The sequence below is a fragment of the Bradyrhizobium sp. URHA0013 genome (assembly GCF_000518345.1).
Lineage (GTDB): Bacteria > Pseudomonadota > Alphaproteobacteria > Rhizobiales > Xanthobacteraceae > Bradyrhizobium.
On sequence record NZ_KI912426.1, the window covers coordinates 428,164 to 543,506 of the forward strand.

The window sequence follows — 115,343 nt, forward strand, 5'->3', positions numbered from 1 at the left end:
CGATCCCAAGGCGCCCGACGCGCTGGAGCAGCTTGCCAAGAAAGCCGGTGGCCCCATCCGCGCGGTGCTCGATCTGGTCGGCAACGCCGCCACCACGCAACTCGGCTTCGACTGCCTGACCAAGGGCGGCAAGCTCGTCATCGTCGGCCTATTCGGCGGCGGGGCGACCTGGGCGCTGCCGCTGATTCCGATCAAGGCGGTGACGATCCAGGGCAGCTATGTCGGCAATTTGCGCGAGACGCAGGAGCTGCTCGATCTCGTGCGAGCGAAGAACATAGCGCCGATCCCGGTGACGCGGCAGCCGCTCGCCAAGGCCAACGACGCGCTGGTGCAGTTGCAGCAGGGCGCGGTGGTCGGCCGCACGGTGCTGACGCCGTAACGAACGCTCTATCCTCCGTCATTGCGAGGAGCGAAGCGACGAAGCAATCCAGAGTGTCTCCGCAGATGCAGTTCTGGATTGCTTCGCTTCGCTCGCAATGACGACTTGGCTCGCTCTTTCCCGAGGCTTCCCCATGTCCGCAAATAACGCCTTCCACATTGCCGTGCTCGCCGGTGACGGCATCGGTCCCGAAGTCATGGCGCCGGCCATCGAAGTCCTGCGCAAGATCGAGACGAAATCCGGCCTGAGCTTCCGCTTCACCGAGGGGCCGGCGGGCGCCAATCATTATCTCGCCACCGGCAAATCGATGCCCGATACCACGATCAAGCTGTGCGAGGAGGCGGACGCGATCCTGCTCGGCGCCTGCGGCCTGCCGTCGGTGCGCTACCCTGACAACACCGAGATCGCGCCGCAGATCGAGCTGCGCTTCATCTTCGATCTCTATGCCGGTGTGCGCCCGGCGCGGCTCATTCCGGGCGTGCCGAGCCCGATCGTCGGCGCCGACCAGCGCGGCATCGATCTCGTCGTGATCAGGGAGTCCACCGAAGGCCTGTTCGCCTCGATGGGCAAGGGCGTCGTCACCCATGAGGAGGCGCGCGAGACCATGGTGATCACGCGCAAGACGTCCGAACGCCTGTTCGAGTTCTCGTTTCGCCTCGCCGAGCGGCGCAAGGCGCGCGGCAAGCCCGGCGCGCTGGCCTGCGTCGACAAGGCGAACGTGTTCAAGGCCTTTGCGTTCTTCCGCGGCATCTTCGACGAGATCGCCAAGCGTCATCCGGAGGTGAAGACCGACAGGCTCTATGTCGATGCCTGCTCGGCGATGCTGGTGAAGCGTCCTTGGGATTTCGACGTGATGGTGATGGAGAACATGTTCGGAGACATCGTCTCCGACATCACCGCGAGCCTGATCGGCGGTCTCGGCATGGCGCCGTCGGCCGACATCGGCGACAAATATGCCGTATTCCAGCCGTGCCACGGCACCGCGCCCGACATCATGGGGCAGGGCAAGGCCAATCCCACCGGGATGATCTTGTCGGCTGCAATGATGCTGGACTGGCTCGCCGACAAGCACGGTGTCGAGGGCGCGGCCGAGGCCGGCGAGCAGATCGAGCGCGCTGTGGACAAGGTCTACGCCGCCGGCCTCAAGCCGATGGAGTTCGGCGGCAGCAACGGCACCGCCGACATTACGAAGGCGGTGCTCGCGGCGCTGTAGTCAAGGAAGAGGGGCCTCGCGGCCCCTCGCAGTTCACCAGCGACGCCAGTGGCGGTGGCCGCCCCAGCCCCACGGACGCGGACCGTAGAAGCGTCGCGGACCGCCGTAAAAGCCGTAGGCCCCATAATAGTTCGGACGCCAGAAGCAGCGACCCCACGGGTTACACACCCAGCGCACCCGATCGACGTTGGCTGCCGGGCCGCTCGCGATACGGTCGGCCTGCGGAATGCCGTTCGGCATCGCTGCGAGCGCCTGTCCCGATATGAGCGCTGCGCCGCCCAGGGCAGCCAGACCGACAACAGCTAATTTGAGTTTCATCGCAATCTCCCTCGTTTGATGGCGAGAGAACTTCCAGCAAATCAGCTGGTTGCTATGGTGTTGCAGGGGCGTCGGAATTTAATCTTCCTGAATGCATGTTCACGTTACCTGCTGTCGTTGCTGCGCTTCGTGGCAATAACGGAATCACCGTCCTTGGAACTGCGGCTTGCGCTTCTCCATGAAGGCCTGACGGCCCTCGCGAAAATCCGCGCTGTCCATGCAGGCCGTGCCGGCCGCCCTGATCGCGTCCATGTCGCGCCCGCTTTCGTCCTTCAGCACCTGAGCAATGGTGAGCTTGGCGGCCTTGATCGCGAGCGGCGCATTTTGCGAGATCGTCTCGGCGATGCCCATGGTCTCGCCCCAGAGCTGATCCTCCGGAACCACGCGCTCGACCAACCCGATGCGCAGTGCTTCCGACGCATCGATGCGCATGCCCGTATACATCAGGAGTCGGGCCCAGGACGGTCCGACCAGCGACACCAGGTGCTTCAGGCCGTCGTAGCCATAGGCAATGCCGAGCTTCGCCGCGGGAATGCCGAACTGGCTGTCATGGGAGGCGATGCGGATGTCGGCAAGCATCGCCACCTGCATGCCGCCGCCAAGACAAAAGCCCTGGATGCAGGCAATGGTCGGCTTGGGATAATCGGCAAGCAGCGCGCGCTGGGCGGCGCTGCGCTTGCCATATTCCTCGGAAGCGGCGGCGTTATGGCGCTTCTTCTCGAACTGGCTGATGTCGGCGCCCGATACGAAGGCCTTGCCGCCGCCGCCGCGCAGGATCACGACGCGCACGACAGCGTCGTCGCGCAAGGCTGTCAGTGCCTCGCCAAATCCCTCCCACATCTCCAGCGACATCGCGTTGCGCTTGTCGGGATTGTTGAAGGTGATCACGCCGACGCCACCGGCTGTGTGCTTGAGGATCTTGCCATCGGCGTAGGGAATTTCGGTCGTGCTGGACATGTCGGACATCGCGCTCATTTTCGTTGGCGAGGCGCAATGTTCGTCCGGGGCGAGGCCAGGGTCAACCGCGGCAACGGACGTGGCTTTGCAGCCGCCTGTGCCGCGATTGCATGGCGCGATCTATCTCGTCATGTGCGCGGTCAGCGGGTGGCTGCCGGCGTTGCTGAAGAAGGCCGCCTCTTCGGCGGTCGCCTCCAGCAGCTGCTCGTCCTGGTGATAGACGTCGTTGCGGAACTGGACGGTCTGGTCCTTGGTCATCCACGCCGTGAGATAGATCCAGGCCACCGGTACCTTCTTCACCATGGCGACGTCGAGATGCTGGCCGCTGGCGATTTCCGCGTCGATCGCGGCGCGGCTCCATTTCGGCTGGTCCTTCAAGAGCCAGGCGGCGAGATCGCGCACATTGTCGACGCGCGAGCAGCCATGGGAATCGAAGCGGTAATCATCGCTGAACAGATTGCGCTGGTTGGTGTCGTGCATGTAGACCGAATAGGAATTCGGCATGTCGATCTTGACCGCGCCGAGCGCGTTGAACGTGCCGTTGTGCTGGCGCACGGTGAAGTTCGGCGTATGCGTGCCCGACCAGTCGACCGAATTCGGGTCGATCGGATTGTCGTGCGCGTCGAGCACTTCCATGTGCATGCGCGACAGATAGGTGGGATCCTTGCGCATATGCGCGGAGATCTCGGTCTTGGCGATCGAGGAGGGCACCGTCCAGGTCGGATTGAGGACGACGCTGCTGATCTGGGCCGTCAGCGTCGGCGAGGGCTTTTCGGTCTTGCCGACGATCACGCGATAACGCCTTACCACGACGTCGTTCTCGACCGCTTCGGCGAAGGCGGCGGGGATGTTGACGACGACATAGCGCTGGCCGAAGCCGAAATTCATGTTCTCGAGCCGCTGCAGCGAAGCCTCCAGCTGCCGGATGCGATTCTGCACCGGCACGTTCATCGCCGCAATCGTGCGCGGCGTCATCGTTCCGGTCGGCGCGAGGCCGTGGCGGGCCTGGAAGCGTTTCACGGCGTCGGCGAGATCCTGGTCGAAGGCGCCGCTCGCCTTGTCGGCGGCAAGATCGCCGGAGACGATCAGCCGCTTCCGCAGGATATCGTCGTTGGCGCCTTGGGCGCCGGGCGCGAATTTGGCGTCTGCCGGGATCGCCGGCCAGCCGCCGCGCACGGCAAGATCGGAATAGCTCAGCGCCGCATCCTTGATGCGCTGGGCGGAGCCCTCGTCATAGGTCGGCTCGTGCGTCAGCGCGAGCGCCGCGGCCGAGCGGCTCTCTGCCGTCGAAGCGGACGCTGGCGCGGCAGTTTTCGGTGCGGCTGCGTGGGCCGGATTGGCGGTGGCCGGCACCGTGCCAGCCGCAGTCGCAGGCTTGGGCCCGGCCTGTCCAATCGTCTCGGTCTGAGCAAGCGCAGAGGCGCTCGCAAGCATGCCGACGGCAATGATCATCGCATGGCGTTTCGACATGTGTCCCATCTTCCCATGAGAGCGAGGCCCGGGCGGGCGCTCGCATCGGCAATTCCCCGGTTCGTCGTGCTGATTCGAGAAATCGGCGGGAGGCTAGCGCCTCCCGGTTGCGGCTCCCTTAAGCACGGCGCATCACGAGCCCGGCACGTCGGACGGCGGTCTCTGGATTGGGTCGCGACAGGGCAGGAATGGGTTCGCGAAAACCGCGGGCGACGGCGGGAAAAAATGGTCAACAAAAAGGGGCGGTCATGCCGCCCCGAGAAGTCCGCGCAAGCGCGGGCCGGATATATCTCGTCCGGGTCTCGTTCAATCCAGCCGCGCCCCGTGACGCGGCGGATTGAACATCGGGCGGAAGGCGCGAACGCCGATCGGCTCAGGCTTCGTTCGCTGCGATCGATTCCATCAGCGAGACGAGCTGACGCTGCACCGTCTGGTCCTTGATCTTGCTGTAGGCGCGCAGCAGGCGGAGGCTGAAGGCCGAGTCCAGGAAGAGCAGGCTCTCGACTTCGCGCGCCTTGTTGTCGCCGTCATAGAAGAAGGTCACGGGCACATCGAGGGCGGTGGCGATCTGCTGAAGCCGGGCCGCGCCGACGCGATTGACGCCCTTCTCGTACTTCTGGACCTGCTGGAAACTGACGCCGAGCTTCTCGCCGAGCTCGGCCTGCGAGACCTTCATCTCGACGCGTCGCAGACGGATTCGCTTGCCCAGCTCAATGTCCGGCTTGCCGGCACTGCGCTGCTTCATTCTCTTCGCCGCTGTCTTCATCTTTTTTCTCATCGGTCTTCGGTTGAAAACCCCCCGAAGAGCTGGGTCAGGGGTTCGCCCATATACTCGTCCTTGAATTCATGCGGGTGCACGAACTCTTCCTTAAACCACGGGAAACGCGCCGGATTGAAGGCTTCGATCAGCCAGTCAATCATGTGCCGCACGCGCGGAATCCGGCCGCTACCAGGATGGTAGGACAACCAGATATCCAGCGATCTGTTCAGCTCGACTTCCAGTGGAATCAACTTCCCGCCAAGCGCCACGGCGTAGCTCGGGAATACGCCGATTCCGGCGCCATTCGCGACCGCCCAGTAATTGGCGCTCGAGACGTTGGTCTTCATGACCAGAAGGTCACGCTCCGGAACGCCGGGGAAGAAGCTCTCGAAAGTTTGCTTGGCATCGAGCTGGTCGGCGAACTGCAGCACCAGGCGGTGCTTGATCAACTCCATCGCCGAACGCGGCGCGCCATGTTTCGAAATGTATTTCTCGGAGGCCCAGAACATCAGATGCATGCGGCCGAGCCGCACCAGCTTGACGTCGAGCGCCGCAGGCCGCGACAAGTGAATGGCGACGTCGGCCTCGTGGCGAGAGACGTCGGCCGAACGCATCGCGCAATGCAGGTCGACCAGGATCTTCGGATACGCCTGCTGGAATTCGACCAGTCGCGGGGCGAGCCAGAATGTGCCAAGTCCCTCGGTAATGGCGACGCGGACCTCGCCGGCCAGGGCGTTCGTCGTCGAATCGCTGGTGCGCAGCACGTCGAACGCGGCCGCCTCCATTTGCTCGACGGCGGAGACCACCAGCGCGCCTTCGTCGGTCAGGCGGGTGCCGTGGACGTCGCGGGTGAACAGGGTGGTGCCGGTCTGGCGTTCGAAATCATCGATCCGACGGCGGACGGCGTTGATCGACAGTGACAGGCGCTCAGCCGCCGAGCGGAAACTTCCGCATCGGACGACTTCCAGGAAAATGCGCGCCGCATCCCAGTCCGACAGGCCGCTGATGTTTGTCTTTGGGCGTTCCTCCAGAGGAACGCCCCTTTCCGCCAAGGAGTGCATACAAGTCCCTTCGGGTCGCTAAACTGGCAGAATCTGGCGCAAACCACAACCACGGCGGGTTGGGGAACGACGAGTTTTGAACGTCATCCTTACTACGCCGCAGGTGGTATTCAGGTGCTGCCAGGGCGGGAACAAGGGCTGGGAATCGGGCAAACCATTCGCCCGTATGAGGGGTGTGGCGTGAGTTCCGTTGTGGGCCGTGACATGGCTGCGGGATCGTCGGCGCTGTCCGCAATGAATGTCCTTGCGCAAGAGCCGGTGCCGCCTTCCGCGATGGATCAATTGCAGCACGCCAGGCGTTTTAAGATCGAGCGTTTTGCGACTGAGCGAGTCGACGCTGGCCGGCGCGAAGCAGTACTCGCCGGAACCGCGGTTTCATGGCAGCAACACACTGAAATCATATTCGGGGGCGCAGCGGCCTCGTGTTATCCTCGACGCTCCATGGGGGCCAAAGAGGTCGTCACAACCACTCACAGGCCGAATTAGCGGGAAGAACGCCGGTGTCGCATTCACACGAACAGTTGCAGTCGGTGCTGGAAACGCTCGAAGAGTGCCGCAGGGTGCTCAACGAGAGCAACAGCCGCGAGTCGGCCGAGCTGCTGTCCATTGTCATCCTGGACGTGCGGATGAAACTCAAAGGAATTGACAGTGCCGACCTCAAGGCACTGTGCGACGAAATGCTGCGGACCGCGACCAACGAACCGCAGCCCCCCTCCAAGCAGACGCAGGACCAGCCCCGGCGTCCGCTGCTCCGCGTGGTGAAGTAGCCGCGCCGCCAAGTCTCGCTTTTTGGCGAGATTTGTGCGTGTCCCGATGCCGCATCTGTGATCACAGACGGCATCGGGAGGAGCCCTGGTTTTGTGCGCCTCTGTTGCGCATTCGCTGGCATCGGCTACACCAGAGCCGGTTCGGCTCCGGGCCGCGCGCACTCCCCGCGCGCCGCGCCGGCGCCTGAGATGGCTTCGACTGCATCATGCAAAATGTTTCGATCCCGGCGGCGCTGATTGCCGGCCTCGTCAGCTTCCTCTCCCCTTGCGTCCTGCCGCTGGTCCCGCCCTACCTGATCTATCTGACGGGCGCGACGATCGAGCATGTCGAAAGCAACGAGCCCGCATCAGTCTCCAAACGCGCGATCATGATGTCGGCGCTCCTGTTCGTGCTCGGCTTCTCCACCGTGTTCGTGGCGCTCGGCGCCAGTGCCTCGCTGATCGGCGGGCTGATCCGCGCCTGGTCGGCCGAACTCTCGATCCTCGCCGGCATCGTCATCATCGTCATGGGCCTGCATTTCCTCGGCCTGACGCGCATCGGCCTGTTGATGCGCGAGGGACGCTTGACCGCGCCCAAGCCCGTCGGCCTCTGGGGTGCTTATGTGATGGGGCTCGCCTTTGCCTTTGGCTGGACGCCCTGCATCGGCCCGATCCTTGCCGCGATCCTCTCGGTCGCCGCGGCCGAGGCGACGGTCACGAAGGGCGCCGGCCTGCTCGCGGTCTATTCGGCCGGTCTCGGCATTCCCTTCCTGATCGCCGCCCTGATGATCGAGCAGTTTTCCACCCTGTTCGCGCGCATGAAGGGCCATCTCGTCAATGTCGAGCGCGCCATGGGCGTCCTGATGGTGATCACCGGCGTCGGCTTCCTCACCGGCGCGGTGTCGAATGTGAGCATCTGGCTGCTTGAGACGTTCCCGGCGTTGCAGACGATCGGTTAGGCCTCCGCCGCAAAGCGCGCCAGCGCCTCGCGGTCGATGTCGATACCGAGGCCTGGACCATCTGGCACCTGCACGATGCCGTTCTTGTGCTCGATCGGTTGTTTGAGGACCGCCTGCCGGATCGGATGCTCGGTGCGGTCGAACTCAAGCATCGGTTCGAGCGGAGCCAGCGAGGTCGGCGTGTGCGACGGCAGCACGGCGAGGAGCTGAAGCGAGGCGGCGATCGCTATCCCGGTGCCCCAGACGTGCGGATTGTAGCGGATGCCGAACGCCTCGCTCATGTCGGCGATCTTCTTGCATTCGGAAAGACCACCTGCCGCGCAGGTGTCGGGCTGGGCGATGTCGAGCGCATGCGAGACGAACAGCTCACGGAAGCCGAAGCGCGTGAATTCGCACTCGCCGCCGGCGACCGGAATTGTGAGCGCGGATTTCACCGCGCGATAGCCCGCGATGTCCTCCGGCGGCACCGGCTCCTCGAACCATCCGATGTCATGGCGCTCGATCAGGCGGCCGAGCCGGATCGCCGCGACCGCGTCATAGGCGTGGTTCGCATCGATCATCAGCGCGACATCGGGGCCGATCGCCTCGCGCACCGCGCGGGTGACTGCGGCATCCTCCGCGATGCCGAAACCGACCTTCAGCTTCACGGCGCGGAATCCTTCGGCGGCATAACCCGCCGCTTCCTCCGCCAGATAGGTCAGCGGATCGCCTGACTTGCGCCGGTAAAGACCGGTCGCATAGGCTGGAAGCTGCTTGCGCGCGGCGCCGCCGAGAAGCTGATGCACGGGTACGCCAAAATGCTTGCCCTTGATGTCCCATAGCGCGATGTCGATGCCGCTCATCCCCTGGATCACGACGCCCTTCTGGCCGTGATCGCGCAAGCGCGCGTAGACCATCTGCCACAGCACGTCGGTACCCAACGGATCCTCGCCGATCAGCCACGGAGCGATACTCTGCACCACCGCCGCCGTGATGCGCGCCGGGCCGTAGCATTCACCCCATCCGACAAGACCATTGTCGGTCTCGATCTCGACCAGCATTGCGGTGCGCGTGTCGTACCAGGCGCGCGAATAGGCAAAGGGCTGCGACAGCTTTGCTTCGAGAATGTGCGTGCGAACCCTAGTGATCTTCATTGCCGGCCTCCGTTCATCGCGCCTCGTCCAGCGCGCAAATCACCGTGCAGATCACGCCCCGGGGCAGGAAGTCGACGGTGGCCTCGCCGCCGAGCTGGTCGCGCGCACTGCGCTCGATCAGGCGCGAGCCGAAGCCGCGCTGCACCGGCGCCGTCACCGGCGGTCCGCCGCTCTCGGTCCAGATCAGGCGCAGCCGCGGCTTCGGCGCCTCGGCAAGGACCTCCCACTCCAGCGCCACCCGTCCGGTCTCGTTGGACAGCGCGCCGTACTTTGCGGCGTTGGTGGCGATCTCGTGCACGATCATCGACAGCACCACGGCGAGCCGCGGCGACAGCGGCACCGCGGGTCCGGCCATGCGGATGCGCTCCGGATTATTCAGCAGGAACGGCTGGAGCGCGCGGGTGATCACGTCCCGCAGCTCGGAGCCCGCCCATTTCTCCTGGCTCAGCAAATTATGCGCCTCGGCCAGCGCGCCGAGCCGGCCCTCGAATTTTGCCCGCTCGTCCCGGCTGGCGCTGCGGAAGGTCTGCACCGCGATCGCCTGCATCAACGCGAGCGTGTTCTTGACGCGATGGTTGAGCTCGTCGATCAGGAGATCGTGCAGCATCTCGCCGCGCGCGATCGTGGTTGCCATCCTGACCGCGAAGGTCAGGCCGGTCAGCAGCAGGATGCCGCCGATAAAACTGGTGATCGCGATGTTGCGCCAGAGCGGAGCGATCAGCGAGCTCTCGGCGACGCCGGCCACGATGGTCCAGCCGGTCAGCCGTGACCTCGTATAGACGGTGGACAACGCAACACCGTCGAGCGAAACCGTCGAGAGTGCGGCTTCCGGCGTGCGCAACATACTTTCGTACAGCGTGCCGGTAGCCCGCTTGCCGAAGATCTCCGTAGGGTTCGGCGTGCGCGCGAACACGATGGCCTTGGTGTCGAGCAGGGAGACCGTCCAATCCCGGTCGGGCCGTTGCTTTTCGACCAGGTCCTGAAAGATGCTGACCGGCGGGCTGAAGCAGAGGTCGTAGATCACTTCGCCGTCGCGGAGCACCGGAACCTCGACCGTAAGCACCTGCCGGCCGTTGATCGCGCCGGTGAACAGGTCGGAATATTGCGGCGATCTGGTCGCAAACACCTTTTCGATGATCTCCAGGTGGCCGCGTGACAGCAGGCTTGCGGTGTCCTCCGTCGCCGAGGAGAACAGCAGTCGGCCCTTGCGATCAGAGATCAGCACCAGACCGCCCTTGCCATACTGATCGACGAAGCCGAGGGCGATGCGGCGAAAATTCTGGAAGTCGTCGTCGCGCAGCGAATTCGTCAGCGCAAGCACTTGCAGGCCGCCGGTCATCCGCTGCACCTCGGAGTCCAGCACGAGGCGCATGCTGCGCACGTTCTCCAGCACGCGGCGGGTCGCGTCGTTGCGGTCCTGCTTGTAATTGTAGACGGCAATACCGACCGCGAAGACGATCAGCGGCAACATCGTTCCCGTGACCAGAAGAGCGAGCCGGACCGGCAAAGTGAGCTTTGACAAACGCAGGCGTCCCGGTTCCAGCGCAAGGGAGCGCCGGATTTATGATTTTGGGAGACCATAGGGGCGGGCTTTGCGGCGCGCCATAATTTTCCCGTCCGGACGAGCCGCCCAGGGACAAGATTTTTGCAGCGCAGTCCGCGGCAGCGCCTCAGCTCATGCTGATTGCGGTCAGCAGTAGGCACATGGCGTAGACGGCAGCCAGGCTGAGCCCGGCGATCCGGGCCTCTCGATACGATTTCATAACGTCAACTCCCAGAGAGGGAGGCCGCCTTCGAGGCGGCCCCCCTTACACCTGGATCAATCAATTTCCTGAACAACCGTGCGCGAGCCGGGATCGACGAGCATCACGCGATCGCCGGAGTAGACGTAGCGATACTTGGTCAGCGACGGACCCCAGTCTGCGGGAACGGCCTCGAGCTCGACATCGCTCGGCACGGCCGCGCCGACAACGATCTTTTCCTTCGTCGTCACCGGGCGAATGCGATGCTCGGTGACGTAGGATTTGATCTTGGTTCGGTATTGCGGCTCGATCTGAACCGCCGCCGCGTGGCCGGTCCCGGTCGTCGTCACGACGGTCGATTGCGCGAAAGCGCCGGTCGACATGAGGACCGCCGCGGCGGAAAGCAGGAACAACTTCTTCATCTCGTTCTCCTCGTTTGAATATGCGCCGCAACAACCCCTCATCGCCGACAGCGTTCCCGGCTCAGGGAACTAATTGCCGCTTTTTCCCGTTTGTAGATGACCGGGCTGACCGGCTCGGGCTCTGGAGGAGGACGACAAATGAAGTTGAAGATCGTAACTGCAACACTGATGCTTGCCGCAATATCCCTGCCGGCGTTCGCGGCCGACGAGTTCTACGTCGTGCAGGACGTCAAGACCAAGAAGTGCACGATCGTCGACAAGAAGCCGACCGACACGTCCATGACAGTCGTCAGCCCGTCAGGCACGATCTACAAGTCGCGCACCGAGGCTGAAACCGGCATGAAGACCGTCAAGGTCTGCACGTCGAACTGAGGAGGGATGACAAATGCCAGTTCTGATTCTCTGGGCCGTGCCGGCCGTGCTGGTAATCGGCGGCGGCATCTATCTGATTGGCCATTTGCATTAAAGCACCGTGGAGGCGAGCGGATCTGTGCGTGCAGCGCACAGGTCCGCAAGCCGTCTGCGACGAGAGGAAGAGGCCGTCCCCTCGGCCTGCCACGTATCGGCAGGAGTGCAAGTTGCAGTGCAGCAGTTCACGAAAGGGGTGGCCCTGCGACGAAGAGGACCTCCCGCGCACGCGAAATGACTTTCGTCCCGCCGACGTTTTCCATACGCTTCCCTCTCGCAAGCCGCATACCGGCTGCGCTCACGGCCCGGCGACAGGGCCGGAGCATCAAAAGGGAGGGGAGACGATGAAGCGAAGGTCATTTCTCGCGGGGCTCGGCGCGACCACTGCGGCGGCTGCGATTGGCATGCCGTCGATCATCCGGGCGCAGTCGCCGATCACGCTGAACGGCGCGGTCCAGTTCAACGACGACCACGCCTTCAACCGGGCCCTGCTCCGGTTCGAAGAGCTGGTGAAGAAGTACTACGGCAAGCCCGTCAACTTCACGCTGCACAGGAATTCCTCGCTCGGCCTCGAAAAGCAGTATTTCGAGTACATGTCGCAGGGCAAAGCCGTCGATTACGGCATCGTCTCGCCGGCTCACATGTCGACCTTCGCCAAGGCGGCCCCGTTCATCGACGCGCCCTTCGTGTTCAAGGGCATCGAGCACATGAACAAGGTCGTCGAAGCCAACATCCTGGCGCCGATCGCCGACGAAGTCGCGGCCAAGGCCGAGGTCGTTCTGATCGGCTATTCCGGCGGTGGCATCCGCAACATTTTCGCCAACAAGCCGCTCAGGACTCTCGCCGACCTCAAGAGCCTCAAGGTGCGCGTACAGGGCGCGCCGATCTGGTCGAAGACCTTTGCGGCCGTGGGCATGAGCCCGACGGTGATCGCCTATAACGAAATCTACAACGCGATCCAGAACGGCGTGATATCGGCCGGCGAGAACGAGGCGGCCGGCGTCGAGGCGATGAAGTTCTACGAAGTGGCCCCGCATCTCAACCTGACCCAGCACGCCGTGTCGATCCGGCCGATCTGCTTCTCCGTGAAGACGTTGAAGACCCTGCCGAAGGAGTTGCAGGACGCGATCATGAAGGCGGGCAAGGAGGCCGGCGACTATGGCCGACAACTGGAGTCGAGCGAGGAGGTCGTCAAGCTCGACACGCTGGAAAAGGCCGGCAAGCTCAAGCGCGTTCCCTTCGAGGAGCGGGACGCCATGAAGAAGCTCGCCGACCCCGTGATGGCCACCTACGCCAAGGAAATCGGCGCGGAAGGCATTTTCGAGAAGATCAACGTCGTCTGAGAACTGTCGCCGCCCACGCGACAGGACGTCGGGGCAAGCCGGACGGCTTGCCCCATTGCGTGATTGTGATCCCCCGGAGTCGTAATGACCGAAATATCGATGCCACCGAACCCGTCGCTATGGCGCCGAGCAACGGCGGCCTATGCAAAACTGCTGGAAATCCTGCTCGCCGCCTCTGTCGGCCTTCTGGTCATTCCCGTCACGTTGCAGATCATCTCGCGCTACACGCCCTTGATTCCGTCCTACATCTGGACCGAGGAAATGGCACGGTTCATGTTCATCTGGACGATCATGATCGGCGCCATGGTCGGCATCAGAGAGTCGCAGCATTTTGAAGTCGACGTCTGGCCTGACCTGTCACGCCGAAGCGAAGCCCTGGTGCGGATTCTCGCGCGGCTCGGCGTGCTGGCGTTGGCGGTGGTGTTCGTATCCGCCGGCATCGAGTTCACCCGCTTTGCCTGGAACAGGACGTCGGAGTTGGCCGATCTGCCGCTTTGGCTGATCCACGTCGCCTGGCCGGTTGCCGGCGTGACCTGGATCGTGTTCGCCGGTGAACAGATTGTCGACGAGATGCGGATTCTGGTTGGGGCAAATCAATGAGCGGCAATGTTCTTTCTGCCGGACAGGCCGCGATGGTCCTGTTCGGGACTTTCGTTGGCCTGCTCATCATACGCGTGCCGGTCGCCTTCGCGCTTGGCCTTGCCTGCGTGCCGATCCTGCTGATCGAGCCGCATCTGTCGCTGATGACGCTCGCGCAGGAAACCTTCAACGCCTACAATTCTTTCATCCTGCTGGCGGTGCCGTTCTTCCTGCTCACCGCCAATTTGATGAGCATCGGCGGCATCACCGACCGGCTGGTGGCGCTGTCGCGCTCGATGGTCGGGCACTGGCCAGGGTCGCTGGCGCAGATCAACGTCGTGCTGTCGGTGTTCTTTGCCGGCATCTCCGGCTCCTCCACCGCGGACGCGGCGAGCCAGTCCAAGATCTTCATCGATGCCCAGACCAAGGAGGGCTACGACCTCTCGTTCTCCATCGCGATCACCGCGGTCTCGGCCGTGCTCGCGGTCATCATCCCGCCCTCGATCCTGATGATCGTGTGGGGTGGACTGATCTCGACCTCGATCGCCGCGATGTATCTCGCGGGCATCGTGCCGGGATTGCTGATCGCCGGAGCGCAGATGGCGACAGTGCATATCTATGCCGTGCGACGAGGTTACCCGACCTATCCGAAGGACACCTGGAGGGAGATGTGCTGCGCCATCTGGCGCTCGATACCGGCGCTGCTGACGCCGTTCATCATCGTCGGCGGCATCCTGCTGGGGTGGTTCACCGCAACCGAGTCCGCCTGCGTCGCGGTGCTTTATTCCGTGGCGCTATCGACATTCTTTTACCGTGAAACCGGCGCGCGCGAACTTTACAAGGCTTTGCTCGACACCGGCCGTCTCGCGGGCGTCGCGCTGTTCTGCGTGGGCACCGCCAGCGCGTTCGGCTGGCTGCTGGCTTATTACAGGATCCCGCAGGAGCTGCTGGCCAACGTCTCGACCTGGGGCATGGGCGCGATCGGGGCCGGCTTCTTCATCGCGTTCTGCTTTCTGGTGGTGGGCTGCTTCCTCGACGCCATTCCGGCGATCATCATCGTCGGCACCGTTCTCGAACCGCTGGCGAAATCGGTGGATCTTCATCCGGTGCAGTTTGCGATCATCTCGATCGTCTCGCTCGCCTTCGGATTGGTGACGCCGCCTTATGGCTTGTGCTTGATGATCGCCTGTTCGATCGCAGGGGTGCGGCTGCGCTATGCGCTGAAGGACACGGTGATCATGCTGATCCCCATGCTGCTCGTGCTGGCGGCGCTCATCATTTGGCCCAGCGTTTCCTTGTTCCTGCCGCGCTTGATCGTGCCGGAGATGTTGAAATGAGCAAAGCTTGATCCCGCGGCTCTGATGCCGCGGGATCGGTGCATTTTTCTCAGAGATTGCTCTCGGTGATCGCAGCGTAGACCATGCTGCGCAGCTCGCGCCGGAGCGGGTAGGCGCTGGATGGCAGCACCTGCGTCATGAAGATGGTGATCAGCTCTTCGGCCGGGTCGATCCAGAACGACGTCGTGGCCGCGCCGCCCCAATTGTATTCACCGGGGCTGCCGGCGACCAGCGTCTCGGCCGGGCGCATGGTCACGGCGAAGCCGAGGCCGAAGCCGATGCCGTTGTAGGCGGCTTCCGCAAACAGCGAGCGCGACACTTCCGGCAGCGTGCGTCCACCCGGAATGTGGTTGGTCGTCATCAGCGCCAGCGTCTTCGGCCCGATCAACCTGACGCCGCCGAGTTCGCCGCCATTGAGCAGCGCACGGCAGAAGGTGAGATAGTCGGCCGTCGTCGAGCACAGCCCGCCGCCACCCGAGATCAAGGACGGCGGCGACAGGAACGAGCTCTTGGTTGGATCATCCTGCAGGGTCAGGCCCTCGCGGCGCTGGCCGGCATGGAAGGTCATGCCGCCACCCGGGTCGGCCGAGTAACAGGCAGCGAACCGGTGGGCCTTGGAAGCCGGCACGTGGAAATCAGTGTCGGTCATGCCGAGTGGATCGAGAATGCGTTGTTTCAGGAACTGCTCGAAGGGAATCCCGGAGATCTTGCCGACGAGGTAGCCGAGCACGTCGGTCGAGACCGAGTAATTCCAGGCCTCGCCCGGTGAGAACTCCAGCGGGATTTTTGCAAGGCTCTCGATCATGGTCTGGAGCGTGCCGGACTTCTCGACCTCGCCGATCTTTTCAGCGCGGTAGGCGGCATCGACGTTCGAGCGCTGCTGGAAGCCGTAGGTGAGGCCGGAGGTGTGGCGCAGGAGGTCGACGATCAGCATCGGCCGCGACGGCGGACGGGTCAGGAAGGAAGGCGCGGTGCCGGCGACGAACACGCCGAGATCCTTCCATTCCGGAATGTACTTGGCGACCGGCTCATCGATCGCGACGAGGCCTTGCTCTACCAGCATCATGAAGGCGACGCTGGTGAGCGGCTTGGTCATGGAATAGATGCGGTAGATGGTGTCGTCCTTGACGGGCAGCTTGCGTTCGACGTCGGCAAAACCCTGCACCGAGCTGTGGGCGATCTTGCCACGGCGATAGACCAGGAGATGCGTGCCCGGGAAGCGGCTGGCATCGATGTACCGGCTCTTCAGATGCGCATCGACACGGTCGAGCGCGGCCTTGGACATGCCCACGGATTCGGGCGAGGCGGGGGTGGGGGCGAGCATCAGTTCCTCCGAGCAGTTTTGTCCGGCGTTGATAGCCGAAAAGGCGGTCTCATTCCAAGCCGGTCGCGCTTAACGCCGGCCGGCTGTTTGGTGTAGGCTTCACTTTGGAACGCCTCCAAGCAGCCCAAAAGATCCCCAACGGGCCAATGAGAAAACGCAGGCAAACGCACCATGACCCAGTTCAACGAAACCGAACTCACCGAAGCCGTCGTCCGGAGCTTTGACCAGACACCTGACCCGCGCGCGAAATTCCTGCTCCAGGAATTGGTGAAGTCGCTGCACGATTACGTGAGCAAGACCGGCCTCACCTTCGCGGAATGGGAATACGCCATCGATTTCCTGACCCGCACCGGCCAGAAGTGCACGGACACCCGGCAGGAATTCATTCTCCTGTCCGACGTGCTCGGCGTCTCCATGCTGGTCGACGCGGTCAACCATCGCGAGCGCGAGGGCGCCACCCAGACCACCGTGCTCGGGCCGTTCTATGTCGGCGAGCACAAGGTGACGGTGCACGGCACCGACATCTCTCCGAACAATCAAACCGGCGAACGGATGTTCGTGCAGAGCCGTGTCACCGATCTCAAGGGCAAGCCGCTCGCGAATGTCCCCGTCGACGTCTGGCACGCTGACGATGACGGCTTCTACGACTCGCAGAAGCCAAACTATGACGAGGTCGGCGCCTCGGCGCGGGCGCGCTTCATCACCGATAGCGATGGCCGCTTCTCCTTCCGCACCATCCTGCCGTGCAGCTATCCGATTCCGACCGACGGCCCGGTCGGCGAGATGATCGTGCAGACCAACCGCCACCCGATGCGCCCGGCGCATGTGCACTTCTTGGTCAATGCCAAGGGCTACGAGCCGCTGATCACCCACGTCTTCATGGACGGCGACAAATATCTGGATTCCGACGTGGTGTTCGGCGTGAAGGACGACCTCGTCGCCAAGGTCGAGCCGCGCAACGATGCGGCGATGCCCGACGGTACTAAGGCGAACGGGCAGTGGCACCTGATGAGCTACGAATTCCACCTCAAGCCGGGCGGCGGCATGGCGCCGAAACCGCTGGGGACGAAGGCGGAGGAGCACGCCTGACCGTCAGGCGCGAGCAGCGCGCGCCGCCCTCTCATCTCCCGATAAAGGCCGCCAGCTCGTCAGGCGTCCCCATCGGAAAGGCTTCTTTCATGAAGTCGAGGAAGGCGGAGACGCGCGCGCTCAACAGCCGGCGCGATGGATAGAGCGTCCACAACGCGATCTCTGGTCCGTCGATGTCGCCCCAATGCACCAGCGTGCCGGCAGCCAGGTCGTGACTGACCAGTGATACTGGAAGGCGTGCGGCGCCGACGCCCGCCCGGACCGCATCGCGGACCATGACGAGCGATGACAGGCGAAGGACCGGATCAGTCGCGATGCGCGATTGTCCACTTGGCACCGTGACTTCCCAGCTGGTCAGCTGGTCGCCCGGTCCGCGCATGACTGCCGGCGCAGCGATACCGTCCCGCGGTCGTTTCAGGTTCGGGCTCGCCACCACCACCAGCCGATCGCGCAGAAAGATGCGTCCGACAAGGCTGTCATCCGGATCGGGATTGACCCGAATGACGAGGTCATACCCTTCCTCCACCATGTCGACGGAGCGATCTTCCGTCGTGACCTCGAGACGGACCTCCGGGTATCTGAGCGCGAACCCGGCCGCGAGATTTCCCATCGCAGTCTGCGAGAACAGCATAGGCGCGCTGATCCGCAAGCGCCCCCGCGGCCTGTCCCCACCCGACGCGATCGCTGTCGCCGTCTCGTCGAGCTCGGTGAGCAAGGCTCCCGTCCGCTCGTAAAGGGCGCGTCCTTCCTGCGTGAGTTTCAGGGTGCGCGCTCCCCGTTCGAACAGGCGCAGGTCGAGCGCGGCTTCCAGCTCCGCGACCCGCCGGGACAGGGTGGCTTTCGGGCGGCCGGCGGCCCGTGCGGCCCGTCCGAACCCGCCGTGTCGGGCAACGAGATTGAAATCGGCGAGTGCGAGCAGGTCCATTGTTCCACCAGTGAGACAGTCTGTCCAGATATAGCGGCTATCTGTTCTTTTGTGGATCACTAATTTCCCGAGTGTCTTCTGACCCAACCCGGAGTGATCCCCATGACCATCCTCGTTACCGGTGCAACCGGCACCATCGGCCGCCATGTAGTCGAACAGCTCGTCAAGCGCGGTGCCGATGTCCGTGCTCTCGCCCGCGAACCTGCCAAGGCAAACCTCCCGGCAGGCGTCACAGTCGTGCAGGGCGACCTGCTCGACGTCGACTCGATCCGTAGCGCATTCAAGGGCGTCTCGACCCTGTTCCTGCTCAACGCAGTGGTGCCGGATGAATTCACGCAGGCACTGATCGCGCTCAACGTGGCCCGCGAGGCGGGCGTCGAGCGGGTCGTCTACCTCTCGGTGATCCACAGCGATCGCTACGTGAACGTCCCCCACTTTGCCGGCAAGTTCGGCGTCGAGCGGATGATCGAGCAGATGGGCTTCAACGCCACCATCCTGCGCCCGGCGTACTTCATGAACAACGACGTCACGATCAAGGACGTGGTGACCGGATACGGCATCTACCCGATGCCGATCGGGAGCAAGGGGCTCGCCATGATCGATGCACGCGACATCGGCGAGATCGCGGCCATCGAGCTGATCCGTCGTGAGCGCGCCGCAACCCCGCTTCCGCTCACGCGCATCAATCTCGTCGGTCCAGATGCGCTGACCGGCGCGAAAGCTGCCGCCGTCTGGTCGGAGGTGCTGGGCCGCACGATCGCCTATCCCGGTGACGATACCGCCGGCTTCGAGAAGAACCTCAGGCAGTTCATGCCGAGCTGGATGGCTTTCGACATGCGGTTGATGAGCGAGCGTTTCCTCACCGAGGGAATGGTCCCCGAGTCCGGCGACGTCGAGCGGTTGACCGCGCTGTTGGGCCGTCCGCTGCGCTCCTATCGCGACTTCGTCTCCGAGATCACGGCCACTGCCTGACGGCATGGGCACGTCCCCATCACGACAACAAGGACTCCTATCATGACCTCTTCAATCGCCACTGTTCCGGTGAATCCGGAAGGCGCAACGAAGATATTGGTGCTTGGAGCGACCGGTGCCACCGGTCGCCTGATCGTCAACCAGGCGGTGGCGCGGGGCTACGACGTCACCGTGCTGGTGCGGTCCGCCGACAAGGCAAGTGACATCAGAGGGGCGAAGCTCATCGTCGGAGATGCCCGCGATGAAGCAGCCCTGCGCGAAGCCCTCAAAGGCCGTGACGCCGTGGTCAGCGCGCTGGGTACACCGGTAAGCCCGTTCCGCGAAGTGACGCTTCTCTCGACCGCGACGCGCGCGCTCGTGAGCGCGATGAAGGCCGAGCAGGTCTCTCGGCTGGTTTGCATCACGGGGATGGGCGCCGGCGACAGTGCCGGGCACGGCGGCCTTATCGCCGACAATGTGATCTTTCCGCTTCTGCTGAAGAAGGTGTACGCCGACAAGGACCGGCAGGAAGCGATCGTCAGCGATAGCGGGCTGGACTGGGTCCTGGTTCGCCCCTCGATCCTGAACAACAAGCCCGGCCGCGGCTCGGTCCGGGCGCTGACGGATCTTTCGGGCTTCCATGGCGGTAGCATCGCGCGCGAAGACGTTGCGACATTCGTGCTCGATCAGGTGCGCGCCGATACCTGGCTGCATCGGTCTCCGCTGATCACGTGGTGATACTTTGCTGGCGACACCCCTGATCAGCGCGCGTGCAGCATCGCAAGCAGGACCACGACGACGCAGGCGAGCGCCGCCGTGGTCAATTTCCAGAACATCAGCGGGTTGCGCTCCAAGAGCGGCGTGATCCGCGTGTCGAGATAGGCCGGATTGGGCGTGCGAAGCTCGAACACGAATTCGGACAGATCCTCGTGCCGCTTGTAGGGATCCGGATGGAGCGCACGTCTGAGCGCTCCGTCGACCCAGGCGGGCACGTTGCTGTCGTCGTCGGCCGGGCGATATTTGAGCCTCCGCACGTCCGCCTTGCGTCGGATCCTGGCGATTTGGGTGCCGTAGGGAAGCGTTCCCGTCAGCATCTGGTAACAGATCACGGCGAGTGAAAACATGTCGGAGCGCGGCGAGCCGCCATGCCCAAGAAAATATTCCGGCGCCGTGTACTGGACCGTTCCCAGAATTTCGTCGGTCTCGTCCTGCGGGGCCGCCTCCGCGACGCCTGCCACCTTGACCGATCCGAAGTCGATGATCTTCGCGGTGCCGGTCTTGTCGATCAGGATGTTGTCGGGCCTGAGGTCCTGATGCAGCATTTCCATGCGGTGGAAGGCGCGCAAGCCCGCGGCGATCTGCTCGACCAGTCCGCGGACGGTTTCGAGATCGGGGCGCGGATTGTCCGTCATCCATTGCCGCAAGGTCTGACCTTCGACGAATTCGGTCGCGACATAGAGATAGCCACGCCGTTTCGACTGCGACAACGGCTTCAGCACGTGCGGGCTGTCGATCCGGCGCGCGATCCACTCTTCCATCAGGAAGCGCTTCAGGTATGCGGCATTGTCGCGCAGATCGATCGAGGGAAGCTTCAGCGCGACCGGCTCCTCGGTCACCGCGTCGACGGCAAGGTAAATATGGCTGCGGCTGCTGGCGTGGATTTCGCGGACGATCCTGTAGCCGTCGAAGATGGCCCGCGGCTCCGGCAGCGGGGGAAGCGGCAGCTGGGAGGTCTGGTTGAATATTCCAGCCGGCTCACGCTGCGGCACCGCATCGACGCGGAGGATCTGGACCGTGATGTTGTCGTCACTGCCGCGCCGATAGGCTTCCTCGACGATCGCCTTCGCCGCCCCGTCGAGCTCGGCTGCATGCTCGCTGAGCGCACTGGTGATGAAACGCGCGTCGACGAATTCATAGGCGCCGTCGGTCGCCAGCAGGAAAGTGTCTCCAGTCTCGATCTCGAAACTCTGATAGTCGATCTCGAGCTGCGGATTGATGCCGAGCGCACGGCCGAGATAGGTCTGTTCCGAGGACACGATGATCCGGTGATCGTCGGTCAGCTGCTCGAGCGCCTTGCCCGCTACGCGGTAGACGCGACAGTCGCCGACGTGGAAGATGTGCGCGGTGGTCGCCTTGATGACCATGGCGCTCAGCGTGCAGACATAACCCTTGTCGCGGTCATAGGCATATTGGCTCTTGCGCGTCTGCGCGTGGAGCCAGGAATTGGTCGCGTCCAGCACGCGGCGGGCGGAGGTCTTCACCGTCCAGGATTCCGACGTGCAGTAATAGTCCATCAGGAAGCTCTTGACCGCCGACTCGCTGGCGATCTGGCTCACCGTGCTGCTGGAGATGCCGTCGGCGAGGACGGCCGCAATACCCTTCAGGCTGAGCATCGGCTCGTCCGGAACGAGGACGCCGTGAAAATCCTGATTGATGGGCTTGCGACCCTTGTCGGAATGCTGGCCGACCGAGATCTGAAGTCCGCGGGTCATCGTCATCACCGGCAAAGGGGAGCCTCACCCTGATCGGGCGAGGCTCTCCTGTCGAGACGTATCAGGCCGCGATGCGGGGCGAGGTGGCCTTGCCGGCCTGGCGCTTCGGCTTGGTCATGATGTGCGTGGTGTAGAGGGTCATGCCGGTGAAGGCGAGGCCACCGACGAGGTTGCCGAGCACGGTCGGGATCTCGTTCCAGATCAGATAGTCCATGATCGAGAACTTCGCGTGCAGCATCAGGCCGGAGGGGAACAGGAACATGTTCACGACGGAATGCTCGAATACCATGTAGAAGAACACCAGGATCGGCATCCACATCGCGATGACCTTGCCGGGGACCGATGTCGAGATCATGGCGCCGACCACGCCGGTCGAGACCATCCAGTTGCAGAGCATCCCGCGCAGGAACAGCGTCGCCATGCCGGCCGCGCCATGCGCGGCGTAGCCCAGCGTTCGGCCTTCGCCGATGTTACCGATGGCGGCGCCGACCTTGTCGGGATCCTGCGTGAAGCCGAAGGTCGTGACGAAGGCCATCATGAAGGCCACGGTGAAGGCGCCAGCGAAATTGCCGACGAAGACGAGGCCCCAGTTACGCAGCACGCCGCCGAAAGTGACGCCAGGGCGCTTGTCGATCAGGGCGAGCGGGGAGAGCACGAACACGCCGGTCAGGAGGTCGAAGCCCAGCAGATACAGCATGACGAAGCCGACCGGGAACAGCAGCGCGCCGACCAGCGGCTGCCCCGTGTTCACGTTGATCGTGACGGCGAACCATGCCGCGAGCGCCAGGATGGCGCCGGCCATGTAGGCCCGGATGATGGTATCCCGGGTGGACATGAAGACTTTGGACTCGCCCGCATCCACCATCTTGGTGACGAATTCCGAAGGCGCGAGATACGACATCGATGGTTCCTTTTGCTTCGTAAGAGAGATCGAGACGCCCTGAGTGCGCCGCTGAAGTTATTGGCCGTGCGGGGTGTCTGCCGCGCGTGGGCCGGGGAGGTTTGGAAGCCTTGGGATTGCGTCACGACGACCGAGTCGAGGAGGGCCGCGAAGCAGTTGAGCTTCCGGGATGCAGCCGCCAGCGCCTGCATCAATGCGGCAAAGCCGCAGTCTTCGTTGACGTAAATGGAGAAGCAAGTTGCGTGCCGTGTGCAAGGCTCATAAAAATCAAGTAATATCAATCAGATAGATCTTGGACTGCATCGGCTTTTGCGCTTGATGCGGCCTTTTGCTTGAGCTGTTGCACAACTGTTGTGCGCCGCACAATTATTGGGCAAGCCGCAAATTTCGCGAGCGGAACGGGCCTGCGACAGACTGGCACGCTGCCTGTAGCATATTGATCTTTCGAGATTTTCCGCGTTGTGACGCTTGGCACGAAGCTTGAATAGTTCCAGGCCGACGCCATTGAAGCCGTCCCGCGAGACTTCTCATCCGAATTGCCGACGCCACCAGACGGGGGTCTCCCCGTCGCGCGTTCGCATGCGCTGCTTCAGGCGTCGCCGGACGGACGGGCTGCTCGTGTGCACTGACGCAATCATTCTGCAACGACGCAAAGGACGATACCGCCTATGACCAAGCGCACCCGCCGGCCGTCGGACACTGGCCTCAGCCGCCGTCAATTGTTGAAGGCCGCCGGCTCGACCGCCGCACTCCTGGCCGCTGTAAAACTGAATTTCCCCGCCGGCGCCTTCGCGCAGGACGCAGGCCCCGAGGTCAAGGGCGCCAAGCTCGGCTTCATCGCGCTGAGCGATGCCGGCCCCCTGTTCGTCGCCAAGGACAAGGGCCTGTTCGCCAAATACGGCATGCCGGACACCGACGTGCAGAAGCAGGCCTCTTGGGGCACCACGCGGGACAATCTCGTGCTCGGCTCAGAAGGCAACGGCATCGACGGTGCGCACATCCTGACCCCGATGCCGTACCTGATCTCGGCGGGCAAGGTGACGCAGAACAACCAGCCGACGCCGATGTACATCCTGGCGCGGCTCAATCTCGATAGCCAGTGCATCTCCGTCGCCAACGAATATGCCGACCTGAAGCTCGGCGTCGACGCCACGCCCTTCAAGGCGGCGCTCGAGAAGAAGAAGGCCTCGGGCAAGGCCGTGAAGGCCGCGATGACCTTCCCCGGCGGCACCCATGACCTCTGGATCCGCTACTGGCTTGCCGCCGGCGGCATCGATCCGGACAAGGACATCGAGACCATCGTGGTGCCGCCGGCGCAGATGGTGGCCAACATGAAGGTCGGCACGATGGACTGCTTCTGCGTCGGCGAGCCCTGGAACCTGCAGCTGATCCACCAGAACATCGGCTACACCGCGATCACGACCGGCGAGCTCTGGAACAAGCACCCGGAAAAATCCTTCGGCATGCGCGCCGCCTTCGTCGACAAATATCCGAAGGCCGCGAAGGCGCTGCTGATGGCGGTGATGGAAGCGCAGCAGTGGTCGGACAAGGCCGAGAACAAGGCCGAGCTCGCCGCCATCATGGGCAAGCGGCAGTGGATGAACTGCCCGGTCGAAGACGTGCTCGACCGCACCGCCGGCAAGTTCGACTACGGCCTTCCCGGCAAGGTGGTCGAGAATTCGCCGCACATCATGAAGTACTGGCGCGACTTCGCCTCTTATCCCTTCCAGAGCCACGACCTCTGGTTCCTCACCGAGGACATTCGCTGGGGCAAGTACGAGGCGAATTTCGACACCAAGGCGCTGATTGCCAAGGTCAACCGCGAAGATATGTGGCGCGACGCGGCCAAGGCGCTCGGCATCGCAAGCGCGGAGATCCCGACCTCCACCTCGCGCGGCAAGGAGACCTTCTTCGACGGCAAGGTGTTCGATCCGGAAAATCCGGCTGCCTATCTGAAGTCGCTCGCGATCAAGCGCGTCGAAGTCTGATGGAGCCAGCGGCCGCCTCCGGGCGGCCGCATCGCCTTTTGCAGCCGGAGAGATATTGCGATGAACATGCCCGCCACGAAGATCGAGGTTGAGACCGCGAAGCCCGCGAGCGCTGCCGCGCCGGTCGTCGCGATGACACCGAAGCGGCCACCGCGTTCGGAGACTTACGCGCGGATGGCGCGGGAGACCGCCGTGCGCGTGATCCCGCCGCTGGTCGTGATCGCGCTCTTGCTTCTGGTGTGGGAGTTGGTCTGCCGCCGTGCCGGCTCGGCACTGCCGCCGCCGTCGAAGGTGTTCAAGGACACGAAGGAGCTGATCCTCGATCCGTTCTTCGATCATGGCGGCATCGACAAGGGGCTGTTCTGGCACCTGTCCGCCAGCCTCCAGCGCGTTGCCTTCGGCTATTCGCTCTCGGCGATTGCCGGCATCGCGCTCGGCGTGCTGGTCGGGCAGTCGGTCTGGGCGATGCGTGGGCTCGATCCGCTGTTCCAGGTCTTGCGCACGATTCCGCCGCTCGCCTGGCTGCCGCTGTCGCTCGCCGCGTTCCGCGACGGCCAGCCCTCGGCGATCTTCGTCATCTTCATCACCTCGATCTGGCCGATCATCATCAACACCGCGGTCGGCATCCGCAACATCCCGCAGGATTATCGCAACGTCGCCGCAGTGGTGCAGCTCAACCCGCTCGAATTCTTCGCCAAGATCATGATTCCGGCCGCCGCGCCCTACATCTTCACGGGGCTTCGCATCGGCATCGGTCTGTCCTGGCTCGCCATCGTAGCGGCCGAGATGCTGATCGGCGGCGTCGGCATCGGCTTCTTCATCTGGGACGCCTGGAATTCCTCGCATATCAGCGAGATCATCCTGGCACTGTTCTATGTCGGCATCATCGGCTTCGTGCTCGACCGCCTGATCGCGGGCGCCGGCAAGATCGTCACCCGCGGCACCGCGCTGAACTAAGGACAAGCACATGACCGCTTATTTGAAGCTCGATCACATCGACAAGATTTTTACCCGCGGCGCAGCCTCCACGGAGGTGCTGAAGGATATCAATCTCACTATCGAGAAGGGCGAATACGTCTCGATCATCGGCCATTCCGGTTGCGGCAAGTCGACCCTGCTCAACATCATCGCAGGCCTGACCAACGCCACCACCGGCGGCGTGCTGCTCGAGAACCGCGAGGTGAACTCGCCGGGACCCGACCGTGCAGTGGTGTTCCAGAACCACAGCCTGTTGCCGTGGCTGACCGTGTACGAGAACGTCAGGCTCGGCGTCGACAAGGTCTTCGCCAAGACCAAGAAGCGCGCCGAACGCGACGCCTGGGTCATGCACAATCTCAACCTCGTGCAGATGGCTCATGCCAAGGACAAGCGTCCCTCGGAGATCTCCGGCGGCATGAAGCAGCGCGTCGGCATTGCCCGCGCGCTTGCCATGGAGCCGAAAGTGTTGCTGCTCGACGAGCCTTTCGGCGCGCTCGACGCACTGACCCGCGCGCATTTGCAGGATTCGGTGATGGCGCTGCATCAGAAGCTCGGCAACACCATTTTGATGATCACCCACGACGTCGACGAGGCGGTGCTGCTGTCCGATCGCATCGTCATGATGACGAACGGGCCGAGCGCGCGCATCGGTGAGGTGCTGGAGGTGCCGCTGGCGCGCCCGCGCAAGCGGCTCGAGCTCGCGACCAACGCCACTTACCTGAAGTGCCGGCAGCGCGTGCTCGAATTCCTCTATGAGCGTCATCGTTTCGTCGAAGCCGCGTAAACGCGTCACCAACAGGTGCTCACGCAACGCCTATTTTTGAATCATCAAGCTCAATCCTTGTGCGCCGCACAGGGATTGAGCGAATCGCAAAATTTGCGTGCGAAATAGTCTTGCAAAAATTCGGAGCACTTCGAACAAGCTTCTGAATTTCCTGCGTTTCCGGAATGCGCGCAGTTGGCACGGAAATTGAAACACCAACTGCGACGCCAACGACGACGTCCCTCAACATCATCAATCAGCATCGTAACTCGCCACCGGGGTGAAGCCTCGGAGCGCGCCTCCGTGGTCGGAGGCAGAGCCTGCAACGACGCAGCGGTGAGCCTGGAAGGGATTTTGCAATGACCAACAGTCCGACTGGTAATCAGACTTGGATCTCAGACTGGCGCCCCGAAGATGAGGCGTTCTGGAATGCGACTGGCAAGACTATCGCGCGCCGCAACCTGATCTGGTCGATCGTGGCCGAACATATCGGCTTCTCGGTCTGGCTGATCTGGAGCATCGTCACCACCAAGCTGCCGCAGGCGGGCTTCCACTACACCACCGACCAGCTGTTCCAGCTCGTCGCGGTGCCCGGGCTGATCGGCGCGTTGATGCGCTTTCCCTACACCTTCGCGGTGACGACCTTCGGCGGTCGCAACTGGACCATCTTCAGTGCGGCGATCCTGTTCATTCCGACGCTCTCGCTCGCCTATTTCGTCGGCCAGCCCGACACGCCATTCTGGCTGATGCTGCTGATTGCCTCGACCGCCGGTCTCGGCGGCGGCAATTTTGCCTCCAGCATGACCAACATCTCGTTCTTCTTCCCCGACCGGATGAAGGGGTGGGCGCTCGGACTGAATGCGGCCGGTGGCAATATCGGCGTCTCGAGCGTGCAGCTGTTGACCCCGATCCTGATGACGCTCGCCGTCATCAACCTGTTCCAGGCAACGCCCGTCGACGGCGTCTTCCTTCAAAACGCCGGCCTGATGTGGGTGCTGCCGATCGCGATCGCGGTGTTCGGCGCAGTGTTCTTCATGAACAACCTGATCACAGCCAAGTCGTCGATCAAGAACCAGCTCGCCGTGGTCAAGCGCAAGCACACCTGGATCATGGCGTATCTCTATATCGGCACGTTCGGCTCCTTCATCGGCTACTCGGCGGCATTTCCGCTGCTGATCAAGACCCAGTTCCCGCAAGTGACGATTGCGATCGCCTTCCTGGGACCGCTGGTCGGCTCGCTGTCGCGGCCGCTCGGCGGCTGGCTTGCCGACAGGATCGGCGGCTCGGTCATCACGTTCTGGAATTTCATCGTGATGGCAGGCGCGACGATCGGCGTGCTCTACTTCGTCGGGCACAAGGATTTCATCGGCTTCTTGTCGATGTTCCTGGTCCTGTTCGTGACGACGGGCATCGGCAACGGTTCGACCTACCGCATGATCCCCTCGATCTTCCGCGAGCAGAATCTGTTCAGGGTGCGCGGCAAGGGCGATGCGGAGCGCGCGCTCGCCTTGAAGACGGCGAGCATCGAGAGCGGTGCTGCGGTTGGCTTCATCGGCGCGGTCGGTGCCGTCGGGGGCTATCTGATCCCGACCGGCTTCGGCAAGTCGATCGCGCTGACCGGCGGGCCGCAGCTCGCGCTCGCGATCTATCTCGGCTTCTACGCCTCCTGCCTCGCGCTGACCTGGTGGTTCTATCTGCGTCGCAGCCCGCAGGGCGAAGGCGCGTCAAGCCTCGCCGGAGCACGTGTCTAATACTTGGTACGAATCTCGCTTCTCCCCGTACGCGGGGAGAAGCATTGCCCGACAGTTTGACAATGAACCTGGTTCGCAATGGCGCGCACCAAGGCAAACCCAACAGGCAGGAGAACATCATGACGCCAGAACAGATCACCCTCGTGCAACAGAGCTTTGCCAAGGTCGCGCCGATTTCCGCGCAAGCCGCGGTGCTGTTCTACGATCGCCTGTTCGAGGTCGCGCCGTCCGTGCGCGCGATGTTTCCGGAGGACATGACCGAGCAGCGCAAGAAGCTGATGGGCATGCTCGCTGCCGTCGTCGGCGGCCTGTCGAACCTGGACTCGATTCTTCCCGCGGCCTCGGCGCTTGCGAAGCGTCACGTCGGCTATGGCGCCAAGGCCGAGCACTACCCCGTGGTCGGCGCGACCTTGCTGTGGACCTTGGAGAAGGGCCTCGGCGAGGCCTGGACGCCCGAACTCGCTGCCGCCTGGACCGACGCCTACGGCGTGTTGTCCGGCTACATGATGTCCGAGGCCTACGGCGCACAGTCGCAGGCCGCTGAATAGGAGATGCGTTGTGAGTGAACCGCTGGTCATCGTCGGTAACGGTATGGCGGCCGCGCGTCTGGTCGACGAGCTCGCCAAGACTTCGCTCGGCCGCTACGCGGTCGCCGTGATCGGCGAGGAGCCGCGGCTCGCTTACAACCGCGTTCTGCTCTCCTCCGTGCTGGCCGGCGAGACCGGCTCGCACGAGATCGAGCTTCGTCCCGCCGACTGGTGGCGCCATCGCGGCGTCACGGTGCGCTACGGCTATCGCGTCAGCGAGATCGACACCGGCCGACGCGAGCTCAAGATCGAAGGCGAAGAGAGCATGGAATATTCCAAGCTCGTGCTCGCCGTCGGCTCGACGCCGCTGCGGCTCAACGTGCCGGGCGCCGACCTTTCCGGCGTGCACACCTTCCGCGACACCCGCGACGTCGATCTGCTGCTGACGCTCGCTGCCGCAAGGAAGCGCGTCGTCGTGGTCGGCGGCGGTCTGCTCGGACTCGAAGCGGCCTACGGCCTCGCCAAGGCCGGTGCGCCCGTGACGCTGCTGCATCTGATGGACCGGCTGATGGAGCGCCAGCTCGATGCGCCCGCTGCCGACCTGCTCAAGACGCTGGTCGAGCGCAAGGGCATTCGCATCCTGCTCAATGCATCCACAGCGCGCATCCACGGCGAGGGCCGTGTCGAAGCGGTCGAGCTTGCCGACGGCACCCGCATCGAGGCCGATGCGGTGATCTTCGCCGCCGGCATCAGGCCCAACATTGCGCTGGCGAAGGACGCCGGCATCGCAGTCAACCGCGGCATCGTCGTCAACGACGAGATGCAGACGGCGTCACCCGATATCTACGCGCTCGGCGAGTGCGCCGAGCATCGCGGCACCTGCTACGGCCTCGTCGAGCCTGCTTACGAGCAGGCGCGGGTTCTGGCGCGGCATCTCTCTGGTCGTCCTGCGGCCTATCAGGGCAGCGTGGTCTCGACCAATCTGAAGGTGTCGGGCGTCAGCGTGTTCTCCGCCGGCGACTTCATGGGCGGGGAGGGTAGCGAGAGCCTCGTGCTGTCAGACCGCAGGCGCGGCACTTACAAGAAGCTCGTCATCGCCGAGGGCCGGCTCACCGGCGCCCTGCTGATCGGCGATACCGTCGATGCGCTCTGGTATCTCGAACTGATCCGCAACCGCGAAAAGGTGGCGGCGATCCGCGCCGACATGATGTTCGGCCGCGTGCTCGCGCGTCCCTCCAAAGCGGCTTGATAGAGGCGGCTTGAAATGACGGCGATCGATCCCACGCTCCGTGCCACCAAGACGACCTGTCCGTATTGCGGCGTCGGCTGCGGCGTGCTGGCGACGCCGGACGGCAAGGGCGGCGCGGCGATCGCGGGCGATCCCGATCATCCTGCCAATTTCGGCCGGCTGTGCTCCAAGGGCTCGGCGCTCGGCGAGACGGTCGGGCTGGAAAGCCGGCTGCTCTATCCGATGATCCGCTGCAAGGGCGTGCTCGAACGCGTCGCCTGGAGCGATGCGCTCGATCACGTCGCCCACCGCATGCAGCACATCGTCGCGCGCGATGGCGCCGACGCGGTCGCATTCTATCTCTCTGGCCAACTGCTGACCGAGGACTATTACGTCGCCAACAAGCTGATGAAGGGTTTTGTCGGCACGGCCAACGTCGACACCAATTCGCGGCTGTGCATGTCGTCCTCGGTCGCCGGTCACCGCCGCGCCTTCGGCGCCGACACCGTGCCCGGCTGCTACGAGGATCTCGACCAGGCCGATCTGCTGGTGTTCGTCGGCTCGAATGCCGCCTGGTGCCACCCGGTCCTGTTCCAGCGCATGTTGAAGAACCGTGGGGAGCGCGGCGCCCGCATGATCGTGATCGATCCGCGCCGCACCGACACCGCGACCGATGTCGATCTGTTCCTGGGCCTCAAGCCCGGCACCGACACGGCGCTGTTCTGCGGCCTGTTCGTTCACCTCGCCGACAATGGTGCACTGGATCAGGATTACATCGCGCAAAACACGTCGGGCTTTGACGACGCGCTGGCGCGCGCACGCAGCATTGCCGGCAGCGTCACCGCGACCGCAGTGGCCACCGGCCTTTCCGAGCAGGACGTTGCCACCTTTTTCAAGATGTTCCGTGACACGCCCCGCGTCGTCACGCTGTACTCGCAAGGCGTCAATCAGTCGGCGCAGGGCACCGACAAGGTCAACGCGATCCTGAACTGCCATCTTGCGACGGGGCGCATCGGCAAGCCGGGTGCCTCGCCGTTCTCGCTCACCGGCCAGCCCAACGCGATGGGCGGCCGCGAGGTCGGCGGCCTCGCCAACCAGCTCGCCGCACACATGAACTTCACGCCGCCGGACATCGACCGTGTCAGGCGGTTCTGGAAGGCGCCGCGCATCGCCACCCATGAAGGGTTGAAGGCGGTGCAGCTGTTCGAAGCCATCAACCGCGGCGAGGTCAAGGCCCTGTGGGTGATGGGCACCAACCCCGCAGTGTCGCTGCCCGACGCGGACTTCGTGCGCGAGGCGCTGAAGAAGCTCGAGCTGTTCGTGGTCTCCGAGAACGTGCTCTCCAACGACACGATCGATGCCGGCCCGCACGTGCTGCTGCCCGCGCTCGCCTGGGGCGAGAAGTCGGGCACCGTGACCAATTCCGAGCGCCGCATCTCGCGCCAGCGTTCGTTCCTGCCGGCGCCCGGCGAGGCGCGGCCGGACTGGTGGATCCTGAGCGAAACCGCAAAACGCCTCGGCTTCGGCGACAGTTTCAGTTACAAATCCGCAGCCGACATCTTTCGCGAGCACGCCGCGCTCTCGGCGTTCGAGAACGATGGCAGCCGCGACTTCGATATCGGCGCGCTGACCTCGCTGTCCGACGAGGGCTTCGACGCCTTGAAGGCCGTGCAGTGGCCCACACGTGAAGGTGGGGCGCCCGGCGAGCGCTTCTTCGCGGCCGGCGGGTTCTTCACCAATGACGGCAAGGGCCGCTTCGTCGCGCCGGAGGTGCCGGCGCTGCGTGGCGAGACCGGGCCGTCGCGGCCGCTGCGGCTCAACACCGGACGCATCCGCGACCAGTGGCACACCATGACGCGCACGGGCCTCAGCCAGCGGCTCGGCGCGCATCTGCCAGAGCCGTTCGTCGAGATTCATCCCGATGACGCCAACAAATACAACGTCGTCCATGACGGCTACGCCCGCATCACCACCGACTACGGTCAGTGCACCCTCAAGGTCGTCGTCAGCGACCGCCAGCAGCGCGGCACGCTGTTCGCGCCGATCCACTGGAGTGCGATGAACGCCTCGCACGGTCGCGTCGGGGCGTTGGTCGCACCGTTCACCGATCCGTTCTCGGGGCAGCCGGAGTCCAAGGCGACACCAGCCGCGATCGGGCCTTATGAATACGTCTTCCGGGGCTTTGCGTTGTCGCGCAAGCAGCTGGACCTGCCGCCAAACCTGATGTGGACGCGCGTCACTGTTGCCGGCGGCTTCGGCTATCTCTTCGCCGACAATGCGGACCTGTCGCGCTGGCCGGCCTGGCTCGGTGGCGTTGCCGGCGAGGACGTCGCCGACTATCGCGACTTCGGCGGCGGCGTTTATCGCGCGGCGTCGTTTGCCGGCGACCGCATCGAAACCTGCCTGTTCGTCGGCCCCGCGCATGATGCCGGCGATTGGGAGGTGGTGAAGAGCCTGTTCGTCGCCGACCATGTCACCGACGAGCAGCGGCGCATGCTGTTGTCCGGTAAGTCGAGCGAGGGCGCGGCGTCGACCGGTCCGGTCGTCTGCGCCTGCTTCGGTGTCGGCCGCGGCACCATCTGCGACACCATCGTCGCAGGCGCGCGCACGGCCGCCGAGATCGGCGCAAAGCTCAAGGCCGGCACCAATTGCGGCTCCTGCATTCCCGAGCTGAAGCGCCTGATCGCGACGACGGAGCTGGCACCAGTGAAGCAGGCGAAGGTCGCGGGCGCTGCGGGGTAGAAGCGACTTTCTCGGTCGTCGCCGCATACTCCGCCGTCATCGCCCGGCTTGACCGGGCGATCCAGTACGCCGAGACGCCTGTGATCAAGCGGTAAGGCGACGGCGTACTGGATTCCCCGCTTTCGCGGGGAATGACAGCGGGGCGGGGCGCTACGCCTCAGCCCAATCGACGCACGACCCATTGTGCCCTATGGTGCCGCGCTCTCGCCCTCAACGCGCAAAACAACAATGATGTACCTGGAAACGCCGCCACGCCTGATCGAGACCAGGCTCTTCTCCGCCATGCCCGACAAATTCCGCCGCAAGGGCGAGCAGACGGATTGGGCCGATGCCAATCGGTCGGGCGTGCCGACAGACTCCTTCATCGAGGGCCCGTCGTTCGACAAAGATGGCAATCTCTACATCGTCGACATTCCCTTCGGCCGCATCTTCCGCATTGCGCCTGACGGCGAATGGTCGCTGGCGATTGAATATGAGGGCTGGCCGAACGGGCTGAAGATCGCGGCGGACGGTCGCATCCTGGTTGCCGATTACAGGCACGGCATCATGGCGTTTGACGCCGAGGCAGGCCGCATTGCGCCGGTGCTGACCTCGCGCAACTCGGAGTCCTTCCGCGGCTGCAACGACCTGCATCTCGCTTCCAACGGCGACATCTATTTTACCGACCAGGGTCAGACCGGCCTGCATGACCCCAGCGGCCGTGTCTATCGCCTGACGCCAGGCGGCCGGCTGGATTGCCTTGTTAACACCGGTATCAGCCCAAATGGTCTGGTGCTCGATCCAACGGAGACCGTGCTGTTCGTCGCGATGACGCGCGACAACGCGGTGTGGCGGCTGCCGTTCATGAAGGACGGCAGCGTCTCGAAGGTCGGCCGCTTCTGCTCGCTGTTCGGTACCAGTGGCCCCGATGGCTTGACCATGGATGCCAAGGGCCGCCTGTTCGTCGGTCACGCCTCGCTCGGCCATGTCTTCGTGTTCGCGCCCAACGGCGAATTGATTGCGCGGGTCAAGTCGTGCGCGGGGCCGAATTGCACCAATGTCGCGATCGGTGGCGCGAACAAAGATCGGCTCTATATCACGGAGTCTGCCACCGGTAGCGTATTGGTCGCCGACATCGGCGTATTGAACTCTTGAGCTTGATGGCGGTTGGCTGAACGAACGAGTGGTATCGGAGCAATTATGAACACGAAACCCTTCGGCAAAACCGGTGCCAGCGTCTCTGTCATCGGGCAGGGCACCTGGTATCTCGACCATGGCGATCGTAAGCGCGCGATCGCGGCGCTACAGCGCGGGCTCGATCTCGGCATGACCCACATCGACACCGCCGAGATGTATGGCGATGCCGAGCTCGTCATTGCGGACGCGATCGCGGGCCGCCGCGACGAGGTGTTCCTGGTGTCAAAGGTGCTGCCGAGCAACGCCTCCCGCCGCGGAACCATCACCGCCTGTGAGCGCTCGCTGAAGCGGCTGAAGACCGATCGGCTCGATTGCTATCTGCTGCATTGGCGCGGTTCGTATCCGCTAGAGGACACCGTGGCCGCATTCGAGGAACTGGTGGGGGCCGGCAAGATCAAATCCTGGGGCGTTTCCAATTTCGATGCCGATGATCTCGACGAGATGCTCGGCGCCGCCGGCGAAGACCGCATCGCCTGCAATCAGGTGCTCTATCATCTGAAGGAACGCGCGATCGAGCATGCCGTGATCCCGTGGTGCGAACAGCATGGTGTCGCCGTGGTCGCCTATTCGCCATTCGGCCACGACGATTTCCCTGCAAGCAGCAGCAAGGGCGGCGCGGTGCTGGCGCGCATCGCGGAGGCGCGTCGCGCGACGCCGCGCCAGGTCGCGCTGAGCTTCCTCACCCGTGCGACTACGGTGTTCGCGATTCCGAAGGCGTCGTCCGCGGAACATGCCGGCGAAAATGCCGCGGCTGGCGATCTCGTGCTGACGAAAGAGGAGATTGCGGCGCTCGATGCGGCGTTTCCGCGCGGTCCGAAGCCGCGCGGACTGCCTATGCTGTAGTGCACAAACGCCTATTCTTAATGGAGTCTTGACGCGCGCGGACGTGAGCGCATATCGGCATCCTGTTTTCGGAAGTTGTGAAAGCGGCGCAATTATCGTTTTTTACGATCATTCCCGATTCGCATTTTCTAGGTTCCAGCCGTGACCCCGCCGCCCGCCGCAGCCGCAAGGCTCGACAGTATTCCCATGCCTATGCCGGAAAAGAAGCCGCAGACGCGCCGCGCGCCCGCGCGCGTCGATCATCCCTTTAAGGGCATCGCGCTGGTGCTGCTGTCGACGATCTTTCTCGGTTGCTCCGATGTCACCGCGAAATATTTGTCGTCGAGCCTGCCGTCGATCGAGATCACCTGGATCCGCTTCGTGACGTTCGCGCTGATGTTCACGCCGGTGATGCTGCCGGGCTCGCCGCTGCATGCCATGCGCACCGAGCGCCTCGGCCTGCAGCTGATGCGCGGCGCGGCATTGCTCGGCTCTTCGCTGTTCTTCATCACCGGCCTGAGCTTCCTGCCGATCGCGGAAGCGTCCGCGACCGGCTTCGTCTCGCCGCTGTTCGTCACCGCGCTCTCGATCGTCTTCCTGAGCGAGAAGGTGGGCATGCGCCGCTGGATCGCCACCGCGATCGGCCTGACCGGCGTGCTGATCATCCTGCGCCCGGGCTCCAGCGCGTTTCACGCCGCCGCGTTCTTCCCGATCGTCTCGGCGTTCTGCTGGGCTGCGGCGCTGATCCTGACGCGCATGATGAGCGGGCGCGAAGCTGTCCTTACCACGATGGCCTATTCGGCGCTGACGGGCGTTGCGATCCTCTCTCTGATGGTCCCGTTCGTCTGGGTCACGCCGACCTGGACCGCGATCGGGCTCGGCATCGTGATCGGCGTCGCCTCCACCGTTGGCCAGTGGATCATCGTGCTGGCCTATCGCTACGGCGATGCCTCGGTGCTGGCGCCGTTCTCGTACACGCAGTTGCTGTGGGTGAGCATTCTGGGCTTCTTCCTGTTCGGCGAAGTGCCTGATGTCTGGACCGTCACCGGTGCAGCCTTCATCGTCGCCAGCGGGCTCTACATCGCCCATCGCGAGCGCATCCGTCGCGCCCAGCTCCTGATCATGGAAGAGCGTTCCCCGAACCCCTGACGCAAGTTCACGCGTCCGCTTCGTGCTATCAACGGCTCCAACAAGACGGGAGGAGCCGAATGCGCGCTGCGATTTTCAGGAACGGTGAGATTGTCGTGGACCGGATGGCCGAGCCAAAGCCGGGCCCCGGCCAGGTCCTGGTCAAGACGCTCGCCTGCGGCATCTGTGGCTCCGATCTGCACGCACGCCAGCACGCCCACCGCATGGTGGAGATGGCGCGAAAGACCGGGCGCAAGCCGATGGACCTCGCCCACGACGTCGTGTTCGGCCATGAGTTCTGCTGCGAGATCGTCGACTTCGGCCCGGGGACTGTGCGCAAGCTCAAGCCGGGCACGCGCGTCTGCTCGCTGCCGGCCCTGGTGACGCCGCAGGGCATTGAAGGCATCGGCTATTCCAACGACAATATTGGCGGCTACGCCGAGGCGATGCTGCTGAGCGAAGCGCTGCTGCTCGAGGTGCCCAACGGTCTCGCGCCGGAGCATGCCGCGCTCACCGAGCCGCTCGCGGTCGGCGTTCACGCCGTCGCCAAGGCCAACATCCGTGGCGGCGAGGTCCCGCTCGTGATCGGCTGCGGACCGGTCGGGCTCGCGGTGATTGCGGCGCTGAAGCTCAAGGGCCTGCATCCGATCGTCGCCGCTGACTATTCGCCGGCGCGGCGCGCGCTTGCGGCAAAACTCGGCGCCGATATCGTCGTGGATCCAAGGGTGTCGCAGCCCTATGCGACCTGGGCCGAGCATGCGCAAATGTCCGACGCGGAAAAGGCGGCGCGCCCACCGTTCCTGGCGATGCTGCCCGCGCTGAAGCCCGCGATCATCTTCGAATGCGTCGGCGTGCCGGGTCTGTTGCAGCAGGTGTTCGAAGGCGCGCCGCGCGATGCCAGGATCGTCGTGGTCGGTGTGTGCATGGAGACCGACAGGAGCGAGCCCATGCTCGGCATCATGAAGGAACTCAACGTTCAGTATGTGCTCGGCTACACGCCCGACGAATTCGCAGCCTCACTGCGCCTGATCGCCGAAGGGCAGGTGGATGCGGCGGCGATGGTGACGGCGGAAGTCGGCATCGACGGCGTCGCGAAGGCGTTTGCCGATCTCGCCAATCCTGAAGTCCACACCAAGATCATCGTGCAGCCTTGGCGGTGATTGCCCATCGCGGCGCGCGACCGCTAACCTGTTGCGGCGATCGGCCGCGTGCGGCCTAGCCGGGAGAGGAGTTCCCGGGCGCGCGCACACGTAAGGGTAGACGGGGCTGGGTTCTTGTGACAATCTTAGGCGTTATTTTTTAGTAATTCATTTTTTGCGGGTTCGCCGTGGCAGACATTCAGGCCGCAGAAGCGCGCACGCTGATGTCCCCTGTCAGGACAGTGTTTCTGGGGGCGGTCGGCACTCTCGTTTGCGTTTTGCTTGCGTGGTTTGAAGTCTACGGGCTGGCTGCTGTTGGCGTCGATGTGCCGCCGCTCTGGTTCGTGACACTGATCGCAGCCAATCTCGGTCTCATGGCGTTCGTCGCGTTCCGCTCCCGTCGGTTCGCACGGCGATGGCTCGTTGCGGGTGGCATGGCGAGTTTCACTGTCGTCGCGGGCGTGTTCCTGTTGCTGCAATCGGCAGCTCTGAACCTGATGCGGGAGGCGAACATTTCGCTCCCGTCTCCACCCAGCATCGCTGCCGGAGGCCACGATCCGCCGGCGGCGCCGCATTTGCCGTCCGACCTGCCGAGAGTTCCAACTGCGACCGCGCCGCCGTCGGTCGATACAGCGCCGATCGTCAAGCAGGCTCCCGCTCGCATCGATACCAAGGTCGCCAGAGTAGATGATAGGGCGCAGTCGCTGCCTGAGGCGACGCCGCAGATCGCGCCCGAACCTCAACAGGCTCCGCCGATGCCGCGCCCGGGCGCCGACGTGCAGGCGTCGGCTCAAGAGGGGATGCCGGCTCCCAAAAATGGTCGAGTCGCCACGATCGATGGGACGGCCGAACCGCCGCCGCGATTGGGGCCGCGGGCCGCGCCCATCCGCGAGCGACCACCTTCGATGTCGCCATCCATGGCCCCCGCGCCGCCGATAGCCTCTGCGACGCCGGGTTCCGCATTCCCGCCTGTTGCCTCCGCACCACCACCGGCCGGGTCCCCGGCACCACCTGCGCCCAGGCCTGTCCCGCCCGGCACGCGGCTTTCTCGGATGGACGGCAACTTTGGTAACTTCGTGGGCCGGGCAGCGCCGCCACTCGATATCGACGGCAATATGAGGGCTGACGTGCGTCCCTCGGGACGAATGGCGCCGATGGGATCGAGACCCGCTGGTGAAGTTGCGGTCGACGGGCAGGTCACGCCCTCGCCAACGCCAAGCCCGACGCCAGTCCCCAATGCGGGTTCGCCAACACCCGAACCTGTCAATACCTCTGCCTATTGGAATAGCTGGTTCGTCGATGGCGCCGGACCGGCGGGAAATATCCTCATCGCCAACAACACCTACACCTACACTCTCGATGTTGCTGCCTTCAATTACACCTTGCTGCGCCGGATCACGCAGTCTGCGGGCGCGAAAGTGGATCCAGCGTTCGAGGAGATGATCGCCGATCCCAGAAATCGCGAGATCGTCCTGACCATCAAACCACTCGTTCCCGAGGGCTCGAGCCTGCGGCTGGGAGACGATCGTCATTCCTACACTTTGAAGATCGATCTCGAGAAGATCCGGCATCCTGATGCAGATGCCGCAAGGAAATTTGCCGACGGGTCGATGTCGATCACCGAGTTTTCGGCGAAGGCTAGCGCCGGCAGCATTCAGATCGCGCTGACGGCGGAATCGCAGGGCTGTGCGACGGTTGCGTTCGCCATCTTCAGAGGGCTCCAACCACTCGATCATCTCGTGCAGCGTGTGTCGATCGGCGAGACCAGCACGTCCGCGCCCGTCTGCGACAGTGCAGATCCGGCACAGGCCGACGCGCTTTCCAGCGGCCTTAATCCGCTGCGCAAAGTTTCGCTCGGAATGGAGGGCTCAGGTGCCGATGCGACGGCGGCGGCCGCGCTTCACATCTTCGATTTCGAAGCCTACAGCATGGCGGTGTTCGTCGATGGTCGGCCGGGCAAGACCCCGGTCTATGGTTGGCAGACCGCTTCGAGCGTCGTCGACTTTCTCAGAACCGATCGCTTCCAGAACATGATTCTGAAGGCGCGCCGGGATTCCGCAGACAAGAAGCCGGGCAGCTACCTCCCCGCTGCCAAGGAGCTTGCAAAGATCCTGTTCTCCACGAAATCCGGAAATTCGACGGAGGACGACGCCAAGAACGCCTGGGCAGCTTTCCGGGCCATCGTCCGCGAAAGTACCAGGTCTCCCGTGGTGGTGGTGCGCGTCGCCTCGGACGTGATCAGCGGCCAGAATCGCAGCATCTACGTTCCGCTCGGAATTCTCGGCGCCAAGGGACCGGATCCAGTACTGGACAAGCCGATCATCGTGGTGCAGCCGATGGCGATCGAGCGATATCCGTCTCGCGACAAGTGCATCGGCGACTGGATGTTTGCAGTTCCTGACGGCTTGGAGAACGTTCCTGGCGCCGTGATGCCCCCAGGCTTCTTCCCCGCCAAGGTCCCGGGAACGCGAATTTCCGAGATGGACAAGCTCAGGCAATATCTCGCCGCGACGACGGGCTCGGTGCCGTTGCTGACGTTGGCGTCTGCTTCCGCGGTCGGATTCGTCGTTCTCGCTCACCAGGATGAGGGAGCGATGTGGTTCGCGGAATCGACGGATCACATCATTTCGCAAGATATCGAGAAGAAATTTCCGTCCGGGAGCGTCGGCATTTTCGCCGCCTGTTCAGCCGCGTCCGCCAAGGGCCGGAACATTGAGCTGCTGCAGCGGCTGAACGAGCAGGGATTCGACACTTTGATCGCCTCGCCATTCACGATTGACGCTGGCTACGGTGTCGTCTTCGCCAGCACGTTTGCGGAGATCATGGCCGAGGTCGCCTCGGAGAAGCCGCCCCCCACCATTCTCGATCTCTTCGACAAGACGATCGCGCGGACGGCGCAAAAATTCAAAGACAGGACCGACGCCGACTACAGCGAGCTGGGCCTTGAATATGTCCTGCTCGGCAACCCCGCGATCAAGCTCTGCGTCCAGCCCTAACCAGCAAGGTGCGGCATGAAATTTCGTCAGACGGCAGCGGTCATCTTCGCATTCATCCTGGCTTCGCCGGTTGCTCTGGCGCGGGCCGACGATGCGAACGCGCCTGCCGTCGCAAGGGTGCTCTATCAGGCGCCAGCCGCCTCGCCCCGGCACAGCGTGTTCATCAGCGATCTGCATTTCGGCGTCGGCAAGCAGGCCGGCGGTGCATGGGACCCGACGGAAGACTTCCGCTGGCCGACAGCGCTGGAGGGCTTCCTGAACAAGATCACGGAGGATGGCCAGCAACGCGTCGATCTCGTCATCGTCGGCGACTTTCTCGAACTCTGGCAGCCGCCGGCCGGGATCAAATGCGACGGTGCGGGGGCCGACCTCGGCTGCACGATCGACGAGATGGCCGCTTTGGTCGAGAAAGTGGCCGCCGAACATGCAGCCGATCTTGCCATCTTGCGCGCGTTTGCCGAGCGCGGCGAAAACCGGTTGCACATCATCGTCGGCAATCACGACTCGACATTGCGCTATGCCGCGATCTGGAATGCGCTCGGAGCCGCGTTGAATGCCGGCAGTGGCCGCATCAACCTCGTGACCGAAGGCGCGTGGATTTCTGCTGACGGCCGAATTCTGGCGGAGCACGGCAACCAGATCGGTCAGGACGTCAACAAATACGCAACATGGCCCACGATATCGCGTCACGTCGGCGGCAAGGACTACATCGTTCGGCCATGGGGCGAGCTGTTCGTTCAGCGCCTGTTCAACGACCAGGAAAAGACCTATTCGATAATCGACAATCTCAGCCCGGAGACCGCGGGGGCCCGGTATCGCGCCGCGGATCGAGGGCTTTGGGGCTCAGCTTCCGACGTCGCCAGATTGTTAAGCTTCAACCTGCTGGAAACGTCGCTGAGACAGAAATCCGTCATGCTCGGGAAGCCTCCTGCCGGCAAGGTCAACTGGGATATCGGGATCGCGCGCGCGAAGGGCGCGATGCTTTTCCTCTATGCGTTGCCGAAGGAGGATCCGCTCAGGCAGCAATTGTCGAGTAACGACGACGACGCGAAGGCGATCAAGGCGGAGTTGGCTAAACTGGCGAATGACAAGGAGCGCTTACCCGACGCGGAAGTTCAACAGCTCTGCGATATGATCGCCGTGAATGAAAAGGATCAAATCTGCTGGGACATGCAGCTTGGAAGTCTTGCCGAACATTTCCTCTCGTCCAAGAGCAAGGTGATGGCGAAACATCTCGCCGCTCGTCAAGCCGACTACAAGTCGATGCGCGTCTTCATTTATGGTCACACGCACCAGTTCGAGGAGCCCTGGCGTGTCGAGGTCGAAGGCTCGCCGGTGACGATTACGATCGCGAACACCGGCGCATTCCAGCGATTGATCGATGACGCAGGGTTCCTCAGGCGGCTTGGCGGCCGCCCGCCGGAAGAAGCGTTGCGCTCGATGAGCCTTGAAGAATTGCCGCCCTGCTACACGGCCGTTGTCGTGTCGGCTCCCGCGTCAGGACAGCTTCCCGTTCCCAAGACTGTGGCGTGGCACATGCCGGAAGACGGTGCCGGCAGCTTCACAACGCCTGACGACCCGAAGTGTCGTTGAGCGGGGGCTGCGGCACGGCTCTATTGCCGCCGCACTGCCCGTCTCGAAGGATTTCTCCGCATTTGAGTTCCAATTGCCGTCACACCGGCAGCGCGATCGAATACTTCACTTGGCTGAGCGCAAAGCTGGACTCGATCGAGGCGATGCCGTCGAGCCGGGTCAGCTTGGTCTTGAGGAAGGTCTCGTAGGAGGCGAGGTCGGCTGCGACGACGCGCAAGAGATAGTCGCGGTTGCCGGTCATCAGATAGCATTCCAGCACCTCGTCCCATTTCGAGATCGCGCGCGCGAAGCGGTTGAGGTCCTCCTCCTTCTGCCGCGCCAGCTTGATCGAGATGAAGACGCTGACATGCAGCCCCAGCGCCTTCTGGTCCACGGTCGCGATGTAGCGCGAGATGACGCCGCGCTCCTCGAGCAGCTTGACCCGGCGGTGGCAGGGCGACACCGACAGCCCGACCTTGTCGGCCAGTTCCTGCATGGTCAGCCGGCTGTCGTTCTGGAGGTAGCTGAGGATTTTTCGGTCGATGGCGTCGAGGGCGGGCATTGGGATGAACCTGTCGTTTTTATCGATCGATTGGTAATCTATTCCGATATTGGCCGGTATTGCGCGAAAAATTGAGAAGTTTGGCGCGTCCCGCAGGGGTATCATCGGACACCTGTTTTCCGGGAGCATTGCCATGCCCGTTGATACCGCCCGCCTCGACACGTTGACCGCGCTCGCCCGCAAGGCGCTGTGGCTGTCGTCATGGACCATCCATCACGCCAACCACATCCGCCCGAATGCGGACGGCCTGAAGGTCGGGGGACATCAGGCCTCGTCGGCCTCGCTCGCCACCATCATGTCGGCGCTGTATTTCCACGTGCTGAAACCCGAGGATCGCGTCGCGGTGAAGCCGCATGCGAGCCCGGTGTTCCACGCCATCCAGTATCTGTTCGGCCGGCAGAGCCGCGAGAAGCTGGAGAATTTCCGCGGCTTCAGGGGCGCGCAGTCCTATCCCTCGCGCACCAAGGACGTCGACGACGTCGATTTCTCCACCGGCTCGGTCGGCCTCGGCGTTGCGCAGACGCTGTTCGCCTCGCTGGTGCAGGACTACGTCAAGGCGCATGGCTGGATGAAGGATCGCCGCGAAGGGCGGATGATTGCGCTCGTCGGCGACGCCGAGATGGACGAGGGCAACATTTTCGAGGCGCTCGCGGAGGGCTGGAAGCACGGGCTGCGCAACACATGGTGGGTGGTCGACTATAACAGGCAGTCGCTCGATGCCGTCGTCCGCGAAGGTCTCTGGGAAAAGTTCGAGACCGTATTCCGCAACTTCGGCTGGGACGTGGTGATAGTGAAATACGGCCGGCTGATGCGCGAGGCCTTTGCGGAAGCTGGCGGCGAGGCGTTGAAGCGCTGGATCGACAACTGTCCGAACGCACTCTACGCCGCATTGTGTTTCCAAGGCGGCGCCGCGTTCCGCAAACATCTTCACGACGAGATCGGCGATCAGGGCCCCATCACCAAACTGATCGACAAGCGCAGCGACGACGAATTGCTGGCGCTGATGTCGAACCTCGGCGGCCATGACATGGCGAGCATGCTGGATGCCTTCGAATCCATCGATCACGATCGCCCGGTCTGCTTCATCGCCTACACCATCAAGGGCGTTGGCCTACCGTTCCAGGGCCACAAGGACAATCACGCCGGCCTGATGACGGTCGCGCAGATGGAGAAATATCGCGACAGCCAGAACATCCGGCCCGGACACGAATGGGACAAATACGAGGGTCTCGCGCAAAGTGCCGCCGAGCTCGACGCCTTCCTCGCGCGCGTGCCGTTCAACCAGGACGGCCGCCGGCTCACCGCGCCTGTGATCGAGGTGCCGTCGCAGCTCGCCTTCAAGCCGGCGCCGCAGATGTCGACCCAGCAGGGGTTTGGGCTGGTGTTGAACGAGATCGCGCGCGGCGACAGCGAGCTTGCCAGGCGCATCGTCACGACGTCCCCTGACGTCACCGTCTCGACCAATCTCGGTCCATGGGTGAACCGGCGCGGCCTGTTTGCGCGCGGCGAGAAGGCGGACTTATTCCGTAGCGAGAAAATTCCATCCACCTTCAACTGGGATTTCTCGCCCAAGGGCCAGCATCTCGAGCTCGGCATCGCCGAGATGAACCTGTTCATCATGCTCTCGGCGCTCGGCCTGTCGCACCAGATCAACGGCGAGCGGCTGCTGCCGGTCGGCACGCTCTATGATCCCTTCATCGAGCGCGGTCTCGATGCGCTGAACTATGCCTGCTACCAGGATGCCCGCTTCATGGTGGCGGCGACGCCGTCGGGCATCACGCTGGCACCTGAAGGCGGCGCGCATCAGTCGATCGCAACGCCTTTGATCGGCATGGCGCAGGATGGGCTCGCCTCGTTCGAGCCGACCTTCGTCGACGAGCTCGCCGTGATCATGGCCTTCGGCTTCAACCACATGCAGCGCGATCCGGGCGAGGGCGGCTCGGTCTATTTGCGGCTGTCGACGCGCAGCATCGAGCAGGCGCAGCGGATCATGACACCCGAGCTTGCGCAGGGCATCACCGACGGCGCCTATTGGCTGCGCAAGCCGGGCCCCAATGCCGAAGCCGTCATCGCCTATACCGGCGCCGTTGCGCCGGAAGCGATCGAGGCGACCGGCTTCATCGGCGAGAGCCGGCGCGACATCGGCCTGCTCGCGATCACGTCCGCGGATCGTCTGCATGCGGGGTGGACCGCCGCACGGAAATTGCGCCGTGATCGGCGCGGCGTTCAGCATCTCAGCCACATCGAAAAGCTGCTCGCGCCGCTGCCGCGCGAGTGCGGCATCGTGACCGTGATCGATGGCCATCCGGCGGCGCTGGGCTGGCTCGGCAGCGTCCGCGGCCATCGCGTCGAGGCGCTCGGCGTCGAGCAGTTCGGCCAGACCGGCACCATCGCCGACCTCTACCGCCACCACGGCATCGACGCCAACGCCATCATCGATGCGGCCGAGAGCCTCACCACCGGCGCGCCGGTGCTGCATCGGAAGATGGCGGTTTAATTCGTCGCCCCGGCCTAGTGCGCAATTGTGCACTAGGCCGGGGCGACATCGTGAGTGAGGCGAGACCTTGCCACCCTTCCGCCATCGGCTCATATAACCTCCGTCCGCCGCAATGCTGGCCCCGCATATGGCGGGTTCAATTGCCGGCGCTTTCGTGCAAGGATGCCTGCCGAAACGCCCCCTCCAAGCCCCAAGAAGAGGTTCACTATGGTCAATCGCATGCAGTTCTACATCGACGGCGCCTGGGTCGATCCCGCTGTCAAGAAGTCCACCGCCGTGGTCAATCCGGCGACGGAAGAGGCGATGTACGAGGTTGCGCTGGGCTCCAAGGCCGACGTTGACAAAGCCGTCGCCGCCGCCAAGCGCGCGTTCGTGACGTTCTCCCAGACCAGCCGTGACGAGCGCGTCGCGCTGCTGACGAAAGTCATCGAGATTTATAAGGGCCGGCTCAAGGAGATCGGCGCCGCCGTCTCCGACGAGATGGGCGCGCCGCTGCCGATGGCCGAAAAGCTGCAGGCCGGCGCCGGTCTTGGCCACCTCATGACCACGCTCGACGTGCTCAAGAACTATCATTTCGAGGAACCGGTCGGCACCGCCATGGTGCTGCGCGAGCCGGTCGGCGTGGTCGGCATGATCACGCCCTGGAACTGGCCGCTCAACCAGATCGCCTGCAAGGTCGCGCCCGCGCTCGCCGCCGGCTGCACCATGATCCTGAAGCCATCGGAGTTCACCCCGACCTCGGCCTTGATCTTTGCGGAAATCCTCCATGAAGCCGGCGTGCCGAAGGGCGTGTTCAACCTCGTCAACGGTCTCGGCCCCGAGGTCGGCGCCGCCATGAGCGAGCACCCCGATATCGACATGATCTCGTTCACCGGCTCGACCCGCGCCGGTATCGACGTGGCCAAGCGTGCGGCACCGACCGTGAAGCGCGTCAGCCAGGAGCTCGGCGGCAAGTCGCCGAACGTCATCCTCGAAGGCGCCGACCTCACCAAGGCGGTGACCGGCGGCGTGATGCACATGTTCAACAACTCCGGCCAGTCCTGTAACGCGCCCTCGCGCATGATCGTGCCGGCCTCGAAGATGAAGGAAGTCGCCGCGATCGCGAAGGCCGTCGCCGACAAGACCAAGGCGGGCGACCCGCGCGCCGAAGGCACCACCATCGGCCCGGTCGTCAACCGCGGCCAGTGGGACAAGATCCAGGGGCTGATCAAGAAGGGCATCGACGAGGGCGCAACGCTCGTGTCGGGCGGCCCGGGCCTGCCCGAGGGCGTCAACAAGGGCTTCTATGTCCGTCCGACCATCTTCGCCGACGTCACCCCCGACATGACGATCGCCCGCGAAGAGATCTTCGGACCGGTGCTGACCATCATCGGCGCCAAGGACGAAGCCGAGGCGGTGCACATCGCCAACGACACGCCCTATGGGCTTGCCGGCTACGTCACGGGTGCGTCCGTCGAGGATGCCAAGCGCGTCGGCCGCCAGATCCGCGCCGGCAACGTCAATCTGCAGGGCGTGCCCAACGATCGCACCGCGCCGTTCGGCGGCTACAAGCAGTCCGGCAACGGCCGCGAATGGGGCAAATACGGCCTCGAGGACTTCCTCGAAGTGAAGGCCGTTGCGGGCTTCAACGCGGCGTAATCTCTAGCGCCTGGGTGAACAAAACGCCGGAGCGGGCAACCGCTCCGGCGTTTTTCGTTCCGTCATTGCGAGCGAAGCGAAGCAATCCAGAATCTTTCCGCGGGTGCAGTCTGGATTGCTTCGTCGCAAGAGCTCCTCGCAATGACGAAGAGAGAGTTGGGAAGCCTATCCCCCCACCGCGCCCTGCGTGTTCACATACAACGCGTAGATCGACTGGCTCGCGGCCATGAACAGGCGATTGCGCTTGACGCCACCGAAGCAGAGATTGGCGCAGCGCTCGGGCAGGGCGATGCGGCCGATCATGACGCCGTCGGGCGCGAACACCACGACGCCGTCGAGTTCGGGATCGCCCATGCCCCAGCCGCACCAGAGATTACCGTCGATGTCGCAGCGCATGCCGTCCGGCGTGCCCGGGCCTGCGTCGATGAAGACGCGCTTGTTCGAGATCGTGGTGCCATCCGCCGAGACGTCATAGGCGACGATCTTGCGGTTCGGCACGCCGCGTGATTCCACGACGTAGAGGATTTTCTCGTCCGGCGAGAAGCACAGCCCGTTCGGCCCGAGCACGCCTTCGGCAACGATGGTCGCCTTGCCGGTCGCGGGATCGAGCCGATAGACGTTCGGATCAATTTCCGGCTCGGCCTTGTAGCCCTCGTAATTGCCTAGCAGACCGAAGGTCGGATCGGTGAACCAGATCGAGCCGTCCGATTTAACAATGACATCGTTCGGTGAGTTTAACCGCTTGCCGTTGAATTGATCCATCAACACGGTGATATCGCCGTCATATTCGGTGCGGGTGACGCGTCTGCCGCCATGCTCGCAGGTGACGAGCCGGCCCTGGCGATCCCTGGTGTTGCCGTTCGCGAAATTGGAGGGCTTGCGGAACACTGAGACCGCACCGGTCTCCTCCTCCCATTTGATAATGCGCTGGTTCGGGATATCGCTGCACAGGAGATAGCGCCCGTCGCCGAACCACACCGGACCCTCGGCCCAGCGCAGGCCGGTCGTCAGCCGCTCTACCGCCGAGAGCTTCAGCCAGTATTTTTCGAAGCGCGGATCGAGTGCACGGATCGCCGGATCGGGGTAATAGGTCGCCGGCCGCCAGCCTTGCTGCGATCCTTGGTTCTGGGACGATGCATCGTTCATGTGCAATTCTCGTTGTTGCGTTCCCTCTGTCCAAGTCTGCTAGCATCAGTTATCTACGGCCGCAAATCGGTCGCTACATACGAGGACAGACATGGCGCGCATCTTGATGACGGGAGCTTCGGGCGGGATTGGGACGCGTCTGCGACAACTGTTGCCGCCGATCTATCCGGACCTGCTGCTCAGCGACATCCGCCCGCCGGCCGACCTCGGCCCCAACGAGCAATTCAAGGCGGCGGATCTCTCCGACCTTGCCCAGTGCGAGGCGATCTGCGAGGGCGTCGACGGCATCATCCATTTCGGCGGCTATTCGGTCGAAGGTCCCTGGAACGACATCCTCCAGGCCAACATCATCGGCGGCTACAATCTGTTCGAGGCGGCGTATCGCAAGGGCGTCAAGCGCGTGGTGTTCGCCTCCTCGAACCATGCCGTCGGATTCTATCCGCGCCACCACAAGATCGGCACCGACGTGACCCCGCGCCCCGACGGCCGCTATGGCGTCAGCAAGGTGTTCGGCGAAGCGGTCGGCGCGCTCTATGCCGACAAGCATGGCCTGAAGGTGACTTGCCTTCGCATTGGCAATTTCGGCGACGTACCGCTGGACCTCCGCCGGATCTCGATCTGGCTGAAGCCGGAAGATCTGGTGCAGCTCTGCCGGATCGGGCTCGAGCATCCCGACATTCATTTCGAGATCTTCTACGGCGTGTCCCTGAACGAGCGTGCCTGGTGGGACAACCACCGCGCCTACGAGTTCGGCTACCGTCCCACGGGACGCTCCGAGGATCATGTGGCGCATGCGATGGCCGAGCAGGCCAAGCTGAAGCCCGATCCGGTCGGCGATCACTATCAGGGCGGCGCGTTCTGCAGCAACGAGTTCGACGGCGACACAAGTCGGATCATTGATTGGACCAAGCGGTAGGAGCGCATTCGCAAATCCAGGGTGTCGGAATCGATGCCCTAGACCACGCGCTTGCCGGCCTGGGCTGCGATGGGCCGCTGCACAAAGTACATCAGGATCAGGGAGATCACCGCCGTCGTCACGACGACGTATCCCAGCCGGTCGAAATGCCGCAGCGTACCGTCGGCGTCCTGCGCGATGAGTGCGGCGGCGAGCACGGAGCCGAGCCCGCCGGAGAGCTGCTGCAGCGACGCGCCGACCGCGCTGAAGGAGCCGCGTTGCGCCGGCTCGGGGATCGCGGAAATCAGCGCCTGCGACGGGATCATGCGGGAGAAGATGCCGACGAACATCAGGACGTTGACCAGGATCGCGACCGTCAGGCTCACCTCGCCGAGATGGGTGTAGATCAGCACCATGACGATGGACATGGCGCTGCCGAAGACGAAGGTCGGGTATTTGCCGAAGGCATCGCTCGCGCGTCCCACCAAGGGGCCGATGACAATGCTGAACAGGCCGGAGACGAGATAGATCGTCGGCAGATGCACGATGTCGATGCCCAGATTGTGCACGGTGTAGGCGCTGCCGAACGGCATCAGCATGTAGCCGCCGGTCGCCAGCAGGGTCGTCACCGAGAACGCCATCCAATAACGCGGCTGCGAGACCGTTGCGATCAGATGCCGGAACGGGTTTCGATCCTGCTTCAGCGCGAGATGGCCGTTCACCGGCTTCATCAGGAACATCACGGCGGCCATGCCGATCACCGACAGGCCGACCAGTGCGCCGAACGCGACATGCCAGTTCCACTGGTTGGCGAGGAAAAGACCGGCCGGGATGCCCAGCACCTGGCTTGCAGCGAAGGCGGTTTGCACGAAACCCATGACGCGGCCGCGCAATTGCAGCGTAAACAGATCGGTGACGATGGCGAGCACGACCGAGCCGATCACGCCGCCGAACAGGCCGGTCACGATCCGCCCCAGCAGCAACAGGTGATAGTTGGGCGCGATCGCGCACAGCGCCGTGCCAAGCGTGAAGCCGGCGTAGAAGAACAACAGCAGCCGCTTGCGGTCGAACCGGTCGGCAAAGCCGGCCGCCAGGATGCCGGAAATCCCCGCGCTGAACGCATAGGCCGAGACCGCCACGCCGAACTGGGCGGCGGAAATATCGAGCGCCGGCATCATGATGGCGCCGAGCGGCGACATGATCATGAAATCGATGATGATCGTGAACTGGACCAGCGCCAGCAGCGCGACCAGGACCGCCTGGTAGCGCGAGAAGCCGCGAGGTGGCGCTTGCCGCTCGGCGATCGGCTCCGTCAGAGTTTGTTCCGTCATGGCATTTCGTTCGGGAGGGAGATGGATGGGGACGCGGGACGTGGCGCCGGAGCCCGGCCCCTATCTATTTCCGGCTTTGCGAAATTTCGATGGCTTGACAAACAGTTTTAATGCCTGTCCCGGCACTCGGGCCGGCATGGGCCTAGTCCGCGCCTTCATCGGGAATGTTCAACACGGTCCCGCAGGCCTTGCAATGCACCGCGTCGACATCGTGGCGCTGCAGACCGCAGACAGCGCAGGGGAAGCGTACCTTGGAGGGCGCGAGCAATGCCTTGGCGAGATTCAGGAAAAGGGTCACGCCAAAGATCATGATGACGACGGTTATCAGGCGTCCGACAGTTCCGGGCAGGGTGATGTCACCGAAGCCGGTCGTCGTTAGCGCCGTGACCGTGAAGTAGAGCGCGTCGGCATAGTGGGCGATCTGATTGTTGTGAGACCTCTGGGTCTCGTAGACGATCCCCGTCATCACAAAAATGAAAACCCCGAGGTTGGCGACCGCAAAGACGACTTCCTCATTTCGCCGAAAGAAGGGGCTGTCGACCCGCAGACGTGCCACCATTTGGTAGTCGCGCAGCAGTCGCAATGTTCGAAATGCGCGCAGGAAGCCGCCGGCTTCTCCTGTGAGTGGTGCAAGGAACGAAACAATGACGATGATGTCGGTCCAGGTCGAAAGTCGCGCAAGGTCACGCAGCGGCTGACGGCTGATGATCATCCGTGCGGAGAAGTCTGCAAGGATCAAGACACCGAACACAACATCGAGCGACTCAATAGCCCTGTTGCGAGGCAGGAACGACGTCGCAATGATGAATAGAACCGTGACGATATCAAGCACGAGCAAGCCATATCGGAATCTTATGCAGCCGAAAGTGTCGCCTTCATAAAGTTGTCGGATCCTGCTCTTCAGGAGCTCAAATGGGGCGGAGGCAGAGTCGAGCGCCGCACGTTCCCTCGTGTTGTTGCGATCAAGCACCATGGTCAGCGATTGCCGATTGTCTTGCTCGGGCTGTCTGCCCGCCGAGAAAATGAGGTGGTCAAGCAGCGTCAGGAGAGGAAGTGACCGCCGCGCCTATCTCTCGGCATCCTATCCCTCCGAAGGATCGAGCATTTCGCCGATCTTGTTAACGGCGACGTTGATCGACATGCCGAGGTAGTCGCCGGGGTCGCCAAACCACGAGCCGGCCAGCGGCACGGCCTGGCCCGGATGCCGCGCAATGGCCACAGGGATCAGGTCGAAGCCGGCGCTCAGGCTGTTGGTTGGGTCGTAATCCAGCCAGCCGGCACCGGGCAGGAACACCTGCACCCACGCGTGGGTCGCGCCGGAGCCGGTCATGCCGACGGCGCCGCCATCGAGCGCCGCGTCGTAGAGATAGCCGCTGACGAAGCGGGATGCGAAGCCGAGCCGACGCAAGGTCTCGATCATCAACCAGGCGAAGTCCCGGCATGTACCTGATCTCGTGCGCAGTGTTTCGCTCGGGGGTTGGGTGCCTTCGGCCTCTCTTCCGCGATAGCTGAACTCGCTGCGGAACATGCCCAGCATACGGCGCAGCACGTCGACGGTCCGGTCCTGATCGCCGGCGACAAAGCTCTTGGTCCAGCTCGCATGGCTGCCGTCTGCATCGTCGGCATGCGGACGCAGGTAACCTGCAAGGTCGGTCCATTCGTCCGGGGTATACTGCACGGGAACCTCTTCGGCCCGGGGCTCCAGCGGAAACGTCTCCAGACCCTTGATGCCGAAATAGATGCCGCGAACCTTGAACGTGAATGTCAGTTCGCTGCCGGGTTCGCTGAATTCCATCACCGTCACGGCATTGGAGCGGGAATCGGTGACCCAATGCACCTTTGATGGCAGGCTGGTCCGAGCGGACCAACGAAGCAGTCGGGTCGAGGAGCCGCGCCGCGGCAGGAACATCGCTCGGTGCGTGCCGAACGTAACCGGCTTTGCGTAGCGGTAGGTCGTGGTGTGTGTGATCTCGCCAATGATCGCCATGCATTGATCCGCTTCGATGTCTCGAGCCTGCGAGCTGGCGACGCCGCTTGCTGTGGTGCGGTTGGTCAGGCCAAACGGCGGCTGAATCGTTTTCCCCACAGGGCGAGCGCATACAAGGTCCCGAGCCTTCGCTTTGGCCGTCCCGGCCCATTGATCTAGATCAACGTTGCTCTGGTTATCTGGCTCTCGATCTGCGCGATCGCAATTCGGCATTCGGTGCCTTGATCACAATGAAAATCAAATTGGCAGCCGTAGTACTGCTCGCGCTGATCATGTCGGGACCGGCGCGAGCCGCGATGCTCAGCGACGCCGAGGCGACGTTCCTCGACCAGCTCGTCACCGCGTCCGCGGTGCTCGAACAACGATGTGTCGGCTACGAAGTCAATGGTGCCGGCAGTGTCCAGCTCGGCGCCCGACTTCTCGGCAGCACGGATGCCGCGATGGCGATGATCGAGGCCTATTCTGCGGCCATCAAGGCCCGCGATGGCGAGACCTCCGATCCCGGTAAATTTCGCCCCGAAGTGTCCGACGCGGCCGCCAAAACGTTCAGGCGCGTCCGGACCGATCTGATCAGAAACCCGAAGAGAGCCTGCGTCGACTATGGCGATGCCAGCGTGGATCGCGGTCTGCTGAGGCGGTACTGAACCGGGACTTGAGGGATTTAGATCTGCGCAAACGAAAGGGCCGTCTCGAAAGACGGCCCCTGGTTGTTATTCGACAATCTCGACGATCCGGTGGGTTCGCGGTTCGACCAGAACCGTGCGACCGTTCACCACCGTGTAACGATACTCACGGGCGCCGTACTCGGGTGGCACCTCGTAATAGGTCACGCCCTCCTCCGGAAGAACCGCCCCGACTCTCACATCCTCGCGGTACTGATATGAGGGCCGCCGCTGTTCGACGACGTAGGAGTGAAAGCGAGGACGTTGATCGACGCCAAGGACTCCCGCCACGCCGCCAACGACGCCGCCGACGACGCCACCCACAACTGCACCGACAGGCCCTGCCGCTCGCTCGCCATCCCGCGCACCGCGTTCGACGCCTCCGGGAACGCCCTGGGCCTGGGTCGTTACGGGAAGCAGGACGGCGACGGCAACAGCGGCGGCTCCGACTAAACGGCAAATCATGGCAGCTCCTATGGTGGGGGATTGGTGCAAGACCAAGTACCAAGCCGACCATAGGTTCCCCAGAAGTCATGGACTGCGGGCGTTATTGCCCGAATGGGCTCGTGCGGCCTGCAATTGCGGGCAATCCAGCGCGCCCTTACCGCGTAAACTGCAGCACCGTGAGAAGCGAACGTCTCCCATCTATGAACGCGGGCCCTGCTGTTCGGCTTGCTCACCCGCAATCCGCGCCAGGTAATCCTTCTTGCTGAACTGCATGTGATCCACACACAGCTGCGCCAGCGCCCAGCTGTCACGGCCCTTCAACAGCTCGATCATCAGCTCGTGCTGGCGCTGTGATTGCGCGAGGCCGTCTCGGTCGGCGAGGTTCTTGGCGCGCATCGGCAACGTCAGGTTCATGTAGTCCTGCAGCGAGCGCACCAGATAGGGATTGCCGCAGGCCGAGAACAGCGCGAGGTGGAAGGCGTCGTTGGCCTCGTGGATGCCGCGCAGGTCCTGCAAATCCGCTCTCGCGCAATATTGCCGCTGCAATGCGGAGAGCTCGTCGATCAGGCCTTGCGGAGCGGGCAGGGGGATCATCAACGCCGCCTGCCGGGTCAGCATCTCCCGGACCTCGTAGATCTGCCCGACCTCTTCGGCCGAGTAGAACCGCACGGTGGCGCCGACATTCTTCTCGCGGCGGACGATGCCGCGGCGCTCCGCATCCACCAGCGCCTGGCGCACGAAGTGCCGCGAGGTGCCGTAAGCCGACATCAGCGCGTCTTCCGTGAGGCGCGCGCCTGGCGCGAGCCGGCCGAAGATGATGTCCTCCTCGAGCCGCGCGACGATGTCGTCCGGATCGTCGCGCCGGACCGTCATGGCTTCTGCGGTGTGAGTGTCGGACATGCCCTCGGCCTCCCGGCGCTTGGCCGGTCCGTACTGTGGAGCAGGCAAGGCTCAGATTGTCAATAATTTGGTCGTCACCAGGGCGCCAATGGCGAAAATGCCGAGTTTGACGTCTGCCTTATTGACAATCAAGGGGCAGGCTGTACGACAATGACCCGATGATGGGAGTGGTATGATGACGAGTGGGTTGCGCAAAGGGCTGACGAGCTATGGCGATGCCGGCTTCTCGCTGTTTCTGCGCAAGGCGTTCATCAAGGCCATGGGCTATTCCGACGACGCGCTCGAGCGCCCGATCGTCGGCATCACCAACACCTACAGCGACTACAATCCCTGCCACGGCAACGTCCCGCAGATCATCGAGGCCGCCAAGCGCGGCGTGATGCTGTCGGGCGCGATGCCGTTCGTATTCCCGACTATCTCGATCGCCGAGAGCTTTGCGCATCCGACCTCGATGTATCTGCGCAATCTGATGGCGATGGACACCGAGGAGATGATCCGGGCCCAGCCGATGGATTCGGTGATCGTCATTGGCGGCTGCGACAAGACACTGCCGGCGCAGGTGATGGCCGCGATCAGCGCCGATCTGCCGACGGTGGTCATTCCCGTTGGCCCCATGGTGGTTGGTCATCACAAGGGCGAGGTGCTGGGCGCCTGCACTGATTGCCGCCGTCTCTGGGGCAAGTATCGCGCCGGCGAAATGGACGATGTCGAGATCGAGGCGGTCAACGGCCGCCTCGCACCATCGGTCGGCACCTGCATGGTGATGGGCACGGCCTCCACCATGGCTTGCATGATCGAGGCCATGGGCCTGTCGCTGCCTATGAGCGCGACGATCCCCGCGCCGCATGCCGAGCGTTTTCGCCTTGCCGAGGCGAGCGGCAAGGTCGCTGCCGAGATGGCCAAGACCAAGGGACCGAAGCCAAGTGAAGTGCTGACGCCGGCATCTTTCAAGAACGCGCAGGTCGTGCTCCAGGCCATCGGCGGCTCGACCAATGGCCTGATCCATCTCACCGCGATGGCGCATCGCTCGCCGCACCGGCTCGATCTCGGTGTCTTCGACCAGATCGGCCGCGAGGTGCCGGTGCTGGTCGATCTCAAACCGTCCGGCGAGCATTACATGGAGCATTTTCATCATGCCGGTGGCGTGCCGAAGTTGCTGGCGCAGCTTGGCGATCTCGTCGATCTCGATGCGAGGACGATCACGGGCGAGAGCCTGCGCGACGTCGTCGCGAAGGCGGAAGACGTGCCCGGCCAAGACGTGATCCGTCCGCGCGCCAATCCGATCAAGAAGGAAGGCGGCCTCGCCGTCCTGCACGGTAATCTCGCCCCGCGCGGCGCGGTCATCAAGCAGTCGGCTGCAAGCCCGAAACTGTTGCAGCACACCGGGCGTGCGGTGGTGTTCGAATCCGTCGAGGACATGACGCTCCGGGTTGACGATCCCGATCTCGACGTCACCGCCGATGACGTGCTGGTGCTGCGCAACGCCGGCCCCAAGGGGGCGCCCGGCATGCCCGAGGCGGGCTATCTGCCTATCCCGAAGAAGCTCGCGCGTGGCGGTACCAAGGACATGGTGCGCATTTCGGATGCGCGCATGAGCGGCACCGCGTTCGGCACCATCGTGCTGCACATCACGCCGGAATCCGCCGTGGGCGGGCCGCTGGCGCTGGTGCAGAACGGCGACATGATCCGCCTCGACGTCGCCAAGCGCAGCATCGAGATTCTCGTCGATGCTACCGAGCTCGAACGGCGGCGCGGCGCGTTGAAACCCGCGGCTACGCCGGACGAGGCGCGGCGCGGCTATGCCTGGCTATTCAACGAGACCATCATGCAGGCCGACGAGGGCTGCGATTTCGATTTTATGCAGAGAACTGGGAAGAAGACTGAGCAGAAAACCAAGAGTGGGTGATCAACCACCCGAAGCGTAGCCCAGACCGTACAAGCGGCGGGCGTTAAAACAGGGGGAAACGATGATTGCACGATCCATGTTTGGGCTGGCGGCAACGGCCGCTGTTCTTTTCGTCACGGGCGCATCGGCGCAGGAGGTGAAGCATTATCGCTTTGCCTACGACCAGCCGCGCAACACCGGCTATTCCATCGCGGGCGACCTCTTTGCCGAAAAGCTCAAGGAATTGAGCAAAGGCACCATGATCATCGATCAATATCCGGGTGCGCAGCTCGGGCAGGAGCCGCAGGTGCTCCAGCTTGTGAAAGCGGGTGACGTCGAATTTGCGATCATCTCCTCGGCGAACACCGCGACGATCTCGCCGCAGGCAGGTGTGATGTCGCTGCACTTCCTGTTCCGCGACGAGAATCACGTGGTCAAGGGCCTGGCCGATCCAAAAGTGTTCGACGCGCTCAAGACCATGATCGACGAGACCACACAGGGCCTGCATGTGATCGCGACCGGGTCGCAGGGCGTGCGCCACATGTACTCCAAGAAGGAGATCCACAATGTTGGCGACATCAAGAGCCTGAAGATCCGGGTGCAGGCGACCGCGACCGAGGACACCATGTTCCCGGCCTACGGCGCCCAGACCGTGCACATGCCGTTCGGCAGCGTCTACACGAGCCTGCAGACCGGCGTCGTCGACGTCGCCGAGAACAGCATCAACGTCTACCTCGTCAACAAGCACTACGAGGTCGCTCCGGTCCTGAACATCACCGAGCACGAGGCCAACAACGCGCTGGTGTTCATCTCCGACAAGCTCTGGCAGAGCTTGTCGGCCGAGCAGAAGGGCTGGGTGCAGGCGGCGGGGAACGAGGTCAGCTCCAAGGAGCCGCAGAAGGCCTTCGACCTCGAACGCACCGCGGCAGAGAAGCTGAAGAAGATGGGCGTGAAGATCGTCGACAACGTCGACAAGAAGACCTTCACGGCGATCGCCGATCCCTATCTCGACAAGCTCGCCAAGGAGCTCGGCCCGCACGCCGAGAAGATCAAGGATTTGATCCGCTCGATCAACTAGGCCGCGTACCGTTGCCTCCGCGTCGTCCCGGCGAAAGCCGGGACCCATACGCCGCGGCGGAGCTTGGGGCAGGATAGCCGCCAGCTTGCTTTGACCACACGCAGCTGGGGGTATGGGTCCCGGCTTTCGCCGGGACGACGGGGATAGTGATGACCATCGCCGACAAACTGCTGGTGCAACGCCAGCGTCACCTCAAATGGCGCGGGCTCGACTGGCTCGAGCTCGCGCTGATGATCCTCTGCGGCGTGCTCTGCTTCGGCTTCTCGCTGTCGGTGACCGCCGACATCGTCACCCGCACCATCGGCCATCCCTGGCTATGGCTCCAGGAAGTCACGTCGACGCTGTTCATCTACGCGATCTTCGTCGGCACCGCGGCTGCGACCCGGCGCAACGACCACCTCTATCTCACCGCAATCTCCGAGGCGATGCATGGCACGCCGCGTCTGATCGTCGAAATCATCATCCGCATCGTGGTGCTCGGCGTCGCCTTCTGCCTGATCTTGTACGGTTATCAGAACTATCTTCGCGGCTTCGGCAGTTTTCGCCTGCCGTCGGGCACGCCGATCGCCTCGCTCTACGCGATCATTCCGCTCTCCGGCGTGCTGGTCGGCCTGTTCACCATCGAGCAGCTCGTCAACGGTCTGCGCAACGGCTTTGACCACCCCGAGCCGCCCGAAGAGGATGGCGGGGCACCTGTCATCACCGACGTACAGATGAGGGCGCAGCCGTGAGCGCACCCATCGTTCTGGCGTTGATGACGGTCTGCTTCCTGTCGTTCGGCTATCTCGGCGTGCCAGTGCCGTTCTCGCTGATGGCCGGCGTCTTCATCGGCGCGCTCCTGTCGGACGTCTCGCTCGCCGCGATCATCCAGAAAGTCTTCGACGGCGTCGATTCCGAGGCGCTGTTGGCGATCCCCTTTTTCCTGCTGGTCGGCGAGCTCATGAGCTCGGCCAATGTGGTGGTTCGAATAGCCAACCTCTCGGTGTCGCTCGTTGGCCACATCAGAGGCGGCCTGTCGCAGGTCGTGGTCGTCTTCAGCATGTTCTTCTCGGAAATGTCGGGCTCGACCACCGCCGACGTCGCGGTGATGAGCCGCGCGCTGGGCGGCCCGATGAAGCGCGAGGGCTACGAGCCCGCCTTCATCGCCGCGATCATCGCATCCGCCTCGACGATTGCGGCGCTGGTGCCGCCGAGCATCACCGCGGTGGTCTATGGCGCGGTCGGCAACGTCTCGATCGCCGGCCTGTTCATGGCAGGCGTCGTGCCGGGCCTGATGATCGGCTTCGGCTTGATGATCTACTGCTATTTCTTCGGTCCGTCCGGCCTGCGCAAGCCGCGCGCGCCGCTGCGGCAGGTGGTGTTCGCGGCCGGCGATGCGGCGCTACCGCTGATGATCCCCGTGATCCTGTTGGGGGGCATTCTGACCGGCTGGTTCACGCCGACGGAAGCCGGCGTCGTCGCCGTGGTCTGGATTGTCGTGGTCGTGATCCCCGCGCTCAACCGCGGGCATATCAGGAAGATTCCGTACGATTTCTGTCTTGCGGGCCTGATCTTCTCGCTGCCGCTGATCACGATCGGCGCCGCCAATGCCTTCGGCTGGATGCTCGCCTATTTGCGCGGTGCAAGCTACATCGCCGAAGTCATCACCTCGCTCGCCGGCAACGATCCGCATCTGATCATGTTGCTGATGGTACTGCTGTTCACGGTCGTCGGCGATTTCATCGAACCGGTACCGACCATCATCATCTTCATGCCGCTGGTCAACACGCTGACGGAAGCCGGCGACATCAACGCCGTTCACATGGGCGTGGTGCTGATCGCCACGCTCGCCTTCGGCCTGATCACGCCGCCTTATGGCTTGGTGCTGCTGATGGCGTCGAAATTCGTCGGCGTCAGTTTCGCAAAGGCACTACGCGCCGCGTTGCCGATCTATCTGGTCTTCCTCGGGACGATCGCGTTCGCGATCTACTTCCCGAGCGTGGTGCTGTGGCTGCCGCGGCAGGTGCTCCCCGAGTCGGTCGGCTGCTTCAAGTCCCCCGCGGGGACGGGGTACATCTGTCCGCAGTGAGAGCTACTTGCTCTTGCTCGTGAATTTCTTCACGGCGGCGCGGAACTCCTCCGTGTTCATCGCCATGATGATCCTGTGCTCCTCGGCATCGAGTTGCTGTTTCACCGGTGTGGTGGCGGCCTGGTAGACCAGCAACTTGGTGCCGGCAATCGCCGCGCGCGGGTTCTGCGCCAGCCGCTCGGCGAGAATTCGCGTTGCCGCCTTCAGCTCGGCGGCGGGAACGACCTTCGCAACCAGGCCCCATTCATGAGCCTGCTGCGCGGTGAAATTGTCCTCGGCGAGGAAAATCTGGAGCGCGCGGCGCGGGCCGACCGTGTTGACGATGCCGACCGTGGATCCGCCATCCGGCGACACGCCGATCTTGGCGTAGGCCGGCGTGAATTTGGCATCCTCCGCGGCGATGCAGAGGTCGGTGACGAAGGCGAGGCCCATGCCGGCGCCGGCCGCCGAGCCGTGCACGCTTGACAGCGAGATCTTCGGCATGCGCCGGATGATCTCGATGAAGGCATGATAATGCTTCAACAGCTCGCCGACGACAGGCGTCACCGTATTGGCTTCGGCCGCGGCGCCGATCGTCTGCAAATCGCCGCCAGCCGAGAAGGCGCGGCCTTCGCCTTCGAGGACCACGACCCGGATATCGTCGGCGCCCTCAATGTAGGCCGCGAGCTGTTCGAGCTTCTGTGCAATCGCCAGGTTGATCGAATTGAACGCGGCGGGCCGGTTGAGCGTGATGGTCGCAATCGGGCCATCGATTCGCAGCAAGGCGGGATCGTCGGGTCGTGAGACGGGAGCGGTCATCGGAAATCCCCGGCATGAGGTCGATGCACGAACTAAATCGCAGAAGGCGAGGGGTGACAATCCCCGCCTGGCGCTCTTGCGCAAGCGGGAACGATAGGCTCAAATGGGCAGGCCTTCGTTTAGGGACGGACACGAGCGCCGGCTCCTCCTAGGCTAGCAAGCCAAAATCAGAGAGAGGAGACGACATGGGTGACGCTCGTGTCTTGCGGAAATGGGCTGTCCAATGACGGATGGTCCGGTGGTCGTTATCGGTGCCGGCCATGGCGGCTACCAGGTCGCGGCATCGCTGCGCCAGGCAGGATTTTCCGCGCCCATCTGCCTGGTCAATGACGAGGCGCATCTGCCCTATCAGCGGCCGCCGCTGTCCAAGGCCTACATCAAGGGTTCGTCCGGGCCGGAGAGCCTGATGTTCCGGCCGGAGAAATTCTACCAGGACCAGACCATCGAGCTGGTTGCGGGCCGCGCGGTGTCGATCGACCGCGCGGGGCGCAAGGTGCTGCTCGCCTCGGGCAGGACGCTGCCCTATGGCCACCTCGTGCTGGCGACCGGCGCGCGCAACCGGCTGCTCGATCTGCCCAATGCGAACCTTCCCGACGTGAAATATTTGCGCATCCTCGACGAGAGCGAGGCGCTGCGAAAGATCATCCCGTCGAAGACGCGGGTGGTGGTGATCGGGGCCGGCTTCATCGGCCTCGAATTCGCGTCCACCGCGCGCATCAAGGGCCTCGAGGTCGATGTGCTCGAACTCGCCCCGCGCGTGATGGCGCGCGCGGTGACGGCGGAGGTCTCGGAGTATTTTCAGGCGCGGCATCGCGAGGCCGGCATCCGCATTCACCTCGGCGTGCAGGCAACATCCATCGAGGCAGAGGGCGGCAAGGTCACCGGCGTCTCCTTGAGCGACGGAAGGCATCTGCCGGCGGATCTCGTCGTGGTCGGCGTCGGCGTGCTGCCGAACATCGAGCTCGCGGCGGAGGCGGGGCTGCCGGTCGCGGCCGGTATCATCGTCGACGAATATCTCTCGACCGCTGATCCCGATATCTCGGCGATCGGCGATTGCGCGCTGTTCAAAAGCCCGCGCTTCGGCGGATCGCAGCGGCTGGAATCGGTGCAGAATGCCACTGATCACGCGCGCTGCCTCGCGGCGCGGCTGACCGGCGACCGCAAGGCCTATGACAGCCATCCCTGGTTCTGGAGCGACCAGGGCGAGGACAAGCTCCAGATCGCAGGCCTCACCACCGGCTACGACCGCGTCGTGCTGCGCGGCAGCCCGGCGAACAAGGCGTTCTCGGCCTTCTGCTACAAGGGCGACAGCCTGCTCGGCATCGAATCGATCAACCGTGCCGGCGACCACATGTTCGGCCGCCGCCTGTTCGGCCTCAATCGCTCGATCACGCCGGAGCAGGCCGCCGATGAAAGCTTTGACCTGAAGGGCGCGCTGGCGTGATCAGCCGGCGTTGAGTACGGCGGCGACTTCCCCGGCCGTCGGCATTGACGGCCCCGCGCCCATGCGCTGCACGGAGATCGAGGCGGCGGCATTGGCGAAGGCGAGTGCCGCGCGCAAGTCGACGCCGTCGGCAAGTTGCGCCGCGAGCGCTCCCACAAAACAATCGCCCGCGCCTGTGGTGTCGAGCGCCTTCACCACGCGGCCGGACACCGAAATCTCCTCGCGTCCCGCGAGCGCCAGCACGCCGCGCTTGCCGAGGGTCACACAGATGGTCTGGTCCTCGCGAGCCTGAAGTTTTCGCGCGACGTCGAGGATCCGCGAAGCCTCGTCCCTGTCGGACAACTCGACGCCGGCGAGGAGGCCGAGCTCGGTCTCGTTCAGCACGAGGATGTCGACCAGCGCGAGCAATTCGCCCGACATGGTTTGTGCCGGGGCCGGATTGAGCAGCGTCCTGGCGCCAATGTCGCGAGCCCGCTGGAAGAACGCGGCGATCGTCGGCAGCGGGATCTCGAATTGACTGACCGCGACATCGCCTTTCGTCAGCGGGACGGTCGCGACGTCGTCGATGCCGACGAGCGAATTGCTGCCGGGAATGACGACGATGGTGTTGTCGGCGTCTGCGACCGTGATGATGGCGGTGCCGGTGTGCGCCTCGGCCGCCTCCTGGAGGTAGCCGAGATCGATGCCTTGCGCGCCGAGGAACGTCCTCAGCTCACCGCCGAACGAATCCTTGCCCAGCCGGCCGATCAGCGTGGTCCGCGCGCCAAGTCGCGACGCCGCCACCGCCTGGTTGGCGCCCTTGCCACCCGGAAAATAGAGCACCTGCTTGCCGGCGACGGTCTCGCCGATCTTCGGATGGCGATCGGCTGTCGCCACGACATCCATATTGATGCTGCCGGCGACGAAGACGCGCCCCATCATGACCCCTGCGAACGCTAGACCCTGACCTCGAACTCGTGCCTGACCTTGGCGATGTCGACCAGCGTCGGCAGGCCGGCTTCGTTGCCAAGGCGTTGGATCTTGAAGGTCGAGGCTGCCCGGGCAAAATCAAAATGCTCGCGCCAGCTTTTGCCGGGATGGGCAAGATAGGAATAGACATAGGCGCCGTGGAAGACGTCGCCAGCGCCGTTGGTGTCGATCACGCGCTCGCGCGGAATCGGCATCGCCGGCATGATTTCGATCGCGCCTGTTTCATTGTACCAGAGCAGGCCCTTCTCGCCCATGGTGATGCCGCCGATCTTGCAGCCGCGGCTCTTGAGGTAATCCAGCATCTTCTCCGGCGTCAGATCCATCTGCTCGCACAGGCGCTCGGCAACGATGGCGACATCGATGAATTCCAATAGCTCATGCGTGTTGGTGCGAAGGCCGCCACCGTCGAGCGAGGTCAGGATGCCGGCCTCGCGGCAGACTTTCGCGTAGTGGATCGCGGCATCGGGTTGATGGCCGTCGACATGCAGCGCGCGGCAGCCGCCGAGATTGAGCATCGGGAACGGATGGATGTGGTCGTCGTCGCGGCAGCGGACGATGGCGCGCTTGCCGTCCTTTGGCATGATGAAGGAGAGCGAGGACTGGTTGACCTTCCGCCCATGCAGCGAGATCGCATATTTCGCGCACATGTCCATGAACATGCGGCCGAGCCAGTCATTGGCCGCGGTGGCGATGAGATCGGGCACGATGCCGAGCTTGGCGCAGCAGAACGCCGCGGTCACCGCATTGCCGCCGAAGGAAACCGCGTAGTCGGAGGCCACGTGCTTCTCGTCGCCGGTCGGCATGTGGTCGGTGATGAAGACGACGTCGATATAGGTCTGTCCGATGAAGAGAGCCTGCATTGCTTGTCCGTGATGCGCTTTGTGGTCCCGGCCGGCGTGCTTACTGTAACACCGGTTCCGCCGCGGGACCGCTGAAATTATTCGCAAAACCGCCGCTCGGAGTGCTTGAGGTCGGCATGCGGCCGGAATAGGACCATCACCGGGTAATGCCAAGCCCGGACAAACGCCGTCTCTCGGTCCATGGTTCCGGGCCGGTCAACAGGGGGAAACATGATCACCGGCCTCGATCACGTCGTCGCACTGGTCAGGGATATCGGTACGGCCAGGGCGGCCTATCAGACGCTGCTCGGGCGCGCGCCGGCCTGGCAGAATTCGGGCGAGGGCGCCGACCGTGTGCTGTTCACTCTCGCGAACATGACGATTGAATTGATGGCGCCGAACGGCTTCAGCGTGACCGCCGATCGCATGCGCGCGCTGCTTGGCGACCAGGAAGGCGTGCTCGCCAGCCTGTGCTTTCGTGTCGCGGACATGAGCAAAACGCACCGGCGGCTGGAGCGGGTGGCACTCATGCCGGATCCGGTTGCCGAGGTCGAAAGCAGCGACGCGGAGAGCGGCGCGGTCCTGCACTGGAAGCGAACGCGCGCCGCCACGGAGCTCACGCGCGGCGTGCGCATGTTCTTCCTCGAACTGGCTGATGAGCGCCCGCTTTCGAAGACGACTGATATCGGGCCGATCGATGCGCTCGACCACGTCGTGATCACCACCGAGGATTCCGATCGCGCTGCCGCGCTCTATGGCGCGCGACTCGGGCTCGATCTGGCGCTCGACCGCTCGCATCAGGATTGGGGCCAGCTGATGTTTTTCCGCTGCGGCGATCTCGTCGTCGAGGTGGTGCGCCGCCCGGTTGCGGGCGGCGATTCCCTGCATGACCGCCTCTGGGGCCTGAGCTGGCGGGTGGCCGACATCGACGCCACGCGCGCCCGCCTGATTGCCGCCGGCCTCGACGTCAGCGACGTGCGCAACGGCCGCAAGCCGGGCACGCGGGTGATGACGGTGCGGACCGGCACCTGCGGCATCCAGACGGTCCTGCTGGAGCGCTCGCCGAAGCCGGTGGATTGAGGTTCAGTCCTCCCCTCGTCATTGCGAGGAGCTCTTGCGACGAAGCAATCCAGCTGTCTCCGTGGTGGCAGTCTGGATTGGGTCGCTACGCTCGCAATGACGAAACTATGCGGCGGGCCGAGCGCGTGTTACACGGCATCCTGATAGCACCCAGCGAGCACCCGGTTTGGCGAAAGCAGCGGCAAAGCGAACTCTGAAATGGCAGCGCGATCCCGAGGGGATGCGGCTGCGCATTCTCGAAGCCGCCAAGCAGGAATTCTCGGCGCACGGGCTTGCCGGTGCGCGCGTCGACCGCATCGCGGCCAACGCCGGCGCCAACAAGCGGATGCTGTATTATCACGTCGGCAACAAGGACGAGCTTTATCTCGCGGTGCTCGAAGGCGCCTACGACAAGATCCGCAGCGAGGAGCGCGGGCTCGATCTCGAACATCTCGACCCGCCCGAGGCGATCAGGCGCCTGATCGAGTTCACCTGGAATTACTTCCTGCGCAATCCCGAATTCCTGTCGCTGCTCCAGACCGAGAATCTCGCGCGCGCAAAGCATCTGAAGAAATCGACCAAGGTCAAGTCGATGCACTCGCCCTTCGTCGAGATGATCGGCACCGTGGTGCGGCGCGGTGTGTCCGGCGGCGACTTCAAGGTCGCGGTCGATCCTGTCCAGCTCTACATCTCGATCGCGGGACTGTGCTTCTTCTATCTGTCGAACTCGGCGACGCTCAGCGTGATCTTCGGTCGCGATTTGCTGGCCAAGGACGCCAAGGACGAGCGGCTGGACCACATGGTCGGCCTCGTGCTGGCGGCGCTGACGGGGCGCTCCGCAGCGTTGCTAGATGCTACGAAGGCGCCGAAGTCGCGCGCCGCGGTGGCGCAGACGGCGTAGTCCATCGTCGTCCCGGCGAAGGCCGGGACCCATACCGCGTTATCTATCGATAGTGCGCGGTGGCCGTCCCCGCCAACCAGCCTTCGCCAAATTTTGCCCTGTGGGTATGGGTCCCGGCCTTCGCCGGAACGGCACGACCTTTGCGGAACCCCGCCCAAAACGTCGCAGGAAAACCGCTGGACAGTATTTACCCAACGGGTTAATTTCTCGCCCAACGAACACGACTGCCGGAGTGAGACGTGGCTGAGCTGAAGCCGCAGAGTGCGGTGTCCAAGATGCTGAATGCGGCCTGGATCCGGCCGTTTTTGTTCCTGGTGTTCATCGTCGTGGCCTGGGATCTCGCGATCCGGCTGTTCAAGATTCCCGCCTACCAGATTCCGTCGCCGGGCGATGTCATTGCGGTGCTGCGCACCGATTGGCCGGAACTGCTGCGCCAGTCCTGGCCGACGACTTATGCAACCGTCTGCGGCTTCGCGCTCTCGGCGCTTTTTGGGATCCCCATCGCGATGCTGATCGCGGGCTCCAAGACAGTGGAGAGCTACGTCTATCCGCTGCTGGTGTTCTCGCAATCCGTGCCGAAGATCGCGATCGCTCCGCTGTTCGTGGTGTGGTTCGGCTTCGGCATCATTCCGAAAGTGATCTCGGCGTTCCTGCTTGGGTTTTTCCCGGTGGTGGTCTCCGCTGTGCAAGGCTTCAAATCCGTCGATCCGGATATGGTCGATCTCGCCCGCGCCATGCAGGGCAGCCGCTTCCGGGTGTTTTGCGCGGTGAACCTGCCGCATGCGCTGCCCGCGATCTTCTCCGGCCTCAAAGTGTCGGTGACGCTCGCCGTGGTCGGCGCCGTCGTCGGCGAGTTCGTCGGCTCCAATTCCGGCATCGGCTATGTGATGCAGCGCTCGATCGGCACCTTCGACCTGCCGACGATGTTTGCGGCCCTCGTGATCCTCGCGCTGCTCGGCGTCATCCTGTTCTGGATTGTGGACCGGATCGAGAAGCTGGTCATCCCCTGGCATGTCAGCCAGCGCGAGGACGTGATTTTCGCCTCTTAACAACAACCAAAGCAACGAACGGCCGCCAACGGCCGACGCAAACAACGACAAGGGAGTGTGACGATGAAGCGGTGGATAGGAGCTATCTCGGCGGCGCTGATGGTGTTTGCGGCCATGCCGGCGCAAGCGGCCGACAAGGTCGTGCTGATGCTCAACTGGTACGTCTATGGCGAGCACGCGCCGTTCTATTACGGCAAGGCCAAGGGCATTTATGCGGCCGAGGGCATCGACCTCGAAATTCAGGAAGGCCGTGGCTCGGCTGCGACCACCCAGGCGGTGGCCGCCAAGACCGCCGATTTCGGCTATGTCGACGTGCCCACCATGATGCGCGCGGCGATCAAGGGTGCGCCGGTGGTTGCGACCGGCGTGCTGCTCCAGACCAGCCCGATGTCCGCCATGGGTTTCGTCGACAAGAACATCAGGAAGCCCGAGGATATCAAGGGCAAGACGGTCGCGATCACGCCGGCCGATTCCATGACCCAGATCTGGCCGCTGTTCCTGAAGAAGACCGGCCTCAAGGAAAGCGACTTCCAGACGGTGGCGGGCGATGGCCAGACCAAGCTCAACGCGGTCATCAACGGCCAGGCTGACCTCTTGCTCGGCTACGTCATGGACCAGTCGATGAAGATCAAGGACGCCACCGGCAAGGACGTCTATCCGATCAAGTTCGCCGATTACGGCATCAACATGGTCTCCTCCGGCATCATTGCCAATACTGATTATGTGAAGGCCAATGCCGATCTCGTCCGCCGCTTCATGTCGGCCACGACCAAGGCGGTCGAGGCCGCTGAGAAGGAGCCGAAGGCGGCAGCGCAGTCGATCCTCGATGCCAACCCCAAGGGCGGCAAGATCGACACGCTGACGCAAGGTTTTGAGCTGACCATTCCGCTCTACCGGACGCCCGAGACCAAGAGCAAGCGGCCGTTCCAGGTCACCGACCAGAACATGACGGACTCGGTCAATCTGATGGTCGAATATGGCGGGCTCGACGCCAAGGCCAAGGAGAACCCGAAGGCGTTCTATACCAACGACTATCTGCCGAAGAGCGGTTCGTGAAACCCGCGACAACCATGAGCGAAACCCTGCAACCGGCCGCGCATCTGAGACTGGTGAGCGACCGGGCTGCCGGCGATGCGTCGGGCATCAAGCTATCAGGCGTGTCGAAGACCTACCGGACGCGCGACGGCGATGTGCCGTCGTTGCGGCCGCTCGACTTCCACATCAATGACGGCGAGTTCTTCGTCGTGGTCGGCCCATCCGGCTGCGGCAAGTCCACGCTGCTCAAGCTGATCTCGGGACTGCTGCCGCCGACCACGGGCGATATCCTGGTCGAGGGCGAGAAGGTGACGGCGCCGCACGGCAATGTCGGCATCGTGTTCCAGAACGCGCTGCTGCTGCCATGGCGCAACATCCTGTCCAACGTGATGCTGCCGATCGACATGAAGCGGCTGCCGCGGCAGACATATCTCGACCGCGCCAAGGCGCTGTTGAAGCTGGTTGGGCTCGAAGGTTTCGAGAAGAAGCTGCCGTGGCAGCTCTCCGGTGGCATGCAGCAGCGCGCCTCGATCTGCCGCGCGCTGGTGCATGATCCCAGGATCATGCTGATGGACGAGCCGTTCGGCGCCCTCGATGCGTTGACGCGCGAGCGCATGAATGTCGAGCTGATGCGGATCCAGCGCGAGACCAGGAAGACGGTCCTGCTGATCACGCACTCGATCCCCGAGGCCGTGTTCCTCGCCGATCGCGTGCTGGTCATGACCGAGCGGCCCGGCGCGGTCGCCGCCATCTACGACGTGCCGCTGCCGCGCCCGCGCTCGCTGGACGTGATGGCCGACCCTGTGTTCACCGAACTCGTACAGCGCATCCGCAAGCACTTTTTCTCGCAAGGTTCGCTGGACTAAAGCCATGGCGCCGCGTCTGAAGCTGCGAGATATCGCGTTCTTCGAACGTCCCGTGCAGTTCGCGCGGCCGTTCCGCTTTGGCGCGATCACCATCAATGCGACGCCGCAGCTGTTCGTGCGGGTCGAGATCGAGGTCGAGGGCAGGGGAAGTGCATTCGGTGCCAGCGCCGAGCTGCTGGTGCCGAAATGGTTCGACAAGCGGCCGGAACTGTCGCCGGCGCAGACCGTCGATGATTTGCGCCGCTCGCTGGAGATCGCGCGGGGGCTTTATCTTGCGCGAACCGGATTTCTCACGGCATTCGATCTGCATGCATCGTGCGTCGGTGCCCAGGTCGCGACCTGTGCGAAAAAGAACATTCCGGCGCTTGCCGCGGCCTACGGCCCTGCCGAAATCGACAAAGCGATCCTCGACGCGCTGCTCCGCGCTGCCGAGACCAATTTTTTCGACGGCATGGCCGGCAACATCGCCGGCATCGATGCGCGGCTTTCGCCCGACCTGAAGGACACGGATCTCAAGACGTTTCTATCCGGCCGGAAGCCGCTGGCGCGCGTTGCCATCAGGCATACCGTCGGTCTCGACGACACCGTTGAAGGCGAGGGCGGAGTTGCAGATCCCCACGAGAACTCCGGTGCAAGATACTTCAAGCTGAAGCTGTCGGGGGACCCCGTCGCCGATGCAGCGCGGCTGGCGCGCATTGGAAAGGAGCTCGATGCGCTGGACCGTGACTACAAGGTGACGCTCGATGCCAACGAGCAATATGCCGATCTCGCAGCCTTGCATGAACTCATCGGCCGGCTCGACCATGACACTGCGCTGCGATCGATTTCATCCAGGCTGCTCTATATCGAGCAGCCAATGCCGCGCGATGTTACGAGGCTGTCGCCGCTCGGCTCGCTCGCTGCGCGTGGCTTCATCATCGACGAAGCCGACGATTCCTACGACGCGTTTCCTGCGGCACGGGCGCTTGGCTATCACGGCATCTCGTCGAAATCGTGCAAAGGGCTTTACAAGTCCATCGTCAACGCGACGCGCGCGGCGAAATGGAGCGTGGCCGGCGAAAGATTCTTCGTGACCGGCGAGGACCTGACCTGCCAGGCGGGCCTCGCCGTGCAGCAGGACCTTGCGCTCGGTGCCTTCATCGGCATCACCCATGCCGAACGTAACGGCCACCATTACGTCGATGGCTTCGGTGATACGCCCGCCGCGGAGGCCCAGGCTTTCGCTGTCGCGCATCCCGATCTCTACGCGGATGCCGGGCAGGGCATCCGCCTCTCCATTCACAACGGCGATCTCCTCACGGGATCGCTCAATGCAACGGGCTTTGCGACGTCGGTTCATCCGGACTGGTCGGCGCTACGCCCGCTCGAACAGCCAAAATCACTCTAGGAGCAATCGGCATGACCACCCAACGTCTCGGCCTCATCATGAACGGCGTCACGGGCCGCATGGGGCTCAATCAGCATCTGATCCGTTCGATCGTCGCGATCCGCGAGCAGGGCGGTGTCCGCTTGAAGAACGGCGACCGCGTGATGCCGGACCCGATCCTGGTCGGCCGCAGCGCCGAGAAGGTCGAGGCCCTTGCCAAGCGCTACAACGTCACGCGTTGGACCACCGATCTCGATGCCGCCCTTGCCGACAAGAACGACACCATGTTCTTCGATGCCGCGACCACACAGGCACGGCCGGGCCTTCTGACCCAGGCCATCAATGCCGGCAAGCACGTTTATTGCGAGAAGCCGATCGCGACGAGCTTCGAGGCGGCGCTCGAGGTCGTCAACCTCGCCAATTCCAAGGGCGTCAAGCACGGCACGGTGCAGGACAAGCTGTTCCTGCCCGGCCTGAAGAAGATTGCCTTCCTGCGCGACTCCGGCTTCTTCGGCCGCATCCTCTCGGTGCGCGGCGAGTTCGGCTATTGGGTGTTCGAAGGTGGCTGGCAGGAGGCGCAGCGGCCGTCATGGAATTATCGCGACGAGGACGGCGGCGGCATCATCCTCGACATGGTTTGCCACTGGCGCTACGTGCTCGACAATCTCTTCGGCGAGGTCGAGAGCGTGAGCTGCATTGGCAACACCGACATCCCGGAGCGTTTCGACGAGCAGGGCAAGAAGTACAAGGCGACCGCCGACGACTCCGCCTATGCCACGTTCCAGCTCAAGGGCGGCGCCATCGCCCACATCAACATGTCCTGGGTGACGCGCGTCTATCGCGACGATCTCGTCACCTTCCAGGTTGACGGCACGCTCGGCTCGGCTGTCGCCGGCCTTTCCGACTGCATGATCCAGGCGCGGCAGGCGACGCCCCGGCCGGTGTGGAATCCCGACGAGAAGCGGCTGCACGATTTCTACGGCGACTGGCAGAAACTGCCTGACAACGTCACCTACGATAACGGCTTTAAGGAGCAGTGGGAGATGTTCATCCGCCACGTCTATGAAGATGCGCCCTACAAGTTCACGCTGCTCGAAGGCGTCAAGGGCGTGCAGCTCGCCGAATGCGCGCTGAAGAGCTGGAAGGAGCGGCGCTGGATCGATGTCGCGCCGATCAAGGTCTGAGGAGGGAATAATGAACAAGCCCGTCCAGCCCAAGCCCGTCCCTTCAACGTCGTCCCTGTCGCTCAAGCTGCCAAAAGCCGATCGCTCGATCGAGACCTACCGGCTCGCGGCCTCGCGGACGTTTCCCGCAAAGCTCGAGGGCCCGCTGAACCGCATCGCGTTCTCGGCCGTCCATACCGTGGTCGATCCCTTCGCCGACAACGACCCGTGGCTCTCCGCCGCCGTCGACTGGGACAAGACCATCGCCTTTCGCGAGCACGTCTGGGACCTCGGGCTCGGCGTTGCGGAAGCCATGGACACCGCGCAGCGCGGCATGGGGCTGGATTGGCCGACCTCGCTGGAGCTGATCACGCGCTCGGTATCTGCCGCGAAGCGACGCAACGCGCTGGTGTTTTCCGGAGCGGGCACGGACCATCTCCCGGTCGAGGACGCCAAAAATCTCGACGACGTGATCCGCGCCTATGAGGAGCAGGTATCGGCGGTCGAGAAGGTCGGCGGCCGCATCATCTTGATGGCGTCGCGCGCGCTGGCGAAGCTTGGCCGTAACGCCGACGATTACGCAAAGGTCTATGACCGCGTGCTGTCGCAGGTTCGCGAGCCCGTGATCATCCACTGGCTCGGCGACATGTTCGATCCGGCGCTGACGGGATATTGGGGCACCAGCGATCTCGACAAGGCGATGGATATTGCGGTCGCCATCATCAACGGCAATGCTGCCAAGGTCGACGGCGTCAAGGTTTCGCTGCTCGACAAGCAGCGCGAGATCGACATGCGCCGTCGTCTCGACAAGCGCATCAAGATGTACACCGGCGACGACTTCAATTATGCGGAGCTGATCGCCGGCGACGAACAGGGCTTTTCGCACGCGCTGCTCGGCATTTTTGACGCGATCGCGCCGGCGGCGTCCTACGCGTTGTCGCGGTTGGCAGCGGGTGACGAAGCGGGCTTCCACGACGTGCTGGGACCCACCGTGCCGCTGTCGCGTCACATCTTCAAGGCGCCGACGCGCTTCTACAAGACCGGCGTGGTGTTCATGGCATACCTCAATGGTCACCAGGACCACTTCACCATGGTCGGCGGGCAGGAGAGCACGCGCTCGACGCTGCATCTGGCCGAGCTGTTCCGGTTGGCCGACAAGGCCGGGCTGCTCGCCGATCCGGAGCTGGCGACGCGGCGGATGAAGGCGGTGCTCTCAACGCACGGAATCGAATCCTGATGCGTGATTTCTCGTCTAATCATCGCTGGCTATCGCTCAACACGGCGACAATCCGCAAGCAGGGCGACCTCGTCGAGATCATCGACGCCTGTGCCAGGCACGGCATCCGCGCCATCGATCCCTGGCGCGATCAGGTCGCCGCCGTCGGTCTCGACCGCGCCGCGCGCGCGGTGCGCGATGCCGGTCTCGACCTGTCGGGCTATTGCCGTGGCGGTATGTTCACCTCTGACGCATCGCGGCGGGTCGAGGTGCGCGACGATAACCGGCGCTGCGTCGATGAAGCCAAGGCGCTTGGCGCGCCCTGCGTCGTGCTCGTCGTCGGCGGCCTGCCGCAATATTCGCGGCCTGGCAGCGAGGCGTCGAAGGACATTGCCGGCGCGCGGACGCAGGTCGAGGAGGCGCTCGCCGAAATGCTCGACTACGCCAAACAGGCCAAGCTGCCGCTGGCGATCGAGCCGCTGCATCCGGCCTATGCGGCGGACCGCGCCTGCGTCAACACGACGAAACAGGCGCTCGACATCTGCGACGGACTCGACCCTGATCGCAGCGGCATGCTCGGCGTCGCGCTCGACGTCTATCACATCTGGTGGGATCCGGAACTGATGGGGCAGATCGCGCGCGCGGGCCGAGATCGCCTGCTTGCCTTCCATGTCTGCGACTGGCTGGTGCCGACCAGGGACATTCTCAACGACCGCGGCATGATGGGCGACGGCGTGATCGACATCAAATCGGTGCGCGAAGCGGTCGAAGCGCAGGGCTTTGCCGGCTATTCGGAGATCGAAATCTTCTCCAACGAGTGGTGGAGTAAACCGATGGACGAGGTGCTGCAAACCTGCATCTCGCGGCACAAGACGGTGGTTTAGGCCTTCCGGAATTTGTTGCGCGCGGCGGCGCCGATGGCCTGAGATGTCAATTGGTTGCGCGGGATCACCGGCACATCGCGCGCCGGTAACCTTCTACTGTGCATGGGGTTGTTTTCGCGTTTTTTTGTTTTGAGGCCTCAACCGATCGCGCAGGGCACGCTCAAAAAGCCGCGGAACCGCACCCGTCCGCCCCTGACCGGCAGTCCGCTCACGGCATAGTTCGGGAAGCGCGCCAGGAAGCGTGAGACCGCGATGGCGCCTTCCAGCCGCGCCAGCGCCATGCCGGCGCATTGATGCGCACCGGTGGCGAAGGCGAGATGCCGGTTCGGCGTGCGCGCGATGTCGAAGCTCTCGGGTTCCGGAAACTGCGCCGGATCGCGGTTGGCCGCGCCGATGCACAGCGTGATCGACGTGCCGGCATCCAGCATGACGCCGCCGAGCTCGACCCGCTCCGTGGTCATGCGGTTGCCGAGCTGGTTCGAACTCTCGTAGCGCAGCATCTCTTCGACCGCAGTCTTGATCAGCTCGGGATTGTCGATCAGCCGCTGCTTCTGATCCGGGTTCCGGTCTAGCGCCACGAGGCCGTTGCCGATCAGGTTGGTGGTGGTCTCGTGGCCGGCATTGAGCAGGAAGATGCAATTGTGCAGCAGCTCCTTCTCTGTCAGCCGCTCGCCGTTGTCCTCGCCCTGGATCAGGCGCGTCAGCACGTCGCGTTCGGGGTTGCCAGGCTTCGCTCGTCGGCGTGCGACCAGCGTTTCGAGATAGGCGAGAAAATCCGCCACGGCCTTGTTGCCACGGGCAGCGACCTCAGGCGACACGACCGGTTCGAGGGCGCCCAGGATCGCCAGCGACCACTCGCGCAGCGGCGCGCGCTCGTCATGGGGCACGTCGAGCAGATTGCCGATCACCTCGATGGGGATCGATGCGGCGAAGTCCTCGATCAGCTCGCAGCTGCCCTTGACGGCGATGGCGTCGAGCAGGCCGTCGACCAGCTTGATGATGTCAGGCTCCATCCCCGCGATCGCGCGCGGCGACAGCGCGCCCATGATCAGGCGCCGCACGCGCGTATGCGCCGGCGGATCGTTGAAGACGAGGCTCGTGGTGTGGTGCTCGTAGAGCAGGGTGTCGCCGTATTTCGGCGCGAACTCGCGCTTCTTGTCCGAGCTGAACGACTTTATGTTCTTGTAGGTCGTGACGAGATCGTCATAGCGGGTCAGGAACACGGTGCCGTTGCGCAGGCGCTTGACCGGCTCGTTCTCCCGCAGTGCACGATAGGTCGGGTAGGGATCGTCGTAGAATTCCGGCGTCAGCTTCTCCAGATCGAAACTGGCTGCCAGTTCATTCGCACTTGCGTTCATGCCGCCATACTCGCCGGTTGAGTCCGATATGCTGTATTCGCTCTTTTGAGCGGCTCGGTTCACCGTCTACAGTCGAGCCGCGATTTGCAAGCCGACCGGACAGGAAAATGCACGCCCGCTCTGACGCTGCCGACACGGCTCCTTCATGGCCAGACGATATCTTCGCGGCCCTGCAACGCTTCGACGTCCGGCAGGTGCCCTACGTGCCCGACGCCGGCCATTCGAGGCTGATCCAGCGCGTGCTGGCCTCGTCCACCATGCGCGGCATTCCGCTGACGACGGAGGAGGAGGGCGTGGCGCTGCTCGCCGGCGCCTGGACGGGTGGCCAGCGCGGCGTGCTGTTGATGCAGTCGAGCGGGGTCGGCAATTGCATCAACATGCTGTCGCTGATCCCGATCCTGCGCTTTCCCTTCCTCACGCTGGTGACCATGCGTGGCGAGTGGGGCGAGTTCAATCCGTGGCAGGTGCCGATGGGATCGACCACGCAGGGCGTGTTCGAGCTCTCGGGTGTCAAGGTGCTGCGGGCGTCTAACGCAGCCGAGGTGCCGACCGTGCTCGAGGCGGCGGCCGCGCAGGCCTACAACGCGCTCACGCCCACCGCCGTCCTGCTGTCGCAGCGCCTGATCGGCGCCAAGGTTTTCACCAAATGAGCAAGGCCAATCTCCTCGACCGCCGTCAGGTGGTGTCCACGCTTCTCGCGAACCGCAGGGACGTGGTTGCGATCGGCGGCCTCGGCGCCTCCACCAACGACATGTGCGCGGCCGGCGATCATGCCCGGAATTTCTACCTCTGGGGCGGCATGGGCGGGGCGGCGATGATCGGGTTGGGCCTCGCTCTGGCGCAGCCAAAATTGCCGGTGCTGGTCATCACCGGCGACGGCGAGATGCTGATGGGCATGGGCAGCCTTGCCACCATCGGCCTCCAGAAGCCGTCCAACCTCTCGATCGCGGTGCTCGACAATGAGGCCTATGGCGAGACCGGGGGCCAGGCCAGCCACACGGCCGCGGCGGCCGACCTCGTCGGCGTCGCCAGGGCCTGCGGCATCGGGGATAGCCGGTCCGTGACGACCATGGCCGAGGTCGAGGCCTTCGCCAGAGCCGTCCACGACGTCGCCGCCGGGCCGCGCTTTGCCAATGTGAAGATCGACAGTGCCAATCTGGAGCGGATTTTGCCGAGCCGGGACGGGACTTACATTCTCAACCAGATTCGCGGCGACCTCGGCTTTCAGCCGATCTAGGCGCTCCCGTCCTGCACGGGGACCGTGTGGGCGAGGTCAATTTCCACTGAAATTACAACGCACTCAGGTTGCGATGCAGCATAGTGCTTGACTTTTGCGTGGGTGAGTGCTTACTCACTAGCATGAGCTCATTGCGTATGACGAGCGACCTGAGGCGTCAATTGATCCTCGGCGCAGCAAAGCGTTGCTTTGCCCGACACGGCTATACCGGCACCACGACCAAGAGCGTGGCGGCCGCCGCTGCCATTTCCGAAGCGTTGCTGTTCAAGCATTTCCCGTCCAAGGCCGCGCTGTACGCCGAAATCCTCAGCGACGAATGCGAGGCTGACCCGGCGCTCATGGAGCTGCTCGAACGTGAGCCGTCGACCGCCACGTTGGTCGAGCTGATCCGGGGTATGGTGGGGCATTTCATGCACATCGCCGACGGGCCCGACCAGGAAGAGGCCCAGCGCCTGCGACTGATGACCACGAGTCATCTGGATGATGGCGAATTTGCCCGTTTGCTATATGCCAAGATCGAGACGCTGATCGGGGCGGCCTTCGTTGTCTCGCTCGAGCGTGCGGTTGCCGCGAGGGACGCGCGGCCATACAACGGCGAACCGCTCAACCTGTTCTGGTTTGCGCATCACACCGTGATGACCGCTGCGCTGACCAGGCTGCCGGCCACGCCGTGTCTCGCTTATGGCAAGGCGAACGACCTCGAGCGGCAGCTCTGTGAGTTTCTCCTGAGGGGTATCGGACTTAACGACGCCGCAATTGCTTCGCATTTGGGCCGCGATCAGGCCGCGTGTGCGGACAAGACGGCGATTGCAGAGAGTGCATGACATGAACATCGTCACCGAACACAAGATTTCGGGCGAACCGATCGACAACAAGGCTCCCAAGCGTCCGGTCCGGCCGGTGCTCTGGTTCATCATCGTCGGCGCGCTTCTGGCCGTGCTCGTCGGTGGCCTCGTCTGGTTCAATTATTTCCGCGGCCAGATGATCAAGCAGTTCTTCGCCAACAACAAGCCGCCGCCGGTCGCAGTCAGCGCCGCCGAGGCGAAGTCCGAGGTGGTGCCGAACCTGCTGACGGCCGTCGGTGGGCTGTCTGCCGTGCACCAGGTCGACGTCAGCGCCGACGTCAACGGCCGCGTCACCGAGATCAAGTTCGAGCCGGGCACGCATGTCGAGGCCGGCACGCCGCTGGTGCAGATGTTCGACGCGCCGGAGCAGGGCGACCTCGCCAATTACAAGGCGCAGTCCACCGTCGCGCAGCTGTCGCTGGACCGCGCCAAGCAACTGGCGTCGCGCCAGTTCGGCCCGCAGGCAACCGTCGATACCGCGCAGGCCGCGTACGATCAGGCGCTGGCGGGTATCGCCAAGACCGAAGCGTTGATCTCGCAGAAGCTGGTCCGCGCGCCGTTCGCCGGCGATCTCGGCGTTCGCAAGGTCGAGGTCGGCCAGTATCTGACCGCCGGCACGGCCATCGTTTCGCTGACGGATCTGTCGGAGCTGTGGGCCAACTTCACGGTGACGGAAAAGGACTCGGGCAATCTCAAGGTCGGTCAGCCGGTCCGGTTGAAGGTCGACGCCTATCCGGGCCGCACCTTCGATGCCAAGATCACCACGATCGAGCCGCAGATCTCGGCCGACACCCGCAACATCCGCGTGCAGGCGACCATCTCCAATCCGGAGAAGATCCTGAAGCCCGGTATGTTCGTGACCACCACGGTGGTGCTGCCGGACAAGCCGGCCGTGGTCACCGTGCCGGAGACGGCGGTCGACTACACGCTGTACGGCGACTCGGTGTTCGTGATCACCGAGAAGAAGGAAGCCGACGGCAAGACCAGCCTGAGCGCGGTGCGTACTTTCGTGCAGACCGGCAACCGGGTCGAAGGCCGCGTCGAAATCGTCAAGGGCGTGAAGCCGGGCGACAAGGTCGTCGCCGTCGGCCAACTCAAGCTGCAATCGGGCGCGGCGGTGTCGATTTCGACCGACCCGGCTCCGCAGCTCCCGGCGCAGCCGCCGCGCTACTGACATCGTACACGTTGCAGCATGATCCGGCACGGCCGGGTCATGCGCTTTGCAAGTCAAAGAAATCGAGATCGCCGCGATGCGCTTTACTGATATCTTCATCAAACGCCCGGTCCTGTCGGTCGTCGTCAGCCTGCTGATCCTGCTGATCGGCCTGCGCGCGGCGACGACGCTGCCGATCCGGCAATATCCGAAGCTGTCGAACACGGTCATCAACATCACGACCGTTTATCCGGGCGCGTCCGCGGACCTGATCCAGGGCTTCATCACCACGCCGATCGAGCAGGCGGTCGCTTCCGCCGAAGGCGTCGACTACATCACCTCGTCCTCGGTGCTCGGCACCTCGACGATCCAGGTCTACACCAAGCTGAATTTCGATCCGAACCAGGCGCTGACCGAGGTTCTGGCCAAGACGAACTCGGTCAAATACCTGATCCCGAAGGAATCCAACGACCCGATCGTCACCAAGACCACGGGCCAGACCACGGCCGTGATGTATCTCGGATTTTCGTCCGAAGAGCTGTCAGGCTCGGCGATCTCGGACTACCTGACGCGCGTTGTGCAACCGGTGCTGTCGACCGTCGACGGCGTCGCCTCCGCCGACATTCTCGGCGGCCAGACCTTTGCGATGCGGCTGTGGCTTGATCCGCTGAAGATGGCCGGCCGCAACGTGTCGCCTGCGGATGTCGCGACCGCGATCACCGCCAACAACTTCCAGTCTGCGGCGGGGCAGACCAAGGGCTATCTCATCGTCTCGAACGTATCGACGAATACGGGCCTGACCGACGTCAACCAGTTCAAGAAGATGATCGTCAAGGCCAAGGACGGCGGCTTCGTGCGGATGGAGGACATCGCCACCGTCGAACTTGCGGCCCAAAGCACGGACGCGAGCGTCGCCTTCAACGGCGAGCACGCAATCTTCATCGGTGTGCAGGCAACGCCGCAGGGCAACCCGCTGACGCTGGTCAAGGGCGTGCGGGCGCTGTTCCCCGAGCTTGAGCGCAATCTACCACCGTCGATGAAGATGAAGGTCGCCTACGATTCGACCAAGTTCATCCAATCCTCGATCGACGAGGTCGAGAAGACACTGGGTGAAGCCGTGATCATCGTGATCGTGGTGATCTTCCTGTTCCTGGCGTCGTTCCGTTCGGTGATCATTCCCGTCGTCACCATCCCGCTGTCGATGATAGGCGTCTGCACGCTGATGCTGGCGCTGGGCTTCAGCTTCAACCTGTTGACCCTGCTCGCGATGGTGCTCGCGATCGGCCTCGTGGTCGACGACGCCATCGTCGTGGTGGAAAACATCCATCGTCATCTGGAGGAAGGGAAGACGCCGGTCCAGGCTTCACTGGAAGGCGCGCGCGAAATCGTGGGTCCCGTCGTCTCGATGACCATCACGCTCGCGGCCGTGTACGCGCCGATAGGTTTCCTCGGCGGCCTGACCGGCTCGCTGTTCCGCGAATTCGCCTTCACGCTTGCGGGCTCGGTGATCGTGTCCGGCGTGATCGCGCTGACGTTGTCGCCGATGATGTGCTCGGTGCTGCTGAAGAACACCGAAGAGGGGCGTTTCGCCAAGCTCGTCAACAAGGTGTTTGGCGCGCTGACGCGGTGGTACGGGCGCAGGCTCGACCGCTCGCTCGACTACAAGGCCATCACCGGCCTGTTTGCGGTAACAATCCTCGGGCTCGTCGGCTTCCTCTACATGCACACGTCGAAGGAGCTGGCGCCTGAGGAGGACCAGGGCATCGTGTTCGCGGTGACCAAGGCGCCGAAATACGCCAACATCGACTACGTCGACTTTTACGGCGAGAAGCTTGACAAGGAATTCCAGAAATTCCCCGAGACCGATCTGCGCTTCGTGCTGAACGGCATCAACGGCCCGCAGGGCGGTATCGCCGGCATGCTGCTCAAGCCTTGGGAAGAGCGCAAGCGCTCGTCGATCCAGCTGAAGTCGCTGGTGCAGGCCGAGCTTTCCAAGATCGAGGGCGTGCAGGCGTTCGCGTTCAACCTGCCGCCGCTGCCGGGCGGCCCGGGCGGCCTCCCGGTGCAGATGGTGATCAACTCCACCGCCAGTTTCCAGACTGTCTATGAGCAGATGGAGAAGCTGAAGGCTGCCGCCCGCAAGAGCGGAATGTTCATCGTCTCCGATAGCGACCTTGCTTACAACCAGCCGAACGTGAAGGTGACGATCAACCGCACCAAGGCGCAGGATCTCGGCATCAGCATGCAGAACCTCGGCAGCACGCTCGCGGTGCTGCTCGGCGGCAACTACATCAACCGCTTCAACCTCGAGGGCCGTTCCTACCAGGTCATCCCGCAGGTGCCGCGCCGCCAGCGGCTCTCGCCTGAATCGCTCGCCGGCTACTACGTGACGACCAACACCGGCCAGCAGCTTCCGCTCTCGACGGTGGTGTCGATCGAGACCAAGACCGAGCCGAATTCGCTGACCCATTACAATCAGCTCAATTCGGCGACCTTCTCGGCAGTGCCGATGCCCGGCGTGACCGTTGGTGCGGCGGTCGACTTCCTCGAGAGCGAGGCCAAAAACCTGCCGCAAGGCTTCAGCCATGATTACCTCGCGGACAGCAGGCAATATGTGCAGGAAGGCAACCAGCTCGCGATCACCTTCGGCTTCGCGCTGATCATCATCTTCCTGGTGCTGGCGGCGCAGTTCGAGAGCTTGCGCGATCCGCTGGTCATCATGATCTCGGTGCCGATGGCGATCGTTGGCGCGCTGATCCCGCTGTTCTTCGGCGTGGCGACCATGAACATCTACACCCAGGTCGGCCTGCTGACCTTGGTGGGCCTGATCACCAAGCACGGCATCCTGATGGTGGAGTTCGCCAACGAGCTCCAGATCAACGAACGGCTCGATCGCCGCTCCGCCATCGAAATGTCGGCCCGTATTCGTCTGCGGCCGATCCTGATGACCACGGCCGCGATGGTGACGGGCCTGATCCCGCTGCTGACCGCGACCGGCGCTGGCGCGGCCAGCCGCTTCTCGATCGGTCTGGTGGTCGTCGCCGGAATGTCGATCGGCACGCTGTTCACGCTGTTCGTGCTGCCGGCGGTCTATGTGGTGCTGGCGACCGACCATCGCGCGGCGGCCGATTCCGAGCGGAACAAGCAGGTCAACGACCTCGACCTCAACGCCAAGGCGCTGCGGCCGACCTGAGGCCACGGATAAAGCGAACACGAGGGCGGCAGCGGCCAATCCGCTGCCGCCCTTTTCTATTTGCCTCGGGGGCTGGCTGCCATCAGGCTTTCCTGCGCTCGCGAGAGACAAGGTCCGGTCTTCTTGCTAGGTTCGGCGGGATGAGCCTTTCCCTCCATCCCGACACCCCGCAAGCACGAACGCTGCCGAGCGCAACGCCGGATGGCGTCGCGTCCGGTACGACGCCGGGGCAGGGGATCAGGACGCGGCTGTTCACCAAATATGTCGCGTTGTTCGTGGCCGTCGTCGCGATCGCGCTGCTGGCCAACGGCCTGTTCGAGGTCCTCTTCTATTATCGCGAGCACAAAGCCGCGCTGATCCGGGTTCAGCATGAACAGGCCGAGGCGGCCGCGGCCAAGATCGGTCAGTTCGTCAAGGAGATCGAGAGCCAGCTCGGCTGGACCACGCAGCTGCCCTGGTCGGCCGGCTCGATCGAGCAGCGCCGGTTCGATGCGCTGCGGCTGCTGCGTCAGGTGCCCGCGATCACCGAACTCGCCCAGGTCGATGCGACCGGCAAGGAACGGCTGCGGGTCTCGCGGCTTGCCATGGACGCGATCGACAGCGGGATCGACCTGTCGGCGGATCCGAAGTTTACCGAGGCGGTCGCTCACAAGATCTTTTACGGTCCGGTCTATTTCCGCAGGGAGTCCGAGCCGTACATGACCCTGGCGCAGGCCGGGGCGCGCAAGGATGCCGGCGTCGGCATCGCAGAGGTCAATCTCAAGCTGATCTGGGACGTCGTGTCCCAGATCAAGGTCGGCGAGCACGGACATGCCTACGTGGTCGGTCCGGAGGGACGCCTGATTGCGCACCCCGATATCAGCCTGGTCCTGCGCAACACCGACATGTCCAGGCTCGCGCAGGTGAAGGCCGCGCAAGCCGGCGGCGGCACCATGCCGGACGCGCTACAGGAGGCGACCAACATCCAGGGGCAGAAGGTTCTGACGGCGTCCGCCCCGATTCCACCGCTCGGCTGGACCATGTTCGTGGAATTGCCGGTAGAGGAAGCCTACGCCTCCCTCTACGCCTCGCTGCAGCGGCTCGCGATCGTGCTGCTTGCCGCGTCGATCTTCGCGGTGCTTGCGGGGGTTTTCCTGGCGCGCCGCATGGTCGGTCCGATCCAGGCGTTGCGCAGCGGCGCCGAGCGGATCGGCGGCGGCGATTTCTCGCAACGCATCTCGATCAGAACCGGTGACGAGCTCGAGGGTCTCGCGGACCAGTTCAACCAGATGGGCGAGCGCCTGCAGGAATCCTATGCGGACCTTGAGAAAAAGATCGAGGTGAGAACGGCTGAGTTGACCGAGTCGCTCGAGCAACAGACGGCTACGTCGGAAGTGTTGCAGGTCATCAGTTCGTCTCCTGGCGAACTCACGCCAGTGTTCCACAAGATGCTCGAGAATGCCACACGCGTCTGTGGTGCGAGTTTCGGCGTAATGAATCTGTGGGATGGTGAGAGTTTCACGATTGCTGCGGACTACAATGTGCCACCTGCGTTCGCGGCCTCGCGAAAAGATATCGCGATCCGTCCTCATCCGGACAGCGCGCTTGCTGCGGTTGTCAGGACACGTCAAGTTGTCCACGTTCACGATGTGCAGCAAACTCCGGCCTATCTCGCCGGAGGTCCGACCATTCGTGGAATCTCCGACGTCGCCGGCGCCCGGACGATCGTCATCGTGCCCATGATGAGGGAAAGCGAGCTGATCGGAACCGTTGCGGTTTATCGCAAGGAGGTCCGGCCTTTCACCGACAAGCAAATCGCGTTGGTTGAGAACTTCACGAAACAAGCCGTCATCGCGATCGAGAACACGCGACTTCTGAACGAGTTGCGCAAGCGTACGACGGAGCTGTCGCAATCCCTCGACGATCTTCGCAGCGCGCAGGACCGCCTGGTCCAGACCGAGAAGTTGGCGTCGCTCGGCCAGCTCACGGCGGGGATCGCGCACGAGATCAAGAACCCGCTCAATTTCGTCAACAATTTCTCGGCGGTGTCGACCGAACTGATCGACGAGCTCAACGAGGCCCTGCAAGCGGCCCCGCTCGACGGCAAGACTAAGGAGGAGGTCGAAGAGCTGACCGGGATGCTCAGGAGCAACCTCGAAAAGGTGGTGCAGCACGGCAAGCGCGCCGACTCCATCGTCAGGAACATGCTCTTGCATTCGCGCGAAGGCTCGGGCGAGCACCGTCCGGCCAACATCAATGCCATCGTCGAGGAAAGCCTCAACCTCGCCTATCATGGCACGCGCGCCGAGAAGCCCGGCTTCAACGTCACGATCGAGCGCGGCTTCGACCCCGCCGCAGGCATGGTCGATATCTATCCGCAGGAGATTACGCGAGTCTTCCTCAATCTGATCTCGAACGGCTTCTACGCCACGGCCAAGCGCAAGGAGAGCGCGGCAGATGCCTTCGAGCCCACCCTGCGCGCGGCCACAAAAACTCTCGGCGACAGGGTCGAAATCCGCATTCACGACAACGGCACCGGCATCCCGTCCGAGGTGAAGGAGAAGATGTTCAATCCCTTCTTCACCACCAAGCCGGCCGGCGAGGGCACCGGGCTCGGCCTTTCCATGAGCCATGACATCGTGGTGAAACAGCACGGCGGCACGATCGACGTGAACACCGCACCCGGCGTATTCACCGAATTCATCATCACCCTGCCGCGCATGATGGCGGCGGGCGGCACTTCCGGAGGCAAGTCTTGAACGTTTACATCCTGGTCGTCGATGACGAGCCCGACGTCGAGGCGCTGTTCCGGCAGCAGTTTCGGCGCGATTTGCGCGCCGGCCGCTTCCAGATGGAATTCGCGTCGTCGGCACCCGATGCGCTGAAACTGGCCGCCGAGGTTCGCGATCCCTCGTTGATCCTGATTTTGTCCGACATCAACATGCCCGGCATGAGCGGGCTCGATATGCTGCCGAAGGTGCGTCTTGCGCATCCGGACGTTCCCGTCATCATGATCACCGCCTACGGAGACGCCGAGACGCGCCGGAAGGCGATCGAGCGCGGCGCAGTCGGACTTCTCACCAAGCCGATCGATTTCGCGCTGCTGCGGCAGGAAATCGACACGAGCCTCGGGCAAGCTGCATGACCGCGACCATCCTTTTCGTCGACGACGAGCCGGATCTCGAGGCGTTGGTCCTGCAAAAATTCCGCAGGCAGATTCGCGACGGGTCGGTTACGATCATGTTCGCGCGCGACGGCCTCGAAGCGCTGCAGTCGCTAGAGCAGAATCCCCATGTCGACATGGTGGTCTCCGACATCAACATGCCCAGGATGGACGGGCTGTCGCTGCTGGCGAAGCTTCAGGAAGCCGAAGACAAGAAATCCACCATCATCGTATCGGCCTATGGCGACATGAGCAATATCCGCACTGCGATGAACCGCGGTGCGTTCGACTTCCTGACCAAACCGATCGACTTCGCCGACCTGGAGATGACCATCCAGAAGACCATTCGCCACATCGAAATGCTGCGTGAGGTGCGAGGCCGCCAGGCGGAAGCAGAGCGCGCCCACGCCGCGCTCTCGCGTCATTTCTCGCCCGAACTCGCCAAGCGTCTGGCGGCCAGCGGTGAGAGCGAGGGAATCGAAGTGCAGTGGCGCGATGTCGCGACCATCTTCACGGATATTACCGGCTTCACCTCGCTGGTCGAGAGTGCCCCGCCGGAGACGCTGGGCGCGCTTCTCAACGAGTATGTCAGCGGCATGACCGAGATCGTCTTCGCGCACGAGGGGACTGTCGCCAAGATCATCGGCGATGCGATCCAGGTGCTCTTCAACGCACCCGGCGATCAGCCCGATTACGCGACGCGCGCGGTCGCCTGCGCACACGATCTCGACGCCTGGGCGGAGGATTTTTCCGCGCGCTGGAAGGTGAGAGGCGTGAATTTCGGCACCACCCGAGTCGGCATTCACGCCGGGCCGGCGTTGGTCGGAAATTTCGGCGGCAATCGGTTTTTCGACTACACCGCGTATGGCGACTCCATCAACATTGCGGCGCGGCTGGAAGCCGCAAACAAACATCTGGGCACGCGGATTTGCGTCAGTGCCGGCATCGCCGAGGCGGCTGAGAATTTTCGGGGGCGTCCCGTCGGGGAACTGATGCTGCGCGGACGCAGCGAACCGTTGCGCGCGTTCGAGCCACTGACGCCGGCCCAATTCGCTGCGCCGGAAACGGCGCTGTACTCCGAGGCGTTTGCCAAGATGGAGGCTGGTGATGCCGCCGCGATGCCGGCCTTCGCCGCGCTGGTCGGCATGCATGCCGGCGATTCCCTGGCCGGCTTTCACCTGAAGCGCCTGCTTAACGGCGACAAGGGCATTCGCATGCAACTGGAATAGGAGTCCGACATGATTAGTGAATTCTCCGCCGGCAATTACCGTTTCATTCCGTCAGTATTCCAATATTCGGCCGGTGCGGCCGCGGACGATGGCTATGAGATCGAGCGCGTCCGCTTCGACCGGCTGGTGCCGCTTGCGGAAGGGTTTGCGCTTGCCGCGAAGTATATTCGGGGGGCGGGGCGGTCGCTGACGGCGTTCTGCGCCTGCGAACTGCGCTCGCCCGCGGCCTTCAGCGAGGAAGGCTTTCGCGCGTTCAACCTGCACTATGTAAAGACGCTGTCCGAATGGGGCATCTTCGACGGCAGCACCAATCCGGTGGCGCGCAGCAATGTCTGTCCCGAGATCGATCCGCCGGCCGAGCCGTCGTTCTATGCGTTCTCCTTCACGCGGCCGACCAGCTCGAAGACGCCGAGCTTTGTGATTGCCGGCGGCGCCGAGGCGCGCGAGGGCGGTGGGACCTATGTCGAGCGCACCGTGCGCTACCGCGACCTCAGCCCGGAGGGCCTTCGCGAGAAGGTGCGCTTCACGACGACGTCCCAGATGGAGAACAGGATGACGGCCTTCGGCTTCGGCTGGAAGGACACGACCGGCGTGCAGGCCTATTCCGTACACGATTTCCACCACGCGCTGGTCGACGAACTCGTCCGCCGCGGGGCGTTGCGGTCCGGCCTGACTTGGCACTATGCCCGGCCGCCGGTGGTCGATCTCGAATACGAGATGGATTGCCGCCGCGTGATGCGCGAGACAGTGATCTAGCGCTGGCGCGGATCGAGCGCGTCGCGCAGGCCGTCGCCGAGCAGGTTCAGCGACAGCACCACGAGGAAGATCGCTAGCCCCGGCCAGATCGCCATCCAGGGCGCCTGGGTCAGGAAGCGCTGCGCTGCGTTGAGCATGCTGCCCCAGGATGGCGACGGCGGCTGCTGGCCGAGACCCAGGAAGGACAGCGCGGCTTCGGCGATGATGGCGGCCGCAATCGACAGCGTCGCCTGCACCAGCAGCGCCGGCAGGATGTTCGGCAGGATGTGCGAGAACGCGATCCGCCACGGCGGATTGCCGAGCGCGCGCGCCGCCTCGACATAATCCTCGGCCTTGACGTTCAACACCTGGCCACGGGTCAGGCGGATGAAGATCGGGGTTGCCGAGATGCCGATCGCGATCATGGCGTTACCGAGGCTCGGGCCGAGGAATGCGGCGAGCGCGATCGCCAGGATCAGGAACGGGCAGGCCAGCATCGCGTCGGTCATCCGGCTGATCAGCGCATCGACGAAGCCGCCGCGATAGCCGGCAAGCAGGCCGAGCGGGATGCCGACGCCCAGCGCGATCGCGACCGAGATGAGGCCCGCGAGCAGCGACGCGCGGGCGCCGTAGACGACGCGGCTCAGGATGTCGCGACCGAGCTCGTCGGTGCCGAACCAGTGCGCCGCAGTGGGCGGCTTGCGGACCAGGCTCCAGCTCGTCGCGATGGGATCGTAGGGCACGACGAACGGCGCGAGCAGCGCGATCCCAACGAACAACGTGATCATCACAAGTCCGAACACTGCGGCCTTGCGTTTAAACAAGCGCCGCCGGGCGCGACGCGCCGGGCTGTCCAGCTCGTTGGCCTGCGCGATGGGAGCGGCGGGCAGGGCGGCATCGGTCATGAGTCTAGCCCCGCAGCCGCGGATTGACGAGGATGTAGGCGACATCGGCAACCAGGTTCAGCGCGATGTAGACCGTCGCCGTCACCAGCACGACGCCCTGTACGACGGCGTAGTCGCGGTTGAACACGGCATCCACGATCAGTTTGCCGAAGCCGGGAATGGAGAAGATCTGCTCGGTCAGAACCGCCCCCGACAACAGCGTGCCGAGCTCGAGCGCGCCGAGCGTGATGATCGGCGTGAGTGCGTTGCGCATGGCGTGCTTGAGGATGACCGAGCGCTCGGACAATCCCTTGGCGCGCGCGGTGCGGACGTAGTCGCTTTCCAGCACCTGGAGCATGGCGCTCCGGGTGTGCCGCATCAGGACTGCGGAAATAGCGTTGCCGAGCACGAAGGCCGGCATGATGGTGGCGGCGAGGCTCGCACGCCAGTTCTCGGTCAGCGGCACGTAGCCAGACGCCGGCAGCCAGCCGAGTTCGATGGAGAACAGGAAGATGAGCATGATGCCGAGCCAGAAATTCGGCGTCGAGATGCCCCACAGCGCGAACAAATTGGCGCAATAGTCCCAGACGGTGCCTTTCTTCACGGCGGAGACAATGCCGGCGGGAATTCCGATCAGGAGAGCGATCAACATCGCCATCGAGCCGAGCTGGAGCGTCACCGGCAGCTTCTGCGCGATCAGCTCGCGCACCGGCATCTTGTTGCGTAGCGACTCTCCGAAATTGCCGATCAGGACTCCCTTGAGCCAGTAGACGTACTGCACGGGAATCGGCTGATCGAGCCGGTATTGCTGGCGAATCTGCTCGATCACGGCGGGATCGCGCTCCTCGCCTGCCATCACCAGCGCCGGATCACCCGGCAACAATTGCTGGAGCGAGAAGATCAGTACCGACACGAAGAACAGTGTCGGCAAGATCTGCACAATGCGGCGGGCGAGGAAGTTCAGCATAGTCGCACGCCTGTTCCGGACGATGTCGCCGTCACTTAAACTTAAGCCCGACCACGCGCACGAGGCCATCTGGCATCTGCTTATAGCCCTGGAGCTTGGTCGTATGCGCGATCAGGAGCGTGCGGTGATAGATGTAGATGATCGGCAGGTCGTCGAGCAGGATCTTGTTCAGCTTGGCGTAGATCGCCTTGCGCTCCTCGACGTTGGACGTCGCCCTTCCTTCTTCCAGCAGCTTATCGGCCTCCGGATTCGAATAGACGCCATCGTTCTGCGGTGCCTTGCTGCGCATGAAGATGTAGGAGTTGCCGTCTGGGTCGATGCGGCCGCTCCAGTTGATCTGAAAGATCTGGAACTCGCCGGCCTGGGCCTGCTTGAAGGTGGTCGCGAATTCGACCGCGCGGATCTTGATGTCGAAGCCCGCTTCCGCGGCCATCGACTGGATCACCTGGGCAACCGCTTCGTTCTCCGCGCCTTTGGGAATCATGTAATCGACGGTCACCGGCGAAGTGATTCCGGCTTCCTTCAGAAGCGCCTTGGCCTTCGCGATGTCGCGGCCACGAACCGGAAATGCCTTCTGGTAGTAGGGATGGGTAGGGCTGACCCATTGATTGCCCGGGGTGAATTCGCCGTTGAACACGACCTGGTTGAGAGCCTCGCGATCCATCGACAGATCGAGCGCCTGCCGGACTTTCGCCGATTGGCTCAGCGGCCCCTTGCTCTTGTCGTTGCCGATATTGACCGTGAGGCCGAGATAGCCGAGCTCCGGTGCCGTCGACAGCACGAGCCGCGAATCGGCGCGGACGTCCTTGATGTCGGTGGCGAGCACGCGCTCGATCAGATCGAGCCCGCCGGACTTCAGGTTGGCAAGGCGCACCGTGGCATCGACGATTGGCAGGAATACCACCCGGTCGATATGGATGTTGTCCTTGTTCCAGTAGTCGGCGAATCTCTCGAACACCATGCGGTCCTGCTGCACGCGCTCGACGAACTTGTAGGGACCGGCGCAGACCGGATGCAGGCCGAACTTGTCGCCGGCTTCCTTGGCGGCCTTCGGCGACACCATCATGCCGGAGCGGTCGGTCAGCTGGGCGATCAACGGGGAGTAAGGCGTCTTGAGCACCAGCTTGATGGTCAGGGGATCGACGACCTCGACATGGTCGACGCTGGCGAGCTCGGACTTCCGGAACGAGGTCGGCAACGTCATGTGACGCTCGATCGAGAACTTTGCTGCTTCCGCGTCGAGCGGCTCGCCGTCGTGGAATTTCACGTTGGGCCGGAGCTTGATCGTCATCTCCTTGCCGTCGGCCGAGGTCTCATGCGACAGCGCGAGCTGCGGCACGATGTTGAGCTTCTCGTCGATGTCGAACAGCTTGTCGCAGAAGGCGGAGAACACGATGCGGCCGACATAGGTGCGGCCGATGCTGGGATCGAGGATGTCAGGATCCTCGGCGATGCCGATGCGAAGCGTGGTCTGGGCTTGGGCCTGGGTTTGGGCCGCGCTCACGAGCGACGTCAGCAATGCCGACGCCAGGAGTGCCAAACGCATAGGACTCATCGCTCTCAACCTCTGTTTTGCGGCTATGCCGGGTTCGTCCCCAATGAACTAACCCCGCTGCCGCGGACTGCTTCCGGGCCGCCGCTGAAGGCGGCGACCAATTTTTCGAGAACCGGGGAGAAGCCGCCGTCCGTTGGGACGATCGCCTCGGACGACGGCAGTTCCGACGTTCGGTGGCATGCTGTTGCATGTCCGATGCCATCCGGCACGAGCTGAGGCATTTCGCTGCGGCAACGGTCGACCACGTAGGGGCAGCGGGTGTGGAAGCGGCATCCCGGCGGCGGATTGAGCGCGCTGGGGATCTCTCCCTGCAGCACAATCCGGCTGCGCTTTGCCCGCGGTTTAGGCACCGGGATCGCGGACAGCAGGGCCCGGCTATAGGGATGGCGGGGTGCGGCGAACAGCGCGTCCGCCGCCGCCGTCTCGACGACCTGGCCGAGATTCATCACCGCTACGTGGTCGGCGATGTGCTTGACCACCGCGAGGTCGTGCGAGACGAAAATGTAGGCCAGCCCGAGCCGGTCCTGGAGCTCGCGCAGCAGATTGAGGATCTGCGAGCGGATCGAGACGTCGAGCGCCGAGACCGGCTCATCGCAGATGATCAGTTTCGGCTCGACCGCGAGCGCGCGGGCGATGGCGATGCGCTGGCGCTGGCCGCCGGAAAACTCGTGCGGGTAACGCCGCGCCAGCCGCGGCTCCAGTCCGACCAGCCGCAAGATCTCCTCGACGCGTTCGCGCCGTCGGGCGGGCGGCACCAGGTTGTGCAGCGCCAGCGGCTCGGTCAGGATCTGGCCGACGGTCATGCGCGGATTGAGCGAGGCGTAGGGATCCTGGAAGATGATCTGCGCCTCGCGGCGAAAGGCGCGCAGCGCGCGGGCGTCGAGCGAGAGCAGATCGCGGCCTTCGAACCGGATCGTGCCTGCATCCGGCTCGATCAGCCGCAGCACCAGGCGGCTGACGGTGGATTTGCCGCAGCCGGATTCGCCGACCAGCGCCAGCGTCCTGCCGGCATCGAGCGAGAAGGAAACGCCATCGACGGCTTTGACATGCGCCAGCGCCCGGCCGAACAGCGAACGCTCGGCGACGAAATGCTTGACCAGGCCATCGACCTCGAGCAGCGCCATCACGACACCAGACGTTCGAGCGGCGCGCGGATGCAGCGCGAGAGGTGGCCGGGACTGACCTCGACCAGCGGCGGTGGCGCCTTGGTGCAGGCATCCAGCACGAAGGGGCAGCGCGCGGCGAAGCGACAGCCGGCGGGCGGCTGCGCCATGTTCGGAACCATGCCTTCGATCGTGGCAAGCTGTTCGGCGCGGTGGTCGAGCCGCGGGATCGAGCCGAGCAGGCCGACGGTGTAGGGATGTTGCGGCGCCGAGAACAGCTCGTCCACCGCCGCGCGCTCGACGATCTCACCGGCATACATTACCGCGACCTCGTCGCAGACTTCCGCGACGACGCCGAGATCGTGGGTGATCAGGATGATGGCCGCGCCGCTCGCCGCCTTCAACTCGCGCATCAGCTCCAGGATCTGCGCCTGCAGCGTGACATCGAGCGCGGTGGTCGGCTCGTCCGCGATCAGCAGCCGCGGGTCGCAGGCGAGCGCCATCGCGATCATGACGCGCTGGCGCATCCCGCCCGAGAGCTTGTGCGGATATTCGTCGATCCGCCGCTCGGGCGAGGGGATGTGGACGCGACGCAGCAGATCGATCGCCCGCTCGCGCGCACTCTTCCGCGAACCGCCGCGGTGGCGCAAAATCGTCTCGACGATCTGGTCGCCGATCGTGAAGCTCGGATTGAGCGAGGTCATCGGCTCCTGAAAGATCATCGCGAGCCGGTTGCCGCGAAGGTCGCGCAGCGTCTGGTCCGACGTCTTAAGGAGGTCGAAACCGTCGAAGCGGATCGCGCCGGAGATTTCCGCGCTCTGCTTCGGCAGCAGGCCCATGATCGCCAGTGACGTCACGCTCTTGCCGCAGCCGGATTCGCCGACGAGGCCGAGCGTCGCGCCATTGGCGACGCTGAGATCGACGCCGTCGACCGCATGGGTGACGCGGCCGTCGTCGCCGTGAAAACGAATACGCAGATCGCTGATCTCGATGAGGGGGCTCGGATTCATGAGCGTTTTGCGCGCGCTGCGGCAATGCTAGCGTCGATGACGCTGCGATCGGTGTTGCCGGCCGGGTTCTGCCGCGTCGGCATGGAGGCGCGGAAGTGGACCCAGAGCTCGTGGCTGACCCGTTCGAGCCGCTCGAGCTCACCGAGCGGATCGGGATGATCGTCGGCGCGCAGGTCCAATGCCGGCCATTCCTCCTCGCCGTGGATCAGGAGCGCGGCGGACTGCTTGCCGCGCTTGTCGCCGCCGGCGGCTTCGCCCGCGCGCATCGCGGCGAGCAGGCGGCGCGGGAACGGCAGGCTGTCATTGGCGATATAGGTCTTTGCGGTCTCGTCGAGCACATCGGCGCCCGCGAGCATGTTGCCGGCGATCGAGAAGCCGCTGCCCGCGATGTGTCCGCACCAATCGACGCAGTCGCGCCCGGTATGCGCGGCAATCGCGCCGCTGGCGTCCATGATGTGGATCTGGCGGCTCTCGCGGCCATCGTCGGTCGCGAGCAAGGCGGCCAGCGCGTCGTGCGCGTTGAGACCCTGACGCAGCAGCTTGACCCCGTCGATGCCGTAATAAGGATTGACGAAGGCCTGCGTCGCGATGGCGCCAAGGCCCGCCGCGATGTAGGGCACTCGCGCGCCGACGGCGAAGAAGCGCGTGGCTACGGCGATGCCAAACTGGCCGGTAGCAGAATCGCGCGCGATGATCGACCAGGTCATGTGCTGCCTTTAGCGCCCTGCGGCGTAGCCCTGCATGCCGCGTGGATTGGCGGCGGCGCGGCGACGCGGACCGACGCGCGAGGCCGCGGTGAGACGGCCTTCCGACCAGTCCGGTCCGACCTCGACGATATGTCCGCGTTCGCGAAGATTCTCGATCGTCGCCTTCGGCACGCGGTTCTCGACCACGAGCACGCCGGGGCGCGCGGTGCGGGGCCAGAACGAGATCGGGAAATGCTCGGAGTGCCAGGCCGGGGCGTCGATCGCCTCCTGGAGATTGAGGTTGCAATGGACGTGCCGCAGGAAGAACTGCGTGATCCACTGATCCTGCTGGTCGCCGCCGGGCGAGCCCCAGGCGAGATAGGGCTCGCCTTCGCGCAATGCCATGGTAGGGGACAGCGTGGTGCGCGGCCGCTTGCCGGGCGCGAGCGAGCTCGGTTGGTTCTCCTCCAAATCGAACATCTGCGCGCGGCTGCCGAGGCAGAAGCCGAGTTCGGGAATGACAGGCGAGGATTGCAGCCAGCCTCCCGACGGCGTCGAGGACACCATGTTGCCGGCCTTGTCGATGATGTCGAAATGCACGGTGTCGCCGCGCACCTCGCCGAAACGTCCCACCGTCGGCTCGCCGGCACCGAGCGCGCCGACGGCCTCGCGTTGCCCCTCGGCGCGGCGCAGCTTGACCACGCCGCCAAAGCCCTCGACCGTGCCCGGCCGGAGATCGAGCGAAGCTTTCTCGGTGACGAGCTTACGGCGTTCGTCGTTATATGCATCCGACAGCAGCGTTGCGATCGGGATCTCGCTGAACTTGGGATCGCCGTAGAATTTTTCGCGATCGGCAAAGGCGAGTTTTGCGCATTCGATCTGGAGATGGATGAACTCCGGTCCGGTCGGATCGAGCCCATCGAGGGCAAAGCCCTTCAGCAGCGCGAGTTGCTGCAGCGTTACCGGACCCTGGCTCCAGACCCCGGCCTTGCAGACCGTGTAGCGGCCATAATCGTAGGTGAGCGGGGCCTCGACCGTCGGCTGCCAGCGCGCCATGTCATCGGCCGACAGCACACCGCGATGCGGCGAGCCGCTGACGTCCATCACGTCCTGCGTCCGGCAGAACTTGTCGATGGCTTCTGCGACAAAGCCCTGCGACCACGCCTTGCGTGCGCGCTCGATCTCGGCGTCGCGGCCGCCGCCGCCACTTTCGGCTTCGCTCAGGATTCGCGCATAGGTCGCCGCAAGTGTCTTGTTGGTGAAGAGCGTGCCGGGCTTTGGCACTTCGCCGTTCGGGAGATAGACGGCGGCTGACGTCGGCCAGTGCTTGCGGAATAATTGCTCGACAGTCTGGATCGTGGCGCAGGCGCGCTCGACCAGCGGATAACCGTCGCGCGCATAGGAGATCGCGGGCTCCAGCACGTCGCGCACGCGCATCGTGCCGTAGTCACGCAGCAGCATCATCCAGGATTCGAAGGTGCCGGGGACGCAGGCTGCGAGCAGGCCGGTGCCGGGCACCATGTCGAGGCCTTCGCTCTTGTAATGCGCGATGGTGGCGCGAGCCGGTGCCGGACCCTGACCGCAGATCACCTCGGTGCGGCCGCGCTTCACGTCGTGCACGATGATCGGAACGTCGCCGCCGGGGCCATTCAGATGCGGCTCGACCACCTGGAGCGTGAAAGCGGTGGCGACGCCGGCGTCAAAGGCATTGCCGCCCTTTTCCAGGATGGCCATGCCGATAGCGGTCGCGATCCAGTGCGTGGTCGCGACGACCCCGAAGGTGCCTTCGATCTCGGGGCGCGTCGTGAAGGGATCGGGATTGACGATGCTGGCCATGGACTACCTCATTTGCGGCGCGCGCAATTGATCACAGGGCCAGGCCGCCGCCAAATGCGCAGGCTGCATGGCACGCGCGCGTCACGCCGGCACCGGCGCGGTGTTGACCGCGTGGCAGGCGACACCGTCGACCAATTCAGGTGCTTTCTTGCGGCAGAGATCGAACGCCAGCGGGCAGCGCGGATTGAAGGCGCACCCGGGCGGCGGATTGATCGGGTTCGGGATCTCGCCCTTCACGGGAATGCGCTGGCGGCCGCTCATGGCGAGATCGGGCACGGCGCCGAGCAGCATCTTGGTGTAGGGCATGCGAGGACGAGCAAACAGCTCACGTCCTTCCGCGATCTCGACGATGCGGCCGAGATACATCACGCCGACGCGGCTCGCCATGTGGCGGACCACGGCGAGGTTGTGGCTGATGAACATGTAGGTCAGGCCGAACTTGTCCTGGAGGTCGCGCATCAGGTTCAGGATCTGCGCCTGCACGGAGACGTCGAGCGCGGAGGTCGGCTCGTCGCAGACAATGAACTCTGCGTCGGAGGCGAGCGCGCGAGCGATCGCGATTCGCTGGCGCTGGCCGCCCGAGAATTCGTGCGGAAATTTCAACCTGTCGTCGGGATGCAGGCCGACAAGGCTGAGCAACTCGCCGACCCGGGCCTGGATGTCGCGCTCGCCCTCGATCAGGTCGAACGCGCGGATCGGCTCGGAGATGATGGCGTCAACCCGGAAGCGTGGGTTCAGGCTCGCATAGGGATCCTGAAAGATCATCTGGATGCGGCGGCGCAGTTTCCGCCGCGCCTGGGCCTGCCGCGGATCGGTCATCGAAATGCCGTCGATCAAGACGTTGCCGGAGCTTGGCGGCAGCAAGCCGACGACCATCCGCGCCACCGTGGTCTTGCCCGAGCCGGATTCGCCGACCAGTGCAAAGGTCTCGCCCTTCCTGATGTCGAAGGTGACGCCATCGACGGCCTTGAGATATTCGAGCTGCCCGCCTTCAAGCATGCGGTTGAGCCAGGGTTTCGAGACGTCGAAGACGCGGCGCAGATTCGTGGCCTGGACGAAGGGAGTGCTCATGCCGCGCTCTCCGCCGGCACGCTGTCATAGAGATGGCAGGCGACCGATTGCGCGCCCCGTGGCAGCGGCTCCGGCCGCTCGACACGGCAGCGATCGAACGCCAACGCGCAGCGCGGATTGAACGAGCACCCGCGCGGAATCGCCGACAATCGCGGCATCGAGCCGGGAATTTGCACCAGGCGCTTGTCGTCGCCCGCGAGCGTCGGGATCGCGCCCATCAAGCCCTTGGCGTAAGGATGCAGCGCGTTCTGCACGACATCCTGCACCGGACCGATCTCGGCAACGCGGCCGGCATACATCACCGCGACCCGGTCGGAGGTCTCGGCGATCACACCCATGTCGTGGGTCACCAGCATCACCGCAGTGCCGTGGTCGCGGCCGAGACGCTTGATGAGCGAGATGATTTGCGCCTGCACGGAAACGTCGAGCGCGGTGGTCGGCTCGTCGGCGATGATCAGCTCCGGTTCGGCGCAGATCGCGAGCGCAATCACCACGCGCTGGCGCATGCCGCCGGAGAATTCATGCGGATAACCGTCGATGCGCTTTTCCGGAGCCGGGATCCCGACTTCGGCGAGCAGGTCGATGGCGCGGCGACGGGCGGCGGTCTCGGACAGGTTCAGATGCGTTCTGATCGTCTCGATGAGCTGGTCGCCGATCTTGTACAGCGGATTGAGCGAGGTGAGGGGGTCCTGGAAGATCATGCCGATACGTTTTCCACGCACGCGGCGCATCTCTTCCGGCGGCAGATTGTCGATGCGCAGGCCGGAGAGGCGGATCTCGCCGCCCGAGATGCGGCCCGGCGAATCGATCAGGCCAATGACCGCGAGTCCGGTGACCGATTTACCGGCGCCGGATTCGCCGACAACGCCGAGCACCTCGCCTTTGGCGATGTCGAAGGAGACATTATCGATCGCGCGCAGCGTGCCCCGGCGGGAGGCGAACTCGACCTGAAGATTACGAACGGAGAGAACGGGCTCGGTCATGAACGCTGCATACTCATCGGAGTTTCGGGTTAAGCGCATCGCGCAGCCAGTCGCCGAGCAGATTGATCGACAGGATCAGCGCCGCGAGTGCGATTCCAGGGAAGGCGACGATCCACCATTCGCCCGCGAACAGATAGTTGTTGCCGATGCGGATCAGCGTGCCCAGCGATGGCATGGTCTCGGGCATCCCCGAGCCGAGGAACGACAGCGTCGCTTCGGTGATGATAGCGAGCGCGAGATTGATGGTGGCGATGACGAGAATCGGCCCCATCGTGTTCGGCAGCACGTGGCGCAACATGATCACCGGGGCGGGCAGGCCAATGAGCTGGGCGGCGGCGACATAGTCCTTGTTCTTCTCGACCATGACGGAGCCGCGTACGGTGCGGGCATATTGCACCCAGAAGCTCAACCCGATCGCGAAGACCAGGACAGCCAGCATGCTCATCTCGTCGAGCTTGTTGCCGAAAACCGATTTGGCGATGCCGTTGATCAGCAGCGCGATCAGGATCGCCGGGAATGAAAGCTGCACGTCGGCGATGCGCATGATCAGCCCGTCGACGGCACCGCCGAAATAACCGGCCGTCAGCCCGAGCAGGATGCCGATCGCGCCGGAGAAGACGACGCCGAGCACGCCGACGAGAAGCGAGATGCGCATGCCGTAAAGAATCGCGGACAATACGTCCCGGCCTTGTTCGTCGGTGCCGAGCAGGAACGGGCTCTGGCCGTCTGAGGTCCATAATGGCGAGATGCGCGAGTTCATCAGCTGGAGCTGCGCCGGGTCGAAGGGATTTTGGACCGATAGCACCGAGGCGAGGATCGCGAGCAGGAAGAACAGCAGCGTCACCGCCGCTGCGACCATGGTGATTTTGGAGCGGCGAAATGAATAGAACAGGTCGCTGTCGAGCGCGCGTTTAATCCAACCCGGCGCGTCGGCGCGCGGGCCGCGTTCTTCGACCTTGTGCGGGACGACGGCTTCGCTCATTCAATGTGCCCGGCTGATCGTCGAGCGCAGCCGCGGATCGACGATGGTGTAGAGGATATCAACCACGAGATTGATGGTGACGAAGATCAGGGACACCATCATCAGATAGGCGGCCATGATCGGGATATCGACATTCTGCACGGCCTGCACGAACAGCAACCCCATGCCGGGCCACTGGAACACGGTCTCGGTGATGATCGCAAATGCAATTACCGAGCCAAATTGCAGGCCGGCCACCGTGATGACCGGGATCATCGTGTTGCGCAGCGCATGACCGTAATGGATGGCGCGGGTGGTGAGGCCGCGGGCACGGGCGAAGCGGATGTAGTCGGTGCGCATGACTTCGAGCATCTCGGTGCGGACCAGCCGCATGATCAGCGTCATCTGGAACAAACCCAGCGTGATCGAGGGCATGATCAGCGCCTTCAGTCCTGACAGCGTCAGCAGACCCGTCGTCCACCAGCCGATATGCACGACGTCGCCGCGCCCGAACGAGGGCAGCCAACCCAGCGTCACCGAGAACAGGTAGATCATGAGAATGCCGATCAGGAAGGTCGGCAGCGAGATGCCGATCAGCGAGATAGCCTGGAACGCGTGTGTGAGCCAGCTGTCGCGGCGAAGCGCCGAATAGACGCCCATCAGGATGCCACAGAGCATCGCGAAGATGGTGGCGCAGATCGCGAGCTCCAGGGTCGCGGGCATCCGCTCCATCAGAAGATTGGAGACAGGCAGGCGGAACTGGTAGGAGACGCCGAACTTGAACTGCGCAGCGTTGCCGATATAGCGGCCGAACTGCACGATCACGGGATCATCGAGGCCGAGCGATTTGCGGATAGCGGCGCGTTCGGCGCCGGACGTGTCCATCCCAACCATCTGGTTCACGGGATCGCCGGCGAAACGAAACATCGAGAAGGAGATGATCCCGACGGCGATCATGACACCAATGGCCTGAATGGCCCGGCGCAGTGTGAAAGCGAGCATCTGTTCCTTTCACATATCTTCAGTGGCACGCATCATTGCGTTAGCCCGAAACAGCAAGTCCCGGAAGCCAGGGCTTCCGGGACTTCACAACTTGTCGACGCCTACTCGTCCTGCTTGGTCGCCCAGTAGAGCATGACCATGTTGTCCGCACGCTGGGTCAACTTCACCTTCTTCGAGACGCCCCAGGCGAGCGCCTGCTGGTGCAGCGGGACGTAGGCCCAGTCCTTCATCGAGACCTCGAAGGCCTGCTTGATCAGGAGATCGCGCTTGCCCGTATCGGGTTCCACGAGAACCTTGTCGGCGAGTTCATCGAACTGCTTGTTGCAATAGCCGGCGAGATTGGCTTCGCCGCGGTTCGGATCCTTGGGATCGTCCCGGCAGCCCATGATGTCGTGCAGCACGTTATGGGAGTCGAGGGTATCCGGGGTCCAGCCCAGCATGAACAGCGAAGTCTTGTAGCCGCCGGGCTTCAGCACCTTGGCGAAATACAGGGCCTTGGGTTGCGCCAGCAGCTCCACTTTGAGGCCGATGCGGGCGAGCATGCCGACGACCGCCTGACATATCGCGGCGTCATTGACGTAGCGATCGTTGGGGCAGTCCATCGTGACTTCGAAACCCTCGGGATAGCCGGCGTCAGCCAGGAGCTTCTTGGCGGCGTCGGGATCGAGCTTCGGCCGGGTGAAATCCTTCGAGGCAAAGATCTCTGGTGCGACCATCAATGCGGACGGCGTAGACAGTCCGCGCATGACGCGATTCTTGATCAGGTCGATGTCGATTGCCCGGTAGACGGCTTCGCGGACGCGAACGTCCTTGAATGGGTTCTTGCCCTTGACGTTGGAGTACAAGAGCTCGTCACGCGCCTGATCCATGCCGACAAAGATGGTGCGGAGTTCAGGTCCCGTCAGCACGGTGGCGTTCGGACTCGCTTTCACGCGCTCGATGTCCTGGACCGGAACCGGCTCGATCACGTCGACCTCGCCGGACAACAGCGCCGCAACACGCGTGGCGGGGTTGGCGATCGGCGTGAAGATGATCTCCTTCAGATTATGTTCCGGCTTGCGCCACCAGTTCGGATTGGCCTTGAAGACGGTCTTCACGCCCGGCTGATGGCTGTCGATCGTGAAGGCGCCGGTGCCGTTCTCATGGAGCGAGGCGTAGCTCGGGGTCGTCGCGGCGGCGGGCGTCGGTGCCACCGCATCGTTCGCCTCTGCCCATTTCTTGTCCATGATGTACCAGGTCGCCCACAGCGCCGTCAGAATGGGATTGGGCGAGGTCAGGATGAAATCGACGGTGTAATCGTCGATCTTGACCACCTTGGCATCGGCGGGAACGCGGCTCTGGAAATTCGAACCTTTCGCCCGCACGCGTTCGGCCGAGAACACCACGTCGTCCGCAGTGAACGGGTCGCCGTTGTGGAATTTGACGTCCTTGCGCAGGTGAAAGCGCCAGCGTGTCGGCTCCGGCGTCTCCCAGCTTTCGGCGAGTGCCGGGACGATCTTCAGGTCCTTGCCGCGGGCAACCAGGCCCTCATAGACATGACCGAGATGCGCACTGGTGGTCGACTCGTTCAGCGTGTACGGGTCGAGCGACTTGAGCTCACCCTGGTTGGCATAGCGCAGCGTCTGGCTCCACGCCGGCGAGACCGCCAACGCAAGCATACTGGCGAGCGTCGCCGCAAACAGACTTCGTCCGACCGACATTCTTGACCTCTCCACTCGCCCGCACCGTCATTTTTGATTGTTCGGCGGGGCTGATCGAACCATGTTGCCCAGAGTTCTCGACCCGTGCAAGCGCCATTCCAGCAAGGAACGCGCCAAGTTGCACCGCTGTGCAGCAATGCTGACCGACATTGACGGGCCGATGGGCGAGGACGCCAGCGTTTTTGATTGACCATATCCGCCGATCGCGGAAGCCGGAGCGCCGCGACCGGCCTCAGGTCGCTTGCGTTGCACACCGTCTCGCGGCGATACTGCGGCCGGGCGCTCGAATCTCATCTGGAGGGGACATGAAGGTTAATATCGAAATCGACTGCACCCCCCTCGAAGCCCGTCAGTTCATCGGATTGCCCGATCTGGCACCGATGCAGACGGCGGTGATGGACAAGCTGCAGCAGCAAGTCTTGAGCAACATCGACAAGGTCTCGCCGGAGTCGCTGATCCAGAGCTGGTTCACCTTCGATCCCAAGCTTGCCGAGCGGTTTCAGGACATGTTCGTCACCATGGCCGGCCTCGGCGGCACGCGCAGCGGCGACAAGAAGAAATAATGCCGTCCGGTCCGGACGGGCCGCAGACCCCAGGCCGGCTTCGTCCGCCCGGCCTTGCTTTGCTGCTCGCCGAAGCCCGAGGGTTGCTCGAACTCAACGCCAGCCTGCTGCTGTCGCCGATCCTGATGCGGGCGCCCAAAGGCGATGGCCATCCGGTGCTGGCGCTGCCTGGCTTCCTCGCCAGCGACCTCTCGATGGCGCCGATGCGGCGCTATCTCAGCGAGCTCGGCTACGAGGCACATGCCTGGCGGATGGGCCGCAATTTCGGCGGGTTCGGACGGATGCGGGATTCATTGCGCGCCCGTCTCGCCGAAATCCATGCTGCGAGCGGACGCAAGGTCAGCCTGGTCGGCTGGAGCCTCGGCGGTGTCTATGCACGCGATCTCGCGCTGCAGGCGCCCGACTTGGTCCGCAATGTCATCACGCTCGGCAGCCCTTTTGCCAATGACATAAGAGCGACCAATGCGACGCGGCTCTACGAGATGATGTCCGGCGAGCGTGTCGAGGATTTCGCCGAGCTGCGTGAGGCGATCGCCGGCGATCTTCCGGTGCCGACGACGTCGATCTATTCGCGCGCCGACGGCATCGTGAACTGGCGAACCTGCCTGCTGCGTCCCTCCGACCGCGCCGAGAACATCGAGGTGCACCTGGCGAGCCATATCGGGCTTGGGGTGAATCCCGCAGCGCTCTGGGCCGTGTCGGACCGCCTTGCGCAACCGGAGGGGGAGTTCTGGCCATTTGACAGGGCAGGGCCGTTTGCCATTGCATATGCCCCGCTGGAACAGGCAGTATCGGCCTGACGAGAAGCGCCGCCTAAGGCGCCCGTCAAATACTCGGGAGGGAACTATGGCTGACGGTAAGAAACTGTCGTCGCTGGATGCGTCGTTTCTCTATCTGGAAACGCCGGAAATGCCGATGCATGTCGGGAGCATGGCGATCTTTCGCCTGCCGGACGACTACAAGGGCGACTTCTTCGAAGATTTCAAGGCAATGATCGTCTCGCGCCTGCACATCGCGCCGATCCTCAAAGCGCGGCTGGAGAAGGCGCCGCTCGACATCGATCATCCCTCCTGGGTGGAGGACGACCAGTTCGACATCGACCGTCACATCTTCCGCGCCAGCCTGCCGCAGCCGCGCGACCGCGCCACGCTCGAACGCATCGTGGGCTGGATGCACGCCAAGCTCCTGAACCGCGCCCGCCCGCTCTGGGAGTTCTACGTGTTCGAGGGCATGAAGGACAATGAGGTCGGGCTTTATTCGAAGATGCATCATGCCGCCATCGACGGCGGCGCCGGTGCGGCGCTGACCAACATGATCTACGATATCTCGCCGATCCCGCGGAAGGTCGATCCGCCGACCGCGGGAGCGAAGCCCGGGCAGGAGCCGCGCGACATCGCAGCCAACCTGGTCGATTCCTACCAGCAGCTCTTCACCCAGCCGCTCGATGCATCGGCCGCCGCGAAGAACCTGCAACTGCCGCGCACCGGCAAGAGCGACATCGGCTCGATCCTGTTCGACAATGCGATGTACCAGATCGAGAGTGCGGTGCGCTTTGCCGGTAACATCCCGACCATGGTCAAGAGCGTCTCGGACGTGCTCGGCAAGATATCCGATCCAAAATCGCGCGAGAGCCTTGCCAGCATGGTGTCGCCGCCGACCATGCTCAACAAATCGATCTCGTCCGAGCGCAGCTTCGCCGGCGTCTCGATTTCGCTGTCGCGATCCAAGGCGCTGGCCAAGCAGGCCGGCGGCAAGCTCAACGACGTCGTGCTGGCGCTCGCCTCCGGCGTGGTCCGGCGCTACCTCCAGCAACACGGAACGCTGCCGGCGAAGTCCCTGACCGCTGCCGTGCCGATCTCGCTGCGCGAGGAAGGCAATACCGAGGCCAACAACCAGGTGTTCGGCATGATCTGCTCGATCGCGACCAACATCGACGATCCCAAGGCGCGCCTGGAAGCCATTATCGCCCAATCGACCAAGTCCAAGGAGATGTCGCATCCGCTGCGGGCACTGATGCCGCAGATCTCCAATATCTCGATGCTGGGCGCGCCGATCGTCGTGCAGATCATGGCGCTGCTCTACAGCCGCTCCGATTTGTCGAATGTGCTGCCGCCGGCTGCGAACATCACGGTGTCCAACGTGCCGGGGCCGCGGCAGACGCTGTACGCCGCGGGCGCGGAGCTGTTGCACATCTTCCCGGTGTCGATCTCGACGCACGGACAGGCGCTCAACATCACCGTGCAGAGCTATCGCGACCAGCTCGATTTCGGCTTCATTGTCGGCGCCAACATCATTCCGCACGTGCAGGTGATGTGCGACATGCTGCCGGAAGAATTCGCCGCGCTGGAGGCGTCCTATGCTTTGCCCGCTGCGGACATCAAGGGCGCCGCTGAGTAGGAATGTTCCGATGATTGAAATGCCGCCGCTCAAGTTCGTGCAGACGAACGGAATCCGCATGGGCTACTATGAGGCGGGCCCGGTCACAGACAAGCCGCCGATGGTGCTGTGCCATGGCTGGCCCGAACTCGCATTTTCCTGGCGCCACCAAATCAAGGCGCTCAGCGAGGCCGGTATCCGCGTGATCGCGCCGGATCAGCGCGGCTACGGCGCGACCGACCGGCCCGAGCCGGTCGAGGACTACGACATGGAGCATTTGACCGGCGATCTGGTCGGGCTGCTCGATCATCTCGGGATCGACAAGGCAATCTTCGTCGGCCACGACTGGGGCGGATTCGTCGTCTGGCAGATGCCGCTGCGGCATCCTGCGCGCGTCGCCGGTGTGGTCGGCGTCAACACGCCGCATTGGGACCGCGCGCCGATCGATCCGATCGCGCTGTTCCGCCAGCGCTTCGGCGATCAGATGTACATCGTCCAGTTTCAGGATCCCGCGCGTGAGCCGGACAGGATATTCGGCAGCCGCGTCGAGCAGACGTTCGACGCGTTCATGCGCAAGCCGCTGGCGCGGCCGGCGGCGAAACCGGAGGAGCCGCCGATCGCGGGTGTCGGCGCCTCGTCAAAGACCAATCTGGCGTTCCCGCAGATGATCGCGGCCTACGATGCAAAGCACGATCCCCGGATTCCGATCCTGTCGGCCGACGAGAAGAAGGTGTTCGTCGATACGTTCACGAAAACCGGCTTCACCGGCGGCATCAACTGGTATCGCAACTTCACTCGCAATTGGGAGCGCGCGAAAGGCCTGGACCATCAGGTGCACGTGCCGTCATTGATGATCATGGCCGAGAACGATGCCGTGCTGCCGCCGTCGGCGGCCGACGGCATGGAGACGCTGATATCTGATCTGGAGAAACATCTTGTGAAGGACAGCGGCCATTGGACGCAACAAGAGAAGCCGGAAGAGGTCAGCGCCAAACTGATCGAATGGCGTAGAAGGCGGTTCGGCTAGCTGATCATTGCGAACTCGTCATTGCGAGGAGCGAAGCGACGAAGCAATCCAGGCTGCCTCCGGCGACATATTTCTGGATTGCTTCGCTTCGCTCGCAATGACGACATTGAAGCAGGGGGACTACATTTCGATGTCATCCAAGAATCGTCTGGACCCGATCCCGCAGCCGCCGACCAAGCCGGTGGTCGGCAACATGCTGTCACTGGATTCGGCCGCGCCGGTGCAGCATCTGACCCGGCTTGCCAAGGAGCTGGGGCCGATCTTCTGGCTCGACATGATGGGCTCGCCGATCGTGGTCGTCTCCGGCCACGATCTCGTCGACGAGCTCTCGGACGAGAAGCGTTTCGACAAGACGGTGCGCGGTGCATTACGGCGGGTGCGCGCAGTCGGCGGCGACGGCCTGTTCACGGCCGACACCAGGGAGCCAAACTGGAGCAAGGCGCACAACATCCTGCTCCAGCCCTTCGGCAACCGCGCCATGCAGTCCTATCACCCGAGCATGGTCGACATCGCCGAGCAGCTCGTCGGCAAATGGGAGCGGCTCAACGCTGACGACGAGATCGACGTCGTCCACGACATGACGGCGTTGACGCTGGATACGATCGGCCTGTGCGGCTTCGACTACCGCTTCAATTCGTTCTACCGGCGCGACTACCATCCTTTCGTCGAGTCGCTGGTGCGCTCGCTCGAAACCATCATGATGACGCGCGGCTTGCCGTTCGAGCAGCTCTGGATGCAGAAGCGGCGCAAGACGATGGCTGAGGACGTCGACTTCATGAACAAGATGGTCGACGAGATCATTGCGGAGCGCCGCAAGGGAGGAGAGGCGACCGACGACAAGAAGGATATGCTTGCGGCGATGATGACGGGCGTCGATCGCTCGACCGGCGAACAGCTCGACGACGTCAACATCCGCTATCAGATCAACACGTTCCTGATCGCAGGCCACGAGACCACCAGCGGCCTGTTGTCCTGCACGCTCTATGCGCTGCTCAAGCATTCCGAGATTCTCAAGAAGGCCTATGACGAGGTTGACCGCGTCTTCGGTCCCGACGTCAATGTACGGCCGACCTATCAGCAGGTGACGCAGCTCACCTACATCACGCAGATCCTGAAGGAGGCGCTGCGGCTATGGCCGCCAGCGCCGGCCTATGGCATCTCGCCGCTGAACGACGAGACCATCGGCGGCGGCAAGTACAAGCTCAGGAAGGGTACGTTCACCACCATCCTGGTGACCGCGCTGCATCGTGATCCCTCGGTCTGGGGTCCGAATCCGGACGCGTTCGATCCGGAGAATTTCAGCCGGGAGGCGGAAGCCAAACGGCCGATCAATGCCTGGAAGCCGTTCGGCAACGGCCAGCGCGCCTGCATCGGCCGCGGCTTCGCCATGCACGAGGCCGCGCTCGCGCTCGGCATGATCCTCCAGCGATTCAAGCTGATCGACCACCGGCGCTACCAGATGCATCTGAAGGAAACGCTGACGATGAAGCCGGAAGGCTTCAAGATCAAAGTCCGTCCGCGCGCCGATCGCGAGCGCGGTGCCTATGGCGGACCTGTGGCGGTGTCGTCGGCGCCGAAGGCCCCGCGTCAGCCCACCGCGCGTCCCGGCCACAACACGCCGATGCTGGTGCTCTACGGCTCCAATCTCGGCACCGCCGAGGAGCTGGCGACTCGGATGGCCGATCTTGCCGAGATCAACGGCTTTGCCGTGCATCTGGGGCCGCTCGACGATTACGTCGGCAAGCTGCCAAGGGAGGGTGGCGTGCTGATCATCTGCGCTTCCTATAACGGCGCGCCGCCGGACAATGCGACGCAATTCGTCAAATGGCTCGGTGACGAGCTGCCGAAGGATGCGTTTGCCAATGTGCGTTACGCCGTGTTCGGCTGCGGCAACAGCGACTGGGCCGCGACCTACCAGTCGGTGCCGCGCTTCATCGATGAGCAGTTGTCGAAGCATGGCGCGCGCGCGGTCTATCCGCGCGGCGAAGGCGATGCGCGCAGCGATCTCGACGGCCAGTTCCAGAAATGGTTCCCGGCGGCCGCCCAGGTCGCGACCAAGGAATTCGGCATCGACTGGAATTTCACCCGTACCGCGGAGGATGATCCGCTCTACGCGATCGAGCCGGTCGCGGTGACCGCCGTCAACACCATCGTCGCCCAGGGCGGCGCGGTGGCAATGAAGGTGCTGGTCAATGACGAGCTTCAGAACAAGGCCGGTTCCAATCCGTCAGAGCGTTCGACGCGCCACATCGAGGTGCAGTTGCCGTCCAACATCAATTACCGCGTCGGCGATCATCTGAGCGTGGTCCCGCGCAACGATCCGACGCTGGTGGATTCGGTCGCCCGTCGCTTTGGCTTCCTGCCGGCCGACCAGATCAGGCTTCAGGTTGCCGAAGGCCGCCGCGCGCAATTGCCGGTCGGCGATGCCGTGTCGGTCGGCCGCCTGCTCAGCGAGTTCGTCGAGCTCCAGCAAGTGGCGACACGGAAGCAGATCCAGATCATGGCCGAGCACACGCGTTGTCCGGTCACGAAACCAAAACTGCTGGCCTTCGTCGGCGAGGAGCCCGAGCCGCTCGAGCGCTATCGCAGCGAGATTCTGGCCCGGCGGAAATCGGTGTTCGATCTGCTGCTCGAATATCCGGCCTGCGAACTGCCGTTCCACGTCTATCTGGAAATGCTCTCGCTGCTGGCGCCGCGTTATTATTCGATCTCGTCTTCGCCGTCGGTCGATCCGGTTCGTTGCAGCGTCACGGTCGGCGTGGTTGAAGGGCCGGCCGCCTCGGGCCGCGGCACCTACAAGGGTATCTGCTCGAACTATCTCGCCAATCGACGCGCAGGCGACGTGATCCATGCCACCGTGCGTGAGACCAAGGCCGGCTTCCGGCTCCCGGACGATCCATCCGTGCCGATCGTCATGATCGGCCCGGGCACGGGACTGGCGCCGTTCCGCGGCTTCCTCCAGGAGCGTGCTGCGCGCAAGGCCAGGGGCGCCGTGCTCGGTCCGGCGATGCTGTTTTTCGGCTGCCGACATCCCGATCAGGATTTTCTCTACACGGACGAGCTGAAGGCGCTGGCGGCAAGCGGCATCACCGAGCTGTTCACGGCGTTCTCGCGAGCGGAAGGCCCGAAGACCTATGTGCAGCACGTCCTCGCCGCGCAGAAAGACAAGGTCTGGCCGCTGATCGAGCAGGGCGCGATCGTCTATGTCTGTGGCGACGGCAGCAAGATGGAGCCCGACGTGAAGGCGGCACTGGTCGCGATCCATCGCGAGAAGAGCGACAGCGATGCCGCCACGGCTGCCCGCTGGATCGAGGAGATGGGCACGAAGAACCGGTATGTGCTGGACGTGTGGGCAGGAGGATAATCCGGCGGCCGATCGTGCTAAAGCTCTCGCATGATTCCCTGGGAAAAGATCGATACCGCCAAAATCCCCGGCTCCGATGAAGAGCTTCGCCTGATGCGGCGAGGCAAGGAGTTTTCCATCAAGCTCGGCACCAACGAGCTGATGAACAACCGCCTTTCAGGCTCGGAGGCCGCGCTCGCCACACTCGCGGCGAAGCAGATCGAGACGGTGGCAAAACCTGTCGTCCTCATCGGCGGCCTTGGCATGGGTTTTACGCTGCGTGCGGCGCTTACCGTGCTGGGAGGCAAGGCCAAGATCGTGGTTTGCGAGCTCGTGCCGGCGGTCGTCGCCTGGGCGCGGGGCCCGATGGCGCAGGTGTTCGGTGACAGTCTCGATGACGTCAGGGTGAGAATCCGGGAAACCGACGTCGGCGAAACCATCCGGGCACAGCGGTCGGCCTTCGACGCCATTCTCCTGGATGTCGACAACGGGCCGGAAGGGCTGACCCGGAAGGGCAACGATGCGCTCTACAATGCGAGCGGGTTGAAGGCGGCGAAGACGGCGCTGCGGCCGGGAGGCGTGCTCGCGGTCTGGTCCTCGGGACCCAACCCGGCCTTCACCAAGCGGCTCGGGAGTGCCGGCTTCGACGTCAACGAAGTCAACATTCGCGCCACCGGAAGAGGCGGTGGCGCGCGTCACGTGATCTGGTTGGCCAGGAAGAGTTAGGCCGTCTGCGCAGCAACCGGTTCAATCCGTCAGAACATCGTGTTGTTGTTCGCCGGATTTTCCGGGATCGGTTGCACGACGTCCCAGTGTTCGACCACCTTGCCGTTCTCCAGCTTGAAGATGTCGACGATCGCGTTGCCCCTGCTGCCGGGCTCGCGAACCGCGTGAACGTGCAGGATGACGTAGTCGCCACCCACGAAGCTGCGCTTGATCTCGCTGTGCGAGTTCGGGAATTTCTCGCGCAGGAAGCCGATGAATTTTCGGAAGCCGTCCGGACCATCGGCCGCGTTTGGATTGTGCTGGACGTAGCGGTCGCCGACATGGGCGAGGGCTGCATCGGCGTCCTTTTGGTTGAGCCCCTTCTCATAGAACGCAAGCACAGTTTTGCGATTGGCTTCTTCTTGCGCGCTACCCGCCATCGCGGCGCCGCTCGCGAGGGACAGCGTGACGACTGAAGCGGCGATGATTGCGGCTGACCGGACGATGAGATGCATGTGAACTCCGAGAGGCCGCAGCCTCTTTCTTGCGGATTGAGGTTCTTGGCGATTGAGGAAAGGCTGTATTAGCTTTCGTGCCGGCTTGCGTTAAGAGAGTAACCGGCAGCTCACATGGTCACCGTGAGGAGACCTTCTGCGTCGGTTTACGCCGCACGCGCCGCTGCGCCATGTGCGTGCTGGGCGATGGCGCCGATGATCTCCGGCCAGAACCGCATCGGCAGCGCGTGGCCCATGCCTTCGATCATCAGCAGCTTTGCGCCAGGAATTGACTCTGCCGTATCCTTGCCGCCCTCGGGGCGGACCAACGGATCGACGGTGCCATGGATGACCAGCGTTGGTGTCTTGACGCCGTACAGTCGCTCCTTGCGGCTGCCGGAGGCGAGCACCGCCCGGAGCTGCCGGCCGACGCCGGCCGGATTGAGCCCGCGCGCGAACACGCGCTCGGCACGACCGGGATCGAGCGCCTCTTCCTCCGGAAAGGACCCGGCCCGCAACACGTTCCAGGTCTGGCCGTAGCGGACGATGAACTCCTCCTTGCTGCGCGGCGGCGGCGCCATCAGCATCGCGGCGGCCTCACCCGTCGGCGGCGGCACGCGCGGATTGCCGGTCGTCGACATGATCGAGGTGAGTGAGCGCACGCGCTCGGGAAACGACAACGTCACTTCCTGCGCAATCATGCCGCCCATGGACGCCCCGACCAGATGCGCCGACTTGATGCCGAGTGCGTCCATCAGCCCGACCGTGTCTTTCGCCATGTCGATCAGCTTGTAGGTTGCGGCCACGGGAATCCTGAGAAACCGAAGCTTCAACAACTCGAGCGGCGTCAGACGCTTGCCGCCGGTGAGATGGCTCGACTTTCCGATGTCGCGATTGTCGAACCGAACGACGCGAAAGCCCTGCGCGGCGAGCTGCTCGCAGAACGCATCGTCCCAGTGGATCATCTGAGCGCCTAACCCCATGATCAGCAGCAGCGGCTCGGCACTGTCGTTGCCGAAAGTCTCGTAACAGATGTCGATGCCGTTGGCGTGGACGGTTTGCGGCGGCTGATAGGCGTTCACGGGCGCGTTCCCTCGGCTTTTGATCAATGCTGTATCGCATGGTTTCGTCTCGCAATGAAGCCGCGTCCGCGGCATCAGACCCGCTGCTTGCCGGTTGACCGGCACCGCGCAACGGTGTGGTATGGCGAAAAAGGAAGGGCATCGAAGCTCTCGAATTCAGGAGGACGCCGATGACCGACAACAGCAACGACCCCATTGCCATGTGGCAGAAGATGGTTGGCGAGATGGAGAAGGGGTTCAACTCCTTCGCCAATCAGGCCATGTCGTCGCCCGAGTTTTCGCAAGCCGTGAACCGGGCCGGCGGCGTTGCTGCAGGCGCTCAGAAGCAGCTCGGCGACCTCATGGAAAAATATCTGGTCTCCATGAATCTGCCGAGCCGGGACCAGGTCACCGGCCTTGCGGAACGGCTGCAGTCCATCGAAGGACAGATCGGTGAGATCAAGTCGATGCTGAGCCAGATGGCGGCGAGTTCCGGCATTTCTCAGGGCTCCGACACTGCATTGCGCCCGCCGCGCACCAAGCGCCCGCCATCTGAAGGCGGAGAGCAGACATGAATGCACCCGCCGGACTAGACTTCGCAGGGATCCCGGAGCGCATCCAGTCCGAGGTGCAGCGCGCCATCCAGCGCAGCATCAAAGGCGTCGAATATTTCTCGACGTCCGGTCCCACGCTCGGCTCGACCCCGAAAGACGTGCTGCATTCGCGCGGCACGATGAGCCTCTACCACTATCGTCCGATGTCCGACGAGATCTATCGAATTCCGATCTTGATCGTGATGGCGACCACCAACCGCGGTTACATTCTCGATCTCGTGCCCGGCCAGAGTTTCATCGAGTTCCTGTTGAAGCGCGGCTACGACGTCTACATGCTCGACTGGAGCGCGCCACGACCGGAGGAGAAGAGCCTCCGCATGGAGGACTATGTCCTCGACTTCATCCCGGATTGCATCCGCCGCGTGCAGCAGGATTCCGGCGAACAGGACGTCTCCGTCATCGGCTATTGTTTCGGCGGCGTGCTGTCGCTGCTCTACGGCTCGATCCACAGTGACGGGCCGATGAAGAATTTGATCTGCTTCACCACGCCGATCGACTTTCGCGAGATGAAATTGTTTTCGAACTTCTCCGACCGTCGCTATTTCGATGTCGATCGCCTCGTCGACAGCGTCGGCAACGTGCCGCCCGAGATGATCCTGTCGTCGTTCGAGATGCTGCGCCCGGCCTCGCGCACCGTCAGCCAGATCCAGCTCTGGGAAAACATCTGGAATGACGAGTTCGTCAAATCCTACCGGATGTTCGACCGCTGGGCGACCGACACGCTGCCGCTGGCCGGCGAATATTTCCGCACCATCACCAAGGACCTGATGTGGGACAACAAGCTGTTCAACGATACCATGTCGGTCGGCGGCCGTGCTGCGAAGCTCGAGGACATCAAGGTGCCGTTCCTGCATGCGGTGGCGGAGCATGACCACATCGTGCCGTATGAGGCTGCAAAGCACCTGATCGCCAAGATCGGATCGGAGGACAAGGAGGAGGTGATGCTGAAGGGCGGTCACGTCTCGCTCGTCGCCGGCGCCAATGCGGTGAAGCGGCTATGGCCGAAACTGGATTCCTGGCTGGGGAAGAGATCGACATGAGTGAGCAGCGTTCCTATCCGCGTCATGTGAAGACGGACGCGGGCGATATCGAGATCCGCCTGATGTCCCCGGCGGACGAGGCCGCGGTGCTCGCCTTCGGCAAGGGCCTGCCGACCCACGACCTGTTGTTCCTGCCGCGCAACATCAGTGAGCCGAAGGTGCTCTCCGCCTGGGTCAAGGAGATCGAGCGCGGCGCGATCACGAGCCTGCTCGCGGTCAGGGGCGGCACGGTCGTCGGCTGCGGCACGCTGGTGCGCGATCCGCACTCCTGGTCGCCCCATGTCGGCGAGATCCGGATGGTGGTTTCGCTCGATGTGCGCGGAAAGGGGGTGGGTCGGACGCTGTCGCAGGAGACCTTCGCACTCGCGCTCGGCGCCGGCCTCGAAAAGCTCTCGGTCCAGATGACGGTCGATCAGCAGGCCGCGATCACGCTGTTTGAGAGCCTCGGCTTCAAGGCCGAGGCACTGTTGCGCGATCATGTCCGCGACGTTGACGGCAAGACCCACGATATCGTTGTGCTCGGGCACAACATCGCGCAGGTCCAGGCCCAGATGGAGGCCTATGGGCTGCCCGGCGCCGTCCAGCATTGAGAACCGGTGGACGGGTGGTCGGGAACTCGGATGGTCAGGGAGGCGCCCGATTGCCTCCCATTAAGGCTATTCACGGTTTCGTGATATCGCACTGCAACATCGATATTGCATCGCACAATTAACTATGCCATATAAGCCGTGCCCCGGGCCAAAACCGGACGGGGTGAGCCCATAGCTCAACCAATGAGGATGGAGAGACCCCAATGACCACCGAAACCAACACCGCTTTCGAAGGCTTCAAGGACGCGTTCAAGAACATCCAGAACCTGGAAGTTCCTGAGGCTGCCCGCGAGTTCGTCAAGAAGTCCGCCAATACCGCCAAGGACCGTGCTGCCGAAGTGTTCGCTGGCTCCGAGCGCGTGACCGCCGCCGTCGAGAACGCGGTGACCGAGTCCGTCACCGAAGCCGGCAAGATCAGCCGCAACATCCAGCAGGCGATCTACGAGGACGCCGAGGCATTCTTCGCAGGCATCGACAAGCTCGCGTCCGCCAAGTCGTTCAGCGAAGCTGTCGAGATCCAGTCCGGCCTGCTCCGCGCCCGCGGCGAAGCGTTCGTCTCGCGCGCCAAGGCGACCACCGACTATTTCGGCAAGCTCGCCGCCAACGGTGCGAAGTCCGCTCAGGACAATTTTGCCAAGGTCTACAACAAGACCGCCTGATACGGCGTCCTGAGCAAAAACTGAATTTGAGGCCCGCTTCGGCGGGCCTTTTGTTATTCCGCCGTAGGTGTCATTGCGAGCGAAGCGAAGCAATCCAGTCTGCCTCCTTGCTCTGGATTGCTTCGCTTCGTTCGCAATGACGGATAGTGTGATGCTGTGATGAATCCATCAGGCACCTTCTCTTTCGACTCCCCCGGCGACGCCGAACGCGCGGCCGAATTACGCCGCGTGAAGGCGCTGGCGACGCTGGTGCTGGGCTCGACGCTCGTCCTGTTCGTCGTGGCGAAATGGCTGCTGCCTGTGCATCCCGTGTTCGGATTCATTGCGGCCTTCGCGGAAGCCGCGACCATCGGCGGGCTCGCCGATTGGTATGCGGTGGTCGCGCTGTTCAAGCGTCCACTCGGCCTGCCGATTCCGCACACGGCGATCATCCAGAGCAACCAGGCCCGTATCGCCGACAAGCTCGGCGAGTTCATTCAGGTGCATTTCCTCGAGGCTGCTCCCGTCGAGGCCAAGCTGAACGAGATCGATTTCGGCTCCTTCGTCGCCGACTGGCTGCGTGATCGCAAGCGCAGTGACGACCTTGCGCGCTTTGCGCTGCGCCTGCTGCCGGAGGCCGTCTCTGCGACGGAAACCTCGGGCCTGATGACCTTCATCCTTCGCCGCATGTCATCGCAGCTCCAGGCGATCGACCTCGCGCCGCTCGCGGCCGGCACGCTGCGGGGCTTCGTTGCCGAGGGACGTCACCAGATCCTGTTCGACGATCTCCTGCGCGTGATGCACGAGACGCTGAACCAGACCGAGACGATGGCGATGATCCGTGAGAAGGTGCGGGCGGAATTGCCGACCCTGCTCAGGCTCTATCGCGCCGACAAGTTTCTGGTGAACAAGATCGTGGCCTCCGCCACTGCGTTCTTCAATGAAGTGCGCAGCGATCCCAAACATCCGTTCCGCGGCGAGTTCGATCGCATGGTGCTGAGCTTCGTCGACCGGCTCGGCACCGACCAGGCCTATATCGACCGCATCGACGGTTTGAAGCGCGATCTGCTCGCGCGTCCCGAGCTCGCCGATCTCGCCCGCACCGTCTGGGCCAACACGCGGTCCTTCATCGAGCGTAGTGCAAGCGGCGAGACGCAGGTGCTGCAGCATCATCTCGCCGGTATGTGTGTCGCGGCAGGCGAAGCGCTTGCCGGCGATACCGAGCTGCGCGGCGAGATCAACAAGGGGCTGGTCGCGGTGCTGCGCAGTTTCGTCGCGGACCAGAAGAGCGGTGTTTCGACCTTCATCTCCGACCAGGTGAAATCGTGGGACATGGCGCAGCTGATTTCGCTGATCGAAATCAACATTGGCCGCGACCTGCAATACATCCGCTTTAACGGCTCGCTGATCGGTGGGCTGGCGGGCCTGGCGCTTTACTCCGTAGAATTCCTGCTTCGATTGTTGTGACTTTTGCGTCACGGACGCTGGCATTCACGCGCCGGCCTATTGTGGCCTCGGGTTTCACCAGCTTGAATGTAGGGAACCGGCGTCCTAGCTGATTCATGGTGCGCTGCGGAACGTTCGAAAAGCTGGCGTGTTGGAATTCATACCTGTTTGCCGGCCTCGCAGCCGGTGGTCTTTTCAGCATTTCTTCCGAGGGATCCATTGATGACCGCTACTGCCCAGACGCTGAGCCCGCCGTCTCGCACCCTGATGTTCCTGGAAGGGCGAGCGATCCACGAGTTTGGCGCATTCCTCGGCGCGCTGCCGCTGCTCAGCCTTGCGCCGCGGGGCGATGGGCATCCGGTGCTGGTTCTGCCGGGCCTCGTGGCCTCCGACGGGTCCACGCGCGCGTTGCGCACATTTTTGTCGGGCAAGGGCTATGCGGTGAGCGGCTGGCGCCAGGGCCGCAATTACGGCCTGCGCGAGGGCGTGCAGCACGCGATGGTGGATCTGGTTCAGGAGCTCAGCGACAGGCACGGCCGCAAGATCAGCCTGGTCGGCTGGAGCCTCGGCGGTCTCTATGCGCGCCAGCTCGCCAAAATGATGCCCGTCCGCGTGCGCCAGGTGATCACGCTCGGCAGCCCCTTTGCCGGCGATCCGCATTCGACCAATGCTTGGCGCGTCTATGAATGGGCGAGCGGGCGGAAATCCGACGAGGTCGATCCGCAGTTCGGCGGCGATCTCGCCGTTCCGCCGCCGGTGCCGACCACGGCGATCTTCAGCCGCACCGACGGTGTCTGCGCCTGGCAGGGCTGCATGGAGAAGTCGGGCGCGCAGACCGAGAGCATCGAGATCGAGAGCAGCCATTGCGGCATGGGTCATCATCCGGCTGCTGTCTTCGCGGTGGCTGATCGCCTTGCGCAGAAGGAAGGCAGCTGGCGGCCCTTCGACCGCAGCGGCTGGCGCAGCGTGGTCTATCCCGATCCGCATCGGTAGTTCTTTGCCTCTCCCGTAAGAACGGGGAGAGGGAGAAACGAGACCGTCGCACCCGTCCATTGTCGCGCCCGCACCAAACGCGCTATGCCTCGCGCATGGCGCATCCCTTGTCCCGCATCATCGAGCAGCTCAAACGCGAACCGTCGCGCACCGGCTCCATCGTCATCACGGTGTTCGGCGATGCCATCGTGCCGCGTGGTGGCTCGGTATGGCTCGGCACGCTGCTGGAATTCTTCGAGAGCCTGGACATCGACAGCGGCGTGGTGCGTACCGCGATGTCCCGGCTTGCCGCCGATGGCTGGCTGACGCGCGAAAAGGTCAGCCGCAACAGCTTTTATCGCCTGGCCGACAAGGGCCGCCAGATCTTCGAGGCCGCGACACGCCATATCTACGATCCGCCGCCGTCCGACTGGACCGGCCGCTTCGAACTGCTTCTGATCGGCAATGGCGAGGATCGCGACGCCTCGCGCGAGGCGCTCCGTAATGCGGGCTTCGGTAGTCCGCTGCCGGGCGTGTGGGTCGCGCCGTCAGGCGTGCCAGTGCCGGGCGAGGCCGCGGGCGCCATCCGTCTGGAAGTCTCGGCCGAGGATGACAGCGGCCGCCGGCTGCTCAGTGCGAGCTGGCCGCTGGATCGCACCGCGGACGCCTATCTCAAGTTCATGAAGACGTTCGAGCCGCTGCGCACCGCGATCGCGCGCGGTACGGAGCTGTCCGAGGCCGACGCCTTCACGGCGCGCATCCTCCTGATCCACCATTACCGTCGCGTCGTGCTGCGCGATCCGCTGCTGCCCGAAAGCCTGCTTCCGGCGAACTGGCCGGGCAAGGCCGCCCGCGCGCTGTGCGGCGACATTTATCGCGCGCTGCTTGTCCCATCAGAACAATGGCTTGATGGCAACGGAACCAATGAAAAGGGCCCATTGCCGCCGGCGCGAAAACTCTTGGAACGGAGATTCGAGGCTTGATCGTTATGTTACAGAAATATCTTGCATGAGATAATTCTTGTTATATATTGTCTCTCAATAAAATGGGAGGGTGCGCATGTATACCCAGGCGCTGAACACGACCGAGACCGTTGATCGCGGTCTTGAGGACGCGGCCAAGGCTGCGCAGTTCCAGGCCCGCATCGATGCCGAGGAGCGCATCGAGCCAAACGACTGGATGCCAGCGGCCTATCGCAAGACGCTGACGCGCCAGATCTCCCAGCACGCTCATTCCGAAATCGTCGGCATGCTGCCCGAAGGCAACTGGATCACGCGTGCGCCGTCCTTGCGCCGCAAGGCGGCGCTGCTCGCCAAGGTGCAGGACGAGTGCGGCCACGGGCTTTATCTCTATGCCGCGGCCGAGACGCTCGGCACTTCGCGCGAACAGCTGGTCGACGCCATGCTCGCGGGCAAGGCGAAATATTCCTCGATATTCAACTATCCGACGCTGACCTGGGCCGACATCGGCACCATCGGCTGGCTGGTCGACGGCGCCGCGATCATGAACCAGATCCCGCTGTGTCGCTGCTCCTATGGTCCTTACGCGCGCGCGATGATCCGCGTCTGCAAGGAGGAGTCGTTCCACCAGCGTCAGGGCTATGAAATCATGCTGACGCTGTGCCGTGGCTCCGACGAGCAGAAGGCGATGGCGCAGGATGCCTTGAACCGCTGGTGGTGGCCGGTGCTGATGATGTTCGGCCCGCCCGATGCCACCAGCCAGCACAGCGACATCTCGACGAAGTGGAAGATCAAGCGCTTCTCCAATGACGAGCTGCGACAGAAGTTCGTCGACGCCACCGTGCCGCAGGCGCAATATCT

Annotated in this window: 103 protein-coding genes (2 of these 103 only partly in view); 65 read left to right on the plus strand and 38 right to left on the minus strand. The window is 63.7% G+C overall.

From position 1 onward, the window contains the following. Both N551_RS0122645 and N551_RS0122650 read left to right on the plus strand, forming a co-directional pair. Positions 1-379: the 3' end of an alcohol dehydrogenase gene (locus N551_RS0122645; RefSeq protein ID WP_027568815.1), read on the plus strand. It extends 689 nt beyond the left edge of the window; the window shows 379 of its 1,068 coding nt (coding positions 690-1,068); its start codon lies beyond the left edge, outside the window; it ends in the stop codon at positions 377-379. A gap of 133 nt (positions 380-512) precedes the next feature. Next, positions 513-1,592 carry an isocitrate/isopropylmalate dehydrogenase family protein gene (locus N551_RS0122650; RefSeq protein WP_027568816.1) on the plus strand — a complete coding sequence of 360 codons (1,080 nt, stop codon included), beginning with the start codon at positions 513-515 and terminating at the stop codon, positions 1,590-1,592. A gap of 33 nt (positions 1,593-1,625) precedes the next feature. On the opposite strand, the gene N551_RS0122655 is transcribed toward N551_RS0122650, so the two are convergent. The 5 genes from N551_RS0122655 to N551_RS0122675 form a co-directional block, all read right to left on the minus strand. Further along, positions 1,626-1,910, minus strand: a complete 285-nt coding sequence (locus N551_RS0122655; protein ID WP_027568817.1) for a hypothetical protein — start codon at positions 1,908-1,910, stop codon at positions 1,626-1,628. Positions 1,911-2,054: 144 nt separating this feature from the next. Continuing rightward, positions 2,055-2,876, minus strand: coding sequence for an enoyl-CoA hydratase (locus tag N551_RS0122660; RefSeq protein ID WP_027568818.1), 822 nt, complete (start codon positions 2,874-2,876; stop codon positions 2,055-2,057). Positions 2,877-2,987: 111 nt separating this feature from the next. After that, the gene (locus N551_RS0122665) at positions 2,988-4,337 is read right to left on the minus strand and encodes a murein L,D-transpeptidase (RefSeq protein ID WP_027568819.1); all 1,350 of its coding nucleotides are present in this window, start codon (positions 4,335-4,337) and stop codon (positions 2,988-2,990) included. Between the two features lie 373 nt (positions 4,338-4,710). Then, positions 4,711-5,082, minus strand: coding sequence for a helix-turn-helix domain-containing protein (locus tag N551_RS0122670; protein WP_026233304.1), 372 nt, complete (start codon positions 5,080-5,082; stop codon positions 4,711-4,713). A 29-nt stretch (positions 5,083-5,111) separates the two neighbouring features. Further along, positions 5,112-6,158, minus strand: coding sequence for a LysR family transcriptional regulator (locus N551_RS0122675; RefSeq protein WP_027568820.1), 1,047 nt, complete (start codon positions 6,156-6,158; stop codon positions 5,112-5,114). A gap of 500 nt (positions 6,159-6,658) precedes the next feature. Between N551_RS0122675 and N551_RS0122680 the strand changes: the two genes are divergently transcribed. Together N551_RS0122680 and N551_RS0122685 are read left to right on the plus strand one after the other, a co-directional pair. Next, on the plus strand, positions 6,659-6,925 hold the full coding sequence (locus N551_RS0122680; RefSeq protein WP_027568821.1) for a hypothetical protein: 267 nt from the start codon (positions 6,659-6,661) through the stop codon (positions 6,923-6,925). 206 nt (positions 6,926-7,131) lie between these two features. Continuing rightward, on the plus strand, positions 7,132-7,863 hold the full coding sequence (locus tag N551_RS0122685) for a cytochrome c biogenesis CcdA family protein (RefSeq protein ID WP_081747935.1): 732 nt from the start codon (positions 7,132-7,134) through the stop codon (positions 7,861-7,863). On the opposite strand, the gene N551_RS0122690 is transcribed toward N551_RS0122685, so the two are convergent. The 3 genes from N551_RS0122690 to N551_RS0122700 form a co-directional block, all read right to left on the minus strand. Further along, positions 7,860-8,996: a mandelate racemase/muconate lactonizing enzyme family protein gene (locus N551_RS0122690; RefSeq protein WP_027568823.1), complete on the minus strand. Its 1,137-nt coding sequence runs from the start codon at positions 8,994-8,996 to the stop codon at positions 7,860-7,862. The two genes, N551_RS0122685 and N551_RS0122690, sit on opposite strands and share 4 nt — an antisense overlap. 13 nt (positions 8,997-9,009) lie before the next feature. Continuing rightward, positions 9,010-10,467 (minus strand): sensor histidine kinase, encoded by a 1,458-nt coding sequence (locus N551_RS0122695; RefSeq protein ID WP_035961760.1) that lies wholly within the window; start codon positions 10,465-10,467, stop codon positions 9,010-9,012. 348 nt (positions 10,468-10,815) lie between these two features. Continuing rightward, positions 10,816-11,160, minus strand: a complete 345-nt coding sequence (locus N551_RS0122700; protein WP_027568825.1) for a DUF1236 domain-containing protein — start codon at positions 11,158-11,160, stop codon at positions 10,816-10,818. A 138-nt stretch (positions 11,161-11,298) separates the two neighbouring features. Between N551_RS0122700 and N551_RS0122705 the strand changes: the two genes are divergently transcribed. The 4 genes from N551_RS0122705 to N551_RS0122725 all read left to right on the plus strand — a co-directional run bounded on the left by N551_RS0122705 (position 11,299) and on the right by N551_RS0122725 (position 14,827). Then, on the plus strand, positions 11,299-11,532 hold the full coding sequence (locus N551_RS0122705) for a hypothetical protein (protein WP_027568826.1): 234 nt from the start codon (positions 11,299-11,301) through the stop codon (positions 11,530-11,532). A 380-nt stretch (positions 11,533-11,912) separates the two neighbouring features. Next, the gene (locus N551_RS0122715; RefSeq protein ID WP_027568827.1) at positions 11,913-12,911 is read left to right on the plus strand and encodes a TRAP transporter substrate-binding protein; all 999 of its coding nucleotides are present in this window, start codon (positions 11,913-11,915) and stop codon (positions 12,909-12,911) included. 84 nt (positions 12,912-12,995) lie between these two features. Next, positions 12,996-13,511 (plus strand): TRAP transporter small permease, encoded by a 516-nt coding sequence (locus N551_RS0122720; RefSeq protein WP_027568828.1) that lies wholly within the window; start codon positions 12,996-12,998, stop codon positions 13,509-13,511. Then, positions 13,508-14,827, plus strand: coding sequence for a TRAP transporter large permease (locus tag N551_RS0122725; protein ID WP_027568829.1), 1,320 nt, complete (start codon positions 13,508-13,510; stop codon positions 14,825-14,827). Before N551_RS0122720 ends, N551_RS0122725 begins: the two co-directional genes overlap by 4 nt. A 49-nt stretch (positions 14,828-14,876) precedes the next feature. On the opposite strand, the gene N551_RS0122730 is transcribed toward N551_RS0122725, so the two are convergent. After that, positions 14,877-16,151: a serine hydrolase gene (locus N551_RS0122730; protein ID WP_027568830.1), complete on the minus strand. Its 1,275-nt coding sequence runs from the start codon at positions 16,149-16,151 to the stop codon at positions 14,877-14,879. Positions 16,152-16,322: 171 nt separating this feature from the next. Between N551_RS0122730 and N551_RS0122735 the strand changes: the two genes are divergently transcribed. Continuing rightward, positions 16,323-17,240: an intradiol ring-cleavage dioxygenase gene (locus tag N551_RS0122735; protein WP_027568831.1), complete on the plus strand. Its 918-nt coding sequence runs from the start codon at positions 16,323-16,325 to the stop codon at positions 17,238-17,240. Positions 17,241-17,271: 31 nt separating this feature from the next. On the opposite strand, the gene N551_RS0122740 is transcribed toward N551_RS0122735, so the two are convergent. Next, on the minus strand, positions 17,272-18,165 hold the full coding sequence (locus N551_RS0122740) for a LysR family transcriptional regulator (RefSeq protein WP_027568832.1): 894 nt from the start codon (positions 18,163-18,165) through the stop codon (positions 17,272-17,274). Positions 18,166-18,267: 102 nt separating this feature from the next. Between N551_RS0122740 and N551_RS0122745 the strand changes: the two genes are divergently transcribed. Together N551_RS0122745 and N551_RS0122750 are read left to right on the plus strand one after the other, a co-directional pair. Further along, positions 18,268-19,137 (plus strand): SDR family oxidoreductase, encoded by an 870-nt coding sequence (locus tag N551_RS0122745; protein WP_027568833.1) that lies wholly within the window; start codon positions 18,268-18,270, stop codon positions 19,135-19,137. Positions 19,138-19,179: 42 nt separating this feature from the next. After that, positions 19,180-19,854: an NAD(P)-dependent oxidoreductase gene (locus tag N551_RS0122750; RefSeq protein WP_027568834.1), complete on the plus strand. Its 675-nt coding sequence runs from the start codon at positions 19,180-19,182 to the stop codon at positions 19,852-19,854. Between the two features lie 23 nt (positions 19,855-19,877). Here N551_RS0122750 and N551_RS0122755 read toward each other — a convergent pair whose 3' ends face one another. Both N551_RS0122755 and N551_RS0122760 read right to left on the minus strand, forming a co-directional pair. After that, positions 19,878-21,614, minus strand: a complete 1,737-nt coding sequence (locus tag N551_RS0122755) for a bifunctional protein-serine/threonine kinase/phosphatase (protein ID WP_035961764.1) — start codon at positions 21,612-21,614, stop codon at positions 19,878-19,880. 55 nt (positions 21,615-21,669) lie between these two features. Beyond that, entirely contained in the window at positions 21,670-22,509 is an 840-nt protein-coding gene (locus N551_RS0122760) for a formate/nitrite transporter family protein (RefSeq protein WP_027568836.1), read from the minus strand. 668 nt (positions 22,510-23,177) lie between these two features. On the opposite strand from N551_RS0122760, the gene N551_RS0122770 reads away from it, so the two are divergent. From N551_RS0122770 to N551_RS0122820, 11 genes are all read left to right on the plus strand, one after another. Continuing rightward, complete coding sequence (locus N551_RS0122770; RefSeq protein WP_027568838.1) at positions 23,178-24,497, plus strand: CmpA/NrtA family ABC transporter substrate-binding protein; 1,320 nt, start codon at positions 23,178-23,180, stop codon at positions 24,495-24,497. A gap of 60 nt (positions 24,498-24,557) precedes the next feature. Further along, the gene (ntrB, locus tag N551_RS0122775) at positions 24,558-25,454 is read left to right on the plus strand and encodes a nitrate ABC transporter permease (RefSeq protein ID WP_007593954.1); all 897 of its coding nucleotides are present in this window, start codon (positions 24,558-24,560) and stop codon (positions 25,452-25,454) included. Positions 25,455-25,464: 10 nt separating this feature from the next. Continuing rightward, entirely contained in the window at positions 25,465-26,259 is a 795-nt protein-coding gene (locus N551_RS0122780; RefSeq protein ID WP_027568839.1) for an ABC transporter ATP-binding protein, read from the plus strand. A gap of 338 nt (positions 26,260-26,597) precedes the next feature. After that, positions 26,598-27,989 carry an MFS transporter gene (locus N551_RS0122785; RefSeq protein WP_027568840.1) on the plus strand — a complete coding sequence of 464 codons (1,392 nt, stop codon included), beginning with the start codon at positions 26,598-26,600 and terminating at the stop codon, positions 27,987-27,989. A 119-nt stretch (positions 27,990-28,108) separates the two neighbouring features. Further along, complete coding sequence (locus N551_RS0122790) at positions 28,109-28,537, plus strand: globin family protein (protein ID WP_027568841.1); 429 nt, start codon at positions 28,109-28,111, stop codon at positions 28,535-28,537. Positions 28,538-28,547: 10 nt separating this feature from the next. Next, positions 28,548-29,765 carry an NAD(P)/FAD-dependent oxidoreductase gene (locus N551_RS36180; RefSeq protein WP_081747936.1) on the plus strand — a complete coding sequence of 406 codons (1,218 nt, stop codon included), beginning with the start codon at positions 28,548-28,550 and terminating at the stop codon, positions 29,763-29,765. A gap of 15 nt (positions 29,766-29,780) precedes the next feature. Then, positions 29,781-32,486, plus strand: a complete 2,706-nt coding sequence (locus N551_RS0122800; RefSeq protein ID WP_027568842.1) for a nitrate reductase — start codon at positions 29,781-29,783, stop codon at positions 32,484-32,486. A gap of 231 nt (positions 32,487-32,717) precedes the next feature. Then, on the plus strand, positions 32,718-33,620 hold the full coding sequence (locus tag N551_RS0122805) for an SMP-30/gluconolactonase/LRE family protein (RefSeq protein WP_035961766.1): 903 nt from the start codon (positions 32,718-32,720) through the stop codon (positions 33,618-33,620). Positions 33,621-33,665: 45 nt separating this feature from the next. Beyond that, positions 33,666-34,505 (plus strand): aldo/keto reductase, encoded by an 840-nt coding sequence (locus N551_RS0122810; RefSeq protein WP_027568844.1) that lies wholly within the window; start codon positions 33,666-33,668, stop codon positions 34,503-34,505. A gap of 186 nt (positions 34,506-34,691) precedes the next feature. After that, entirely contained in the window at positions 34,692-35,633 is a 942-nt protein-coding gene (locus N551_RS0122815) for a DMT family transporter (RefSeq protein ID WP_027568845.1), read from the plus strand. Between the two features lie 59 nt (positions 35,634-35,692). Further along, on the plus strand, positions 35,693-36,772 hold the full coding sequence (locus tag N551_RS0122820) for a zinc-binding dehydrogenase (RefSeq protein ID WP_027568846.1): 1,080 nt from the start codon (positions 35,693-35,695) through the stop codon (positions 36,770-36,772). 125 nt (positions 36,773-36,897) lie between these two features. Here N551_RS0122820 and N551_RS38325 read toward each other — a convergent pair whose 3' ends face one another. Further along, the gene (locus N551_RS38325; RefSeq protein ID WP_155809900.1) at positions 36,898-37,230 is read right to left on the minus strand and encodes a hypothetical protein; all 333 of its coding nucleotides are present in this window, start codon (positions 37,228-37,230) and stop codon (positions 36,898-36,900) included. A gap of 675 nt (positions 37,231-37,905) precedes the next feature. On the opposite strand from N551_RS38325, the gene N551_RS0122825 reads away from it, so the two are divergent. Next, entirely contained in the window at positions 37,906-39,747 is a 1,842-nt protein-coding gene (locus tag N551_RS0122825; RefSeq protein WP_155809901.1) for a hypothetical protein, read from the plus strand. A 15-nt stretch (positions 39,748-39,762) separates the two neighbouring features. Next, a complete protein-coding gene (locus tag N551_RS0122830; RefSeq protein WP_027568848.1) occupies positions 39,763-41,340 on the plus strand; it encodes a metallophosphoesterase in 1,578 nt (525 codons plus the stop codon). Positions 41,341-41,419: 79 nt separating this feature from the next. Here the strand turns inward: N551_RS0122830 and N551_RS0122835 are convergent, their stop codons facing one another. Continuing rightward, complete coding sequence (locus tag N551_RS0122835; RefSeq protein WP_007593935.1) at positions 41,420-41,881, minus strand: Lrp/AsnC family transcriptional regulator; 462 nt, start codon at positions 41,879-41,881, stop codon at positions 41,420-41,422. 133 nt (positions 41,882-42,014) lie between these two features. On the opposite strand from N551_RS0122835, the gene N551_RS0122840 reads away from it, so the two are divergent. After that, entirely contained in the window at positions 42,015-44,378 is a 2,364-nt protein-coding gene (locus N551_RS0122840; RefSeq protein ID WP_027568849.1) for a transketolase, read from the plus strand. A 207-nt stretch (positions 44,379-44,585) separates the two neighbouring features. Continuing rightward, a complete protein-coding gene (locus N551_RS0122845) occupies positions 44,586-46,016 on the plus strand; it encodes an aldehyde dehydrogenase family protein (RefSeq protein WP_027568850.1) in 1,431 nt (476 codons plus the stop codon). 165 nt (positions 46,017-46,181) lie between these two features. Here N551_RS0122845 and N551_RS0122850 read toward each other — a convergent pair whose 3' ends face one another. Then, a complete protein-coding gene (locus N551_RS0122850) occupies positions 46,182-47,162 on the minus strand; it encodes an SMP-30/gluconolactonase/LRE family protein (protein WP_027568851.1) in 981 nt (326 codons plus the stop codon). Positions 47,163-47,253: 91 nt separating this feature from the next. Between N551_RS0122850 and N551_RS0122855 the strand changes: the two genes are divergently transcribed. Beyond that, complete coding sequence (locus N551_RS0122855) at positions 47,254-48,078, plus strand: NAD(P)-dependent oxidoreductase (RefSeq protein ID WP_027568852.1); 825 nt, start codon at positions 47,254-47,256, stop codon at positions 48,076-48,078. Positions 48,079-48,116: 38 nt separating this feature from the next. Here the strand turns inward: N551_RS0122855 and N551_RS0122860 are convergent, their stop codons facing one another. The 3 genes from N551_RS0122860 to N551_RS0122870 all read right to left on the minus strand — a co-directional run bounded on the left by N551_RS0122860 (position 48,117) and on the right by N551_RS0122870 (position 51,375). Continuing rightward, positions 48,117-49,388: an MFS transporter gene (locus N551_RS0122860; RefSeq protein WP_027568853.1), complete on the minus strand. Its 1,272-nt coding sequence runs from the start codon at positions 49,386-49,388 to the stop codon at positions 48,117-48,119. A gap of 142 nt (positions 49,389-49,530) precedes the next feature. After that, positions 49,531-50,361, minus strand: a complete 831-nt coding sequence (locus N551_RS0122865) for a potassium channel family protein (RefSeq protein ID WP_081747937.1) — start codon at positions 50,359-50,361, stop codon at positions 49,531-49,533. 108 nt (positions 50,362-50,469) lie between these two features. Continuing rightward, entirely contained in the window at positions 50,470-51,375 is a 906-nt protein-coding gene (locus tag N551_RS0122870) for a transglutaminase family protein (protein ID WP_027568855.1), read from the minus strand. A gap of 230 nt (positions 51,376-51,605) precedes the next feature. Between N551_RS0122870 and N551_RS0122875 the strand changes: the two genes are divergently transcribed. Next, the gene (locus tag N551_RS0122875; RefSeq protein ID WP_027568856.1) at positions 51,606-52,019 is read left to right on the plus strand and encodes a hypothetical protein; all 414 of its coding nucleotides are present in this window, start codon (positions 51,606-51,608) and stop codon (positions 52,017-52,019) included. Positions 52,020-52,085: 66 nt separating this feature from the next. Here N551_RS0122875 and N551_RS37365 read toward each other — a convergent pair whose 3' ends face one another. Both N551_RS37365 and N551_RS0122885 read right to left on the minus strand, forming a co-directional pair. Continuing rightward, the gene (locus N551_RS37365) at positions 52,086-52,502 is read right to left on the minus strand and encodes a DUF1236 domain-containing protein (RefSeq protein ID WP_026233295.1); all 417 of its coding nucleotides are present in this window, start codon (positions 52,500-52,502) and stop codon (positions 52,086-52,088) included. A gap of 180 nt (positions 52,503-52,682) precedes the next feature. After that, a complete protein-coding gene (locus tag N551_RS0122885; RefSeq protein ID WP_027568858.1) occupies positions 52,683-53,384 on the minus strand; it encodes a GntR family transcriptional regulator in 702 nt (233 codons plus the stop codon). A 175-nt stretch (positions 53,385-53,559) separates the two neighbouring features. On the opposite strand from N551_RS0122885, the gene N551_RS0122890 reads away from it, so the two are divergent. From N551_RS0122890 to N551_RS0122905, 4 genes are all read left to right on the plus strand, one after another. Next, complete coding sequence (locus N551_RS0122890; protein ID WP_035963016.1) at positions 53,560-55,290, plus strand: IlvD/Edd family dehydratase; 1,731 nt, start codon at positions 53,560-53,562, stop codon at positions 55,288-55,290. A gap of 61 nt (positions 55,291-55,351) precedes the next feature. Beyond that, entirely contained in the window at positions 55,352-56,347 is a 996-nt protein-coding gene (locus tag N551_RS0122895) for a TRAP transporter substrate-binding protein (RefSeq protein WP_027568860.1), read from the plus strand. Between the two features lie 149 nt (positions 56,348-56,496). Then, positions 56,497-57,078: a TRAP transporter small permease gene (locus N551_RS0122900; protein ID WP_027568861.1), complete on the plus strand. Its 582-nt coding sequence runs from the start codon at positions 56,497-56,499 to the stop codon at positions 57,076-57,078. After that, on the plus strand, positions 57,075-58,415 hold the full coding sequence (locus N551_RS0122905; protein WP_027568862.1) for a TRAP transporter large permease: 1,341 nt from the start codon (positions 57,075-57,077) through the stop codon (positions 58,413-58,415). Before N551_RS0122900 ends, N551_RS0122905 begins: the two co-directional genes overlap by 4 nt. A gap of 3 nt (positions 58,416-58,418) precedes the next feature. Here N551_RS0122905 and N551_RS0122910 read toward each other — a convergent pair whose 3' ends face one another. Next, positions 58,419-59,213, minus strand: a complete 795-nt coding sequence (locus N551_RS0122910) for an enoyl-CoA hydratase/isomerase family protein (protein WP_027568863.1) — start codon at positions 59,211-59,213, stop codon at positions 58,419-58,421. A 223-nt stretch (positions 59,214-59,436) separates the two neighbouring features. On the opposite strand from N551_RS0122910, the gene N551_RS0122915 reads away from it, so the two are divergent. Further along, positions 59,437-60,657, plus strand: coding sequence for an NAD(P)/FAD-dependent oxidoreductase (locus N551_RS0122915; RefSeq protein ID WP_027568864.1), 1,221 nt, complete (start codon positions 59,437-59,439; stop codon positions 60,655-60,657). On the opposite strand, the gene N551_RS0122920 is transcribed toward N551_RS0122915, so the two are convergent. Continuing rightward, a complete protein-coding gene (locus N551_RS0122920) occupies positions 60,658-61,575 on the minus strand; it encodes a ribokinase (RefSeq protein ID WP_027568865.1) in 918 nt (305 codons plus the stop codon). It abuts the gene before it with no gap. A gap of 17 nt (positions 61,576-61,592) precedes the next feature. Beyond that, entirely contained in the window at positions 61,593-62,486 is an 894-nt protein-coding gene (locus N551_RS0122925; protein WP_027568866.1) for a sugar kinase, read from the minus strand. Positions 62,487-62,696: 210 nt separating this feature from the next. Between N551_RS0122925 and N551_RS0122930 the strand changes: the two genes are divergently transcribed. The 9 genes from N551_RS0122930 (at position 62,697) to N551_RS0122970 (ending at position 72,004) form a co-directional block, all read left to right on the plus strand. Further along, the gene (locus N551_RS0122930) at positions 62,697-63,545 is read left to right on the plus strand and encodes a VOC family protein (protein WP_027568867.1); all 849 of its coding nucleotides are present in this window, start codon (positions 62,697-62,699) and stop codon (positions 63,543-63,545) included. A 220-nt stretch (positions 63,546-63,765) separates the two neighbouring features. Continuing rightward, positions 63,766-64,425 carry a TetR/AcrR family transcriptional regulator gene (locus N551_RS0122935; protein ID WP_027568868.1) on the plus strand — a complete coding sequence of 220 codons (660 nt, stop codon included), beginning with the start codon at positions 63,766-63,768 and terminating at the stop codon, positions 64,423-64,425. Positions 64,426-64,664: 239 nt separating this feature from the next. After that, positions 64,665-65,474, plus strand: coding sequence for an ABC transporter permease (locus N551_RS0122940; RefSeq protein WP_027568869.1), 810 nt, complete (start codon positions 64,665-64,667; stop codon positions 65,472-65,474). 63 nt (positions 65,475-65,537) lie between these two features. Then, entirely contained in the window at positions 65,538-66,530 is a 993-nt protein-coding gene (locus tag N551_RS0122945; protein WP_027568870.1) for an ABC transporter substrate-binding protein, read from the plus strand. A gap of 14 nt (positions 66,531-66,544) precedes the next feature. Further along, complete coding sequence (locus N551_RS0122950; RefSeq protein ID WP_249802476.1) at positions 66,545-67,375, plus strand: ABC transporter ATP-binding protein; 831 nt, start codon at positions 66,545-66,547, stop codon at positions 67,373-67,375. Positions 67,376-67,379: 4 nt separating this feature from the next. Then, positions 67,380-68,762, plus strand: a complete 1,383-nt coding sequence (locus N551_RS0122955; protein WP_027568872.1) for a hypothetical protein — start codon at positions 67,380-67,382, stop codon at positions 68,760-68,762. 11 nt (positions 68,763-68,773) lie between these two features. Next, positions 68,774-69,925, plus strand: coding sequence for a Gfo/Idh/MocA family protein (locus N551_RS0122960; RefSeq protein WP_027568873.1), 1,152 nt, complete (start codon positions 68,774-68,776; stop codon positions 69,923-69,925). Positions 69,926-69,935: 10 nt separating this feature from the next. Then, positions 69,936-71,141 (plus strand): dihydrodipicolinate synthase family protein, encoded by a 1,206-nt coding sequence (locus tag N551_RS0122965; RefSeq protein ID WP_027568874.1) that lies wholly within the window; start codon positions 69,936-69,938, stop codon positions 71,139-71,141. Further along, positions 71,141-72,004, plus strand: coding sequence for a sugar phosphate isomerase/epimerase (locus tag N551_RS0122970; protein ID WP_027568875.1), 864 nt, complete (start codon positions 71,141-71,143; stop codon positions 72,002-72,004). The genes N551_RS0122965 and N551_RS0122970 overlap by 1 nt, the downstream gene beginning before the upstream one ends. 137 nt (positions 72,005-72,141) lie before the next feature. Here N551_RS0122970 and N551_RS0122975 read toward each other — a convergent pair whose 3' ends face one another. Beyond that, positions 72,142-73,362 carry a cytochrome P450 gene (locus tag N551_RS0122975; RefSeq protein ID WP_027568876.1) on the minus strand — a complete coding sequence of 407 codons (1,221 nt, stop codon included), beginning with the start codon at positions 73,360-73,362 and terminating at the stop codon, positions 72,142-72,144. Positions 73,363-73,469: 107 nt separating this feature from the next. Between N551_RS0122975 and N551_RS0122980 the strand changes: the two genes are divergently transcribed. The 9 genes from N551_RS0122980 (at position 73,470) to N551_RS0123020 (ending at position 84,917) form a co-directional block, all read left to right on the plus strand. Next, the gene (locus N551_RS0122980) at positions 73,470-74,012 is read left to right on the plus strand and encodes a phosphonopyruvate decarboxylase (RefSeq protein WP_027568877.1); all 543 of its coding nucleotides are present in this window, start codon (positions 73,470-73,472) and stop codon (positions 74,010-74,012) included. After that, on the plus strand, positions 74,009-74,599 hold the full coding sequence (locus N551_RS0122985) for a thiamine pyrophosphate-dependent enzyme (protein WP_027568878.1): 591 nt from the start codon (positions 74,009-74,011) through the stop codon (positions 74,597-74,599). Before N551_RS0122980 ends, N551_RS0122985 begins: the two co-directional genes overlap by 4 nt. 122 nt (positions 74,600-74,721) lie before the next feature. Then, entirely contained in the window at positions 74,722-75,423 is a 702-nt protein-coding gene (locus tag N551_RS0122990) for a TetR/AcrR family transcriptional regulator (RefSeq protein ID WP_051462890.1), read from the plus strand. A gap of 1 nt (position 75,424) precedes the next feature. Then, a complete protein-coding gene (locus N551_RS0122995; protein WP_027568880.1) occupies positions 75,425-76,618 on the plus strand; it encodes an efflux RND transporter periplasmic adaptor subunit in 1,194 nt (397 codons plus the stop codon). A 76-nt stretch (positions 76,619-76,694) separates the two neighbouring features. Next, positions 76,695-79,790 (plus strand): MexW/MexI family multidrug efflux RND transporter permease subunit, encoded by a 3,096-nt coding sequence (locus N551_RS0123000; RefSeq protein WP_027568881.1) that lies wholly within the window; start codon positions 76,695-76,697, stop codon positions 79,788-79,790. A gap of 140 nt (positions 79,791-79,930) precedes the next feature. After that, positions 79,931-82,528, plus strand: a complete 2,598-nt coding sequence (locus tag N551_RS0123005) for a cache domain-containing protein (protein WP_027568882.1) — start codon at positions 79,931-79,933, stop codon at positions 82,526-82,528. Beyond that, complete coding sequence (locus tag N551_RS0123010) at positions 82,525-82,914, plus strand: response regulator (RefSeq protein ID WP_027568883.1); 390 nt, start codon at positions 82,525-82,527, stop codon at positions 82,912-82,914. The genes N551_RS0123005 and N551_RS0123010 overlap by 4 nt, the downstream gene beginning before the upstream one ends. Further along, positions 82,911-84,161, plus strand: a complete 1,251-nt coding sequence (locus tag N551_RS0123015; RefSeq protein WP_027568884.1) for an adenylate/guanylate cyclase domain-containing protein — start codon at positions 82,911-82,913, stop codon at positions 84,159-84,161. Before N551_RS0123010 ends, N551_RS0123015 begins: the two co-directional genes overlap by 4 nt. 9 nt (positions 84,162-84,170) lie before the next feature. After that, positions 84,171-84,917 carry a hypothetical protein gene (locus tag N551_RS0123020; RefSeq protein ID WP_027568885.1) on the plus strand — a complete coding sequence of 249 codons (747 nt, stop codon included), beginning with the start codon at positions 84,171-84,173 and terminating at the stop codon, positions 84,915-84,917. Here the strand turns inward: N551_RS0123020 and N551_RS0123025 are convergent. From N551_RS0123025 to N551_RS0123080, 12 genes are all read right to left on the minus strand, one after another. Then, positions 84,914-85,801 carry an ABC transporter permease gene (locus tag N551_RS0123025; protein ID WP_027568886.1) on the minus strand — a complete coding sequence of 296 codons (888 nt, stop codon included), beginning with the start codon at positions 85,799-85,801 and terminating at the stop codon, positions 84,914-84,916. The genes N551_RS0123020 and N551_RS0123025 overlap by 4 nt on opposite strands. A 4-nt stretch (positions 85,802-85,805) precedes the next feature. Further along, positions 85,806-86,747 (minus strand): ABC transporter permease, encoded by a 942-nt coding sequence (locus N551_RS0123030; RefSeq protein ID WP_027568887.1) that lies wholly within the window; start codon positions 86,745-86,747, stop codon positions 85,806-85,808. 31 nt (positions 86,748-86,778) lie between these two features. Then, complete coding sequence (locus N551_RS0123035; protein ID WP_027568888.1) at positions 86,779-88,302, minus strand: ABC transporter substrate-binding protein; 1,524 nt, start codon at positions 88,300-88,302, stop codon at positions 86,779-86,781. Positions 88,303-88,325: 23 nt separating this feature from the next. Continuing rightward, entirely contained in the window at positions 88,326-89,426 is a 1,101-nt protein-coding gene (locus tag N551_RS0123040) for an ABC transporter ATP-binding protein (RefSeq protein WP_035961770.1), read from the minus strand. Continuing rightward, a complete protein-coding gene (locus N551_RS0123045; RefSeq protein WP_027568890.1) occupies positions 89,426-90,415 on the minus strand; it encodes an ABC transporter ATP-binding protein in 990 nt (329 codons plus the stop codon). The genes N551_RS0123040 and N551_RS0123045 overlap by 1 nt, the downstream gene beginning before the upstream one ends. Further along, positions 90,412-91,122 carry a DUF1028 domain-containing protein gene (locus tag N551_RS0123050; protein WP_027568891.1) on the minus strand — a complete coding sequence of 237 codons (711 nt, stop codon included), beginning with the start codon at positions 91,120-91,122 and terminating at the stop codon, positions 90,412-90,414. The genes N551_RS0123045 and N551_RS0123050 overlap by 4 nt, the downstream gene beginning before the upstream one ends. A gap of 9 nt (positions 91,123-91,131) precedes the next feature. After that, entirely contained in the window at positions 91,132-92,937 is a 1,806-nt protein-coding gene (locus N551_RS0123055) for a gamma-glutamyltransferase family protein (RefSeq protein WP_027568892.1), read from the minus strand. Positions 92,938-93,018: 81 nt separating this feature from the next. Next, positions 93,019-94,008: an ABC transporter ATP-binding protein gene (locus N551_RS0123060; protein ID WP_027568893.1), complete on the minus strand. Its 990-nt coding sequence runs from the start codon at positions 94,006-94,008 to the stop codon at positions 93,019-93,021. Then, positions 94,005-94,991, minus strand: a complete 987-nt coding sequence (locus tag N551_RS0123065; RefSeq protein ID WP_027568894.1) for an ABC transporter ATP-binding protein — start codon at positions 94,989-94,991, stop codon at positions 94,005-94,007. The genes N551_RS0123060 and N551_RS0123065 overlap by 4 nt, the downstream gene beginning before the upstream one ends. A 13-nt stretch (positions 94,992-95,004) precedes the next feature. Then, on the minus strand, positions 95,005-95,973 hold the full coding sequence (locus N551_RS0123070) for an ABC transporter permease (protein WP_027568895.1): 969 nt from the start codon (positions 95,971-95,973) through the stop codon (positions 95,005-95,007). Next, a complete protein-coding gene (locus N551_RS0123075) occupies positions 95,974-96,954 on the minus strand; it encodes an ABC transporter permease (RefSeq protein ID WP_027568896.1) in 981 nt (326 codons plus the stop codon). 101 nt (positions 96,955-97,055) lie between these two features. Continuing rightward, the gene (locus N551_RS0123080) at positions 97,056-98,654 is read right to left on the minus strand and encodes an ABC transporter substrate-binding protein (protein ID WP_027568897.1); all 1,599 of its coding nucleotides are present in this window, start codon (positions 98,652-98,654) and stop codon (positions 97,056-97,058) included. Positions 98,655-98,959: 305 nt separating this feature from the next. Between N551_RS0123080 and N551_RS0123085 the strand changes: the two genes are divergently transcribed. From N551_RS0123085 to N551_RS0123110, 6 genes are all read left to right on the plus strand, one after another. Next, positions 98,960-99,217: a DUF6489 family protein gene (locus tag N551_RS0123085; protein ID WP_007593837.1), complete on the plus strand. Its 258-nt coding sequence runs from the start codon at positions 98,960-98,962 to the stop codon at positions 99,215-99,217. Beyond that, positions 99,217-100,017 (plus strand): triacylglycerol lipase, encoded by an 801-nt coding sequence (locus N551_RS0123090; RefSeq protein WP_027568898.1) that lies wholly within the window; start codon positions 99,217-99,219, stop codon positions 100,015-100,017. Before N551_RS0123085 ends, N551_RS0123090 begins: the two co-directional genes overlap by 1 nt. Positions 100,018-100,063: 46 nt before the next feature. Then, on the plus strand, positions 100,064-101,614 hold the full coding sequence (locus N551_RS0123095; RefSeq protein ID WP_027568899.1) for a wax ester/triacylglycerol synthase family O-acyltransferase: 1,551 nt from the start codon (positions 100,064-100,066) through the stop codon (positions 101,612-101,614). Between the two features lie 10 nt (positions 101,615-101,624). Then, complete coding sequence (locus tag N551_RS0123100; protein WP_027568900.1) at positions 101,625-102,620, plus strand: alpha/beta fold hydrolase; 996 nt, start codon at positions 101,625-101,627, stop codon at positions 102,618-102,620. Positions 102,621-102,750: 130 nt separating this feature from the next. Beyond that, positions 102,751-105,984, plus strand: a complete 3,234-nt coding sequence (locus tag N551_RS0123105; protein ID WP_027568901.1) for a bifunctional cytochrome P450/NADPH--P450 reductase — start codon at positions 102,751-102,753, stop codon at positions 105,982-105,984. 30 nt (positions 105,985-106,014) lie between these two features. Further along, a complete protein-coding gene (locus tag N551_RS0123110; RefSeq protein ID WP_027568902.1) occupies positions 106,015-106,689 on the plus strand; it encodes a spermidine synthase in 675 nt (224 codons plus the stop codon). 29 nt (positions 106,690-106,718) lie between these two features. Here the strand turns inward: N551_RS0123110 and N551_RS0123115 are convergent, their stop codons facing one another. Together N551_RS0123115 and N551_RS0123120 are read right to left on the minus strand one after the other, a co-directional pair. Further along, positions 106,719-107,183, minus strand: coding sequence for a nuclear transport factor 2 family protein (locus tag N551_RS0123115; RefSeq protein ID WP_027568903.1), 465 nt, complete (start codon positions 107,181-107,183; stop codon positions 106,719-106,721). Positions 107,184-107,329: 146 nt separating this feature from the next. Further along, entirely contained in the window at positions 107,330-108,244 is a 915-nt protein-coding gene (locus N551_RS0123120) for an alpha/beta fold hydrolase (protein ID WP_027568904.1), read from the minus strand. Positions 108,245-108,414: 170 nt separating this feature from the next. Between N551_RS0123120 and N551_RS0123125 the strand changes: the two genes are divergently transcribed. The 8 genes from N551_RS0123125 to paaA form a co-directional block, all read left to right on the plus strand. Beyond that, positions 108,415-108,798, plus strand: a complete 384-nt coding sequence (locus N551_RS0123125) for a hypothetical protein (protein WP_027568905.1) — start codon at positions 108,415-108,417, stop codon at positions 108,796-108,798. Next, positions 108,795-109,877 (plus strand): alpha/beta hydrolase, encoded by a 1,083-nt coding sequence (locus N551_RS0123130; protein ID WP_027568906.1) that lies wholly within the window; start codon positions 108,795-108,797, stop codon positions 109,875-109,877. Before N551_RS0123125 ends, N551_RS0123130 begins: the two co-directional genes overlap by 4 nt. Then, positions 109,874-110,467 carry a GNAT family N-acetyltransferase gene (locus N551_RS0123135; protein ID WP_007593821.1) on the plus strand — a complete coding sequence of 198 codons (594 nt, stop codon included), beginning with the start codon at positions 109,874-109,876 and terminating at the stop codon, positions 110,465-110,467. The genes N551_RS0123130 and N551_RS0123135 overlap by 4 nt, the downstream gene beginning before the upstream one ends. Before the next feature lie 203 nt (positions 110,468-110,670). Next, positions 110,671-111,126, plus strand: coding sequence for a phasin (locus tag N551_RS0123140; RefSeq protein WP_027568907.1), 456 nt, complete (start codon positions 110,671-110,673; stop codon positions 111,124-111,126). 159 nt (positions 111,127-111,285) lie between these two features. Beyond that, a complete protein-coding gene (locus N551_RS0123145) occupies positions 111,286-112,572 on the plus strand; it encodes a DUF445 domain-containing protein (protein ID WP_027568908.1) in 1,287 nt (428 codons plus the stop codon). A gap of 201 nt (positions 112,573-112,773) precedes the next feature. Further along, a complete protein-coding gene (locus N551_RS0123150; protein WP_027568909.1) occupies positions 112,774-113,544 on the plus strand; it encodes a triacylglycerol lipase in 771 nt (256 codons plus the stop codon). Positions 113,545-113,639: 95 nt separating this feature from the next. Then, positions 113,640-114,506 carry a phenylacetic acid degradation operon negative regulatory protein PaaX gene (paaX, locus tag N551_RS0123155; protein ID WP_027568910.1) on the plus strand — a complete coding sequence of 289 codons (867 nt, stop codon included), beginning with the start codon at positions 113,640-113,642 and terminating at the stop codon, positions 114,504-114,506. Positions 114,507-114,582: 76 nt separating this feature from the next. Beyond that, on the plus strand, positions 114,583-115,343 hold the 5' portion of the coding sequence (gene paaA / locus N551_RS0123160; RefSeq protein ID WP_027568911.1) for a 1,2-phenylacetyl-CoA epoxidase subunit PaaA. The gene runs 232 nt beyond the window's last position; the window shows 761 of its 993 coding nt (coding positions 1-761); its start codon is at positions 114,583-114,585; its stop codon lies off the right edge, out of view.

Excerpts from the sequence above, each read along its gene's own strand:
- N551_RS0122955 (WP_027568872.1), top strand. The coding sequence starts at position 67,380 with ATGGCGCCGCGTCTGAAGCTGCGAGATATCGCGTTCTTCGAACGTCCC.
- N551_RS0122805 (WP_035961766.1), top strand. The coding sequence starts at position 32,718 with ATGTACCTGGAAACGCCGCCACGCCTGATCGAGACCAGGCTCTTCTCC.
- N551_RS0122935 (WP_027568868.1), top strand. The coding sequence starts at position 63,766 with ATGCGGCTGCGCATTCTCGAAGCCGCCAAGCAGGAATTCTCGGCGCAC.
- N551_RS0122885 (WP_027568858.1), bottom strand. The coding sequence starts at position 53,384 with ATGTCCGACACTCACACCGCAGAAGCCATGACGGTCCGGCGCGACGAT.
- N551_RS0122965 (WP_027568874.1), top strand. The coding sequence starts at position 69,936 with ATGAACAAGCCCGTCCAGCCCAAGCCCGTCCCTTCAACGTCGTCCCTG.
- N551_RS0122830 (WP_027568848.1), top strand. The coding sequence starts at position 39,763 with ATGAAATTTCGTCAGACGGCAGCGGTCATCTTCGCATTCATCCTGGCT.
- N551_RS0122870 (WP_027568855.1), bottom strand. The coding sequence starts at position 51,375 with ATGGCGATCATTGGCGAGATCACACACACCACGACCTACCGCTACGCA.
- N551_RS0122945 (WP_027568870.1), top strand. The coding sequence starts at position 65,538 with ATGAAGCGGTGGATAGGAGCTATCTCGGCGGCGCTGATGGTGTTTGCG.
- N551_RS0123025 (WP_027568886.1), bottom strand. The coding sequence starts at position 85,801 with ATGACCGATGCCGCCCTGCCCGCCGCTCCCATCGCGCAGGCCAACGAG.
- N551_RS0122960 (WP_027568873.1), top strand. The coding sequence starts at position 68,774 with ATGACCACCCAACGTCTCGGCCTCATCATGAACGGCGTCACGGGCCGC.
- N551_RS0122995 (WP_027568880.1), top strand. The coding sequence starts at position 75,425 with ATGAACATCGTCACCGAACACAAGATTTCGGGCGAACCGATCGACAAC.
- N551_RS0122850 (WP_027568851.1), bottom strand. The coding sequence starts at position 47,162 with ATGAACGATGCATCGTCCCAGAACCAAGGATCGCAGCAAGGCTGGCGG.
- N551_RS0123000 (WP_027568881.1), top strand. The coding sequence starts at position 76,695 with ATGCGCTTTACTGATATCTTCATCAAACGCCCGGTCCTGTCGGTCGTC.
- N551_RS0122650 (WP_027568816.1), top strand. The coding sequence starts at position 513 with ATGTCCGCAAATAACGCCTTCCACATTGCCGTGCTCGCCGGTGACGGC.
- N551_RS0123140 (WP_027568907.1), top strand. The coding sequence starts at position 110,671 with ATGACCACCGAAACCAACACCGCTTTCGAAGGCTTCAAGGACGCGTTC.
- N551_RS0122855 (WP_027568852.1), top strand. The coding sequence starts at position 47,254 with ATGGCGCGCATCTTGATGACGGGAGCTTCGGGCGGGATTGGGACGCGT.
- N551_RS0122950 (WP_249802476.1), top strand. The coding sequence starts at position 66,545 with ATGAGCGAAACCCTGCAACCGGCCGCGCATCTGAGACTGGTGAGCGAC.
- N551_RS0122865 (WP_081747937.1), bottom strand. The coding sequence starts at position 50,361 with ATGGTGCTTGATCGCAACAACACGAGGGAACGTGCGGCGCTCGACTCT.
- N551_RS0123085 (WP_007593837.1), top strand. The coding sequence starts at position 98,960 with ATGAAGGTTAATATCGAAATCGACTGCACCCCCCTCGAAGCCCGTCAG.
- N551_RS0122860 (WP_027568853.1), bottom strand. The coding sequence starts at position 49,388 with ATGACGGAACAAACTCTGACGGAGCCGATCGCCGAGCGGCAAGCGCCA.
- N551_RS0122925 (WP_027568866.1), bottom strand. The coding sequence starts at position 62,486 with ATGCAGGCTCTCTTCATCGGACAGACCTATATCGACGTCGTCTTCATC.
- N551_RS0123080 (WP_027568897.1), bottom strand. The coding sequence starts at position 98,654 with ATGTCGGTCGGACGAAGTCTGTTTGCGGCGACGCTCGCCAGTATGCTT.
- N551_RS0123095 (WP_027568899.1), top strand. The coding sequence starts at position 100,064 with ATGGCTGACGGTAAGAAACTGTCGTCGCTGGATGCGTCGTTTCTCTAT.
- N551_RS0122780 (WP_027568839.1), top strand. The coding sequence starts at position 25,465 with ATGACCGCTTATTTGAAGCTCGATCACATCGACAAGATTTTTACCCGC.
- N551_RS0122900 (WP_027568861.1), top strand. The coding sequence starts at position 56,497 with ATGACCATCGCCGACAAACTGCTGGTGCAACGCCAGCGTCACCTCAAA.
- N551_RS0122975 (WP_027568876.1), bottom strand. The coding sequence starts at position 73,362 with ATGAACGCAAGTGCGAATGAACTGGCAGCCAGTTTCGATCTGGAGAAG.
- N551_RS0122715 (WP_027568827.1), top strand. The coding sequence starts at position 11,913 with ATGAAGCGAAGGTCATTTCTCGCGGGGCTCGGCGCGACCACTGCGGCG.
- N551_RS0123035 (WP_027568888.1), bottom strand. The coding sequence starts at position 88,302 with ATGAGTCCTATGCGTTTGGCACTCCTGGCGTCGGCATTGCTGACGTCG.
- N551_RS0123125 (WP_027568905.1), top strand. The coding sequence starts at position 108,415 with ATGACCGACAACAGCAACGACCCCATTGCCATGTGGCAGAAGATGGTT.
- N551_RS0122665 (WP_027568819.1), bottom strand. The coding sequence starts at position 4,337 with ATGTCGAAACGCCATGCGATGATCATTGCCGTCGGCATGCTTGCGAGC.
- N551_RS0122930 (WP_027568867.1), top strand. The coding sequence starts at position 62,697 with ATGATCACCGGCCTCGATCACGTCGTCGCACTGGTCAGGGATATCGGT.
- N551_RS0122815 (WP_027568845.1), top strand. The coding sequence starts at position 34,692 with ATGCCTATGCCGGAAAAGAAGCCGCAGACGCGCCGCGCGCCCGCGCGC.
- N551_RS0122695 (WP_035961760.1), bottom strand. The coding sequence starts at position 10,467 with ATGTTGCCGCTGATCGTCTTCGCGGTCGGTATTGCCGTCTACAATTAC.
- N551_RS0122845 (WP_027568850.1), top strand. The coding sequence starts at position 44,586 with ATGGTCAATCGCATGCAGTTCTACATCGACGGCGCCTGGGTCGATCCC.
- N551_RS0122800 (WP_027568842.1), top strand. The coding sequence starts at position 29,781 with ATGACGGCGATCGATCCCACGCTCCGTGCCACCAAGACGACCTGTCCG.
- N551_RS0122745 (WP_027568833.1), top strand. The coding sequence starts at position 18,268 with ATGACCATCCTCGTTACCGGTGCAACCGGCACCATCGGCCGCCATGTA.
- N551_RS0122895 (WP_027568860.1), top strand. The coding sequence starts at position 55,352 with ATGATTGCACGATCCATGTTTGGGCTGGCGGCAACGGCCGCTGTTCTT.
- N551_RS0122725 (WP_027568829.1), top strand. The coding sequence starts at position 13,508 with ATGAGCGGCAATGTTCTTTCTGCCGGACAGGCCGCGATGGTCCTGTTC.
- N551_RS0122970 (WP_027568875.1), top strand. The coding sequence starts at position 71,141 with ATGCGTGATTTCTCGTCTAATCATCGCTGGCTATCGCTCAACACGGCG.
- N551_RS0122685 (WP_081747935.1), top strand. The coding sequence starts at position 7,132 with ATGCAAAATGTTTCGATCCCGGCGGCGCTGATTGCCGGCCTCGTCAGC.
- N551_RS0123075 (WP_027568896.1), bottom strand. The coding sequence starts at position 96,954 with ATGCTCGCTTTCACACTGCGCCGGGCCATTCAGGCCATTGGTGTCATG.
- N551_RS0122820 (WP_027568846.1), top strand. The coding sequence starts at position 35,693 with ATGCGCGCTGCGATTTTCAGGAACGGTGAGATTGTCGTGGACCGGATG.
- N551_RS0123115 (WP_027568903.1), bottom strand. The coding sequence starts at position 107,183 with ATGCATCTCATCGTCCGGTCAGCCGCAATCATCGCCGCTTCAGTCGTC.
- N551_RS0122730 (WP_027568830.1), bottom strand. The coding sequence starts at position 16,151 with ATGCTCGCCCCCACCCCCGCCTCGCCCGAATCCGTGGGCATGTCCAAG.
- N551_RS0123100 (WP_027568900.1), top strand. The coding sequence starts at position 101,625 with ATGATTGAAATGCCGCCGCTCAAGTTCGTGCAGACGAACGGAATCCGC.
- N551_RS0122790 (WP_027568841.1), top strand. The coding sequence starts at position 28,109 with ATGACGCCAGAACAGATCACCCTCGTGCAACAGAGCTTTGCCAAGGTC.
- N551_RS0122840 (WP_027568849.1), top strand. The coding sequence starts at position 42,015 with ATGCCCGTTGATACCGCCCGCCTCGACACGTTGACCGCGCTCGCCCGC.
- N551_RS0122825 (WP_155809901.1), top strand. The coding sequence starts at position 37,906 with ATGGGATCGAGACCCGCTGGTGAAGTTGCGGTCGACGGGCAGGTCACG.
- N551_RS0122720 (WP_027568828.1), top strand. The coding sequence starts at position 12,996 with ATGACCGAAATATCGATGCCACCGAACCCGTCGCTATGGCGCCGAGCA.
- N551_RS0123070 (WP_027568895.1), bottom strand. The coding sequence starts at position 95,973 with ATGAGCGAAGCCGTCGTCCCGCACAAGGTCGAAGAACGCGGCCCGCGC.
- N551_RS0122890 (WP_035963016.1), top strand. The coding sequence starts at position 53,560 with ATGACGAGTGGGTTGCGCAAAGGGCTGACGAGCTATGGCGATGCCGGC.
- N551_RS0122770 (WP_027568838.1), top strand. The coding sequence starts at position 23,178 with ATGACCAAGCGCACCCGCCGGCCGTCGGACACTGGCCTCAGCCGCCGT.
- N551_RS0122655 (WP_027568817.1), bottom strand. The coding sequence starts at position 1,910 with ATGAAACTCAAATTAGCTGTTGTCGGTCTGGCTGCCCTGGGCGGCGCA.
- N551_RS0123105 (WP_027568901.1), top strand. The coding sequence starts at position 102,751 with ATGTCATCCAAGAATCGTCTGGACCCGATCCCGCAGCCGCCGACCAAG.
- N551_RS0122690 (WP_027568823.1), bottom strand. The coding sequence starts at position 8,996 with ATGAAGATCACTAGGGTTCGCACGCACATTCTCGAAGCAAAGCTGTCG.
- N551_RS0123090 (WP_027568898.1), top strand. The coding sequence starts at position 99,217 with ATGCCGTCCGGTCCGGACGGGCCGCAGACCCCAGGCCGGCTTCGTCCG.
- N551_RS0122660 (WP_027568818.1), bottom strand. The coding sequence starts at position 2,876 with ATGTCCGACATGTCCAGCACGACCGAAATTCCCTACGCCGATGGCAAG.
- N551_RS0122980 (WP_027568877.1), top strand. The coding sequence starts at position 73,470 with ATGCACGCCCGCTCTGACGCTGCCGACACGGCTCCTTCATGGCCAGAC.
- N551_RS0122735 (WP_027568831.1), top strand. The coding sequence starts at position 16,323 with ATGACCCAGTTCAACGAAACCGAACTCACCGAAGCCGTCGTCCGGAGC.
- N551_RS0123110 (WP_027568902.1), top strand. The coding sequence starts at position 106,015 with ATGATTCCCTGGGAAAAGATCGATACCGCCAAAATCCCCGGCTCCGAT.
- N551_RS0123060 (WP_027568893.1), bottom strand. The coding sequence starts at position 94,008 with ATGAGCACTCCCTTCGTCCAGGCCACGAATCTGCGCCGCGTCTTCGAC.
- N551_RS0122700 (WP_027568825.1), bottom strand. The coding sequence starts at position 11,160 with ATGAAGAAGTTGTTCCTGCTTTCCGCCGCGGCGGTCCTCATGTCGACC.
- N551_RS0123135 (WP_007593821.1), top strand. The coding sequence starts at position 109,874 with ATGAGTGAGCAGCGTTCCTATCCGCGTCATGTGAAGACGGACGCGGGC.
- N551_RS0122915 (WP_027568864.1), top strand. The coding sequence starts at position 59,437 with ATGACGGATGGTCCGGTGGTCGTTATCGGTGCCGGCCATGGCGGCTAC.
- N551_RS0123045 (WP_027568890.1), bottom strand. The coding sequence starts at position 90,415 with ATGAATCCGAGCCCCCTCATCGAGATCAGCGATCTGCGTATTCGTTTT.
- N551_RS0122740 (WP_027568832.1), bottom strand. The coding sequence starts at position 18,165 with ATGGACCTGCTCGCACTCGCCGATTTCAATCTCGTTGCCCGACACGGC.
- N551_RS0122670 (WP_026233304.1), bottom strand. The coding sequence starts at position 5,082 with ATGAAGCAGCGCAGTGCCGGCAAGCCGGACATTGAGCTGGGCAAGCGA.
- N551_RS0122675 (WP_027568820.1), bottom strand. The coding sequence starts at position 6,158 with ATGCACTCCTTGGCGGAAAGGGGCGTTCCTCTGGAGGAACGCCCAAAG.
- N551_RS0122760 (WP_027568836.1), bottom strand. The coding sequence starts at position 22,509 with ATGTCGTATCTCGCGCCTTCGGAATTCGTCACCAAGATGGTGGATGCG.
- N551_RS0123030 (WP_027568887.1), bottom strand. The coding sequence starts at position 86,747 with ATGCTGAACTTCCTCGCCCGCCGCATTGTGCAGATCTTGCCGACACTG.
- N551_RS0122920 (WP_027568865.1), bottom strand. The coding sequence starts at position 61,575 with ATGGGGCGCGTCTTCGTCGCCGGCAGCATCAATATGGATGTCGTGGCG.
- paaX (WP_027568910.1), top strand. The coding sequence starts at position 113,640 with ATGGCGCATCCCTTGTCCCGCATCATCGAGCAGCTCAAACGCGAACCG.
- N551_RS0122910 (WP_027568863.1), bottom strand. The coding sequence starts at position 59,213 with ATGACCGCTCCCGTCTCACGACCCGACGATCCCGCCTTGCTGCGAATC.
- N551_RS0122755 (WP_035961764.1), bottom strand. The coding sequence starts at position 21,614 with ATGACGATGACCCGCGGACTTCAGATCTCGGTCGGCCAGCATTCCGAC.
- N551_RS0122785 (WP_027568840.1), top strand. The coding sequence starts at position 26,598 with ATGACCAACAGTCCGACTGGTAATCAGACTTGGATCTCAGACTGGCGC.
- N551_RS0123055 (WP_027568892.1), bottom strand. The coding sequence starts at position 92,937 with ATGGCCAGCATCGTCAATCCCGATCCCTTCACGACGCGCCCCGAGATC.
- N551_RS0122810 (WP_027568844.1), top strand. The coding sequence starts at position 33,666 with ATGAACACGAAACCCTTCGGCAAAACCGGTGCCAGCGTCTCTGTCATC.
- N551_RS0122875 (WP_027568856.1), top strand. The coding sequence starts at position 51,606 with ATGAAAATCAAATTGGCAGCCGTAGTACTGCTCGCGCTGATCATGTCG.
- N551_RS0122990 (WP_051462890.1), top strand. The coding sequence starts at position 74,722 with ATGAGCTCATTGCGTATGACGAGCGACCTGAGGCGTCAATTGATCCTC.
- N551_RS0123050 (WP_027568891.1), bottom strand. The coding sequence starts at position 91,122 with ATGACCTGGTCGATCATCGCGCGCGATTCTGCTACCGGCCAGTTTGGC.
- N551_RS0123015 (WP_027568884.1), top strand. The coding sequence starts at position 82,911 with ATGACCGCGACCATCCTTTTCGTCGACGACGAGCCGGATCTCGAGGCG.
- N551_RS0122750 (WP_027568834.1), top strand. The coding sequence starts at position 19,180 with ATGACCTCTTCAATCGCCACTGTTCCGGTGAATCCGGAAGGCGCAACG.
- N551_RS0123040 (WP_035961770.1), bottom strand. The coding sequence starts at position 89,426 with ATGGCGCTGCTCGAGGTCGATGGCCTGGTCAAGCATTTCGTCGCCGAG.
- N551_RS0122705 (WP_027568826.1), top strand. The coding sequence starts at position 11,299 with ATGAAGTTGAAGATCGTAACTGCAACACTGATGCTTGCCGCAATATCC.
- N551_RS37365 (WP_026233295.1), bottom strand. The coding sequence starts at position 52,502 with ATGATTTGCCGTTTAGTCGGAGCCGCCGCTGTTGCCGTCGCCGTCCTG.
- N551_RS0123150 (WP_027568909.1), top strand. The coding sequence starts at position 112,774 with ATGACCGCTACTGCCCAGACGCTGAGCCCGCCGTCTCGCACCCTGATG.
- N551_RS0123130 (WP_027568906.1), top strand. The coding sequence starts at position 108,795 with ATGAATGCACCCGCCGGACTAGACTTCGCAGGGATCCCGGAGCGCATC.
- N551_RS0123005 (WP_027568882.1), top strand. The coding sequence starts at position 79,931 with ATGAGCCTTTCCCTCCATCCCGACACCCCGCAAGCACGAACGCTGCCG.
- N551_RS0123065 (WP_027568894.1), bottom strand. The coding sequence starts at position 94,991 with ATGACCGAGCCCGTTCTCTCCGTTCGTAATCTTCAGGTCGAGTTCGCC.
- N551_RS0123020 (WP_027568885.1), top strand. The coding sequence starts at position 84,171 with ATGATTAGTGAATTCTCCGCCGGCAATTACCGTTTCATTCCGTCAGTA.
- ntrB (WP_007593954.1), top strand. The coding sequence starts at position 24,558 with ATGAACATGCCCGCCACGAAGATCGAGGTTGAGACCGCGAAGCCCGCG.
- N551_RS0123145 (WP_027568908.1), top strand. The coding sequence starts at position 111,286 with ATGAATCCATCAGGCACCTTCTCTTTCGACTCCCCCGGCGACGCCGAA.
- N551_RS0122985 (WP_027568878.1), top strand. The coding sequence starts at position 74,009 with ATGAGCAAGGCCAATCTCCTCGACCGCCGTCAGGTGGTGTCCACGCTT.
- N551_RS0122835 (WP_007593935.1), bottom strand. The coding sequence starts at position 41,881 with ATGCCCGCCCTCGACGCCATCGACCGAAAAATCCTCAGCTACCTCCAG.